105 protein-coding genes (2 of these 105 running past the window's edge) are annotated in these 110,436 nt (G+C 70.0%); 42 read left to right on the forward strand and 63 right to left on the reverse strand.

From position 1 onward, the window contains the following. From ptsP to AAFN86_RS04665, 7 genes are all read left to right on the forward strand, one after another. A protein-coding gene (ptsP, locus tag AAFN86_RS04635) for a phosphoenolpyruvate--protein phosphotransferase (RefSeq protein ID WP_347542049.1) crosses the window boundary here: on the forward strand, positions 1-791 show its final stretch. The gene continues 1,036 nt to the left of window position 1, outside the view; the window shows 791 of its 1,827 coding nt (coding positions 1,037-1,827); its start codon lies off the left edge, out of view; its stop codon occupies positions 789-791. 105 nt (positions 792-896) lie between these two features. Next, positions 897-1,115 carry a hypothetical protein gene (locus AAFN86_RS04640; protein WP_347542050.1) on the forward strand — a complete coding sequence of 73 codons (219 nt, stop codon included), beginning with the start codon at positions 897-899 and terminating at the stop codon, positions 1,113-1,115. A gap of 116 nt (positions 1,116-1,231) precedes the next feature. Beyond that, positions 1,232-2,635: an adenosylhomocysteinase gene (ahcY, locus tag AAFN86_RS04645; protein ID WP_347542051.1), complete on the forward strand. Its 1,404-nt coding sequence runs from the start codon at positions 1,232-1,234 to the stop codon at positions 2,633-2,635. A 230-nt stretch (positions 2,636-2,865) separates the two neighbouring features. Next, positions 2,866-3,885 (forward strand): alpha/beta fold hydrolase, encoded by a 1,020-nt coding sequence (locus tag AAFN86_RS04650; RefSeq protein ID WP_347542052.1) that lies wholly within the window; start codon positions 2,866-2,868, stop codon positions 3,883-3,885. Next, a complete protein-coding gene (locus tag AAFN86_RS04655; RefSeq protein WP_347542053.1) occupies positions 3,882-5,150 on the forward strand; it encodes an aconitase family protein in 1,269 nt (422 codons plus the stop codon). Before AAFN86_RS04650 ends, AAFN86_RS04655 begins: the two co-directional genes overlap by 4 nt. Then, positions 5,147-5,686 (forward strand): hypothetical protein, encoded by a 540-nt coding sequence (locus AAFN86_RS04660; RefSeq protein ID WP_347542054.1) that lies wholly within the window; start codon positions 5,147-5,149, stop codon positions 5,684-5,686. Before AAFN86_RS04655 ends, AAFN86_RS04660 begins: the two co-directional genes overlap by 4 nt. Continuing rightward, on the forward strand, positions 5,683-6,657 hold the full coding sequence (locus tag AAFN86_RS04665) for a tripartite tricarboxylate transporter substrate binding protein (protein ID WP_347542055.1): 975 nt from the start codon (positions 5,683-5,685) through the stop codon (positions 6,655-6,657). Before AAFN86_RS04660 ends, AAFN86_RS04665 begins: the two co-directional genes overlap by 4 nt. Here AAFN86_RS04665 and AAFN86_RS04670 read toward each other — a convergent pair whose 3' ends face one another. Together AAFN86_RS04670 and AAFN86_RS04675 are read right to left on the reverse strand one after the other, a co-directional pair. Next, positions 6,658-7,860 (reverse strand): acetyl-CoA C-acyltransferase, encoded by a 1,203-nt coding sequence (locus AAFN86_RS04670; RefSeq protein ID WP_347542056.1) that lies wholly within the window; start codon positions 7,858-7,860, stop codon positions 6,658-6,660. It lies immediately after the preceding gene. A 49-nt stretch (positions 7,861-7,909) separates the two neighbouring features. Continuing rightward, positions 7,910-8,347 (reverse strand): PaaI family thioesterase, encoded by a 438-nt coding sequence (locus AAFN86_RS04675; RefSeq protein WP_347542057.1) that lies wholly within the window; start codon positions 8,345-8,347, stop codon positions 7,910-7,912. Positions 8,348-8,405: 58 nt separating this feature from the next. On the opposite strand from AAFN86_RS04675, the gene AAFN86_RS04680 reads away from it, so the two are divergent. After that, positions 8,406-9,035: a glutathione S-transferase family protein gene (locus AAFN86_RS04680; protein WP_347542394.1), complete on the forward strand. Its 630-nt coding sequence runs from the start codon at positions 8,406-8,408 to the stop codon at positions 9,033-9,035. 149 nt (positions 9,036-9,184) lie between these two features. On the opposite strand, the gene AAFN86_RS04685 is transcribed toward AAFN86_RS04680, so the two are convergent. Beyond that, positions 9,185-10,165, reverse strand: a complete 981-nt coding sequence (locus AAFN86_RS04685) for a tripartite tricarboxylate transporter substrate binding protein (protein WP_347542058.1) — start codon at positions 10,163-10,165, stop codon at positions 9,185-9,187. Between the two features lie 243 nt (positions 10,166-10,408). Here AAFN86_RS04685 and AAFN86_RS04690 point away from each other — a divergent pair, with 243 nt between their 5' ends. After that, the gene (locus AAFN86_RS04690) at positions 10,409-11,761 is read left to right on the forward strand and encodes an FAD-binding oxidoreductase (protein WP_347542059.1); all 1,353 of its coding nucleotides are present in this window, start codon (positions 10,409-10,411) and stop codon (positions 11,759-11,761) included. Positions 11,762-11,838: 77 nt separating this feature from the next. Further along, positions 11,839-12,621, forward strand: coding sequence for an alpha/beta hydrolase (locus AAFN86_RS04695; protein WP_347542060.1), 783 nt, complete (start codon positions 11,839-11,841; stop codon positions 12,619-12,621). Positions 12,622-12,851: 230 nt separating this feature from the next. Here AAFN86_RS04695 and AAFN86_RS04700 read toward each other — a convergent pair whose 3' ends face one another. The 8 genes from AAFN86_RS04700 to AAFN86_RS04735 are packed head-to-tail and all read right to left on the reverse strand — an operon-like array spanning position 12,852 to position 19,892. Beyond that, complete coding sequence (locus AAFN86_RS04700; protein WP_347542061.1) at positions 12,852-13,610, reverse strand: GntR family transcriptional regulator; 759 nt, start codon at positions 13,608-13,610, stop codon at positions 12,852-12,854. Positions 13,611-13,619: 9 nt separating this feature from the next. Further along, on the reverse strand, positions 13,620-14,546 hold the full coding sequence (locus tag AAFN86_RS04705; RefSeq protein ID WP_347542062.1) for a 2-hydroxyacid dehydrogenase: 927 nt from the start codon (positions 14,544-14,546) through the stop codon (positions 13,620-13,622). Continuing rightward, a complete protein-coding gene (locus tag AAFN86_RS04710) occupies positions 14,543-15,511 on the reverse strand; it encodes a tripartite tricarboxylate transporter substrate binding protein (protein ID WP_347542063.1) in 969 nt (322 codons plus the stop codon). Before AAFN86_RS04710 ends, AAFN86_RS04705 begins: the two co-directional genes overlap by 4 nt. Then, a complete protein-coding gene (locus AAFN86_RS04715; RefSeq protein ID WP_347542064.1) occupies positions 15,508-16,470 on the reverse strand; it encodes a tripartite tricarboxylate transporter substrate binding protein in 963 nt (320 codons plus the stop codon). The genes AAFN86_RS04710 and AAFN86_RS04715 overlap by 4 nt, the downstream gene beginning before the upstream one ends. 5 nt (positions 16,471-16,475) lie before the next feature. Further along, entirely contained in the window at positions 16,476-17,444 is a 969-nt protein-coding gene (locus AAFN86_RS04720) for a tripartite tricarboxylate transporter substrate binding protein (RefSeq protein ID WP_347542065.1), read from the reverse strand. A gap of 33 nt (positions 17,445-17,477) precedes the next feature. Further along, on the reverse strand, positions 17,478-18,071 hold the full coding sequence (locus AAFN86_RS04725) for a carboxymuconolactone decarboxylase family protein (RefSeq protein WP_347542066.1): 594 nt from the start codon (positions 18,069-18,071) through the stop codon (positions 17,478-17,480). Position 18,072: 1 nt separating this feature from the next. Then, positions 18,073-19,278: a CaiB/BaiF CoA-transferase family protein gene (locus AAFN86_RS04730; RefSeq protein WP_347542067.1), complete on the reverse strand. Its 1,206-nt coding sequence runs from the start codon at positions 19,276-19,278 to the stop codon at positions 18,073-18,075. 2 nt (positions 19,279-19,280) lie between these two features. Next, positions 19,281-19,892, reverse strand: a complete 612-nt coding sequence (locus tag AAFN86_RS04735) for a glutathione S-transferase family protein (RefSeq protein WP_347542068.1) — start codon at positions 19,890-19,892, stop codon at positions 19,281-19,283. Between the two features lie 116 nt (positions 19,893-20,008). On the opposite strand from AAFN86_RS04735, the gene AAFN86_RS04740 reads away from it, so the two are divergent. Together AAFN86_RS04740 and AAFN86_RS04745 are read left to right on the forward strand one after the other, a co-directional pair. After that, on the forward strand, positions 20,009-20,878 hold the full coding sequence (locus tag AAFN86_RS04740; protein WP_347542069.1) for a fumarate hydratase: 870 nt from the start codon (positions 20,009-20,011) through the stop codon (positions 20,876-20,878). Further along, positions 20,875-21,504, forward strand: coding sequence for a fumarate hydratase C-terminal domain-containing protein (locus AAFN86_RS04745; protein ID WP_347542070.1), 630 nt, complete (start codon positions 20,875-20,877; stop codon positions 21,502-21,504). The genes AAFN86_RS04740 and AAFN86_RS04745 overlap by 4 nt, the downstream gene beginning before the upstream one ends. A gap of 72 nt (positions 21,505-21,576) precedes the next feature. On the opposite strand, the gene AAFN86_RS04750 is transcribed toward AAFN86_RS04745, so the two are convergent. Next, a complete protein-coding gene (locus tag AAFN86_RS04750; protein ID WP_347542071.1) occupies positions 21,577-21,939 on the reverse strand; it encodes a hypothetical protein in 363 nt (120 codons plus the stop codon). A gap of 65 nt (positions 21,940-22,004) precedes the next feature. Next, complete coding sequence (locus tag AAFN86_RS04755; protein WP_347542072.1) at positions 22,005-22,748, reverse strand: DUF2786 domain-containing protein; 744 nt, start codon at positions 22,746-22,748, stop codon at positions 22,005-22,007. Positions 22,749-23,025: 277 nt separating this feature from the next. Here AAFN86_RS04755 and AAFN86_RS04760 point away from each other — a divergent pair, with 277 nt between their 5' ends. Next, the gene (locus AAFN86_RS04760; protein WP_347542073.1) at positions 23,026-23,934 is read left to right on the forward strand and encodes an acetamidase/formamidase family protein; all 909 of its coding nucleotides are present in this window, start codon (positions 23,026-23,028) and stop codon (positions 23,932-23,934) included. A 215-nt stretch (positions 23,935-24,149) separates the two neighbouring features. On the opposite strand, the gene AAFN86_RS04765 is transcribed toward AAFN86_RS04760, so the two are convergent. The 4 genes from AAFN86_RS04765 to AAFN86_RS04780 form a co-directional block, all read right to left on the reverse strand. After that, positions 24,150-25,079: a DUF6282 family protein gene (locus tag AAFN86_RS04765; RefSeq protein WP_347542074.1), complete on the reverse strand. Its 930-nt coding sequence runs from the start codon at positions 25,077-25,079 to the stop codon at positions 24,150-24,152. A 37-nt stretch (positions 25,080-25,116) separates the two neighbouring features. Further along, positions 25,117-25,971 carry an amidohydrolase family protein gene (locus AAFN86_RS04770; RefSeq protein ID WP_347542075.1) on the reverse strand — a complete coding sequence of 285 codons (855 nt, stop codon included), beginning with the start codon at positions 25,969-25,971 and terminating at the stop codon, positions 25,117-25,119. 89 nt (positions 25,972-26,060) lie between these two features. Then, the gene (locus AAFN86_RS04775) at positions 26,061-26,861 is read right to left on the reverse strand and encodes a helix-turn-helix domain-containing protein (RefSeq protein WP_347542395.1); all 801 of its coding nucleotides are present in this window, start codon (positions 26,859-26,861) and stop codon (positions 26,061-26,063) included. Continuing rightward, positions 26,858-27,874, reverse strand: coding sequence for an NAD(P)H-quinone oxidoreductase (locus AAFN86_RS04780; RefSeq protein WP_347542076.1), 1,017 nt, complete (start codon positions 27,872-27,874; stop codon positions 26,858-26,860). The genes AAFN86_RS04775 and AAFN86_RS04780 overlap by 4 nt, the downstream gene beginning before the upstream one ends. Before the next feature lie 172 nt (positions 27,875-28,046). Here AAFN86_RS04780 and AAFN86_RS04785 point away from each other — a divergent pair, with 172 nt between their 5' ends. From AAFN86_RS04785 to AAFN86_RS04800, 4 genes are read left to right on the forward strand one after another with little or no spacing between them, the layout of a single operon-like run. After that, entirely contained in the window at positions 28,047-29,048 is a 1,002-nt protein-coding gene (locus AAFN86_RS04785; protein WP_347542077.1) for a tripartite tricarboxylate transporter substrate-binding protein, read from the forward strand. Further along, entirely contained in the window at positions 29,045-29,854 is an 810-nt protein-coding gene (locus AAFN86_RS04790) for an amidohydrolase family protein (protein ID WP_347542078.1), read from the forward strand. Before AAFN86_RS04785 ends, AAFN86_RS04790 begins: the two co-directional genes overlap by 4 nt. Before the next feature lie 29 nt (positions 29,855-29,883). Then, the gene (locus AAFN86_RS04795; protein ID WP_347542079.1) at positions 29,884-30,867 is read left to right on the forward strand and encodes a tripartite tricarboxylate transporter substrate-binding protein; all 984 of its coding nucleotides are present in this window, start codon (positions 29,884-29,886) and stop codon (positions 30,865-30,867) included. Between the two features lie 29 nt (positions 30,868-30,896). Continuing rightward, the gene (locus tag AAFN86_RS04800) at positions 30,897-31,334 is read left to right on the forward strand and encodes a nuclear transport factor 2 family protein (RefSeq protein ID WP_347542080.1); all 438 of its coding nucleotides are present in this window, start codon (positions 30,897-30,899) and stop codon (positions 31,332-31,334) included. A gap of 21 nt (positions 31,335-31,355) precedes the next feature. Here the strand turns inward: AAFN86_RS04800 and AAFN86_RS04805 are convergent, their stop codons facing one another. Further along, positions 31,356-32,129 carry an SDR family oxidoreductase gene (locus AAFN86_RS04805; RefSeq protein ID WP_347542081.1) on the reverse strand — a complete coding sequence of 258 codons (774 nt, stop codon included), beginning with the start codon at positions 32,127-32,129 and terminating at the stop codon, positions 31,356-31,358. Between the two features lie 299 nt (positions 32,130-32,428). Here AAFN86_RS04805 and AAFN86_RS04810 point away from each other — a divergent pair, with 299 nt between their 5' ends. Next, positions 32,429-33,412 carry a tripartite tricarboxylate transporter substrate-binding protein gene (locus tag AAFN86_RS04810; protein WP_347542082.1) on the forward strand — a complete coding sequence of 328 codons (984 nt, stop codon included), beginning with the start codon at positions 32,429-32,431 and terminating at the stop codon, positions 33,410-33,412. A 103-nt stretch (positions 33,413-33,515) separates the two neighbouring features. Here AAFN86_RS04810 and AAFN86_RS04815 read toward each other — a convergent pair whose 3' ends face one another. Next, the gene (locus AAFN86_RS04815) at positions 33,516-34,799 is read right to left on the reverse strand and encodes a glycosyltransferase (protein WP_347542083.1); all 1,284 of its coding nucleotides are present in this window, start codon (positions 34,797-34,799) and stop codon (positions 33,516-33,518) included. Then, entirely contained in the window at positions 34,792-35,406 is a 615-nt protein-coding gene (locus AAFN86_RS04820) for a TetR/AcrR family transcriptional regulator (protein WP_347542084.1), read from the reverse strand. The genes AAFN86_RS04815 and AAFN86_RS04820 overlap by 8 nt, the downstream gene beginning before the upstream one ends. Before the next feature lie 151 nt (positions 35,407-35,557). Here AAFN86_RS04820 and AAFN86_RS04825 point away from each other — a divergent pair, with 151 nt between their 5' ends. Then, a complete protein-coding gene (locus AAFN86_RS04825; protein WP_347542085.1) occupies positions 35,558-35,944 on the forward strand; it encodes a histidine triad nucleotide-binding protein in 387 nt (128 codons plus the stop codon). Between the two features lie 116 nt (positions 35,945-36,060). Here AAFN86_RS04825 and AAFN86_RS04830 read toward each other — a convergent pair whose 3' ends face one another. Next, complete coding sequence (locus AAFN86_RS04830) at positions 36,061-37,131, reverse strand: methyltransferase domain-containing protein (RefSeq protein ID WP_347542086.1); 1,071 nt, start codon at positions 37,129-37,131, stop codon at positions 36,061-36,063. 275 nt (positions 37,132-37,406) lie between these two features. Beyond that, the gene (gene rsmI / locus AAFN86_RS04835; protein WP_347542088.1) at positions 37,407-38,243 is read right to left on the reverse strand and encodes a 16S rRNA (cytidine(1402)-2'-O)-methyltransferase; all 837 of its coding nucleotides are present in this window, start codon (positions 38,241-38,243) and stop codon (positions 37,407-37,409) included. 44 nt (positions 38,244-38,287) lie between these two features. On the opposite strand from rsmI, the gene AAFN86_RS04840 reads away from it, so the two are divergent. Further along, positions 38,288-39,433 (forward strand): penicillin-binding protein activator, encoded by a 1,146-nt coding sequence (locus tag AAFN86_RS04840; RefSeq protein ID WP_347542089.1) that lies wholly within the window; start codon positions 38,288-38,290, stop codon positions 39,431-39,433. Positions 39,434-39,484: 51 nt separating this feature from the next. Continuing rightward, positions 39,485-40,873, forward strand: a complete 1,389-nt coding sequence (locus tag AAFN86_RS04845; RefSeq protein ID WP_347542091.1) for an ATP-binding protein — start codon at positions 39,485-39,487, stop codon at positions 40,871-40,873. Between the two features lie 53 nt (positions 40,874-40,926). Here the strand turns inward: AAFN86_RS04845 and AAFN86_RS04850 are convergent, their stop codons facing one another. Together AAFN86_RS04850 and AAFN86_RS04855 are read right to left on the reverse strand one after the other, a co-directional pair. Continuing rightward, positions 40,927-42,267 (reverse strand): LLM class flavin-dependent oxidoreductase, encoded by a 1,341-nt coding sequence (locus tag AAFN86_RS04850; protein ID WP_347542092.1) that lies wholly within the window; start codon positions 42,265-42,267, stop codon positions 40,927-40,929. Beyond that, positions 42,264-43,847: an ABC transporter substrate-binding protein gene (locus AAFN86_RS04855; protein ID WP_347542093.1), complete on the reverse strand. Its 1,584-nt coding sequence runs from the start codon at positions 43,845-43,847 to the stop codon at positions 42,264-42,266. Before AAFN86_RS04855 ends, AAFN86_RS04850 begins: the two co-directional genes overlap by 4 nt. Positions 43,848-43,993: 146 nt before the next feature. On the opposite strand from AAFN86_RS04855, the gene AAFN86_RS04860 reads away from it, so the two are divergent. Both AAFN86_RS04860 and AAFN86_RS04865 read left to right on the forward strand, forming a co-directional pair. Next, on the forward strand, positions 43,994-45,304 hold the full coding sequence (locus AAFN86_RS04860) for an LLM class flavin-dependent oxidoreductase (RefSeq protein ID WP_347542094.1): 1,311 nt from the start codon (positions 43,994-43,996) through the stop codon (positions 45,302-45,304). Positions 45,305-45,391: 87 nt separating this feature from the next. Beyond that, positions 45,392-46,624 (forward strand): DUF2254 domain-containing protein, encoded by a 1,233-nt coding sequence (locus tag AAFN86_RS04865; protein WP_347542095.1) that lies wholly within the window; start codon positions 45,392-45,394, stop codon positions 46,622-46,624. Between the two features lie 71 nt (positions 46,625-46,695). Here AAFN86_RS04865 and AAFN86_RS04870 read toward each other — a convergent pair whose 3' ends face one another. Together AAFN86_RS04870 and AAFN86_RS04875 are read right to left on the reverse strand one after the other, a co-directional pair. Then, a complete protein-coding gene (locus AAFN86_RS04870; protein WP_347542096.1) occupies positions 46,696-47,169 on the reverse strand; it encodes a VOC family protein in 474 nt (157 codons plus the stop codon). A 507-nt stretch (positions 47,170-47,676) separates the two neighbouring features. Next, positions 47,677-48,693 carry an NAD(P)/FAD-dependent oxidoreductase gene (locus AAFN86_RS04875; RefSeq protein ID WP_347542097.1) on the reverse strand — a complete coding sequence of 339 codons (1,017 nt, stop codon included), beginning with the start codon at positions 48,691-48,693 and terminating at the stop codon, positions 47,677-47,679. Between the two features lie 81 nt (positions 48,694-48,774). On the opposite strand from AAFN86_RS04875, the gene tsaE reads away from it, so the two are divergent. The 4 genes from tsaE (at position 48,775) to addB (ending at position 54,293) form a co-directional block, all read left to right on the forward strand. Continuing rightward, positions 48,775-49,233 carry a tRNA (adenosine(37)-N6)-threonylcarbamoyltransferase complex ATPase subunit type 1 TsaE gene (tsaE, locus tag AAFN86_RS04880; protein WP_347542098.1) on the forward strand — a complete coding sequence of 153 codons (459 nt, stop codon included), beginning with the start codon at positions 48,775-48,777 and terminating at the stop codon, positions 49,231-49,233. Beyond that, positions 49,230-50,219: a phosphotransferase gene (locus AAFN86_RS04885; RefSeq protein WP_347542099.1), complete on the forward strand. Its 990-nt coding sequence runs from the start codon at positions 49,230-49,232 to the stop codon at positions 50,217-50,219. Before tsaE ends, AAFN86_RS04885 begins: the two co-directional genes overlap by 4 nt. Then, positions 50,216-50,944, forward strand: a complete 729-nt coding sequence (locus tag AAFN86_RS04890) for a nucleotidyltransferase family protein (RefSeq protein ID WP_347542100.1) — start codon at positions 50,216-50,218, stop codon at positions 50,942-50,944. Before AAFN86_RS04885 ends, AAFN86_RS04890 begins: the two co-directional genes overlap by 4 nt. Before the next feature lie 298 nt (positions 50,945-51,242). After that, the gene (addB, locus tag AAFN86_RS04895; RefSeq protein WP_347542101.1) at positions 51,243-54,293 is read left to right on the forward strand and encodes a double-strand break repair protein AddB; all 3,051 of its coding nucleotides are present in this window, start codon (positions 51,243-51,245) and stop codon (positions 54,291-54,293) included. Between the two features lie 251 nt (positions 54,294-54,544). Here the strand turns inward: addB and AAFN86_RS04900 are convergent, their stop codons facing one another. Continuing rightward, on the reverse strand, positions 54,545-55,123 hold the full coding sequence (locus AAFN86_RS04900) for a phosphoribosyl-ATP diphosphatase (protein WP_347542102.1): 579 nt from the start codon (positions 55,121-55,123) through the stop codon (positions 54,545-54,547). Then, positions 55,123-55,905: an imidazole glycerol phosphate synthase subunit HisF gene (gene hisF, locus AAFN86_RS04905; protein ID WP_347542103.1), complete on the reverse strand. Its 783-nt coding sequence runs from the start codon at positions 55,903-55,905 to the stop codon at positions 55,123-55,125. Before hisF ends, AAFN86_RS04900 begins: the two co-directional genes overlap by 1 nt. A 128-nt stretch (positions 55,906-56,033) precedes the next feature. Between hisF and AAFN86_RS04910 the strand changes: the two genes are divergently transcribed. Beyond that, a complete protein-coding gene (locus tag AAFN86_RS04910) occupies positions 56,034-56,438 on the forward strand; it encodes a hypothetical protein (protein ID WP_347542104.1) in 405 nt (134 codons plus the stop codon). Between the two features lie 13 nt (positions 56,439-56,451). On the opposite strand, the gene AAFN86_RS04915 is transcribed toward AAFN86_RS04910, so the two are convergent. From AAFN86_RS04915 to AAFN86_RS04935, 5 genes are all read right to left on the reverse strand, one after another. Next, positions 56,452-56,874 (reverse strand): DoxX family protein, encoded by a 423-nt coding sequence (locus AAFN86_RS04915; RefSeq protein ID WP_347542105.1) that lies wholly within the window; start codon positions 56,872-56,874, stop codon positions 56,452-56,454. A gap of 126 nt (positions 56,875-57,000) precedes the next feature. Beyond that, a complete protein-coding gene (gene hisA / locus AAFN86_RS04920) occupies positions 57,001-57,729 on the reverse strand; it encodes a 1-(5-phosphoribosyl)-5-[(5-phosphoribosylamino)methylideneamino]imidazole-4-carboxamide isomerase (protein ID WP_347542106.1) in 729 nt (242 codons plus the stop codon). Positions 57,730-57,776: 47 nt separating this feature from the next. Continuing rightward, positions 57,777-59,177: a nitronate monooxygenase gene (locus AAFN86_RS04925; RefSeq protein WP_347542107.1), complete on the reverse strand. Its 1,401-nt coding sequence runs from the start codon at positions 59,175-59,177 to the stop codon at positions 57,777-57,779. 93 nt (positions 59,178-59,270) lie between these two features. Further along, entirely contained in the window at positions 59,271-61,493 is a 2,223-nt protein-coding gene (gene pnp, locus AAFN86_RS04930; protein WP_347542108.1) for a polyribonucleotide nucleotidyltransferase, read from the reverse strand. Positions 61,494-62,038: 545 nt separating this feature from the next. Then, positions 62,039-62,518 carry a hypothetical protein gene (locus AAFN86_RS04935; RefSeq protein ID WP_347542109.1) on the reverse strand — a complete coding sequence of 160 codons (480 nt, stop codon included), beginning with the start codon at positions 62,516-62,518 and terminating at the stop codon, positions 62,039-62,041. 241 nt (positions 62,519-62,759) lie between these two features. On the opposite strand from AAFN86_RS04935, the gene AAFN86_RS04940 reads away from it, so the two are divergent. Then, positions 62,760-64,862, forward strand: a complete 2,103-nt coding sequence (locus AAFN86_RS04940; protein ID WP_347542110.1) for an alpha/beta hydrolase domain-containing protein — start codon at positions 62,760-62,762, stop codon at positions 64,860-64,862. A gap of 169 nt (positions 64,863-65,031) precedes the next feature. Here the strand turns inward: AAFN86_RS04940 and AAFN86_RS04945 are convergent, their stop codons facing one another. After that, complete coding sequence (locus AAFN86_RS04945) at positions 65,032-65,934, reverse strand: LysR substrate-binding domain-containing protein (protein WP_347542111.1); 903 nt, start codon at positions 65,932-65,934, stop codon at positions 65,032-65,034. 389 nt (positions 65,935-66,323) lie between these two features. On the opposite strand from AAFN86_RS04945, the gene katG reads away from it, so the two are divergent. From katG to AAFN86_RS04970, 5 genes are all read left to right on the forward strand, one after another. Next, the gene (gene katG / locus AAFN86_RS04950; RefSeq protein WP_347542112.1) at positions 66,324-68,522 is read left to right on the forward strand and encodes a catalase/peroxidase HPI; all 2,199 of its coding nucleotides are present in this window, start codon (positions 66,324-66,326) and stop codon (positions 68,520-68,522) included. 250 nt (positions 68,523-68,772) lie between these two features. Next, positions 68,773-69,255: a hypothetical protein gene (locus tag AAFN86_RS04955; protein ID WP_347542113.1), complete on the forward strand. Its 483-nt coding sequence runs from the start codon at positions 68,773-68,775 to the stop codon at positions 69,253-69,255. A gap of 86 nt (positions 69,256-69,341) precedes the next feature. Beyond that, entirely contained in the window at positions 69,342-70,265 is a 924-nt protein-coding gene (gene accD / locus AAFN86_RS04960; protein WP_347542114.1) for an acetyl-CoA carboxylase, carboxyltransferase subunit beta, read from the forward strand. Between the two features lie 4 nt (positions 70,266-70,269). Next, a complete protein-coding gene (locus AAFN86_RS04965) occupies positions 70,270-71,571 on the forward strand; it encodes a folylpolyglutamate synthase/dihydrofolate synthase family protein (RefSeq protein WP_347542115.1) in 1,302 nt (433 codons plus the stop codon). Positions 71,572-71,623: 52 nt separating this feature from the next. Next, complete coding sequence (locus tag AAFN86_RS04970; RefSeq protein ID WP_347542116.1) at positions 71,624-72,673, forward strand: nucleotidyltransferase domain-containing protein; 1,050 nt, start codon at positions 71,624-71,626, stop codon at positions 72,671-72,673. 157 nt (positions 72,674-72,830) lie between these two features. On the opposite strand, the gene AAFN86_RS04975 is transcribed toward AAFN86_RS04970, so the two are convergent. The 4 genes from AAFN86_RS04975 to AAFN86_RS04990 are packed head-to-tail and all read right to left on the reverse strand — an operon-like array spanning position 72,831 to position 76,137. Continuing rightward, positions 72,831-73,292, reverse strand: a complete 462-nt coding sequence (locus AAFN86_RS04975; RefSeq protein WP_347542117.1) for an OmpA family protein — start codon at positions 73,290-73,292, stop codon at positions 72,831-72,833. A gap of 13 nt (positions 73,293-73,305) precedes the next feature. After that, a complete protein-coding gene (locus AAFN86_RS04980) occupies positions 73,306-74,193 on the reverse strand; it encodes a prephenate/arogenate dehydrogenase family protein (RefSeq protein WP_347542118.1) in 888 nt (295 codons plus the stop codon). Next, entirely contained in the window at positions 74,186-75,298 is a 1,113-nt protein-coding gene (gene hisC / locus AAFN86_RS04985; protein WP_347542119.1) for a histidinol-phosphate transaminase, read from the reverse strand. The genes AAFN86_RS04980 and hisC overlap by 8 nt, the downstream gene beginning before the upstream one ends. Then, on the reverse strand, positions 75,295-76,137 hold the full coding sequence (locus AAFN86_RS04990) for a chorismate mutase (RefSeq protein ID WP_347542120.1): 843 nt from the start codon (positions 76,135-76,137) through the stop codon (positions 75,295-75,297). Before AAFN86_RS04990 ends, hisC begins: the two co-directional genes overlap by 4 nt. 238 nt (positions 76,138-76,375) lie before the next feature. Between AAFN86_RS04990 and AAFN86_RS04995 the strand changes: the two genes are divergently transcribed. Beyond that, positions 76,376-77,530 carry a homoserine O-acetyltransferase gene (locus AAFN86_RS04995; RefSeq protein WP_347542121.1) on the forward strand — a complete coding sequence of 385 codons (1,155 nt, stop codon included), beginning with the start codon at positions 76,376-76,378 and terminating at the stop codon, positions 77,528-77,530. A gap of 9 nt (positions 77,531-77,539) precedes the next feature. Here AAFN86_RS04995 and AAFN86_RS05000 read toward each other — a convergent pair whose 3' ends face one another. Then, on the reverse strand, positions 77,540-78,247 hold the full coding sequence (locus AAFN86_RS05000; protein WP_347542123.1) for a hypothetical protein: 708 nt from the start codon (positions 78,245-78,247) through the stop codon (positions 77,540-77,542). A 159-nt stretch (positions 78,248-78,406) separates the two neighbouring features. On the opposite strand from AAFN86_RS05000, the gene metW reads away from it, so the two are divergent. After that, the gene (gene metW, locus AAFN86_RS05005) at positions 78,407-79,009 is read left to right on the forward strand and encodes a methionine biosynthesis protein MetW (protein WP_347542396.1); all 603 of its coding nucleotides are present in this window, start codon (positions 78,407-78,409) and stop codon (positions 79,007-79,009) included. Between the two features lie 31 nt (positions 79,010-79,040). Here metW and AAFN86_RS05010 read toward each other — a convergent pair whose 3' ends face one another. Together AAFN86_RS05010 and AAFN86_RS05015 are read right to left on the reverse strand one after the other, a co-directional pair. Further along, positions 79,041-79,265 (reverse strand): hypothetical protein, encoded by a 225-nt coding sequence (locus AAFN86_RS05010; protein WP_347542124.1) that lies wholly within the window; start codon positions 79,263-79,265, stop codon positions 79,041-79,043. Between the two features lie 241 nt (positions 79,266-79,506). After that, complete coding sequence (locus AAFN86_RS05015; protein WP_347542125.1) at positions 79,507-80,598, reverse strand: DUF2125 domain-containing protein; 1,092 nt, start codon at positions 80,596-80,598, stop codon at positions 79,507-79,509. A 37-nt stretch (positions 80,599-80,635) separates the two neighbouring features. On the opposite strand from AAFN86_RS05015, the gene AAFN86_RS05020 reads away from it, so the two are divergent. Beyond that, complete coding sequence (locus AAFN86_RS05020) at positions 80,636-81,253, forward strand: gamma-glutamylcyclotransferase (RefSeq protein ID WP_347542127.1); 618 nt, start codon at positions 80,636-80,638, stop codon at positions 81,251-81,253. Between the two features lie 290 nt (positions 81,254-81,543). Here the strand turns inward: AAFN86_RS05020 and AAFN86_RS05025 are convergent, their stop codons facing one another. From AAFN86_RS05025 to AAFN86_RS05040, 4 genes are read right to left on the reverse strand one after another with little or no spacing between them, the layout of a single operon-like run. Next, on the reverse strand, positions 81,544-82,266 hold the full coding sequence (locus AAFN86_RS05025; protein WP_347542128.1) for a lysophospholipid acyltransferase family protein: 723 nt from the start codon (positions 82,264-82,266) through the stop codon (positions 81,544-81,546). Then, positions 82,263-82,901 carry a YdcF family protein gene (locus AAFN86_RS05030; RefSeq protein ID WP_347542129.1) on the reverse strand — a complete coding sequence of 213 codons (639 nt, stop codon included), beginning with the start codon at positions 82,899-82,901 and terminating at the stop codon, positions 82,263-82,265. The genes AAFN86_RS05025 and AAFN86_RS05030 overlap by 4 nt, the downstream gene beginning before the upstream one ends. A gap of 16 nt (positions 82,902-82,917) precedes the next feature. Beyond that, the gene (locus AAFN86_RS05035) at positions 82,918-83,775 is read right to left on the reverse strand and encodes an FtsX-like permease family protein (RefSeq protein WP_347542130.1); all 858 of its coding nucleotides are present in this window, start codon (positions 83,773-83,775) and stop codon (positions 82,918-82,920) included. Then, complete coding sequence (locus tag AAFN86_RS05040) at positions 83,768-84,442, reverse strand: ATP-binding cassette domain-containing protein (RefSeq protein WP_347542131.1); 675 nt, start codon at positions 84,440-84,442, stop codon at positions 83,768-83,770. The genes AAFN86_RS05035 and AAFN86_RS05040 overlap by 8 nt, the downstream gene beginning before the upstream one ends. Positions 84,443-84,577: 135 nt before the next feature. Between AAFN86_RS05040 and AAFN86_RS05045 the strand changes: the two genes are divergently transcribed. Next, positions 84,578-85,009 carry a zinc-ribbon domain-containing protein gene (locus AAFN86_RS05045; protein ID WP_347542132.1) on the forward strand — a complete coding sequence of 144 codons (432 nt, stop codon included), beginning with the start codon at positions 84,578-84,580 and terminating at the stop codon, positions 85,007-85,009. 109 nt (positions 85,010-85,118) lie between these two features. Here the strand turns inward: AAFN86_RS05045 and AAFN86_RS05050 are convergent, their stop codons facing one another. From AAFN86_RS05050 to AAFN86_RS05065, 4 genes are all read right to left on the reverse strand, one after another. Next, a complete protein-coding gene (locus tag AAFN86_RS05050) occupies positions 85,119-85,553 on the reverse strand; it encodes a hypothetical protein (protein WP_347542133.1) in 435 nt (144 codons plus the stop codon). 71 nt (positions 85,554-85,624) lie between these two features. Next, the gene (locus AAFN86_RS05055; protein ID WP_347542134.1) at positions 85,625-86,407 is read right to left on the reverse strand and encodes an ABC transporter permease; all 783 of its coding nucleotides are present in this window, start codon (positions 86,405-86,407) and stop codon (positions 85,625-85,627) included. Beyond that, a complete protein-coding gene (locus AAFN86_RS05060; protein ID WP_347542135.1) occupies positions 86,407-87,591 on the reverse strand; it encodes an ABC transporter permease in 1,185 nt (394 codons plus the stop codon). Before AAFN86_RS05060 ends, AAFN86_RS05055 begins: the two co-directional genes overlap by 1 nt. A 336-nt stretch (positions 87,592-87,927) precedes the next feature. Further along, positions 87,928-88,971 carry an ABC transporter substrate-binding protein gene (locus AAFN86_RS05065; RefSeq protein ID WP_347542136.1) on the reverse strand — a complete coding sequence of 348 codons (1,044 nt, stop codon included), beginning with the start codon at positions 88,969-88,971 and terminating at the stop codon, positions 87,928-87,930. A gap of 336 nt (positions 88,972-89,307) precedes the next feature. On the opposite strand from AAFN86_RS05065, the gene AAFN86_RS05070 reads away from it, so the two are divergent. Next, positions 89,308-89,838: a dihydrofolate reductase family protein gene (locus tag AAFN86_RS05070; RefSeq protein WP_347542137.1), complete on the forward strand. Its 531-nt coding sequence runs from the start codon at positions 89,308-89,310 to the stop codon at positions 89,836-89,838. A gap of 222 nt (positions 89,839-90,060) precedes the next feature. Here the strand turns inward: AAFN86_RS05070 and AAFN86_RS05075 are convergent, their stop codons facing one another. Then, positions 90,061-91,155 (reverse strand): ABC transporter ATP-binding protein, encoded by a 1,095-nt coding sequence (locus AAFN86_RS05075; protein ID WP_347542138.1) that lies wholly within the window; start codon positions 91,153-91,155, stop codon positions 90,061-90,063. Between the two features lie 85 nt (positions 91,156-91,240). Here AAFN86_RS05075 and AAFN86_RS05080 point away from each other — a divergent pair, with 85 nt between their 5' ends. Further along, the gene (locus AAFN86_RS05080; protein ID WP_347542139.1) at positions 91,241-92,260 is read left to right on the forward strand and encodes an enoyl-CoA hydratase/isomerase family protein; all 1,020 of its coding nucleotides are present in this window, start codon (positions 91,241-91,243) and stop codon (positions 92,258-92,260) included. 298 nt (positions 92,261-92,558) lie between these two features. Here AAFN86_RS05080 and AAFN86_RS05085 read toward each other — a convergent pair whose 3' ends face one another. The 12 genes from AAFN86_RS05085 to AAFN86_RS05140 form a co-directional block, all read right to left on the reverse strand. Continuing rightward, the gene (locus tag AAFN86_RS05085; protein WP_347542140.1) at positions 92,559-94,136 is read right to left on the reverse strand and encodes an ABC transporter substrate-binding protein; all 1,578 of its coding nucleotides are present in this window, start codon (positions 94,134-94,136) and stop codon (positions 92,559-92,561) included. A gap of 403 nt (positions 94,137-94,539) precedes the next feature. After that, complete coding sequence (gene trpA, locus AAFN86_RS05090) at positions 94,540-95,370, reverse strand: tryptophan synthase subunit alpha (RefSeq protein ID WP_347542141.1); 831 nt, start codon at positions 95,368-95,370, stop codon at positions 94,540-94,542. Continuing rightward, positions 95,367-96,605 carry a tryptophan synthase subunit beta gene (gene trpB / locus AAFN86_RS05095; protein ID WP_347542397.1) on the reverse strand — a complete coding sequence of 413 codons (1,239 nt, stop codon included), beginning with the start codon at positions 96,603-96,605 and terminating at the stop codon, positions 95,367-95,369. Before trpB ends, trpA begins: the two co-directional genes overlap by 4 nt. Positions 96,606-97,111: 506 nt before the next feature. Then, positions 97,112-98,083: a dienelactone hydrolase family protein gene (locus tag AAFN86_RS05100; protein ID WP_347542142.1), complete on the reverse strand. Its 972-nt coding sequence runs from the start codon at positions 98,081-98,083 to the stop codon at positions 97,112-97,114. Between the two features lie 65 nt (positions 98,084-98,148). After that, positions 98,149-98,793 carry a phosphoribosylanthranilate isomerase gene (locus AAFN86_RS05105; RefSeq protein WP_347542143.1) on the reverse strand — a complete coding sequence of 215 codons (645 nt, stop codon included), beginning with the start codon at positions 98,791-98,793 and terminating at the stop codon, positions 98,149-98,151. Between the two features lie 4 nt (positions 98,794-98,797). Continuing rightward, positions 98,798-99,511: an orotidine-5'-phosphate decarboxylase gene (gene pyrF / locus AAFN86_RS05110; protein WP_347542144.1), complete on the reverse strand. Its 714-nt coding sequence runs from the start codon at positions 99,509-99,511 to the stop codon at positions 98,798-98,800. Beyond that, positions 99,508-99,822: a lipopolysaccharide assembly protein LapA domain-containing protein gene (locus tag AAFN86_RS05115; protein WP_347542145.1), complete on the reverse strand. Its 315-nt coding sequence runs from the start codon at positions 99,820-99,822 to the stop codon at positions 99,508-99,510. Before AAFN86_RS05115 ends, pyrF begins: the two co-directional genes overlap by 4 nt. A 189-nt stretch (positions 99,823-100,011) precedes the next feature. Then, a complete protein-coding gene (gene ihfB, locus AAFN86_RS05120) occupies positions 100,012-100,332 on the reverse strand; it encodes an integration host factor subunit beta (protein ID WP_347542146.1) in 321 nt (106 codons plus the stop codon). 46 nt (positions 100,333-100,378) lie between these two features. Beyond that, positions 100,379-101,293: a signal peptide peptidase SppA gene (gene sppA / locus AAFN86_RS05125; RefSeq protein WP_347542147.1), complete on the reverse strand. Its 915-nt coding sequence runs from the start codon at positions 101,291-101,293 to the stop codon at positions 100,379-100,381. A gap of 442 nt (positions 101,294-101,735) precedes the next feature. Continuing rightward, positions 101,736-103,448: a 30S ribosomal protein S1 gene (gene rpsA, locus AAFN86_RS05130; protein ID WP_347542148.1), complete on the reverse strand. Its 1,713-nt coding sequence runs from the start codon at positions 103,446-103,448 to the stop codon at positions 101,736-101,738. Positions 103,449-104,044: 596 nt separating this feature from the next. Beyond that, positions 104,045-105,640: a phosphoenolpyruvate carboxykinase gene (locus tag AAFN86_RS05135; protein ID WP_347542149.1), complete on the reverse strand. Its 1,596-nt coding sequence runs from the start codon at positions 105,638-105,640 to the stop codon at positions 104,045-104,047. 92 nt (positions 105,641-105,732) lie between these two features. Continuing rightward, positions 105,733-106,461, reverse strand: coding sequence for a DUF2470 domain-containing protein (locus AAFN86_RS05140; RefSeq protein ID WP_347542150.1), 729 nt, complete (start codon positions 106,459-106,461; stop codon positions 105,733-105,735). A gap of 103 nt (positions 106,462-106,564) precedes the next feature. Here AAFN86_RS05140 and AAFN86_RS05145 point away from each other — a divergent pair, with 103 nt between their 5' ends. Continuing rightward, positions 106,565-107,266 carry a response regulator transcription factor gene (locus AAFN86_RS05145; RefSeq protein WP_347542151.1) on the forward strand — a complete coding sequence of 234 codons (702 nt, stop codon included), beginning with the start codon at positions 106,565-106,567 and terminating at the stop codon, positions 107,264-107,266. A 60-nt stretch (positions 107,267-107,326) separates the two neighbouring features. Then, entirely contained in the window at positions 107,327-109,033 is a 1,707-nt protein-coding gene (locus tag AAFN86_RS05150) for a stimulus-sensing domain-containing protein (protein WP_347542152.1), read from the forward strand. Positions 109,034-109,519: 486 nt separating this feature from the next. On the opposite strand, the gene AAFN86_RS05155 is transcribed toward AAFN86_RS05150, so the two are convergent. Next, positions 109,520-110,436, reverse strand: partial view of an MFS transporter gene (locus tag AAFN86_RS05155; RefSeq protein WP_347542153.1) — the 3' portion only. The gene runs 277 nt beyond the window's last position; 917 of the gene's 1,194 nt are visible here — the last part of the coding sequence; its start codon lies off the right edge, out of view; it ends in the stop codon at positions 109,520-109,522.

The raw sequence follows: 110,436 nt of genomic DNA on the forward strand, positions 1-110,436 counted from the left end.
CGATGGAGGGCCAGCCGGTCACCATCCGCGTGCTGGACTGGGGCGGCGAGAAGGACATGGAGGCGCTGGCCGACGGCGTCGCGCCAGTCCATGCCGGCAGCAATCCGGCGTTGGGGCTGCGTGGGCTGCGCATGTTGCTCAAGCGGCCGGAATTGCTGGAGGTCCAGTTCGCCGCCGTGCTGCGTGTCGCCGCCGCCGGCGGGGATGGCCATGTGCGGCTGCTGCTGCCGATGGTCACGGTGCCCGAGGAAGTGCGCCAGGCGCGCGAGATCTATGAACGCGTGGCCCGCCGCCTGCGTCGGCGTGGCGAGAAGCTGCCCGAGAAACTGCCGCCGCTCGGCGTGATGATCGAGACGCCGGGAGCGGCGCTGGCCGCCGATGCCATTGCGCTGGAGGCGGATTTCTTCGCCATCGGGACCAATGACCTGGCGATGTACACCCTGGCGGTGGACCGGTCGGAAGTGGATGTGTCGCATCTGTATGACCCGCTGCACCCTGCCGTGCTGCGGCTGGTGCAGTTCGCCACCGAAGCCGCGCTGCGGCTGCGCATGCCGGTGTCGGTCTGCGGCGAGATGGCGGGCAATCCGCAGCTGACGCCGCTGTTGCTGGGGCTGGGGCTGCGCACCTTCTCGATGAATGCGTCGGCGCTGCCGCGCGTGAAGCAGGCGGTGCGTGCGCTGGACATCGGCGACTGCGCCCGCTTTGCCCGGCGCGTGATGGAACAGTCCGACCCCGCACGGATCCGTGAACTGGTGGCGGGCTTTGCCGAAGGGATCACGGAGCGGGCGTGAAAACCCCGCCCGACCTCACAGCCGGCAACAAGCGCGTAACGTAACGCCTTCATCCTGCCTTGGTTGCGCCCCCTCACCGCCCCTCGCGGCCCGGAGGCTGACGTCATGGAACGAAGGACGTCTGACGCCATGCGCCACATCCGCCGCGCCGCCGTGACCGGTCTTTTCGCCATTTGGCTGGCGCCATTATCGGCGACGGCAGAAGCGCCGAACGGGCCATCCTATCGCGCCGATCGTCCGATGATGGCCGGGCAGAACGCTATCGAAAGCCGCCGCGAGCAGGACGATGACCGTCCGGAGGCCGATCTGCCGCCGGAGATGTGAGTAGGCCGCCGCTGCCGGCCACATAAAGATATCCTTATAAGTGATGATGCTCTCTGGCCTCGCCGGGCCGGGCGTGCTACCCGCCCGGCGATCCTTGGGTGAGAAAGAGAGAACGCATGTCCGCTGCCACCGATTTCGTCGTGAAGGACCTGTCCCTGGCCGCTTGGGGGCGGAAGGAAATCGCGATGGCCGAGGACGAGATGCCCGGCCTGATGGCGACCCGCGCCGAATACGGTGCGAAGCAGGTGCTCAAGGGCGCGCGCGTCGCCGGCTGCCTGCACATGACCATCCAGACCGCCGTGCTGATCGAGACGCTGAAGGCGCTCGGCGCCGATGTGCGCTGGTCGTCGTGCAACATCTTCTCCACGCAGGACCACGCCGCGGCCGCGATCGCCGCGACCGGCACGCCGGTGTTTGCCGTGAAGGGCGAGACGCTTCCGGAATACTGGCAGTATGTGAAGCGCACCCTGGAATGGGGCGATGGCGGTACGCCGAACGTGCTGCTGGACGATGGCGGCGACATGACGCTGCTGGTCCATTACGGCCTGCGCGCCGAGCAGGGCGACGTGGCCTTCCTGGAGAAGGCGACCAATGAGGAAGAGACCGTCTTCTTCGCGCTGATCAAGGAATGCCTGGCGACCAAGCCGGGCTGGTTCGCGCAGCTAGCGAAGTCGATCGTCGGTGTCTCCGAGGAGACGACGACGGGCGTGCACCGCCTCTACACCATGGCGAAGGAAGGCAAGCTGCTGTTCCCCGCCATCAACGTGAACGACAGCGTCACCAAGTCGAAGTTCGACAACCTGTATGGCTGCCGTGAATCGCTGGTGGATGCGATCCGCCGCGGCACCGACGTGATGATGGCCGGCAAGGTCGCGATGGTCTGCGGCTTCGGCGATGTGGGCAAGGGTTCCGCCGCGTCGCTGCGCAATGCCGGCTGCCGCGTCATGGTCAGCGAGGTCGATCCGATCTGCGCCCTGCAGGCCGCGATGGAAGGCTATGAGGTGGTGACGATGGAGCAGGCCGCCCCGCAGGCCGACATCTTCGTCACCGCCACCGGCAATGTCGATGTCATCACCGTGGACCACATGCGCGCGATGAAGCACCGCGCCATCGTTTGCAACATCGGCCACTTCGACAGCGAGATCCAGGTCGCTGGCCTACGCAACTTCAAGTGGGACAACATCAAGCCGCAGGTGGACGAGATCGAGTTCCCCGACGGCAAGCGCATGATCCTGCTGTCCGAAGGGCGCCTAGTGAATCTCGGCAACGCCACGGGGCACCCGTCCTTCGTGATGTCCGCGTCCTTCACCAACCAGACGCTGGCGCAGATCGAGCTGTGGACCAACCCGGGCAAGTACGAGAAGAAGGTCTACGTGCTGCCCAAGCACCTCGATGAGAAGGTGGCGTCGCTGCACCTGGCGAAGGTCGGCGCGACGCTGACCAAGATGTCGAAGCAGCAGGCGGACTACATCGGCGTGTCGGCGCAGGGGCCGTTCAAGGCGGAAGCCTACCGCTACTGAGGAAGAAAGGTCGGGGGAGAGAACTCCCCCGTCCCCCTCCCTTTTTTTGGCACTTGGCGCCGGCCCCGGCGGTCAGTCTCCAAAAGACAGAAAAAGGAGGGGGTTTGGGGGAGTTCATCTCCCCCAACCTTAATCCCGCCCCAAAAGGTCATAAGCCCGTATCAACGGGCCTTGCCAGCCGCCCGACCCGGTTGCACGCTTCCCCCAACGACGGACCTTCAGGGGGAAACATGTGGCATCGTGCATCGATGCTGGCGGTTGTGCTCGGCCTTCTGGCCGGCGCGGCGCAGGCGCAGCCTTTGGCCATCGAACGCTTCGGCTCCTTCCATGTCGGCGGCCGGCTGGTCGAGGTCACCGGCAAGCCGGTCATCGAATACACGCCCACCGTCGGCGGCGCGCCGCTGCGCATCGACCCCAACGGCACCTACATGGTCGGGCAGATGTATGCGCAGTTCATGGTGCCCGCACCGCTGCGCGGCACCGCGCCGCTGATGCTGTGGCACGGCGCCTACCTGACCGGCGTCACCTATGAAACCACGCCGGATGGCCGCGATGGCTGGCAGCATTTCTTCCTGCGCCGCGGCTGGGCGACCTATGTCACCGACGCGGTGGAACGCGGCCGCAGCGGCGCGGCCATGTCGCCCGAGATTTATGGCCGGTCGATCCACCTGCCCACCGTGAACCCGTGGGAACGCTTCCGCATCGGCGACGGTGCGGGGTCCTTCGCTCGTGGCACGGTGCTGCAGGGCAACCAGTTCCCCGCCGAGCGCGAGCAGTATTTGTCCTTCATGCGCCAGGTGGTGGCGCGCTACCTCGACACCGATGCGGATGTGATCGCGGCCTATGTCGCGCTGCTTGAACGCGTGGGGCCTTCGGTGGTGGTCGCGCATTCGCAGGGCGGCGCCTTCGCCTGGCAGGTGGCGCAGCGCCGGCCCGACCTGTTCCGCGCCCTGGTGCTGGTCGAACCCGCGGGCACAGGGGTCGCTGCGGATGCGGCGAAGCTGAAGGACGTGCCGACCATGCTGATGTATGGCGACTACGTCGATGCCGATCCGCGCTGGTCGGTGATCCGCCGCAATGCACGGACCTTCGCCGATGCCGTGCGCGCCGCCGGCGGCACGGTGGATGACGTGGACCTGCCGACCCAGGGCATCCGCGGCAACAGCCACATGATCATGATGGACCGCAATTCGGATGCGGTGGCCGAGGTGATTCAGGCCTGGCTCGCGGCGCGCGGGCTGTGGCGATGACGGCGCGGACCATCGCGCAGAAGATCATTGCCCGCGCGGCAGGCCGCGACGCCGTCGATGTCGGCGACTACGTCACCGTCACGCCGGATTACGTCGCCTGCCAGGAACTGTTCTGGCCCGGCCACAAGCGCAACCTGGAACGCATCGGCGTCGATCGAATCCCGCGTCCGGACAAGGCGGTGATGGTGGTCGACCATTCTACCTCCGCCGCCATGGGGTCGCACCATCATGAGACGCACCGCACGCTGCGCGATTGGTGCACACGACAGGGGATCGAGAACTTCTTCGGCCCCGGCAACGGGCTGCGCCACCTGGTGCTGACCGAGCACGGCTTCGCGCGACCGGGGACGCTGATCTTCTCGGACGAAGGCAATATCGCCAGCATCGGCGCGCTGGGCGCGCTGAACATCCCGATCTCGACCGAGGTCATCGTCGCGCTGATCCAGGATTCCAACTGGCTCGCCGTGCCGCCTTCGGCGCGCATCACGCTGACGGGGCGGCTGGGCTTCGGCGTCACGGCGCGGGACCTGATCCAGGCCATCCTGCGCGACGCGACGCCGGATGGTCGGTTGCTGCAATGCTGCGTGGAATTCGACGGCGATGGCGTCTCGTCACTGTCGCTGGATGACCGGCAGACGATCCTCGCCTCCCTGTTCCACAGCGGTGCCTATACCGGGATCATGGAACCGGATGCGGCGGCACTCGACTACGTCCGCGCGCGTGCGGGCGACCGGCCCTGGCAGATGGTGCGTGCCGACCCGGGCGCCGACTACATGGCGCGCATGACCTATGACCTCGGCGCCATTGCGCCGATGGTGACGGTGCCGCCCGACGCGCATGGTGCCGTGCCGGTCGCCGAAGCCGCGGGACAGCATATCGACCAGGCCTCGATCGGGTCCTGCGCCGGCAACCGCATCGAGGACATGCGCGACGCCGCACGCATCCTGCGAGGGCGTCAGGTCGCGCCGCATGTCACGCTGTACATCACGCCCGGCAGCCGGGAGGTCTACGCGACGGCCGCGCGCGAGGGTCTGCTGGAAGTTTTCGCGGAATCGGGCGCGGCGGTGCTCGCGCCGGGCTGCACCACCTGCTGGGGCTACCAGGGCGTTCTGAACGACAACGAGGTCTCGATCTCCACCCAGCAATTCAACTACCAGGGCCGTAACGGCGCGCGCACCTCGCGCGTGTTCCTCGCAGGGCCGCTGACGGTCGCGGCATCGGCGATCGCGGGCCGCATCACCGACCCGCGGGAGATGCTGCCATGACCGCGCGTGGCCGCGTCTGGAAGTTCGGCGACGACATCTCCGGTGACGATGGCATCATCGAATTCGCGATCATTCGCGACAGCTTCGGCAAGGAATTCGACGAGGAAGCCTTGCGGGCGATGTGCTTCCGTCGCCTGCGCCCGGAATTCCCGGCGCAGGTGAAGCCGGGCGATATCGTCGTCGGCGGGCGCAACTTCGCGCATCACAATCATGTCGAGGTGTCGGTCTCCATCCGTGCCTCGGGCGTGTCGGTCGTCGTGGTCGAATCCTGCGATTCCGGTTTCATGCGCCGGGCCCTGAACAACGGCCTGGCCGTCATGGCATGCCCGGGCATCGCGGTGGCGGTCGAGGATGGCGAGGTCATCAGCGCCGACCCCGCGACGGGAGAGGTCACGCTGCCCTCGGGCCGCGTGCTGCGCGCCAAGCCGTTCTCGGAACGCATGGTGCAGATCTGGCGGGCGGGCGGAACCATCCCGCTGCTCGCCGCCGAATTCGCCGCGCGACGCGCCGCGGCGGGACAGGGAGAGACCGCATGATGCCGACCCGCCGCAGTATCCTTGCCGCCACCCTTGCGGCCCCGGCCGCGGCGCAGGCGCAAGGTTTCCCGGACCGCCCGGTGCGCGTGATGGTGCCCTTCCCGCCCGGCGGCAACGTGGATTTCACGGCGCGACTGCTCGCGCCCGCGCTGCAGGCCGCGCTGGGCCAGCCCGTGATCGTGGAGAATCGCGGCGGCGCAGGCGGCATTGTCGGCACGGAAGCGGTGGCCCGGTCGCGCCCTGACGGCACGATGGTTCTGCTTGGTTCCACCGGGCCAATCTCGCTGTTCCCGGTGGCGATGCAGACCCTGCCCTACGATACGCTGCGTGACTTCGCGCCGATCGGCATCGCGTATCGCGTGCCGATCGTGCTGATGGTTGGCCGCCAGGTGCCGGCGCGCACGCTGGCGGACTTCGTCGCGCTGGCGAAGGCAACGACGGGTGGGCTGTCCGCAGGCACGGCCGGGATCGGTTCCGGCGCGCATCTGGCGCTGGAGATGTTCAATGCCGGCACCGGCGCGGGCATCGTGCATGTGCCCTATCGCGGCACCGGCCCGGCGCTGAGCGACCTGATCGCCGGCACCATCCCGATCGTGTTCGACCAGTTGTCCAGCGCATTGCCGCTGCAGGCCGATGGCCGTGCGCGCATCCTCGGCATCGCATCCGCCGCGCGGTCGCCGCTGCTGCCGGATGTGCCGACGCTGCGCGAAGCCGGGCTGGTGGAACCGGAACTGTCCACCACGCTCGGCCTGCTCGCGCCGGCCAATACGCCGGATGTCATCATCGGCACATGGCGCGACGCGCTGGCTGCCGCCATGGCCGACCCCGCGGTGCGCGACCGGCTGGTCAGCCTCGGCGCCGAGATCCCGTCCGCCGCCGAGATCACCCCGGCGCGCTATGCCGCGGTGATCCGGGAGGAGATGGAGACGAACCGCCGCGCCGTGCAGTTCGGCAACATCCGTCTGGAATAATCAGGCGACTTCGAACAACCCGGCGGCGCCCTGGCCGCCGCCGACGCACATCGTCACCACGACGAATTTCGCGCCGCGCTTCTTGCCCTCGATCAGCGCGTGCCCGGCCATACGAGCGCCCGACATGCCATAGGGATGGCCGACCGAGATCGCCCCGCCATCGACATTCAACCGGTCATCGGGAATGCCGAGCCGGTCGCGGCAATAGATCACCTGGCAGGCGAAGGCCTCGTTCAGCTCCCACAACCCGATGTCGTCGATGGACAGCCCATGCTGCTTCAGCAGCTTCGGCACCGCGAAAACGGGCCCGATGCCCATCTCCCCCGGATCGCAGCCCGCCACCGCCATGCCGCGATAGATGCCGAGAGGATGCAGGCCGCGGCGGGACGCTTCCGCTTCCTCCATCACCACGGCCGCCGAGGCGCCGTCCGAGAGCTGGCTCGCATTGCCGGCGGTGATGAAGCGGCCTTCCTTGACCGCCATCCCATCCTTGAACACCGGCTTCAGCGACTTCAGGCCTTCCAGCGTGGTGTCGGCGCGGTTGCCCTCGTCGCGGGCCAGCGTGGTGGGCACGTCGCGGATTTCGCCGGTGGCCTTGTCGGCAACCTTCATGATCGTTGCCAGCGGCACGATCTCATCGTCGAAGGCGCCACGCTGCTGCGCGGCCGCCGTGCGCTGCTGGCTGCGCAGTGCGTAGTCATCCTGCGCGTCGCGCGGGATGCCGTAGCGATCGGCGACGATCTCCGCAGTCTCCAGCATCGACATGTAGAGCGCGGGGATGCGTTCCATCAGCGCCGGATCGGCGCGGCGGAACCAGTTCGCCTTGTCGTTCTGCACCAGCGAGATGGATTCCAGCCCGCCGCCGACCGCGACCTGCATGCCATCATGCAGTACCTGCTTCGCGGCGGTCGCGATCGCCATCAGCCCCGAGGAGCATTGCCGGTCGAGCGACATCCCCGGCACCGTATCCGGGAGCCCGGCGGCCAGGGCCACCTGCCGCCCGACATTCGACCCCTGGCAGCCCTGTTGCAGGGCGGCGCCCATGATCACGTCCTCGACCTGCGCGGGGTCGAGGCCCGCGCGCGCCACCGCCGCGCGCACCGCGTGCCCGCCCAGCGTCTGCGCATTGGTGTCGTTGAAGGCCCCGCGATAGGCACGCCCGATCGGCGTGCGGGCGGTCGAGACGATGACGGCGCTGCGCATTGGCGTTTCCTTCCCTGACGGCTGGTTGCCGCGACGGTAGCCGAAACGGTCAGCGCGCGCCCAGCCGCTTCCACACCCCATCGGCGGTGGCGACGATACGGTCGCCCACGGTGATCTGCCCGCGCACGAAGACGATGGATTTGGTTGCCCGCACGGCCTCGCCCCGCGCTTCCATGAACTCCCCGGCCTTGGCGGCAGAGACGAAATGGGTGTTGAGCTGGATCGTCACCACCGGGTCGCGCTTCGCTGCCTCCCAGCAGGTGGCACCCAGGATCTGGTCGAGGAAGGTGACCAGCATCCCGCCATGGACGATGCCATGGGCGTTGCCGTGCTTATCCTCGGCGAGCAGGCCATAGGCCCAGCCATCGCCTTCCCTCTTCGACCAGAAGGGGCCGACCAGGGTGGGGAAGCCGTCTTCGTGCCAGCGGAACTGATTCCATCCGGCGGCGGCGGGGTCGAACAGGGCGGGGGTGGGCGCGTTGGTCATGCATTCCGCTTGGCGCGATGGGCTGGCGCCGTCAACGGGGGGTGTTAGCGTGACGTCCATGCGCCTGTTCCATGCCCCCGGCTCGCCCTATGCCCGCATCGCCCGCATGGCGGTGATCGAACTCGGTCTTGAGGACCGCGTGGCGGTCACGGAGGCAACGCTGCGCGACCCGGCTTCCATCCTGTTGCCGTTCAATCCGGTGGGGCGCGTGCCGGCGCTGGTGCTCGACGACGGGACCGCCATCACCGAGACCACGCCGGTCCTGATGATGCTGGACAGCCTGGTGGAACCGGCGCGCCACCTGCTTCCGGGGCCGAAGACGCCGCACGCGCTGGCGGCCTATGGACGTGTGCTCGGCATGCTGGATGGTATCGCGGTCTGGAACCGCGAATTGCGGAGACCGGAGCATGAGCGTTCCCCCGGCGTCATCGCGCTGGAGGCGCGGCGCGCCATCCGCGTCGCCGATGAGCTGGAACGCGCCGTTGCCGCCGGTGGCTTCGCCCCGCGGGATGCGGGGTTCCTCGCGCTGGTATCGGTATTCGGATATTGCGAACGGCGCCACACCACCTTCGACTGGCGCCAGGACCGCCCGGCGCTGGCCGCGTTGTTCGATGCGGCGCAGTCGCGCCCCAGCGTGGCGCGAACCGTCCCGCCCGCCGGCATGGGCAGCACCGCACCCGCCGCTTGAGGGATCAACAGATCGGTTCGATGCCCGGCATCGAACCGCGAGGGCACGGCGCGACCGCGCCCGGACCATCAGTCATCCCCTACGCGCCAGTGCAGGGCGCGAAGGCAAGGGCCGCGGATGCGGCCCGCCCGCCGTCTGAGGGAAAATAGTTAACCCGGCATGCGGATGTTGCGGGTGCGGATGAGGTTGCCCCACTTCTCGCTCTCCCGCACGGCGTAGGTCGCGAATTCCGCCGGCGTGCCGCCGACCGGGTCCGCACCTTGGGCGATGATCTGCTGGCGGAAGGCGGGGTCGTTCACCGCGGCGTGGACCGCTTCGGCCAGCCGCGCGACGATGGGCGCCGGCAGGTTGGCCGGCGCCATCAGCGCCATGTCGGTCGAGGATTCGAAACCGGCCACCCCGGCTTCCTGCAACGTCGGCACGTCCTGCGCGAGCGGCGTGCGCGCCGCCGTACTAACCGCGAGCATCTTCAGTGTGCCCGCCTGGCGATGCGGCAGGGCGGTGATGGCATCGATGAAGGACATCTTCGTCTCGCCCGCCAGCACTGCCTGCGCGGACGGCGCGCCGCCGCGATAGGGCACATGCACCATGTCCAGGCCCGCCGCCGCCATCAGCAGCTCGGTTGCCAGGTGGCTGGTCGCGCCGATGCCGGCGGAGGAGAAGTTGATCTCGCCAGGCCGCGCGCGGATATAGGCGAGGAACTCCTGGATGGTCGTCACCGGCACCGAGGGATGCACGCAGACCGCCTGCGCGGTGCGCGCCATCAGGCTGATGCCGGTGAAGGCGGTGCGGTTGTCATAGGGCAGCGGCGAGATCAGGTGCGGCGCGATGGCATAGGTGCTGTTGGTCGCGGACAGCAGCACATAGCCATCCGGGCGCTGTTGCGCGACGTAGCTGTGCCCGATCGTGCCCGATGCGCCGGCACGGTTCTCGACCACGAAATTCTGCCCGAAGGCCTGGGTGAAGCGCTGCGCGAACAGCCGCGTCATGGTGTCGGAGGACCCGCCGGCCGGCCAGGGATTGACCAGCGTCACCGGGCGCGACGGCCAGGTCGCCTGGGCCAGCGCAGGGCGCAGCGCGGGCATCGCGAGGGTCGCGGCGAGCAGCGCGCGTCGATGCAGGGTGGTCATGTCACGGGCCTCCAGGGCTTTCGGAATGGTGCGGGCGCGTCGCGGCCGGTCGGCGCGCCGGGTGGCGCATCGACCGCTCGGTCTTCAATCCGGCGAGGCTCGGTCGATGCACGTTGCGTGCCGCATGGCTGCTGCGATCCGACATGCCCGCATGCTTCCCCCGGCGGCGGATCGGCGCAACCCACCAATTCGGGCCCACGCCGGGTCTGGACAGCGTCGGCAGGCGCGGCGAAGACAGTGTGCATGACCGACCGGACCTTGGCCGCGACGCGGCTGCTCGACAGCGTGGATGGCGATGCGGCGCTGCCGGCGGCCGCGGACATCGTGGTGATCGGCGCCGGCATCGTCGGTGTCGCCGCGGCCTACGCATTGGCCAAGGCCGGGCATTCCGTCGCGCTGGTGGAAAAAGGCGTCGTCGCCGGCGAGCAGTCGAGCCGCAACTGGGGTTGGTGCCGCCTGCTCAATCGCGACGAGCGCGAAATCCCGCTCATGCAGCACAGTCACGAATTGTGGGACCGCCTGCCGGGCGAGATCGGCGCCGATCTGGGCTTCCGGCGCAATGGCCTTGTCTATGTCACCAAGGACCCGCAGCAACTGGCGTCGTGGCAAGGCTGGGCCGACATGGCGCGGGCCTATCAGGTGCCGTTGCGCATGATCGATGGCGCCGAGGCGAAGCGCCTGACGCCCGGCAACGAACAGGATTGGATCGGCGGCGTCGTCTCCCCGCGCGACGGCCGTGCCGAACCGGCCATGGCCGCGCCGGCGCTGGCCAAGGCGGCCCGCGCGCAGGGTGCGACGCTGCATCAGAACTGCGCGGTGCGCGGTCTGGATATCACCGGTGGGCGCCTGTCCGGCGTCTTCACCGAGAAGGGGCTGATCCGCTGCAACGCGGCGATCCTCGCCGGCGGTGCCTGGGCGTCGATGTTCCTGCGCCGGCACGGTGCGGACATGCCGCAATCCTCGGTGCATTCGACCGTCTTCGCGACCACTCCGGCGAAGCAGGTTTCGCCGGGCGGATTGTTCACGCCCGACTTCATCCTCACGCCGCGGCTGGATGGTGGCTACATCGTCGCCGCCCGGGCGCGCGGCAGGCTGGAACTGACGCCGGCGGGCATCCGCTATGCCCGCCAGTTCCTGCCCAGCCTGCGCAAGAACTGGAAGATGGTGGAACTGCGCCTCGGCCGGTCCTTCTTCGAAGGTCCCGATGCCTGGCACGGCGCCTGGTCCTTCGATCGCCCCACGGTCTTCGAACGCATCCGCGTGCTGGACCCCAAGCCGAAGACAAGCATCGTCGAGCCCGCGCTGCGCGAGATCGTCGCCACCTATCCTGAGCTCGCCGGCATCCGCGCCGCGCGGATCTGGGCCGGATGGATCGATTCGACGCCCGATGCGGTGCCGGTGATCTCCCCGGTCGAGGCCGTGCCGGGCCTGGTCGTCGCCGCGGGGTTCAGCGGGCATGGCTTCGGCATCGGCCTGGGCGCCGGGCGGCTGGCGGCGGACCTTGCCACCGGCGCGCCGCCGGTCGTGGATGCCGCGCCCTTCGCGCTGAAGCGCTTTTTCGACGGCAGCCCGATCCGCTCGCCGAGCGGAATCTGAAGCGCGGCCGCTGGCGCCTTCCGCGCCCGCCGTGTTGACTACGTGCAAGTTGACTGCGTGCAAATGGAGGACCGCCGATGACAACACGCCTGCTCGACCTGCCCGCGGGACCGCTTGAGGTCTTCGTCGAAGGCGTGGGGCATCCGGTCGTGCTGTTGCCATCCCTTGGCCGCGGGCAGGAGGATTTCGACGGCATCGCACCGGCGCTGATCGCCGCCGGACTGCGGCTGATCCGGCCCGAACCGCGCGGCATCGGCCGTTCGGCGCCGTTGCGTGAGGGTGCCACCTTGTTCGACATGGCACGCGACGTGATCGCGGCGATGGAAGATGACGGCGTGCAGACCGCGCTGGTCGCTGGCCATGCCGCCGGCAATTGGGTGGCCCGCATCACGGCGCATCTGCACCCGGGCCTGGTGCAGGGCGTGGCGATGCTCGCCGCCGTGACCGGCACGACGGTCGTTCCGGAGATCAGCGCGGCCATCGCCGGCAGTTTCGACACCTCGTTGCCCGACGATGTGCGCCTGGCGCACCTACAACGCGGCTACTTCGCGCCGGGCAATGATGCGAGCGTCTGGCTGCCTGGTTGGCACACCGAGGTCGCCCGCGCCCAGCGCCGCGCGCGGGAGGCAACCACGGACACGTCCTGGCTGCGCGTCGCCGACCATAAGCCGCTGCTGTACCTGGCGGCGGCGGAGGATGCGATCGCGGCGCCGCCGAGCGAGGTGGAACTGAAGGCCGCGCTGGGGCCGATGGCGCAGCGGGTGGTGGTGGAACGCGCCGGGCATGCGCTGTTGCCGGAACAGCCGGACGCGGTGGCGAAGGCGTTGATCGCGTATGCGCGGGGGCTTTGGGCGGCGTAGAACTCGGAAAGGTTGGAGGGGCGCTGCCCCTCCAAGCCACCCCGCCAGGGGCCAGCGGGCCCCTGGACCGCGGGAACTTGGCGCCATGCACTGCGGTTCGGCCGGCGTGCACCGGCATGAGGCGCATCCGATGCACCCGACACCAGGTCGAGGTTACCAGGGGCCTTAAGCCTTTGATGAGGCTTGGCGGCACGGCCGCCAAGGCGATGAAAGGGGCAAAGCGCCTTTCGTCACCGCAGCTTGATATCGATCCGCACCACGTCGCCGCGATAGATCCCGTCCGCCACCAACAGCAGCACGCCACGCGGATCCACCGCGGCGCGCCGCACCAGCGCGACCGGCGCGTTCAGCGGCAGGTGCAGCGCCGCGGCCGCCTCTACATCCGCACTGCCGATCGTCAGCGTCTGCCGTGCATCGGCGATGCGCACGCCGGGGATGCCGGCGACCAGCTTCAGCGCCGTGCGGCTGCGCAGCGCTTCGTCGGTCACCTTGGGCGACAGGCGTTCGTTCAGATAGACATCGGCAAGCAGGAAGGGCTGGCCATCGCGCCAGTGGCGTCGACGAATGTGGCGATAGAGCGCCGCCGGGCGGCCGATCTCGACCGGCGGCAGGGCGGCGGCGGGCTGGCCGGGCCGGTCGCTGAGGATCTCGATCTCCGCACCCTCGCGCGACCGCAGCAGGCCGGACCAGTCGGTCTCGACATCGCACCAGAGGCGATTGGCGCTCGGCGCGCCGCGCACGAAAGTCCCCTTGGCGCGGAAGCGTTCGATCAGCCCATCCTGCTCCAGCAGATCGAGCGCCTGGCGGATCGTCGCCCGCGCCACGCCGCATTCGGCGGCGAGTTCATCGACCGTCGGGATGCGCTGATCCAGCCGCCAGGCGCCCTGTTCGATCCTGCGACGGAACAGCGTCGCCAATTGGATGTAGCGCGCGACGGCGCTGCGATTCAGGTCGATGGCCGTGCGTGGCGCCGGGGCGACAGGGGGCATGGGCGGTCGCTACACGGCGCCAGCCGCCGCGTCCAGGAATGGCCGGCCGTCGCGGAACGCCTCGATGTCCGACAGGATGCGCGCGATCAGCGCGGCGCGCGTCTCGACGGTGAGCGACGCCGAATGCGGCGCGAGTACCACGTTGTCGAGCCCGAGGAAGCGAGGATCGAGCCCCGGCTCCTTCGCAAAGACGTCGAGCCCGGCACCGGCGATGCCGCCGGCCTGCAACGCGGCGATCAGCGCTTCCTCATCCACCACCGACCCGCGCGCGATGTTCACCAGCACGCCGCGCGGACCGAGCGCCGCCAGCACCGCGGCATCTACGAGACGATCGGTGTCCGCCCCGCCCGGCGTGGCGAGGATCAGCACGTCCGACCGTTCCGCCAGCGCGCGGATGTCGGGGATGAACGGCCAGGGCTGGTCCGGCTTCGGCCGCGGCCCGGTCCAGGCGACATCCATGCCGAGACCCGCGCAGCGCCGGGCGATGGCCTGGCCGATCTTGCCCAGCCCGACGATGCCGGCGGCCTTGCGATGCAGGCTGAGGCCAAGGCCCATGCGTTCCTTCGCCCAGCGGCCGGCGCGGACGAAGCGGTCGGCCTCGGCGACACGGCGCGCGGCGGCATACATCAGGCCGATGGCGGCATCGGCCACGTCCTCGGTCATCACGTCGGGGGTGTAGGCGACGGCGATGCCGCGCCTTGCCGCCGCGGGCAGGTCCACACGTTCGAGCCCAGTGCCTTGGCTGACCACCAGGCGCAGGTCGGGCAGGCGCGCGAATTGCGCGTCGTTCGCGCCATGGATCGCCATGGTGACGGCGATGCGCGGGCCCGGGCGAGGGGCTTCCCCGGGCTTGTCCTCGACCAGGGTGAAGCGCTGCGTCAGCGCGGCGCGCAGATCGGCCGGGATGGGGGAGAGCAGCAGGATGGATTCGGTCATTCGGCGCGGATCCCGGCGGCTTCGATCACCTGCTTCCAACGCGCGGATTCGGCGGCGATGGTGGCGGCGAGTTCTTCGGGTGTGGAGGGTGTCGCTTCTTCCCCCAGCGCTTCCATGCGCGCGCGATAGGCGGGGTCGCTGAGGATGGCGACGATCACGCCGTTCAGCCGCGCGATCACCGGCGCGGGCGTACCGGCGGGTGCCGAGATGTAGTTGAACGGCGCGGCATCGAAGCCGGGCAGCTTCTCGGCCAGTGCCGGCAGGTCGGGCGCCAGCGGCGAACGCTGCGGCGTGGTGACGGCCAGCGCGCGGAGGTTCCCGGCCCGTGCCGGCGGCAGCAGGATGGACAGCGTGTCGAGCGCCATGCTGACGGTGCCGGCGATCAGGTCCGTCGTCGCGGGCCCCGTGCCGCGATACGGCACATGGGTGATGTCGATCTGCGCCATGAACTTCAGCATCTCTCCCGCGAGGTGCGAGGAGGAACCGATGCCCGACGATGCAAAAGTCAGCCGCCCCGGCTGGGCCTTGGCCAGTGCGATCAGCCCGGCGACGTCCTGTGCCGGCAGCGCGGCATTCACCGCGAGCAGGTTCGGCGCGCGCTTGTAGCCCGATACCGGCGCGAAATCGCGCACCGGATCATAGGGTAGGGAGCGCATCAGATGCGGATTGATGATCTGCGGTCCCGGCGTGCCATACAGCAGCGTGTGCCCATCCGCCGGGGATCGCGCGACGACGAGCGCGCCAACCGTGGCACCACCGCCGGGTCGGTTCTCGATGATCACGGGCTGGCCGAGCGCGGCGCCGAGCGGGTCGCCCAGCATGCGCGCGCTGGCATCGGCGGAACCGCCCGCCGCGAAGGGGACCACCAGGCGGATCGGCCGGCTCGGGAAGGATTGCGCCAGCGCCAGCGCCGGCGCTGCGAGTGCGGCCGGTGATGCAAGCAGGGCGCGACGGGACAGTCTCATTCGATGGTGATCCTCTGCGCGGTGATGACGGCGCGCCAGCGCGCGATCTCCTCCTGCACCATGGTGGCAAGCTGTTCGGGCGATCCGCCGATCGGCTCGGCGCCCAACGCCTCGAAGCGCTCGCGCGTGGTGGGGCTGGCGAGAACCTCGTTGATCGCGCCGTTGATGGCGCTGATCGCTTCCGGCGGCGTGCGCGCGGCGGCGATCAGGTAGTTGAAGGACGCGTCGTTGAAGCCGGGCAAGGTCGCCGCGATGGTCGGCAGGTCCGGTGCGCCGCGCGCGGGTTCGGCCGTGCTGACGGCGAGCGCGCGCAGCCGGCCTTCGCGTACCAGCGGCAGCAGCGCCGCCGCGGTGTCGAGGATCATGTCCACCCGCCCGCCCATCAGGTCCTGCACGCCGGGCGCAGTGCCGCGATAGGGCACGTGCAGCATCTCGATTCCCGCCAGCTGCGCGAACAGCGCGCCGGCGAGATGCGCGGACGAACCGATACCCGCGCTGGCATAGGAGATCCCGCCGGGGCGGGACTTCGCCAGCGCGATCAGTTCCTCGACGCTGCGGGCCGGGAAGTCCGGCCGCACCACCAGGATCTTCGGCGCGCGCATCAGCGCGATGACGGGCGTGAAATCCGCCGCCGCATCGTAGGGGATGTTGCGCATCATCAGCGGATTGAGGATCTGGATCGACGGCGAGCAATACAGCAGCGAAAGCCCGTCGGCCGGCCCGCGCGCCACGCCGATCGCGGCGATCGACCCATTACCACCGGGGCGGTTCTCGATCAGCATGGGCTGGCCGAGGATCGCCGCCGTCGGATCGGCGATGATGCGCGCGATGGTGTCGGCGGTGCCGCCGGGTGCCAGGGGCACCACGATGCGCATCGGCCGCGGCGGCCGCCAGGCCTGTGCCGCCGCCGGACCCGCCGCGAGGATGCCCGCGGCGGCAAGGAGGGTTCTTCGGTCCATCAGCCCTATTCCAGACGCATGCCGGTGGCGCGCACGACCTCGCCCCAGGAGGTGTAGGCGGAGCGGATGAAACTCGCGAATTCATCCGGGTTGCTGGCGACGATGCGGCCACCCTGGTCGAGCAGCACGCGGCGTGTCTCGGGGTCCTGCAAAGCGGCCTGCAACGCCGCGGACAGGATGGCGACGCGGTCCGCCGGCAGGTGCGCCGGGCCGAGCACGCCGTACCAGGTCTCGCTGACCAGGCCGGGCACGCCGGCTTCCTCGGCGGTCGGCAGGTCGGGCAGGATGGCGAGGCGCTGCGGCGACGTGATGGCGAGCGCCGGCAACTGCCCGCCGCGCACCTGGCCGATCAGCGCAGGAACGTCGGCCAGGACGATCTGGATGCGTCCGGCGAGCAGTTCCGTCACCGCCGGCGCCGCGCCGCGGAACGGGATATGCGTGATGTCGATGCCGGCGCGCAGCTTGAACAGCTCACCCGCCAGGTGCAGCGAGGATCCGATGCCCGCCGATCCGTAGGCCAGCTCCCCGGGGCGGGCCTTCGCCATCGCCACCAGCTCGGCAAGGTTGCGGGGGCCGAGACCCGGCGCGATGGAGATGATCTGCGGCACCGCCAGCACCTGCGTGATCGGCGAAAGGTCGGTGCGCGGATCGTAGGGCATGTTGGGCTGTAGGTGCGGCAGGATGACCATGCCACCGCTGCTCGCCAGCACCAGCGTGTGGCCATCGGGCCGCGCCTTGGCGACGTAGTCGACGCCGATCAGTCCGCCGGCGCCGGCGCGCGCCTCGATGATGACGGGCTTGCCGAGCCGTTCGCCCATGACGCGCCCGATGGTGCGCGCGATCAGGTCGGCCGGACCTCCAGCGGCGAAGGGCACGATCAACCGCACGGGCTGGTCGGGGAACGCCTGGGCCTGTGCGCGCCCGATGAGCGCGGGCAGCGCCAGGGCTGACAATGCGGTCCTTCTGCGGATCATGGTGGTTTCCTCCCGTTCTTGTTGGTAGTGCCGCTAGGTCGGTGGCGGCTGTTCGAACAATCCCCGCGGCGGCGCAGCAAGCGGCGGGGTGGCGCCATCCGGCAGCGGGACCTCATGGGCGTTCAGCGTCATCGCGACCATCGAGTAGTAGCCGACCAGGGCGGTGAGTTCGACGACACCCTTGACGCCGAAGCGCGCCGTCACGCGCGCATGCAGGTCGGCAGGGACATTGCCGTCGCGCAGCAGCAATCGGGCGTAGTCGTAGACCAGCGCATCGTCCGGCTGGGTGAAGCGTGGCGGCTGGCCATCGCGGATCGCCGTGATGGTTTCGGCTTCGAGGCCGGCATCGGCCGCCGCCTGGGCGTGGACGAACCATTCGACCTGGGCCGACCAGCGTCGCCCCGTGACGATGATGGCGAGTTCCGACAGCCGCTTGCCGAGCGAGGTGCCGAAGCGCAGTGCCTCCCCCAGGGATGACCATGCGCCGGCGAGCACCGGCGCGTGGATCGCAGCCCGCAGCGGGCCGATGACGCGCCCGCGCGGGCCGGAGACGACACTGTCCCAGACCGCACGCTGGGCGTCGTCCACCAGGTCCTCGCGCATCGCGGGCAGGGGGATGCGGGACATGTCAGATGACTCCTTCAGCGGCCAGGGCCGCGCGTTCCGCCGCGCCGATGCCGATCGAATCCAGCACGGAGTCCGTATCCTGGCCGAGCAGCGGCGGCACGCCATCGCTGCGGGTGCCGGCCTCGGCCATGCGGATCGGGTTCGCGACCATCGGCACCTCGCCGGCCGGATGCCGCCGACGGCTGAGTATGCCGCGATGGATCACCTGCGGATCGGCGAAGACATCGGGCACGGTGTTTATGGGGCCGCAGGGCACGCCGGCGGCATCGAGCCGGGCCGTCAGCTCCGCCCGGGTGAAGTCGAGGAAACGGGTGGCGAGCAGCGGCGTGAGATCACCGTTGTGGCGCACGCGGTCGGCATTGCGCATGAACCGCGCGTCCTTCGCCCAGTCCGGCCGGTCGATTGCTTCGCACAATTTGGCGAACTGCCCGTCATTGCCGACGGCGAGGACGATCTGCCCATCCTTCGCCGGGAAGACATCCTGCGGCTGGATGTTCGGGTGGCGGTTGCCGGCGCGATGCGGCACGCGTCCACCGACCAGGTAGTTCATCGCCTGATTCGCCAGGATGCCGGTGCCGACATCGAGCATGGCAAGGTCGATCGTCTCGCCCTCCCCGGTCTCGGCCCGCCGCGCCACGGCGGCAAGCACGGCGACCGCGGCATACATCCCTGTCATCAGGTCGACGATCGGCACGCCGACCTTCTGCGGGGCGCCTTCCGCTTCCCCGGTCAGGCTCATCAGCCCGCACATGGCCTGGATCATGAAGTCGTAGGCGGCCTGCTCGGCCCGCGGCCCGTCCTGCCCGAAACCGGTGACGGAGCAATAGATCAGCGACGGCTTGATGGCGCGCATCGACGCGGCATCGAGGCCATAGCGCTTCAGTGCGCCGACCTTGAAGTTCTCGATGACGATGTCGCAATCCTGCGCGAGGCGCTTCGCGATCGCCTGTCCCGCGGGCTTGGTGATGTCGAGCGTGACCGACCGCTTGCCCCGGTTCACCGAGAGAAAATAGCCGGCATCCTTCGTCGGGTTGCCGTCGCGATCCTTCAGGAAGGGCGGGCCCCAGCCGCGCGTGTCGTCGCCGGCGCCGGGGCGTTCGATCTTGATCACCTCGGCGCCGAGATCGGCGAGGATCTGCGTCGCCCAGGGAGCCGCCATGATGCGGCCGAGGTCGAGCACACGCAGATGCGACAGGGGGCCGGCCATGGTCAGCCTTCGACCACGGGTGTCGCGAGCATGGACGGCCGCTCGCGGAATGCCGCCTGCCATGCGGAGAAACGTGGCGCGCGGTCGCGCCAGCCGAGGTCGGGGAAGCGGAAATCCATGTAGTCGCCGGCGACGGCAAGGGTGATCTGGGCGATGCCAACGGGCGTCTGCGCGATGGCGTCGATCTCGGCTTCGAGCGCCGGCAGGATGGCATCGAGCTTCGTCTGGTAGGTGTGCAGCATCGACGGCAGCGGCACCTCGCGGGCGCGTTCCGTGCGCCAATAGATCAGCACGTCGAGGAAGCCGTTCGCCAGCGCATGGCGCCGCAGCTCGATGAAGCGCGCAGGGCCGGAAGCGGGGATCAGCTTCCCGCCACCGACCAGACTGTCGAAATACTCCATGATGACGACGCTGTCGTAGAGGATCGTGCCATCCTCGGTGACCAGCGTCGGGATCTTGCTGAGCGGATTCTCGATCATCAGCTCGGGTACCGGCTTGTCCATCGCGACGACGGTGCGCACCGTCTGGAGGCGGTCGGCGAGGCCGAGTTCATGCGCGGCGATCATCACCTTGCGCACATAGGGGGAGCGCGGGGACCAATGCAGCTTCATCATCGACAATGCGGGCTTGGCGCCCCTCCCTCTTGTGTCGTTAGGTCAGTTGTATGATCTTTGCGGAAGCGCCGGGCGGCGGCAAGCCCCCGCGCGAAGGGACAAGGAACGGCCAGGGCATGCCCATCACCTATGACGCGGTGAAGGCGCTATCCGCAAATCTGTACGATTGGTCGCTGCGGGCGGTGCCGGCGGACACCAAGGACGGTCTGCGTCGCGCGCTCGAGACCGAAAGCCAGGACGGCGCGCGCAAGGTGCTGCGCATGATGCTCGGCAGCGCACAGAAGGCGGAGGAGGAGGATCGCTTCGTCTGCTCCGATGCCGGCGTGCCGGTCTATCATGTGACCATCGGCAGCGCTGCGCGGCTGGACGGCGACATCAAGGCGGCGATCTCCGACGGCTTCGACGATCTGGTGGGGCGCATCAGCCCCCCGCTGCTCAAGCATGTGACCAATCCGCTGACCAATGAACGTGGCTACAAGGGGCGCGACATGCCCCTGGTGACCTGGGATGTCGCCGGCGGCGCGGATTGGGTGGAAATCCTGTGCCAGCCCAAGGCGCTGGGGTCGGGGCGCTGGGCGGCGCTCGAGACATTCTCCTTTCCTACGCTGGCGGAAATCGAAGCCTATGTGATGAAGGTGGTGATGCAGGCGGGGTCGCAGCACTGCCCGCCGGTCATCATCGGCGTGGGCATCGGCGGGTCCTTCGACGTCGCGGCGCGCATCGCCAGCAAGGCGACGATGCGCCGCGTCGGCAGCGTGAACGACGAGCCGGTGCTGGCCGCGATGGAGGAACGCCTGCTGCGCGCGGTGAATGCGACCGGCTTCGGGCCGATGGGAACAGGGGGCGACACCACCGCGCTGGCGGTGCATGTCGATTACGCCTCCGGCCACGGCTACACGCCGGTCGCGGTCTGCTTCAACTGCTGGATCAACCGCCGGACGCGCGCGCGCCTGCACGCCGATGGAAGCGTGGAGCGGTTCGAATGAGCGAGTTCCGCACCATCCGCATGCCGATGTCGCGCGAGGATGCGCGGTCCTTGCGCGCCGGCGACATGATCCTGGTCGATGGCGAGATCGTCATCACCGCCGGCCTGCCGACCGTGCAGCGCCTCGTGGCCTGCGCCGAGGAAGGCCGCGATCCGCCATTTCCGCTGGATGGCGGGTCCCTGCTGCATCTTGGATCCTACAGCCAGGATACCGCCGATGGCGGGCTCGAGATCCTGTACATGAACCCCACCACAAGCACGCGCTTCAATCGGCTGATGCCGGGGCTGATCCGCCATTTCGGGTTGACCGCGGTGGGCGGGAAGGGCGGGCTGGATGCCGGCTGCGTCGCAGCGATGAAGGAGGTGGGCTGCGTCTACCTCTCCTTCCTCGGCGGCGGCGCCCCGCTGCATTCCGCGGCGATCGAGGCTGTGCGCGACGTCGCCTACAGCGACCTGGTCGCGCATTACCGCCTGGTGCGGCTGGCGGTGCGGGGGCTGGGGCCGCTCACGGTCGGCATCGACGCGCATGGCAACAGCCTGTTCGAAACGCTGCAGGACCAGGCGCAGGACCGCATGCCGGCGATCCTCGCGCAGCTTGCGAAGGACCGTGCGGCGGCGGGGGGCTGAACCCTTGCCGACGGCCTGGCTCCGCGTGCCGCGGGTGCCGCGCCGAACGGCCAACCGGGAGCCTGCGCGCCGTCACCGCGCGTCAAGGAAGGCGGGCGTGGCCTCCGGATTCCAGGTGATCCCGTCATTCGCGAGCGTTTCGGCCAGCATGGCCTGATCCAGGCGGCAATGCCGCACCAGAAGCTGGACGTAGATGCCGACGAAGTCGGGACCGTGGCCTGCGCCCCGACCATCGGCCGTGCTGGTCATCGCATGCGCGATCTCGTGCAGCAGGATCCAGCTTGGCAGGGTCGATGGCGCCTCGATCGTCAAACGGCTGCCGGTTGCGAGCGTCACCCTGGTCGCCTTGCGCGCGCGCACGCGCGGTGGCCACCGAAGGCCCTCGGTCGCCCAGACGTGGTCCACGATTCCCTGCATTCGCTCGAACGTCACCACCGAACGGTCGAGCGGCGCGACGACGCGATTCTCCCATGCGTAGAGCCGTTCGTCCCGCGCACTGGTCATCGCGGGCGGCCAGGGAGCGAATGCGCGCCGGCGGCCGCGCCAACCGGCCGATCGAGGCTGACGCGCCCGCCGGCTTCCATCCCCTTCCGGTAGGCCTCCCCGTCCCGCACGGTTCGCGTGGTGTAGCTCGTCCGCAGGCGAATCCCGAGTTCACCGAAGCCCTCGGCAATGATCTGCTGCTTCACCAGGACAAGGGCGGTGCCGGCGGATGTCGGCATCCTGGCGGCCTCCTCGGTGGCGCGCCGATGCGCCGCGAGTTCCCCGATGCGCTTGGATACACGCTCGGCAAAGCCATAGCGGAAGCTGCGCAAGCGGTTCTGCGGGGCTGCGCGGCTGTGCCGATAGGCGGCGCTGGCGCGATAGGCGCCCTCCTCGTGGTCGACCGCACTCGCGATCAGGTGCAGCAGGTATTCCGCCATCAGCACATCGGGTTCGAGGCCGTAGAAGACGAAGGTGGTGCGCCCGACCATCCAGCCCTTCGCTTCGGTCAGCTCGATCACCGACAGGAAGATCGCGGCGATCGCCTGGAGGCGCGGGCCGGTGAACACGACCTGGCGCTGGACGCAGCGCTCCTGCCGCAGTTCCACCTCGGACATGGTGAGGCCGTAGACCTCGAGCAATTCGCCGACCTTCTGCGCCGCGGCGAGCGCTTCGGCCTCCGAGCAGCCGCGATCCACGGTACGCGCGGCCAGGGCGCGAATGCGGGTCTTGACCTTGTCCAGTTCCGTCTGTTGGCTCACGGCGTCATTGGCCCCGCTATCCTGGTGTGAAGGTCGGTCCCGCAGGACTGCCGGTGATCTTGGTGAGGCCCGATCCATGCGCAAGCACCGGGTCGCATGCTGATGTCCGGCTATCCGCCCGCGTCGGGTGAAGCAGCCATCCGGGTTGGATGACGCTCGACTTCAGACCGCGCCGGCAGCATCGTCCAGCCGGGTGATGCCACCCCTTTGTGATCTGCTCTGGCCTGCGCGCACGGCGCGGCATCAGATGCGGCGGAGCGACTTCCCAGGGAACCCGATGACCAAGCACCATTTTCATCCGACGCGATACTTCAACGCCATCGGCACCGCCGAGCCTTGCCTTCGCATCGCCGATGGCGACACGGTGGTGACCGATACGATCGACGCCTCCGGCCTTGATGCGCGGGAGGTTGCCGTCGCCAGCCGTCCGAATCCCATGACCGGTCCATTCTTCATCGAGGGGGCGGAACCCGGCGACACGCTGGCCGTCCGCATCGATCGGCTGACGCCGAGCCGGGCGACGGGATGGACCTACTCGCCCCTTGCCCTCACCGTGCTCGACCCGGCCGCGATTGCCGATCGGCCACCGCAACAGCGCGCAGTCTGGACCATCGACACCAACGCCGGGACAGTCCGGCTGCGGGAACCGGAGAAGGGCCTTGAGGATTTCGCCCCGCCGATCCAGCCGATGATCGGCTGCTTCGGGGTCGCGCCGGCCGGCGGGCAGGCCTTTTCCACGGCGACCAGCGCGCAGAACGGCGGCAATATGGACTATCGCCTGTTCGCGCCGGGGACGACGGCCTGGTTCCCGGTCTCCGTGCCCGGCGCGGTGTTCTATCTGGGCGACGGCCATGCGTGCCAGGGTGATGGCGAGATCACCGGCACCGGCATCGAGACCTCCTTCGAGATGGAGGTGACCTTCCATGTCCTGAAGCGGACCATCACCTGGCCACGGGGCGAGACGGCCGAGGACATCTTCACCATCGGCAATGCCAGGCCGCTCGACCAGGCGCTGCAGCACGCCACCAGCGAGATGTCGCGCTGGCTGGGCGAGGATTACGGCCTGGACGCGCGCGCCGCGAGCCATCTGATGGGCCAGGTCGTTCGCTATGACGTGGGCAACGTCTTCAATCCCGCTTTCACGGTGGTCTGCCGGATCGCCAAGCGCTGGCTGGTGAAGCGGTAGGCGCGCGACCTGGAGCCGCTGCCGTTCGCCGCCGCTCAAGGCAGCGGCTCCGGCCCTTGCTTTTTCGAGTATCGTCACCCAGTCAGGTGATTCCACCTGACCGGGATCTTCCCCAGAGCAGATCGCGTTCAGATGGAATCATCTGGACGCGTGAAGATGCTCTCAAAACAATAGGCTGGAGCATGTGGCGTGAGCGGATGCTAACGCAGCATGCTCTAGGCGGCCCTCGCGTCCTCCAGCCCGAGCAGCTGCGCGGCATTGGTGCTGACCAGCCGGCGGATATCCGCCTTCGGCACCTGCTGATCCAGCAACAGGCGCACCACCTGCCGGAAGCCTTCCACCGGCCTTGGCGAGCCCATCAAGCCGAGGTCGGAGGACAGGATCGTGCGGTCCACACCGGCCACCTCGATCAGGTGCACCAGCTCCTCCGGCGTGAACTTCTTCGACTTGCCTTCGACCCACATGCAGATCGAATGTTCGATATGCGCGCCGATCGCCACCAGGGCGCGGATATCGTCGTCGGTACAGCCGATCAGGTAGGTCGGATGATTGACGAGCATGCGCTTCACGCCGCGCCGCTTCGCCTCCTCGAAGACCTTGATCATCTCGGCGGCGTCCAGGTGTCCGCCGGCCAGGATCACATCCGCTTCCGCGATCAGGTCCAGCACCTGCTTCGTCGCGTCGCTCACCGCGCCAGTGGCGTCGGTGGCGCGCAGCGGGATGGGGTCGAGCATCTTCTGCGCCGTCTTCGGGAAACTCTTGCCCTGCCCCGTCGCCTGCTCGATGTGGTTGGCGGCGGACAGCGTCGGCATCCAGACGATCCTGGCGCCGATCTTCAGCGCGTGGTCGACCGCATGCGGGTTGATGCCACCCGAGGCGTTGTTCAGCGCGATGCCCGAGAACAGCCTGACGCCGAGTTCGGGGAACAACTTCTCGAGCATGACGGCGTGCGCGACGCCGAGATAGAAATGGTCCTTGTAGAGCAACCCCCGGAACCGCGCCGCCGCGCAGTCGAGCAACGCCTCATGGTGGTCCAGCGTTCGCGGCATGGCGGCGGGGCCGCTGTGGCAATGCAGGTCCACGGCGCCGACCAGCAGGTCTGCGACCTCGGCATCCCGGGCCGTATTCGGGGTGGCTGTGCTCATCTCGTCCTCCTTGGCTGCGATGGTGAAGCCGATCGCCTCAAAAGCCGTAGAGTGCGGCCGGATTGTCGACCAGCAGACGCTGCCGGTCGACGCGCTCGGGAGCGAAATCGGGGATCAGGTTCAGCAACTCCATCTCGTCCACCGGCGTGGCGAGGTTGGGATGCGGATAGTCGGTGCCCCAAAGGGCGCGACCGGGCGCCACCCGCATCAGAGCCCGCGCGAAGGGCAGGGCCTCGGTGAAGGGGGTGCGCGTCATGCGTTCCACGCCACTGAGCTTCACCCAGATTCGGTCGTCGCGCAGCAGGTCCAACAGCGTGGCGAAGGCCGCGCCCGCGACGCCCTGCGCGGGATCGACGCGACCCATATGGTCGATCACGACAGGCATGTTGAGCCCGCGGATCGCGCCTTCCATGTCCCTGACGCCGTCGCCCTGGACATGCAGGACCATGTGCCAGCCCAGCGGCCGCACACGATCGGCTGCACGGTGGACCGTGGACATGTCCGGCCCGCCGCCCAGCGCCTTGATGAAATTGAACCGGATGCCGCGAACGCCCGCGTCATGCATCTCCCGCAACGCGGCATCCGGGGTCGCGTCATCGATCATCGCGACACCGCGGTATCGTTCAGGGTTCGACCGCAGGGCATCGACCATGGCGCGATTGTCGGTGCCGTGGCAACTCGCCTGCACGATCACCGCACGGCCGAGGCCGAGGCGCCGGTGCAGCGCCGCCAGCATCTCCTTCGGTCGATCCTCGGGCGTGTAGGTGCGGTTGGCGGCATAGGGAAACCGGCTGGCCGGGCCGAAGACGTGGCAATGCGCGTCGCAGGCCAGTGGCGGCAGCGCGAAGCGCGCCGCGCGCGGCGTGGCTTCCGGGCTGTCGGACGGCGGCATGGCGTTTCCCTGCGTGTTGCGGGAAGGCTAGGACCCCGGCAGGCGCCGGCTGAAGGACGAAATATGGCCTTTCCGCATCGCGGAATGCATCACGGCGCCTCGGATGCCGCCGGCTTGCTGCGCAGCAGCCGCTTCATGGATGTGGTGATCTCCAGGCTCGCCTGCTTCAGCGCCGGCACAAGCTCCTCGACCAGGGCGCGCTGGCTGACCGCGGAGCGGAAGAAGCTGAAGCCGATCGTGCCTGCCACCCCGGCACCCTGCATGATCGGCACGGCGACGGTGTTGGACGATCGCGGTTCCACCTTCGGGTCACGCAGCGCGTAGCCCTGGCGCTGGGCGGTCGCGATCATCATGCGCACGACGCGCTCCAGATTCGGCGGATTGTCCTCGGGGTCCGGGGAGGCGCCGAGCATGCGCAGCAGGATGCGCAATTCCTCCTCGGGGCACCAGGCGAGGTAGGCGCGTCCGAGGGCGCGCGTGACCAGGCTGTGCCGCACGCCGATGGTCGCATGGAAGGGCGACACCGTGCTGCTCGCCGCCGTGCTGACGCTGATGGCGATCCGCGCGCCGTCGAGCACGGCGATCGCCACCGGCCAGCGCAGCCGGCGGGTGAGGTCGGTTGCCCAAGGACGGCCCGCCTGCGCCACCAGCGGCCCGCCATGAAAGCCCGCGCTCAAGGCCTGCACATCCGACGTCACGCGATAGCCGAGGCCACGTTCGCCCTTCGCCACCAACCCCGCCGCCGCCAGTGTGCCGAGCAGGCGCATGATGGTCGGCTTGGGCAGCAGCGTGACGCGATGGAGCTGGTCCACCGTGGTGTGCTGCTGCCGGTTCAGCTCCCGCAGGATCGACAGGGCGCGCAGGACGGATTGGACTGGCGGTTCGCTCAGCGTGGTCGCTCCGGCACGGTCGCCGCCAGGTCGGAGACCGTGAGCACCAGCTTGCCGATCTGCGCATTCGCGTCCAGCACGGCCTGCGCCGCCGCGGCATGCTCCAGCCGGTGGGTGCCGCAGATATGGGTGCGGATGCGGCCATCCTCGAGCAGCGGCCAGACCTGGTCCACCAGTTCGCGCGCGATGCGGCCCTTATAGGCCGGCGGGCGGGAGCGCAGCGTGGAACCGGTCAGCGTCAGCCGGCGGATATAGACGTCGCGCGTGCTGATCTCGGCCTTCGGCGCGCGGTGACTGGCGATCAGGACAAGCCGGCCATCCATGGCCAGCAGCCCCATCTCCAGCGGCGTGTAGTCGCCGCCCTGCCCATCGAGGATCACATCGACGCCGCGGCCGCCGGTCAGCGCGCGCACCTGGTCGGGCCAGTCGGCATCGCGGTAGTCCACCGTATGCTGTGCGCCGTATTCCATGCAGACGGCGCGCTTTTCGGCGGCGCTGCTGGTGGCGATGACCGTGGCGTCGCGCAGCGTCCGCGCCATCTGCATCGCCGCCATGCCGACGCCGCTGGTGCCGCCCTGGACCAACAGCGTCTCGCCTTCCGCGATCCGCCCCAGCCAGAATACGTTGTTCCAGGCGGTGAAGAAAACCTCGGGCAGGGTCGCTGCCTGGGCAAAGCTGAAGCCGCGCGGGATGGGCATGCATTGCTGCGCGGGCACCGCGCAAAATTCGGCGTAGCCACCGCCCGAGACCAGGGCGCAGACCGCATCGCCCGGTCGCGGCCAGGTCACGTCCGCGGCCGTTGCCTGCACCACGCCCGCGATGTCGAGGCCGGGAATGTCGGTGACGCCGGGGGGTGGCGGGTACAGCCCCTTGCGCTGCTGCACATCGGGCCGGTTCACGCCGGCCGCCGCGACCCGCACGAGGACCTCGCCGGCGCCGCAAACGGGCACCGGCCGCTCCACCAGCGCAAGGACATCGGGGCCGCCCTTGCCCCGGATCTCAACTGCCCGCATCGGCCCCATTCCCCTTGTTGGACGCCACCTAGCACGATGGCGCGGCGATCGTCGGCGGCGCCGGCGCCCATTCCGGCAGACGGAATGGATCGACGGCAGCGTGGAACCCGTCCCGCCGGCCTGCATAGGCTGCTTCCCCAACGGCGCCGGCACATGCGCCGCGGAGGAAACCATGTCGCTCGGCCGCGCCCCGGCTGCCCGTCGCCCTGCCGTCCTGCGCCGTCGCGGGCTGCTTCTGGCAGCGGGTCTGGCGGTGCCGACCTCGCGCCTGGCCGCGCAGGATGCCTGGCCGAGCCGCCCCGCACGCATCATCGTCCCCTTCGCACCGGGCGGCACGACCGACATTCCGGCCCGAATCATCGCCGAACACCTGGCGCGGCGGCTTGGCAAGCCCTTCGTGGTGGAGAACCGGTCGGGGGCCGGCGGCGCGCTGGGCGTGCGCGCGGTGGCGCAGGCGACGGATGGCCATACGCTGCTGCACACCACCTCCTCGGTGGCGGTGCTGCCGGCGCTGCAGCGCGACCCGGGCTTCGATCCGCTGACCGACCTCGTGCCCGTCAGCATGACCGCGTCCTCGCCGATCCTGCTGGTCACGCGCGGGGATTCCCCGTTGCGTGACTTCGACGGCTTCCTCTCCCGGGCGCGCGCGGAACCCGGCACGGTGAGCTTCAGCACGTCGGGCATCGGCACCACCGTGCACCTGGCGGGCGAGATGCTGCGCGCGCGGGCCCGCATCGACCTGCTGCACGTTCCCTATCGCGGCTCGGCACCCTCGGCGACCGCGGTGCTGGCCGGGGAGGTCGATGCCGGCTTCCTCAGCCCCATCGAGGTGCTGCCCCATATCCGCGCCGGGCGGATGCGCGCCCTGGCGAATTGCGCGCGCACGCGCTCGCTACTGCCCGATGTGCCGGCCATCGCCGAGATCATCCCGGATTACGACGGCGTGGAATTGTGGTTCGCGCTGTTCGGCCCGCGCGACATGCCGCCGGGGGTCGTGGCGCTACTGATGCGTGAACTCGCACCGCTCCGCGGCGCCTCGGTGCTGACCGACCGCATGGCCGATGTCGGTGCGCAGACCCTCCTCGACGGTCCGGACCCTCTCGCCGCGCGCATGCGGGCCGAGGTGCCGCTCTGGACCTCCATCGCCGAAGCCGCAGGAATCCCACGCGAATGACCGTGACCGACGCGCCGCTCGTGGATACGCATTTCCATCTCTACACGACGGACATGCCGATAACGCCGTGGGCGTGGCATCACCCGCCGGAGGACGCCACCGCCGAGCAGTTCATCGACATCATGGACCGCCACGGCATCGGCTTCGGCGTCGTCGCGGCGGCGAGCCTGTACGGCCAGTACAATGACTACGTCATCCGCTCGATGCGCCGGCATCCGCGGCTGCGCGGCACCGCCTTCGTGCGGCCCGAGACGGACATGTACACGCTGGAACGGATGAAGGCGGATGGCATCGTCGGCATCCGCCTGTTCTTCCGCCGCGTGCCCGATCCGCCGGATCTCGCCTCGCCCGAATACCGCCTGCTGCTGCGGCGCGTGCGGGACCTGGACTGGCACGTCCACACGCTGGTCAGCGGCGATGCGCTGCCGGCGGTGATCGATGCGGTCGAAGGCGCCGGCGTGAAGCTGGTGATCGACCATTTCGGCAAGCCTGACGAGGCGCTTGGCGTCAACTGCCCAGGCTTCAAGGCGCTGCTCGCGGCCGTCGAGCGCGGTCGCACCTGGGTGAAGATGTCCGCCGGCTTCCGCATGCCCTCGCGGGATGCCGCGCGCGGCTACGCCCAGGCGCTGCTGCGGGTGTCCGGCGGCGAGCGCCTGATGTGGGGCAGCGACTGGCCCTTCGCCGCCTTCGAGGACAAGACGACCTACGCCCAGGCGGTCGCCAACCTGCGGGACTGGGTGCCCGATGCGGCGACGCGCCGGCTGATCGGCGCCGAGACTCCGATGCGCCTGTATTTCGGCGCCTGAGCGAAGCGGCAAACCGGGGAGGAACAACAATGCCCGACATCACACGGCGCCACATGGGCGCGCTTGCGCTTGGCGCAGGCGCCACGGTGGCCATGCGTCCGGCCGCTGCGCAGGCCTGGCCGTCGCGGCCGGTCACCGTCGTCGTCCCCTGGCCGGCGGGTGGGTCCACCGACGTGCTGGCGCGCTCGGTCTGCCAGAATTTCTCGACCCGCTTCGGCCAATCCTTCGTTGTGGACAACCGGTCCGGCGCCAACGGCAATATCGGTGCGGCGGCGGTCGCGCGCGCGACGCCCGACGGGCATACGCTGATGGTCACGACCAATGGCCCGATCACCAACAACACGCTGCTGTATCGGTCGATGCCGTTCAACCCGTCGACCGACCTCACGCCGGTCGCGCTGCTGGCGGAACTGCCGATTGTGCTCGCCGCGCGCAGCCAGGCGCCCTACGGCAACGTGCAGGAACTGGTCGCCTATGCGAAGGCCAATCCGGACAAGGTGAATTGCGGCACGCCGCCGCGCGGGTCTGCCGCGCACCTTGCGGTGGAACTGCTGATGTTCCGCACCGGCATCCGTTTGAACCTGGTGCCGTATCGCGGCTCCGCGCCGCTGACCAACGACCTGCTGGCGGGCGCGGTGGACATGGGCATCGACCTCGTCACCACCTACCTGCCGCATATCCAGGCCGGCACGCTGAAGGCGCTGGGCGTGACCGCCACCGCGCCGATCCCGCAATTGCCGCAGACCTTGCCGGTGCAGTCGCAGGGCGTGCCCGACTATCAGGCGACGGGGTGGATTTCGCTGCTCGGCCCGGCGCATCTGCCGGAAGACATGGTCGGCACGCTCAATGCCGCGAGCAACGCCTATCTCGCACTGCCGGAGACGCGCGCCATGCTGCCGCCGCTCGGCCTCACGCCGCTCGGTGGCACGCCCACCGACCTGACGCGCCGCATGGCGGCGGAAGTGGCGCAATGGCGGCCGGTCATCCAGGCCGCGCAGATCTCGATCGACTGACCCTGCCCGCAAGACGAGGACACCGCATCATGGCCATCGACGAACTGCGCATCCGGCAGGAGCTGGAGATGCTCAACATCGCCTTCTGGCGCGATGTCGATTCCAACTGGGGCCGCAGCGCCCATGAGTACTTCACCGAGGACGGCGTCTACACCACCAGCCACAAGGCGCGTACCGGCCATGAGGCGATCCGGGAATTCTACAGCGGCCGCCAGGCGAAAGGCGACCGCGTCGCCCGCCATCTGATCCACAATTTCCACGTCATCGTGCAGGACGAGAACCATGCGACGGCGGAGTGGACCATGTGCCTGTATGCCGAGGACGGCGTGCCGCCGCTGTTGTCGGAACCGCCGATCCTGATCGGCGCCGTGACCGATGAATGCGTGCGCGGCGCGGATGGGCGGTGGCGCTATGCATCGCGCACCACCAGGCCGCTGTTCAAGGGCAGCCGGCCGACCTCGGGCTGAAGGGATCCGGCGCGACCGGCATCACAGATGCGCCCCCCCGTCCACCAGCAGCGTGGTGCCCGTCACCAGGCGCAGATGCGTGACGGCCGCGACCACGGCCATCGCCACGTCATCCGGCTGGCAGACGGTCTTCAGCGGGGATTGCGCGACGTGCCGCAGGAAGCCCTCTCGCGACCGTCCAGGGACGAAGTCCGTGTCCACCCCGGCGGGGGAGATGTTGATGATGCGGATCTCCGGCGCCAGCACGCGCGCCAGGGAAACGGCCATGGTGTCGAGCCCCGCCTTGGACGCGCAATAGGCGACGCTGCTGCCGTTGCCGCGCACTGCAGCCAAGGAGGAGATGTTCACCACAACGGCATCCCCCCCGCGGCGCAGCAGCGGCGCGAAGGCGCGGATCACCGCGAAGGGGCCGCGGACATTGGTGACCAGGATCCGATCGAAGGTTTCATCGTCCATCGCGTCCAGATCGCCATGCGGCACGGCGCGGGTGGTGCCGGCGGAATTCACCAGCACATCGGCGCGACCGCAGCGCGATTCCACCTCGGCGGCCGCGGCGCGGATCGCCGCGCTGTCGGTCACCGGCAGGTGCAGCGATACGTGGCCGCTGCCTGGCAACCGTGCGGCCAGCGCCTCGGCACGGTCGCGCCCGGTGTTGTAGCCGATGACGATGCGCGCTCCGAGTTCCGCGAGGCGCTGCGCCGAGGCTGCGCCGATGCCACTGCTGCCGCCGGTGATCACCGCGACGCGGTCCTTCAGGCTGTAGGGTCCAAGGTTGCCGCTCCTCAGGTCACTCATGCCGCTTCACTCCCTGTCCCGCCTGTTGAGGTCGCATGGATGGCTTCGGTTGCGGATCGCCGAAGCCCGGTCGCGCTCTGTCACGCCTGCTGGAGGTTCCCATGACGCACGACCAGGCCGGAAGCCGTCGCTTCGATGGAGACCCAAGCCTCCAGCCGCGCCCACGCCCGAACGGGCGAGGCCGCGGGAAGCCGCTCGGCGCCGGACCCATCCTGGGCCGGATCGGAGCTGCCACGCGACCGTCGCAAGCCGCCGTTCCGGAATGCGGAACCGACGCGGCTTCACCGAGCGCCGGCGCGATGCTCGCCGATCCCCGGAACGCATCGACGCGTCGCAGCCTGTTGTTCGGCGCAGCCGCCGCCACGCTGCCCGTCGTCGCGCATGCGCAGGGCTATCCCTCCGGGCCGGTGCGCATCATCGTCGGCTTCGGTGCCGGCGGCCTGGCCGACCTCACGGTGCGTCTGGTCGGTGAGCAGCTGTCGCGGCGGCTCGGCCAGCAGGTGGTCATCGACAATCGGCCCGGCGCAGGCGGCTCCGTCGCAGCGCGCGTCGCCGCGTCGGCCGACCCGGACGGCCAGACGCTGATGGTGCTGAGCACCGGCAATGCCATCAATCGCTCGTTGTTCCGCAGCCTGCCATATGATCCGGTGGCCGATTTCGCGCCGATCTCGGCGATGGTCTCCTTCGATCTCGTGCTGCTCACCGCGGCCGGCTCCAGCATTCTGACCGTCGGCGACGTGCTCGCGGCAGGGCGCGGCGGCCGGCGGCTGGTGATGGCGACGATCAGCCCGGGAAGCACGCAGAACCTGGCGGCGGAATGGCTGCGCGTCGCGGCGGGGCTCGAGGCGACGGTGGTGCCGTATCGCACGACGCCCGAGGTGCTGACCGCGGCGCAGCGCGGCGATGCGGCGATCGCCTTCGAATCCTTCGCCGCCGCGCGTGGGGCCCTGGATGGCGGACAATTGCGCGCCGTTGCCAGCACCGGGGAACGCCGTTCGGCGCTGCTGCCCGACGCGCCGACCGTGCGGGAAGGCGGCCTCGCCGACTACGCCGTGACCGGCTGGAATGCGCTGTTCGCGCCGGCCCGCACGCCGTCCCCGGTGATCACGCTGGTGAATCGCCACGTCACCGAGATCCTGGCCCAGCCCGAGATCCGCGCGCGGCTGCTTGGCCTGGGCGTGGAGCCCCTGGCGAACACGCCCGAGGCGATGGGGGCGCTGCTGCGCGACGATATCGCGCTATGGGCGCGCATCATCGAGCGCGCGGGGATCGAGAAGCAGTAGCAACGTCGCAGCGGCGGCGCCTGCGCATCGTCGTCCGGCCGCCGTGCATCGGAAGCGCGGGACGGCGGCATGCAGGCGCCCTTCATGCCGCCGGCATGCAGCGTCACGCGGCGTCGCGACACCGCGCGCAATCGGTCAGCTCCTCGAGCGCATCGACCAGCGCGTCCGGTGTTGCGGCATAGGCGATGGCGCGGCCGAGCGCAGCCGCGGCCTCGGCGTAGGATGGTTCGGCCAGCAGCGTGGTGATCACCTCGCGCAAAGCGGACGTCTCGGCATCGGGGGCAAGGCGGATGCCGGCCCCGCGGGCCACGACGCGCGCCGCATTGTCGTTCTGGTCGCGACCCATCGGCAGGCACAGCATCGGACGATGATGCGCCAGTGCCCGCATCACCGTGCCATGACCACAATGCGTGACGATCAGCGCGGCCTCCCGCATCACCGCGTCGTGTGAAGCGTGGTCGAGCACGGCGGCATTTGTCGGCACGCGCAGCACGGCGCCGGCGAGCGCCGGGCCCAGCGTGACGACCACCCGCAGCGGCAGCGACGCGGTGGCATCGAGCAGCCGCTGGATCGTCCCCGCCTGGTCCTGGAAGGTGCTGCTGAGCGCGACCAGCACCAGCGGCCGCGCGTCATCCGCCGCCCAGGGCGAGTCCCACCCCGCCGCCCAGTCCGGCGGGTCGAGCAACGGCCCGACATAGCGCAGGTCGGGCGGCAGGGCGGTGGCGGGGAAATCGAAGGCCGGGCTGGTGGCCAGGAGGGTCATGCGCGCGCGGCGCGGCTGTTCCATCGCCGTGGCGAGCGGTGGGAGGCCATAGGTGGCGCGTGCCGCGTTCAGCAGCGGCAGCCGTTCGTTCATCATCGCCTGGAACCAGGCCGCGACGCCCTCGGCCATGGCGTGGTCCTCCGCCGTCGTCGGTGGCATCAGCCCCGGGCCGAGCGGGGGAATGCCCTCGATCGGCAGAATGCTGACATTGGTGCCGAACATGACGAAGGGCACGCCTGCCGCCTCGGCGCCGATGGTGGGGCCGAACATGACGTCGCAGCACAGCAGGGCGTCGGCCGGCGCGCGGGTCAACTCGGCGAAGGTGTCGGCGGCGTATTCGGCGGCCGGGCCGATGGTCAGGTGATCGAGCAGCCGGATCAGGCCGCCACCGGGCTCGGTCGCGGCCCAGTCCCGCATCGTGTCGCTCTCCGGCCGGCGGTCGGCGCGGCTGGGCGCAGTGGACCAGGGGCGGAAGGCCGCGCCCGCAGCCTCCATCTCCGCGCGCAGCACCGCGTCACCCAGGACGCGGACGCGATGGCCACGCGCCAGCAGGCGGCGAATCATGCCCACGCAGGGGGCGATGTTGCCGCCGCCCTCGAAGGTGGCGATCAGGAACTCAGACATGCTGGCTGCTCCCTTCCGCGGTCAGCGCCGCGATCATGGCGGCGATCGCCGCCTCGGCCTCGGTCCTGCTGCGCCCGGCATCCCGTCGCAGCAGCTTCCACGCATAGACATCGGTGACGATGACGAACTGGTCGATCAGGAGCCGCCGGGCCATCGCCGGGCGGGCGGCGAGGAAGGCCGTGAAGACCTGTTCGACCCAGGCGCGATGGCCCGACCGGCCGCGGGCGAGGAACCGGCCAAGCGCCGGATGGCGGCCTTCCTGTGCGAGCATCCGCAGCACCGTGTCGCCGGTCGCTTCGTAATCCTCGACCAGGGCATGGGCGATGGCCTCCGGTGCGGCATCGGGCGGGACCGCGCGGCGCAGCTCGACTTCCTCGGCGATGCGCTGGGCCACGGCGTCGAGCAGCCCATCCTTGCCGCCGAACAGACGGATCACCGTCTGCCGCGTCGTGCCGGCGGCGGCGGCGATCTCATCGAGGGTGATCTCGTCGAGCCAGCACTGCTCGATCGCCGCGGCGAAGGCGGCGACGATGCGGCGGCGCGTATCCTCGGTCGCGGCGGCGCGGGCGACCTGGCGATAGGGGCGGGACAGGGTTTCGGCTGACATTCGAGATACCGTGAGTTATTCGAATAACGCCGAGTTAAATGAAAAAACGGTCCGCCGCAACCATCATTTTCAAAACTGGCCCGCGGCGCGCAGACGTCTTGCACGACGGCCGCGCCCGGTGAGGATGCGGGCCTCACCGAAGGAGATCGCCATGTCCGCCACCGGCCTGCCGCCCTATGACGACGCCAACATCTTCGCCCGCATCCTGCGCGGGGAGATTCCGTGCAAACGCGTTCATGACGACGCGCACGCGCTCGCATTCCACGACATCAATCCGCAGGCGCCGGTGCATGTGCTGGTGATCCCGAAGGGGCGCTACGTCTCGGTGGCGGATTTCGGAGCCCATGCCACCGAGGCCGAGGTCACCGGCTTCTGGCGCGCGGTGGCGAAGGTGGCAAAGGATCTCGGGCTCGAGGCCGGCGGGTATCGCGTGCTGACCAACATGGGCGTGGATGGCGGGCAGGAAGTGCCGCATTTCCACGTCCACATCTTCGGCGGGCGGCGGATCGGGCGGATGGTGCCGCGGGCGGACGGGTAGCCATTGCCGACGCCGTGCCGACGCCGGCGGGCTCCCATCGGCTGCATCGCAGCCTCACGCGGGACCGTGGCCCTGCAAGGGCCCGGAGAGGGACGCCGCCGCTCTCCGCGCGCCCCTCACGGCCGTGCTTCGAGCACCAGGTTGAACGGCGTCTCCGCAGCCACCCGAACGGTGCGGAATCCGCCCTCACGGAGTATGTTCGACAGCCGCCCGGGCCCCGCCTGCGCGCCGAGCCCCGCCCGGCCCGGCTGGTTCAGGGACGCCGGCGTGCAGATCATGGCCGACGCCGCGTAGAACACCCGCCTGACCGGGTTCATGTTGTCCTCCAGCCGGTCGCGCGCCATCGGCTCCACCACCATCAGCGTGCCGTCCGGCTTGAGCGCGCCGTGCAGGCTGGCCGCGGCGCCTTTCGGGTCGCCCATGTCGTGCAGGCAGTCGAAGCAGCAGGCCGGGTCGAAGCCCTGCGCTGGCACCTGCTGTGCCGCCCCCACCTCGAAGTTGACGCGGTCCGACAGTCCTTCCCGCGCAGCCTGTTCGCGCGCCGTGGCCACCGAGGCGGGGTGATAGTCGAAGCCGGTGAAGCGCGACTTCGGGTAGGCCCGCGCCATGATCAGCGTCGAGGCGCCATGCCCGCAGCCGATATCGGCGACGCTGGCCCCGGCCTCGAGCCTTGCCGCAACGCCGTCCAGGGCCGGCAGCCAGGACTGCACCAGGTTGTGCCGGTAGGACGGGCGGAAGAACCGCTCCGTGCCGCAGAACAGGCATGGGTCCCGTTCATGCCAGCCAAGGCCCCGCCCCGAACGATACCCCTCGGCGATTCGTGGTTCGTCGAGCCAGGCGCTGGCGATGACGCCATATCCGCCCGCCATGAAGACCGGGCTGTCCTCATCGGCGAAGACCATCGCCTGTTCGGGCGACAGCGAGAACAGCCCGCTGGCCGGGTCGAACTGCACATAGCCGCTGGTCGCCTGGGCGGCGAGCCATTCGGCGACCAGCCGCTCCGTGGTGCCGGTCAGCCGCGCGAGGCCTGCGGCATCGACCGGGCCGGCCTTGTCCATAGCGCGATACAGGCCGAGCCGATCGCCCATAATCACCGTGGCGCCCGCCATCGCCGCGCCCACATCGGCCAGCATCTTGCCCATGAACAGGTCGAGGGCGGTGGGCTCCGCCATTGCGGCGGCACTCATGACGGGGTGCTCCCGGGCAGGATCGGCACGACGCGGTCGCCGCGCAGCCTTGGGGCACGGTCTGACATGATCCCTTTGTTCCCTGTCCTGTCGCCTTGGAACGCGCGACGGTCGCAGGAGCGGGAGCATCGGGGTCGGCCGGACGACTTGTCCGAGCTCGGGCGACTGCCGTCGCGCACCCTCAATCTACCGCATCTCCAGGCCAGGAAGCGGTTGAATCACGCCCATGCGATCGTTGCACGCACGGTTGCGGCAATCTGGTCCGGCGCCGGCACTCAGCTCTGATCACCAAGCTCCAGCGCCCGCCGATATACATCCCGCCGCTTCAGCCCTGTCGCCTCGGCCACGCTCGCCGCGGCGTCGCGCAGGGTCATGCCGCCGGCCATGGCGGCGCGCAGCCGGGCGTCGACCTCATCCGCCCCGGCCGCCGCCTCCTCAGGCGCGGGACCGACGACGATGCAGATCTCTCCACGCGCCTCCACCGTGGCGTAATGCGCCGCAAGGCTGCCCAGGCTGCCGCGGCGGACCTCCTCGAAGCGCTTCGTCAGTTCCCGCGCGACGGCCGCTGGGCGATCCGGGCCCAGGCCCTCGGCCATGGCGGCCAGCGCCTCCGCCAGCCGATGCGGTGCCTCATAGAAGACCAGGGTGGCCGACAGGCCGGCATGTTCGATCCCCCGCAGGCGCTTCAGCTCGGCCGTGCGGGGGCCACCGCGCGCCGGCAGGAAGCCCAGGAACAGGAAGGGGTGCGGCGGCAATCCCGACAGCGACAGCGCCATCACCGCCGCATTCGGCCCCGGCACGGCCGAAATCGTGACCCCCGCATCGATCGCCGCCCGCACCAGGCGATAGCCCGGATCGCTCACCAGCGGCGTCCCGGCATCCGAAACCAGCACGAAACGCTCCCCCGCCTTCATGCGTTCGACGAGCCGGGGGGCTTGCGCCGCCTCATTGTGATCGTGCAAGGGGATCATGGTCGCCGCGATGCTCTGCCGCGCGAGCAGGCCGCCGGTCACGCGGCTGTCCTCGCACAGCACGACATCGGCGTCCCTGATCGCCGCCAGGGCCCGTGGCGACAGGTCGCCGAGATTGCCGATCGGCGTCGCGACTAGCACAAGGCCCGGTCGGCCAGCCGGATCAGCGGGAGGATCCTCGTATCGTGTCCCTACTGTCTCGTCCTCGCCTCCCACGCCGCACCTCCGTCATTCTGACTGCCCTTGTGGGCCTGGCGGGCTGCGGGCAGCAAGCCTCGCCGATCGCCTCCGGCCAGCCGCTGCAGGAACCACCGCGGTCGCGCATCGCGCTGCTGCTGCCGCTGTCGGGGCCGCAGGCGCCGCTCGGCACCGCCATGGAACAGGCCGCCGAGCTGGCCCTGTTCGAACGCGGCAACCGCAATGTCGATTTCCTGCCGATGGACACCGGCGGCACCACCTCCGGCGCGGCCGAGGCGGCCCGCCGGGCGGCCTCCGCCGGGGCGCGCGTGATCGTCGGGCCGCTGACCGCCGCCGAGACCTCCGCCGCCTCCTCGCCAGCCCGCGCGGCGCGCATCCCCATCATCGCCTTCACCAATGATTCGGCGCAGGCAGGCCCCGGCGTCTGGACGCTGGGCGTCACGCCGGCGCAACAGGTCCGCCGCGTGATGGGCGCGGCGCAGTCGGGCGGGGCGCGGCGCTTCGGCCTGGTGGCGCCGGACGACGCCTTTGGCCGCGCGCTTGCCGCGGCGATGCGGACCGAGGCCTCGACCTGGAGCCTGACCGACCCGGTGATCGTGCTGCACGCCGCCCGCGCCAGTGCGGGTTCGGTCGCCCAGGACCTTGCCTCCCGGTCGCAGGGCGGCCTGGACGCGGTGATGATCGGCAGCTCCGGCGCTGCCGCGCGGGCGATCGCCGCGGCACTCGGGCCGGCCGGCCTTACCGAACCGGCGCCGCGCATCCTCGGCCATGCGCTGTGGGCGCAGGATTCGGGCATGGGCCAGGAGGTGGCGCTGCAGGGCGCCCTGTTCGCCGCCCCCGACCCGCGCAGCCGCGCCCGCTTCGATGCGCGCTACGAAGGAGCCTTCGGCGAACGGCCGCCGCGGCTTGCCGGCGTCGCCTATGACGCAGCGGGCGTGGCCGCGCGCGTGGTGCTGACCCCGCGCGGCCAGACCGGGCCCAGCACCGGGGAAGTCTTCGACGGCGTCGACGGCCCCATCCGCCTGCAGCCCGACGGGGTGGTGCAGCGTGGCCTCGCGCTGTTCGCGGTGGAAGCGATGGGCGAGCCGCGCATGATGGAACCCGCACCGCAACCCGGTGGCGCCGGATCCTGAGGACCGGCATGCGCCTGCCGGATCGATGGTTGCAGCCGTGCCCGCCGCGCCATGCCCGGTGACCAGCCGCGCCTGGGCGCCTGGGTGCGAGCGAGCGTCGTCATCGCATCGGTCCCGGCCACCGCGCTGCTGGTGATGCTGGGCATGGGCGCCGTGCCGCCCGTGCCCGGCCTGCTCGCGCTGGTCGCGACCGTCGCTTCCGCTGCCCTCGTAGCGCGGGTCTGGCTCGGCAACCTGGCGCGCCTGGCCGCGCGCATCCAGGCCGCGGCCGTCGGCGGCGACGTGCCGAACCTGCCGGTCTCGCCGTTGCTGCCCTCGGTGCAGGATGTCGCCGATGGCGTCACCCGCCTCGCGCGCAGCCTGGCCGAGCGCGGCGCCCTGGTCGAACGCCTGCGCCGCGCCGACGCCGCCATCATCGAGGCCCTGCCCGACCCGCTACTGGTGCTGTCGGCCGAGCGCGTCCCGCTGCGCGCCAACCGCGCGGCGCGGCAGGCCCTCGGCGCGCCCCAGGGTGCCAGCACCGCGCCGGCCGATGTCGCGGCGCTGCTGCGCCACCCCGACCTGGCCGAGGCGCTCGACCGCGCGCTGGCCAGCGGCAGCCCCGCCATCGCCGACCTGGCGCTGCCGGTGCCGATGCCGCGCGACCTGGTGGCGCAGGTGATCCCGCTCGATCCGCCGCTGGCCGATGGCGGGCGCATCCTGGTGCTGCTGTCGGACCGAACGCGTGAACGCGCGGTCGAACGGACCCGCGCCGACTTCGTCGCCAATGCCAGTCATGAACTGCGCACGCCGCTCGCCAGCCTGATCGGCTTCATCGAGACGCTGCGCGGCCCCGCCGCCGACGATCCCGCCGCGCAGCAGCGCTTCCTACAGATCATGGCCGAGCAGGCCGACCGCATGCGGCGACTGATCGACGACCTGTTGGGACTATCGCGGATCGAGGTGTCGGAGCACCAGGCGCCGGCGGGGCGCGCCGATGTCGGCGGCGTCGCAAAGTCCGAAGCCGAGGCGCTGGCGCCGATCCTCGCCGCGCGCAAGGCTCATCTGGTGGTCGACCTGCCGCCGGACCAGGCCATCGCCGAACCGGCCGATGCCGACCAGATCGGGCAGGTCATTCGCAACCTGCTCGACAATGCCATCCGCCACGGGCGGCAGGGGGGCGAGGTGCGACTTTCGGTCAGCCACGCCGCGGGCCGCGATGGGCGGCATGGCATCACCATTGCCGTCGCCGATGACGGCCCCGGTGTCCCGCGCGAACACATCCCGCGGCTGACGGAACGATTCTACCGTGTCGACAAGGGCCGCTCACGCAACGCCGGCGGGACCGGGCTGGGGCTCGCCATCGTCAAGCATATCGTGAGCCGGCATCGCGGGACGCTGGCGATCGAGAGCGAAGAAGGCGTGGGAACGACGTTCCGCATCTGGCTGCCGGGGGGATAGGCGGCGGCCGGCCCACCACCGGGGGCGTGCGTGCCCCCCGGATCCGCGGCGGGTCAGCCTGTCGCGAAGCGGTTCGCCGGCGCCGGAATGCCCAGGCTGTCGCGCAGTGTCGTGCCTGGATACGCCGTGCGGAACAGGCCGCGGCGCTGCAGTTCCGGCACCACCAGCCGGACGAAATCCTCCAGCGGCCTAGTGTAGAACGGGAACAGCAGTGTGAAGCCGTCGCAGGCCCCGGCCTCGAACCATTCCTGCATGGTGTCGGCCACCTGCATCGGCGTGCCGATCACCAATTGGTGGCCGAGCGACGTGCCGAGATAGCGTGCCACCTGGCGGATGGTGAGGTTCTCGGCGCGCGCCTTCGCCATCAGGTGTTCCTGCCGCGCCCGCGCGGCGTTGGACGGGGGCAGGTCCGGCAGTGGCCCGTCGATCGGGTAGGCGTGGATGTCGAGGTCGCCGCATAGCCGCGCCAGCAGGCGCATGGCGTTGGTCTCATCCATCATGGCGCCGAGTTCACCGGCGATCTGCTCGGCCTCGTCCTTCGTCTCGCCGAGGATGGTCATGAAACCCGGCATGATCTTCACATGGTCCGGGTCGCGGCCATGCGCGGCGGCGCGCGACTTCAGGTCGTCGTGGAAGGCCTTGCCCTCGGACGGCACGGATTGCGCGGTGAAGATCATGTCGGCAACGCGCGACGCCAGCTTGCGTCCGTCATCCGACGAGCCCGCCTGCGCTATCACCGGCCGCCCCTGCGGCGTGCGCGGCAAGTTGAGCGGTCCACGCACGCGGAAGAACTCGCCCTGGTGGTTCAGGATGTGGCCCTTGGACGGGTCCAGGTAGCGGCCCGAGGCCTTGTCGCGAATGAACGCGCCATCCTCGAAGGAATCCCAGAGCCCGGCGCAGACGTCGAAGAATTCCTCGGCGCGTTCATACCGGTTCGCGTGGTCAGGGTGGCGGTCGAAGCCGAAATTGCCGGCCTCGTCCTCGATCTGCGAGGTCACCAGGTTCCATCCGGCGCGACCGCCGCTGATGTGGTCTACCGACCCGAAGCGCCGCGCGATGGTGTAGGGGTCGTTGTAGGTGGTGGTCGCCGTCGCCACCAACCCGATATGCTTCGTCACCGGGGCCAGGGACGCGATCAGCGTCGCCGGCTCCGGAAACACCTGGCGCCCCATGCCGGGCCGCCACGGGTTCGCACCATCGAGCCCCGCGCTGCCGTTCACGGCCGCGGTGTCCTGGAAGAACACGCAATCGAGGCAACCGGCCTCGGCCACCTGCGCCATGTGGACGTAGTGCGCGAAGGACATGTCGGAATCCGCCACCGCCAGCGGGTGGCGCCAGCCGGCCGAATGGCTGCCGGGGGTGAAGAAGAAGGCGCCGAGATGCAGTTGCTTCATGGGGCGGGACGCACCTCCGTCGCCATCGTGTACTGGTCGGCGCGCGGCGTCATCGCCAGGCCGCGCTTCATTCCCCACGACGCGCCGATATGGAAGATCGGCGCCATGGGGACGGTGTCGGCGACCCAGCGGATCGCTTCCTGCGTCAGGGCTTCGCGCGTTGCCGGGTCGAACTCGCTGTCCACCCGGTCGAGCATGGCGTCGAATTCGGCATTGGAAAAGCGCGTGCGGTTCCAGCCGCCATGCGCGCGCCCGGCGTTGGGCGTGCGCAGCAGCGCCGTCAGCGCTTCCGACGCGATGCCCGAGGAGGAGCCGAACATCGCCAGATGCGCCGAAAGCTCCGGCGCGCCGCCCGCGGTCAGCGTTGCGCTGCGGCGCAGATAGATCGGCATCGGCAGGGCCTCGACATTGGTGCGGATGCCGACGGCGGTCAGCATCTGGCCGATCGCCTGGCAGCTGCGCGCATCGCCGGCGAAGCGGTCCTGCGTACAGTGGATGGTCATTGTGAAGCCCTGCGGATACCCGGCCTCGGCCAGTAGCGCGCGGGCGCGCGGCGGGTCATAGGCGGGCACCGGCAGGTTCGGCACATGGCCGATCAGGCCAGGCGGGGCGATCTGCCCGGTGGCGGTGGCGCCGCCTTCCATCACGCGGCCGGCGAGCGCCTCGCGGTTGATGGCGTGGGAGATGGCGCGCCGGACGCGCACATCCAGCAGCGGATTGTTCGGCAGCGGCTGGCCATCGGCACCGGTGATGTTGGGCGCCTGGGCGCTCATGGCATCGAGGTAGAAGTAGTAGGTGAACACCGAATTGCCGTTGACCAGCTGGGTGTTCGCATTCTCCCGGATGCGCTGGTGCAGGCCGGTCGGCACGGTGTCGATCACGTCCACATCGCCGGCGAGCAGCGCGGCGACGCGCGCGCTGTCGTTCGGCACGAAGCGGATCTGCACTCGTGCCCAGGGTTCGGGCGCACCGCGCCAGTTGGGGCTGCGTTCGAAGGTCACGTCCTGCGACGGGGTCCAGCGACCCCAGCGATACGGGCCGGTGCCGATCGCGGCGCGACCGCCGTTGAAATCGGCATCCACCGCACCTTCTGCCGCGCGCGCGCTCACCATCGCGATCGCCACCAGGAAGTCGGGCTGCAGCGGCGTCGGCACGCTGGTGCGCACGATCAGGGTGTAGGCGTCCGGTGTCTCGACGCCCGCGACATTGCGCACCGCGGCGGCATAGGTGCGCGGGCCGGTCGCCGCGCGTGCGCGCAGGATCGAGAAGGCGGCATCGGCCGATGTGAAGGGCGTGCCGTCATGGAACACCGCGTCGCGGCGTAGCATGAATTCCCAGGTCAGCGGGTCGATCGCGCGCCAGGAGGTGGCCAGCAGCGGCTGCGGCCGCAGCGTCGCGTCCTGGGTCAGCAGCGTCTCCCACACATGCAGCTGCGCATTGCGGTTGGGCGTGAAGGTCTGGTGCGGATCGGTGCCGTCCATCGACGCCTTGAAGGCGATGCGCAACGTCTGCGCGGTGGCAGGCAGCGATGCGCCGGCGAGCAGCAGCGCAGCGGCGAGGGCAGGGCGGAGCATGGACATGGCGGTCATTCCGGGAGGGCGCGCGGCCCCGGCGGCAGCGTGCACGGGGCGACGGGATTTGCAAGGCACATGCCAGGCGCGACGCGGATCTTGCGGACCTGCCGGGCTGCGCCCACCCTGCGCCGGGCGCAGCACAAGGGGACATCATGGCGCGGCGGCAGATGCATCTGGGGGTCTTCGTCCTGGGCACCGGCAACCACATTGCGGGCTGGCGCATGCCGGACGCCTACGATTCCTTCCAGTCGCTGCCGGTCATCCAGCACATCGCGCGCATCGCCGAACGTGGCTGCTTCGACCTGTTCTTCCTTGGCGACGGCCTGCAGGCGGGGCCGAACGACCATCCGTCCTTCACCGCACGGTTCGAACCGATCACGATGCTCGCCGCGCTGGCGGCGACGACGACGCATCTGGGCCTGGGCGCGACCATGTCCACCTCCTATGCCGAGCCGTTCAACGTGGCGCGCTTCTATGCTTCGCTCGATCACCTGAGCGGCGGGCGCGCGGCGTGGAACGCGGTGACCTCGTCTAACCCGCGCTCGGCGCCAAATTTCGGACGACAGCACCCGCCCCACGACGCGCGGTATCGCGTGGCGGAGGAATTCGTCGATGTGGTGATGGGGCTCTGGGACTGCTGGGACGACGGCGCCATCGTCGCCGAGCGCGATACCGGCCGCTACATCGATGCGTCGAAGATGCGCGCGCTCGACCATGTCGGCGAATTCTTCAACGTGAAGGGACCACTGAACATCGGGCGTTGCCCGCAGGGTCGGCCGATTATCCTGCAGGCGGGATCGTCCGAGCCCGGGCTCGAGCTCGCCGCGCGCACCGCCGATGTGGTGTTTTCCGTTGTGCAGGACATCGAGGAAGCGCGCATCGCCTATGACGCGCTGAAATCCCGCATGCCACGCTTCGGCCGCCGGCCGGAGGAGATCGCGGTGCTGCCGGGGGTCATGCCGATCCTCGGCCGCACGCGGCAGGAAGCGCGAGACGTGCTCGACCAGCTGCAATCCTTCGTCAATTCGACCAACGCGGCGTCGCTGCTGTCCTCGCGGCTTGGGGTCGATGTCTCGGGTTTCGCGCTGGATGACCTGGTGCCGGACCTGCCGCTGCCCGACACCTCCCATGGATTCGCCCGAGCCATGCTGTCCAAGGCGCGCCGGGAAGCGATGACCTGGCGCGACATGCACAACCTGACGGGCGCGGCGCGCGGCCATTGGGTGATCGCCGGCACCGTCGCCGACATTGCCGACACCCTGCAGGACTGGTTCGAGACCGGCGCGGCGGATGGCTTCAACATCTTGCCCGCCTGGTTCCCCGGCGCCTTCGATGGCTTCGTGGACGAGGTGGTGCCCGAATTGCAGCGCCGCGGATTGTTCCGCCGCGCCTATACGGCGACGACGCTGCGCGGGCATCTGGGGTTGGACATGCCGCAGAACCGCTTCTTTCCGAAGGGCTGACGGCGTCCCCGCCCATCCGTTGCTTCCCTTTCGCCCGATGCCCGGCGCAGTCTTGTCGCCGACTTCTTCTTCGGTGGATGGCGTCGCATGCCGGTCTGGACGATCCCCCTGGCCTATACAGTCACCAGCATGGCCATGGCCCAGATCGTGCCGCGGCTCGAACGCGCCTTCCTGTGGGACCTGCAGACCGGCCTGGCGCTGGATTCGGCGCTGACGGCGCTTGCGGCCGTGGCTTCCGGCATGATGGCGCTGACCGGCATCGTGTTCTCGATCGCCTTCGTGATGGTGCAGTTCAGCGCCATCTCCTACTCGCCGCGGCTGGCGACGCGCTTTGCCCGCGATCCCCTGCTGTACCACGCGCTCGGCATCTTCTTCGCGACCTTCACCTATTCGCTGGCTGCCATCGTGTGGTCCGGCCGCGACGGGACAGGCCATGTGCCGGTGCTCTCGGTGGCCATCGCCGGCGCGCTGCTCGCCGCCAGCATGTGCGTCGTCGCCCTGCTGGTGCAGCGCCTGCGCGACCTGCAGATCGGCCAGACGTTGCGCTTCGTGGGAAACAACGGGCGCGCGGTGATCGCGCAGACCTTCGCCGCGCGCCCGGAACACACCCGCGGCGTGCTGCCGGCCGGGCCACCGGAGCCGGAGAAGCAGCTGCTCCGCTTCGCCGGCGCACCGATCTACGTCATGCACTTCGATACCGCCGCGCTGGTGGCGCTGGCGCGCCGCGCGCGTGCGACGATCATCGCGGATTGCGCGGTGGGCGACATGCTGATGGACGGAACGGTGATGCTGCGCGTCCATGGCGGCGCCGAGATCCCGGAAGCCGAGCTGCGCCGCGCCATCCATCTCGGTCCGGAGCGCACCTTCCTGCAGGATCCGAAATTCCCGATCCGCCTTCTGGTGGACATTGCCATCAAGGCGCTGTCGCCGGCCATCAACGACCCGACCACGGCGGTACAGGCGCTCGACGAGATCGAGGATCTGCTGCGGCGGCTCGCGGTGCAGGATCTGGATATCGGGCGCATCACGGATGGCGACGGCGCGCTGCGCCTGGTGCTGCCCACGCCTGGCTGGCAGGACTACCTGTCGCTGGCCTTCGATGAGATCCGCATGTTCGGCATGACCTCGATCCAGGTGATGCGGCGGCTGCGCGTGGCGCTGCTGCGCCTGGCGGAATTGCTGGAGGGGCAGGACAGGGCGGCGGAAGTGCTTCGCTACCTCCAGCACATCGATGCGGCGATCGAACGCTCCGCGCTGGACGAGCATGACCGCGCCTCGGCCAGGCAGGAGGACCCGCAGGGCCTCGGGCTCGCGCGGTAGCGCGACGCCCGCCCGCGGTCAGCCGGCCGCAGATGCGGGCCCGGCGCCGCGGGCCGCCAGGTGCGGGGAGGTCAGCCGCGGCGTGCCGCGACGATCGCGGCGACGTCGATCTTCGTCATCGTCATCATGGCTTCGAAGGCGCGCCTTGCTTCCTCCCCGCCGGCCGCCATGGCGTCCATCAGGACCCGCGGCGTGATCTGCCAGGAAATTCCCCACCGATCCCTGCACCAGCCGCACGCGTGTTCCTCGCCGCCATGGCCGATGATGGCATTCCAGTAGCGGTCGGTCTCCGCCTGGTCGTCCGTCGCGATCTGGAAGGAGAAGGCCTCGTTGTGCCGGATGGCGGGACCGCCGTTCAGGCCAAGGCACGGCAGTCCCGCAACCGTGAACTCGACCATCAACACGTCGCCCTTCTTGCCGGACGGGTAGTCACTGGGGGCATGATGAACGGCATGGACCGCACTGTCGGGGAAGACCCCGGCGTAGAAGCGGGCGGCCGCCTCGGCTTCCTTGTCGTACCAAAGACAAATCGTATTCTTGGCCATGGCACCTGCATTTCGTTTCGGGGTGATTCCTGGTCTTGTCGGACCGTCCGGCATCCCGCGACTTGGGGTGTCATAGCAACGGCACGAGTCATTGACACGTGCCGAGGCCGCGAAGGCGGCCCGCCGGTAGTCCGGCGAAAGCCAAGCAAACGGGAGGTTTGCGCCCGGCGTCTGAGGGCACGCCGAAGCCGATGCCAACGGTCGAAGAATTCGGCCGTTGGTATCAGCCGCGATTTTTCATCGGGCAGGCCGCGGCCCCGCCCGGGTCATGGCGAAGACCGGTCATGCTGGATGCCGCTACCCATGGCTGATGCCCGCCCGCAGCCGGGCGAAGCCAAGCAGCCCGATGCCGGCGCCCGGCATCGGGACTGCCGCGCCACGCCGCGGCGGCGCTGGGCAGCGTCACGAGAGCAGGATCCATTCGCTCTGGCTCGCGCCTCCTGCTCCATGCCTGTGCTTGGTCGTGTGACTCACGCCTCCGGTGAGACCACCTGCGGCGATCACGCTTCAGGTTCCCGGTACGCCCTTCGATGTCGAATACTCGAAATGCAGAGCCTCTCCGGGGAAAACCCGCGGATGGATCGCATGCGCGGCCATCGCCGCCTCGCTGAACCCCTGCAGGATCAGCTTCAGCTTGCCTGGATAGGTGGCGATGTCGCCGATGGCGAATACCCCGTCCACGTTCGTCGCGCAGGTCGCCGGTTCCACAGCGATATGGTTGCGGTCCAGCCCCAGCCCCCATTCCGCGATCGGGCCGAGTTCCATCGACAACCCGAAGAAGGCCAACAGGTGGTCGGCCGGGATGTCGCGTTCCTCGCCCTTCAGCGTCGCGATGGTCACCGCCTCCAGCCGTGTCCCGTCCCCCTTCAGCCCATGCAGCTGGTAGGGGATGGCCATCTCCACCTCTCCCTTCGCCGCCGCCGCGTCCAACTGCGCCGCGGTCTCGGGGGCGGCGCGGAATTTCGGCCGGCGATGCACCACCGTCACCTTGGCCGCCACATCTTTCAGCGACAGCGCCCAGTCCACCGCGGAGTCGCCGCCGCCGGCGATCACCACGCGCTTGCCGCGCATCTCCTCCCGCCGGGAGACCATGTAGCGAACGCCGCCCGACGCCTCATACCCCGGCAGCCCGTCCAGCGGCGGCCGGTTCGGCCCGAAGGCGCCGGCCCCGGCGGCGATGATCACCGCCTTGCAGCGCACCGCATCGCCCGCCGAGGTGCCGAGGATGATCGTCTCCCCCTCCCGCACCAGCGTCTCGACCCGGCGCCCGAGCAGGAACACCGGCGCGAAGGGCCCGATCTGCGTCTCCAGGTGCCCGATCAGATCCGCGGCGGCGATCGCCGGATGCGCCGGGATGTCGTAGATCGGCTTTTCCGGATACAACGCAGTGCACTGCCCGCCCACCGCTTCCAGCGCGTCGATCACGACGCTTTTCATGCGCAGCATGCCGCATTCGAACACCGCGAACAGCCCGACAGGCCCCGCGCCGATGATCGCGACATCCGTATCGATGACGGCCGTCATGGCCACTCCCCCGAAACCCGGCCCGCGTGATAGACGGGCTGGGCCGATCATCATAGTCGCGCCGTCGCCGGCGCCCCCCGCATGCCCCGGACCGTGACGCTGGACCTCAAGGACCTCTCCGCCACCCACGCCCTTGCCGTGCGCCTCGCCGGGCTGCTGCGGGCCGGCGATGCCGTGCTGCTGGACGGTCCGCTTGGGGCGGGGAAGTCCGAATTCGCCCGCGCCGTGCTGCGGGCGGCCGCCGGGGACCCGGGGCTGGAAGTGCCGAGCCCGACCTTCACCCTGGTGCAGTCCTACGACCTGCCGGCCGGCATCGCGCATCACTACGATCTCTATCGGCTGGACGGGCCGGCGGGGCTCGACGAACTCGGCTGGGACGAAGCGTTGGAAGGGATCGTGCTGGTGGAATGGCCGGATCGGCTGGGCGCGCTGGCACCCGCCGGCGCCCTGCGCATCTCGTTGGAACCGGGCCAGGCGGAAGACGCCCGCATCGCCCGCCTGGCAGGCTGGGACGACCGGCTGAAGGCGCTGGCGGCATGAGGGACGCGGCCGCCTTCCTGCGCCAGGCCGGCTTCGCCGGGGCGGCACGGGAGCCGCTGCCGGCGGATGCTTCACTGCGGACCTACACAAGGCTGCGTGGCGGCCCGCGCCCCGCCCTGCTGATGGACGCGCCGCCGCCCGAGGATGTCCGACCTTTCCTGGCCGTCGCCCGCCACATCGCCGGGCTGGGCCTGTCGGCGCCGGACATCGTCGCGGCCGATGAAGACCAGGGCTTCCTCGTCATCGAGGATTTCGGCGAAGCCACGCATGCCGCGCTGCTCGATGCCGGGGCGGACCCGCTGCCGCTCTACCTCGAAGCCGCCGAGGCGCTGGCCGCGCTGCACGCCGCCCCGCCGCCCGCCACCCTGCCGGCCTGGGACCCGGCGACCATGGCGCGCGCCACCGCGGCGACCTTCATGGACTGGTGGTGGCCGGCGGCGATGGGCGCGGCGCCCGATGCCGCGACGCGCGCCGCCTGCGACGCCGCGATCCGCGCGATGCTCGCCCCCTTCGGCGCGGCGGGCGGCTTCGTGCATCGCGACTTCTTCCCGGCGAACCTGATGCGCCTGGATGGCCGCACCGGTCCGCGACGCACCGGATTGCTGGATTTCCAGGACGCCGCCATCGGGCATCCGGCCTATGACCTGGTCTCGCTGGTCGAGGATGCGCGGCGCGACGTGGCGCCGGACGTGAAGCGGGCGGCAATCGCGCGCTATCTCGAAGCGCGCGGCGCCATCGACCGCGACGCCTTCGCCGCCGCCATGGCGGCCTGCGCGGCGCAGCGGCATCTGCGCGTCGCGGCGCTGTGGGTGCGGCTGGACCGGCGCGACGGCAAGCCGCATTACCTGGCCCATGGTCCGCGCTGCTGGCGGCTGCTGGACCAGGCACTGGCCCACCCCGCGACGCGCCCGCTGCGCGACTTCCTCGATGCGCGCGTGCCGCCGGCACTGCGCCGCAACCCCATGACCGTGACGGAGCCCGCATGATCGCCCTGACCCACGCCATGGTGCTAGCCGCCGGATTGGGCACGCGCATGCGCCCGCTGACCGACGATCGGCCGAAACCGCTGCTGGAACTGGATGGGCGCTCGCTGCTCGACCACGCGCTGGACCGGTTGCAGGCGGAAGGCGTCGGCCAGGCGGTGGTCAACGCCCATTGGTTCGGCGATCAGATCGAGGCCGCCATGGCGCGCCGCGCCGATCCGCGCATCATCCTGCAGAAGGAGGACGCGCTGCTGGAGACCGGCGGCGGCGTGACGATGGCATTGCCGAACCTCGGCGACGCGCCCTTCGCCGTGGTCAATGGCGACGCCTTCTGGCTGGATGGCCCGACGCCCGCCCTGAAGCGCCTGGCCGCCGCCTTCGACCCGGCTGAGATGGACGCGCTGCTGCTGATGGTGCGCACCACCCAGGTGGAAGGCGTGGTGGGCAAGGGCGATTTCCTGATCGACCCGATCGGGCGGATGCGCCGGCCGAAGGAACGGGAGATCGCGCCGTATCTCTATGCGGGGGTGCAGATCCTGTCCCCGGCGCTGTTTGCCGGGGCGCCGGACGGCGCCTTCAGCCTGAACCGGCTGTATGACCGCGCCATCGAGACTGGCCGGCTCTACGGGCTGGTGCACGACGGGGTGTGGTTCCACCTCTCGACGCCCGAGGATCTGCATCAGGCGGAGGAAACGCTGCGCGCGGGGCTGGCGCGCGCGCTGTTCTGATGGGCGGCGGCGGGCGCGCATCAGGGAGGGCGCTGCCCTCCCCGAACCCCACCCGCCAAAGGCTTAAGGCCTTTGGGAACCTTCACTTGGTGCCGGGCATGATGGACAGCACCAGCGCCCTGGCCCGTTCCCGTGCCCGGCATGACGTTGTCCGATCATCCCTTCCCTGCCGGCCCGACGCCGAGTTGAGGTTTCCAAAGGCCTTAAGCCTTTGGTGGGGGAGGTCCGGAGGGGGCAAAGCCCCCTCCGCCCTCCTGCGCCCCGCCACACCATCATCCTGCGCCCCGGGCGCCGCCCCATGAACCTCTACGCCATCCCTCCCTCGGCGCCTTTCCTCGAAACCCTCGCCGCCGGCCTGCTCGCCCGCCTGCCCTCCGACGAGCCCGAGGCCCTGGCCCGCGCCACCCTGCTGCTGCCCACCCGCCGCGCCGCGCGCGGCCTGCGGGAAGCCTTCCTGCGTGCTGCCGGGGGCCGCGCCCTGCTGCTGCCGCGCATGCGCGCCCTGGCTGGCCTGTCCACCGAGGAAGCGGACGAACTCGCCCTGCCCGACCTGCTCGACCTGCCGCCGGCGGTCGCGCCGCTGACGCGACAGGCGGTGCTGGCGGCCATGGCGCAGCGCATCCCGCGCCGGCATGGCGGGCCGGCGACGCCTGAGCAGGCCTGGCTGCTGGCCGGCGAACTGGCGCGGCTGTTCGACGAGATCGCGCTCGAGGAACGCGACCTCGACATGCTGGAACATGCCGCGGCCGAGGATTTCGCCGAGGCCTGGCTGGCGCGGCTCGAAGGGTTGGTGCCGGACCGGCACGCCGCGCATTGGCAGATCACCACCACGGTGCTGCGCGCAGCCGCGATCGACTGGAACCGCTGGCTGACCGAACGCGGCCTGCTGGATATCGGCGCGCGGCGGGTAAAGGCGCTGGCGGCGCAGGCGGCGGCCTGGCGCGACGCACCGCCGGAACACCCGACCGTCGCGGCGGGCATCGGCGCCGGCGGCACCATCCCGGCGGCGGCGGAATTGCTGCGCGTGCTCGCTGCTGCGCCGCACGGCGCGGTGGTGCTGCAAGGGCTGCCCGAACCGATGGCTGCCACGCTGTGGGAGGCGGTGCGCCAGGCGCCGACCCACCCCTTGGCCGGCCAGGCGCGCCTGCTGGCCGCCATGGGGGCGGTGCCGGCGGATCTGCGCCCATGGCACGACCCGGCGCCGGTGGGTGCCGCGCCGGATCGCACCGTGCTGCTGGGCCGGGCGCTGACCCCGGCCGAGGGCTTGCCGGCCTGGACCGAGCGCGATCCGTCGCGCTGGTCGGCGGCGCTGACCGGCCTGTCGCGGCTGGTCGCCGCCGACGCCCAGCAGGAAGCCGCCGCCATCGCGCTGCTGCTGCGCGAGAGCATCGAGACGCCCGGCCACCGCGCCGCGCTCATCACCCCCGACCGCGACCTGGCGCGGCGCGTCTCGGCGGAATTGTCACGCCACGGCATCACCGCCGATGATTCGGCCGGCGAGCCGCTGGCCGAAACCCCAGCGGCGGCCTTCCTGCGGCTGGTCGGGCGGATGGTGGCGGAAGGCTTTGCGCCGGTACCGCTGCTGGCGGTGCTGAAGCACCCGCTATGCGCCGGCGGGATGGACCGCACCGCCTGGGTGGTGGCGGCGCGGCGGATGGAACGCGCCGCGCTGCGCGGGCCCCGCCCGGCGCCAGGGCTGGCGGGGCTGCGTGCCTCGGTGGCGGCATCGAAGGCGGGCGCGCTGGATGAGGTGGCGCGGCTGCTCGATGCGCTGGACGGCGCGTTGGGCGGCTTCACGACCTTGCCGGATGCGTCCGCCCTGCCAGCGGCCGACCTGCTGCGCGCGCATCTGGCCGCCGCCGAGGCGCTGGCCGCCACGCCGGACCTGCCGGGCGGGCTGCGGCTGTATGCCGGGGAGGAAGGCGAGCCCCTCGCCCGACACCTGCATGACCTGACCGAGGCGCTGCCAAGCCTGCCGCCCATCGCGCCCGCCGACTGGCCGGATCTGTTCGAGGCGGCGCTGGCCGGCCCGGTCGCCCCTTCCCTGCGTGCGACGCGCGGGCGCGGCGATGCGGCGCATCCACGCATCGCCATCCTCGGCCTGCTGGAAGCGCGGCTGCAATCCTTCGACCGGGTGGTGCTCGGCGCGCTGGAGGAGACTGCCTGGCCCCAGGCAACCGACCCGGGCCCCTGGATGTCCCGCCCGATGCGCGCCGCCTTCGGCCTGCCGGAACCCGAGGCACGGATTGGCCGGGTCGCCGCGGATTTCCTGTTCGCGGCCGCCACGGCACCGCAGGCCATTCTGTCATCGGCGGCACGGCGCGGCGGGTCACCCACCGTGCCGGCGCGCTGGCTGGTGCGGCTGGATATTTTTCTGGCGGGGCAGGATGGGCTGGTGCTGCCAGCCTCGCCCGCCGCCGCCTGGGCTGCCGCCCTGGACGCGCCGGACGCCCCCATGCCCATCCCGCGGCCCGCCCCCGCACCCCCGCCGGCTTTGCGGCCGCGCCGGCTGACCGTGTCAGACGCCGCGCTGCTGATCGCTGATCCCTACGCTTTCTATGCCAAGCGCGTGCTGCGCCTGAACCCGCTCAAGGATCTCGAGGAGGAGGTCGGCGCCATCGACTACGGCATGTTGGTGCATGCAGCGATGGCCGGCTTCCTGCGCGGCATCGGCACCGGCTGGCCAGGCCAGCCCGCCGCCGAGGCTGCCTGGGCGCGCGCCAGCGCGGCCGCCCTCGACGCCTATCGCGACCGGCCCGGCATCCTCGCCTTCTGGATGCCGCGGCTGGCGAATATCGGCGGCTTCGTGCTGGAGGAGGAAGCGCGGCTGCGAGCGCCCGGCCCGCTCCAGGCTTGCCTGGTGGAGGTTGCCGGCACCGCACAGCTTCGGCTGCCCGGCGGGGACATCGAGATCGAGGCCCGCGCCGACCGGCTGGACCAGTTGCCTGACGGCGGCTGGCGCGTCGTGGACTACAAGACCGGCTCGGTGCCGAGGATGAAGGACCTCGCCGCCGGCGGTGCGCCGCAATTGCCGATCGAGGCCTGGCTGCTGGAACAGGGCGCCTTCGCCGGCAGCGAGGGCGGGGTTGTCACCGACCTGCTCTACTGGCGGCTGACCGGCGGCGAACAGGCGGGGGAGGTGAAGGGGCTGGGCGCGGCCGCCGAGGACGGCACGCCCTTCGCCGCCCTGGCCCGCGACAGGCTGGTGGATCTGGCGGAGAAATGGCTGCTGGGTGCCGCACCCTTCGCATCGCGCCCGCATCCGGCGCGCAGCGCGGCGGGTGGAGACTATGACCACCTGGCGCGGATCGAGGAATGGTCGGCGGGAACGCCGGAAGGCAACGGTTGACCGGCGCCGGACGGATGGGCGGGACGCTGTTCCACCGGAGCGACGGAGCACCCGCGCGCCGCCACGCCCGCCAAGGCCGTGGCGCGCTGTCGCGACGCGATTGGACTGCCTGTCGCGATACAGGCCCGTCAGGCGGTGGCCCAGCCGCCTAGAGCATGCTGCGTTCGCATGCGCTCACGCCACATGCTCCAGCCCATTGTTTTGAGGGCATCTTCACGCGTCCAGATGATTCCATCCGAACGCGATCTGCTCTATGGCAACTTGCTGGTGCCCGCGGCGCGCAGGATGCCCTGTGGCCTTGCGGCCTTCTCGGCAATGCCCGAGATACCCTGGCGGCGTGCCAGCTCGCCCCAGACTTCCTGCGGGCGGATCCCGGCGTCCACCCAGACGACCATCAGGTGATACAGCAGGTCGGCACTTTCCAGCACGGTCGCGTCACGGTTGCCGGTGGCCGCTTCGATGACGCACTCCACCGCCTCCTCGCCCAGCTTCTGGGCGACCTTGGCGGTGCCGCGGGCGAGCAGCCGGGCAGAATGGGAGATCATGGCGTCGCCCGACTGCCGGCGGTCTTCCACCACCTGCCACAGGCGGTCGAGGATGGCGGCTTCCGCGCCCTCGATGGCCGGGGCAAGCGGGGCCAGAAGGCGCCTTTCCGCCTTGCGCAGCACCTTCGGCAACTTGGCCTTGGTGGCGGCGCGCGTCTTCTTCGGCACGGCCGCCGGCAAGGGCAGCTTGGACTTCTTGGCCGCCGGGGCCTTGGCGGGCGTTTTCCTGGCCGAGACCTTCTTGGTCGTCGGCTTCTTCTTGGTCGCCTTGGCGGCCTTGGCCATCAGCCGGCCCTCCTGCTGGATGGGGCGTGGCGCACCGGCAGGCCGGCCGCGGCAAGTGCCGCCTTGGCATCGGCGATGCTAAAGGCCCCGTAGTGAAAGACGGACGCCGCCAGCAGGCCGGTGGCCCCGGCCTTCGCACCATCCACGAAATGCTCCGGCGCCCCGACGCCACCCGAGGCGACGATAGGCAGGCGGATGGCGGCGCGCACCGCGCGCGTCAGCGGCAGGTCGAACCCCTGCTTGGTGCCGTCGCGATCCATCGAGGTCAGCAGGATCTCCCCCGCGCCGAGGGATTCCACGCGCTGCGCCCAGGCCACGGCGTCGATGCCGATGCTGCGGCGGCCGCCATGGGTGAAGACTTCCCAGCCCTCGCCGGTTTCACGCTTGCGTGCGTCGATGGCGACAACGATCGCCTGGCTGCCGAAGGCCTCGGCGCAGCGGCGCACCACGTCGGGGTCGGCGATGGCTGCCGAATTGATCGAGACCTTGTCGGCGCCGGCCAGCAGCAGGCGGCGGGCATCGTCCACGCTGCGCACGCCGCCGCCGACGGTCAGCGGGATGAAGACCTCGGCGGCGGTGCGGGAGACGACGTCGAGGATGGTGTCGCGGTTCTCGTGGCTGGCGGTGATGTCGAGGAAGGTGACCTCGTCCGCGCCCTCCGCGTCATAGGCGCGGGCCTGCTCCACCGGGTCCCCGGCGTCGCGCAATTCGACGAAGTTCACGCCCTTCACGACGCGACCGTCCTTCACATCGAGGCAGGGGATGACGCGCAGCGCAAGCACAGTGGCGGATGACCTTTCGATTTGTCGGTAAATCGGCGCCTGTGACAGGCGACACTTCCAACGGAAGCGAGTGCGGCGGAATGATGGGTCAGGTCAAGTGATGCGATGCGGGCGGAAGGACAAGGCTGATGCGCGGGATCGGCGTGCTGGAGGATGGCTTCGTCTTCACCGAGGAGGAATTGGAGCGCGGGACGCACCGCTTCTGGTGGGGGCTGCGCAAACGGGCGGCGTATGATCGGGCGCTGGCGCGGCGCGGGATGTCGCGGCGCGAGCGGGATGATGACGACGAAGGGTCGTCCTCATCAGGCAGTGACGACCGGGACCGCGGATCGTCGGGCAGCGTGGCGGCCGCGGCGGTGCTGCTCTCGGAAGCGAACGAGAAGAAGACCGAGGGCGGCTCCTCCTGGTCGTCATGGTTCAGCGGCGGGTCGGACGGCGGAGGCGGGTCGTCCGACGGCGGCAGCGGCGGCGGTTCCTCGGACAGCGGGAGCAGTTCCTCCGACAGCGGCGGCAGCAGCAGCAGCTCGGAGTAGGTCGTCCCGCGCGTCAGTTCTTGGCCGCGTCCGGCTTCTCGAGCCCAAGGATGCGGTCGAGGCTGAGCGGCCCGGCGCCGGCTGTCATCAGGTAGAGGAAGCAGAAGCAGAACAGCACCGCGAGGTTGCCACCGTTGCGGGCCGGCAGGATATCGCGCGGGACATGGATCCAGAACACCGCGACGGCCATGTAGCCGGCGAGGATGAAGGCCGCCGGCCGGGTGAACAGGCCGAGGACGAGCAGCACGCCGCCCGCGGTTTCCATGATGCCGGAGAACAGGATCTGGCCGGGGAAGACGGCGCCGGCCGGGGCCGCCATGGGGAAGCCGGTCAGCTTGCTGAGGCCGAATTGCAGGAAGACCAGCCCGACCATGATGCGGAGCAGGCTGAGCATGACGGGCTGGAAGAAGCCGAAGAGGCTTGCGAGGCGGGACATGGGCGCTCCTTGCTGGACGCAGGCGCCTCCTCGGGGCTGGGCGCCCGAAGCCTGTCCGACCGCCCGTGAACCCCGGCACGCGCCGCGGGAATCAAACCATGCGGTGAATTGTTCCGCCAGTGGGTCTCAGCCAGCCGCGGAGAGCGCCGCCCCAGGGTCGATCCGGCCGTCATAGAGGGCGCGGCCGATGATCGCGCCCTCTATCCCCGCCTGGGCGTCGCGCAGGGCGACGAGGTCCTCGACACCGGCGACGCCGCCGGAGGCGATGACCGGCAGCGACACCGCCCGCGCCAGCGCCGCCGTCGCTTCCACATTCACCCCGCCCAGCATCCCATCCCGCGCGATGTCGGTGTAGATCACCGCCGCCGCGCCGGCGCCTTCGAAGCGCCGGGCCAGGTCGGTCGCGGAGACATCGGAGGTCTCCGCCCAGCCTTCCGTCGCCACCATCCCGTCCCGCGCATCGATGCCGAGTGCGACACGCCCCGGGTACGCACGGCATGCCGCGCGCGCGAAATCCGGGTCCTTCACCGCCGCGCTGCCCAGGATGATCCGCGTCACGCCCGCCGCCAGCCAGGCTTCCGCCACCGCCATGGTGCGGATGCCGCCGCCAAGCTGCACACGCGCGCCCGGCACGGCGGCCAGGATGCCGCGCACTGCCTCGGCATTCGCGGGCTTGCCCGCGAAGGCGCCGTCCAGGTCCACCACATGCACCCAAGTGAAGCCGGCCGCGATGAAGGATGCCGCCTGCGCACCGGGGTCGTCGGCATAGACCGTCGCCTGGTCCATTTCCCCGCGCTTGAGGCGGACCACCTGCCCGCCCTTCAGGTCGATGGCGGGATACAGCGTCAATGTCATGGTCGAAGCACCCTGGGATCGGGGGAGGCGACCCTCCCCCGCCGCTGTCACCGGCCGGTCGCGATCCGTTCGACCAGCTGCTTCACGCTGGGGACGAAGCCGTTCGAATAGAACGGGTCCTGCCCGAAGCGATAGGCATTGTGCCCGGCGAACATCAGGTTGTGGTCCATCGCGCCGTCATGCGCGACGTCCTGCAGCGTCTTCTGGATGCAGAAGCTGCGCGGGTCGGCCTTCTTGCCGTTGGAATACTCGGGCTCATGCTGCGACCAGTTGCTGAACCGGCACTGGGACAGGCAGCCCATGCAATCCACCTGGTCCTTCACGATCTCCCGTGCCTTGTCGGGCGTCACGAAGATCAGCGAATTGTCAGGGGTGCGCATCGCCTCGACGAAGCCCTCGGCTTCCCAATGGTTGATGCGCGCGAGGTCATGCGGCGTGACATAGACGATGCGCTTGCGCGGCCCGACGCCGTATTCGGCCAAGTGATCGCCGATCGGTTCGCCGGTGAAGGCCACCTGCCGCTCGTTGCGGTCCTCAAGCTCCTGGAGGAATTCGTTGCGCACGGCCGAGCTGTAGAAGCCGGTCGGGCTGAAGGGTTGCAGCAGCACGTCGCCGGGCTTCAGCGTCAGCAGCTTCTGCTTCCAGGCGTCCGAGATCGGGCTTTCCTGTGTCAGCAGCGGGCGCGTGCCGAATTGGAAGGCGATCGGACCGAGCTCCGGATTGTCGATCCAGTGCTCCCATTCCTCCAGCCACCAGACGCCGCCGGCCATGATGATGGGGGTGTCGTCCAGGCCGAATTCGCGCATCTGCTGGCGCAGCTTCAGCACGCGGCCATAGGGGTCCTCGGGGACCTTCGGGTTCTCGGAATTCGACAGGCCATTGTGGCCGCCGGCCAGCCAGGGGTCTTCATAGACCACGCCGCCCAGCCACTCGCGGGTCTTGTGGTAGGCGCGCTTCCACAGCGCCGAGAAAGCGCGGCCGGAGGACACGATGGGGTAGTAGTGCACACCATAGTCGCGTGCGATGTCGGCGAGGCGATAAGGCATGCCCGCACCGCAGGTGATGCCGTGGATCAGGCCCTTGGCGCCTTCCAGCATCCCGCGCGCGACGCGTTCCGCCCCACCCATCTCCCACAGGACGTTGGCATGGATGCGGCCCTTGCCGCCGGCCATGTCCCAGGCGCGCTTGGCCTGGGTGATGGCGCCGTCGATGGCGTAGCGGACGAGTTCCTCATGCCGGTCGCGGCGCGTCTTGCCGTGATAGATCTGCGGGATGGTCCGCCCGTCGGCATCGTAGGAATCGGCATTCACCGCCGAGAAGGTCCCGACGCCGCCCGAAGCCGCCCAGGCACCGCAGGTCGAACCGTTCGATACCGCGACACCCTTGCCGCCTTCGACCAGCGGCAGAACGTCCACGCCGCCCATGCGGATCGCGTTGATGGCCTTCAAGTGCGGGGCGCTCCCGGGAACGTCATGACGATGACGGGAATATGGCATTGGCCGGCGCCCTGCATAGGGCCCCGGCCATGCCGTTACAGGATGTCAGTCAGCCGCTTCGCCACCGCGGTCGCGGCGCGGGCCGCGATCACCACGGTCACGGCGCTCACCGCCGCGCTCGGGGCGGTCGCCATCCTCGCGCGGGCGGCGGGCGCCGACCTGCTCGGTGATGTCCGCACCCGTCGCCTGGTCGACCACGCGCATCGACAGCTTCACCTTGCCGCGATCGTCGAAGCCCAGGACCTTCACCTTCACCTGGTCGCCTTCCTTGACGATGTCGGTGGTCTTGTTCACGCGCTCCTGCGACAGCTCGGAGATATGGACCAGGCCGTCCTTGGCGCCGAGGAAGTTCACGAAGGCGCCGAATTCGGCGGTCTTCACGACCTTGCCGTTGTAGATCACGCCCACTTCCGGCTCGGCCACGATGCCGCGGATCCAGTCGATGGCGCGCTGCGCGGCCTCGACCGAGGTCGCCGCCACCTTGATGGTGCCGTCATCCTCGATGTCCACCTTGGTGCCGGTCTGCTCGGTGATTTCGCGGATCACCTTGCCGCCGGACCCGATCACGTCGCGGATCTTGTCCTTCGGCACGTTGATCACGGTGATGCGCGGCGCGGTGGCGGCGACGTCGGAGCGGTTGCCCGACAGGCCCTTCGCCATCTCGCCCAGGATGTGCAGGCGGCCGTCACGGGCCTGCTCCAGAGCGATCTTCATGATCTCGAAGGTGATGGACGTGATCTTGATGTCCATCTGGAGCGAGGTGATGCCCAGCTCCGTCCCGGCCACCTTGAAGTCCATGTCGCCGAGGTGATCCTCGTCGCCCAGGATGTCGGACAGCACGGCGAAGCCGCGGTCTTCCTTGATCAGGCCCATGGCGATGCCGGCGCAGGGGCGCTTCAGCGGCACGCCCGCATCCATCATCGACAGCGAGGTGCCGCAGACGGTGGCCATCGAGGAGGAGCCGTTGGATTCCGTGATCTCGGACACCACGCGGATGGTGTAGGGGAACTTCTCCTTCTCCGGCAGCAGCGGGTGGATGGCGCGCCACGCCAGCTTGCCATGGCCCACTTCACGCCGGCCCGGGGAGCCCATGCGGCCCGTCTCGTTCACCGAATACGGAGGGAAGTTGTAGTGCAGCATGAAGTCCTCGCGGTACTCGCCCGCGAGGGCATCGATGATCTGCTCATCCTGGCCGGTGCCCAGCGTCGCGACGCAGAGCGACTGCGTCTCGCCACGGGTGAACAGCGCCGAACCATGGGCGCGCGGCAACACGCCGACTTCCGCCATGATCGGGCGAACGGTCTTGGTGTCGCGGCCGTCGATGCGCAGGCCGGTGTCGAGGATGTTGTTGCGGACCACATCCGCCTCCAGCTCCTTCATCAGCCCCTTGGCGGAGGCGACGTCGGCACCTTCGGCTTCCAGCGCGGCCACGACCGCCTTCTTCACCGCGCCCACCTTGTTCTGGCGGACCAGCTTCTGCGTCTCGGTGTAGGCCACGGCCATGTCGGCGCGGCCGAGTTCCGAAATGCGCGCCTTCAGCGCCTTGGTCGCGTCGGATTCCTCGGGGACCGCCCAGGGCTCCTTCGCCGCGACCTCGGCCAGTTCGATGATCGCCTGGAGCACCGGGGCGAACGACTTGTGGCCGAATTCCACCGCGCCGAGCATCACGTCCTCGGTCAGCTCGGAGGCTTCGGATTCCACCATCAGCACGCCCTCGGCGGTGCCGGCGAGCACCAGGTCGAGCTTGCTTTCCTTGCGCTGGTCGGCGGTCGGGTTCAGCACGTATTGGCCGCCGATGTAGCCGACGCGCGCGCCGGCGATCGGGCCGAAGAAGGGAATGCCCGACAGCGTCAGCGCGGCGGAGCAGCCGACCATCGCGACGACATCGGCTTCGTTCTCAAGGTCGTGCGACAGCACGGTGGCGACGACCTGGACCTCGTTGCGGAACCCATCGGGGAACAGCGGGCGGATCGGCCGGTCGATCAGGCGCGAGGTCAGCGTCTCGAATTCGGACGGCCGGCCTTCGCGCTTGAAGAAGCCACCCGGGATCTTGCCGGCGGCATAGGTCTTTTCCTGGTAGTTCACAGTCAGCGGGAAGAAGTCCTGGCCCGGCTTCACCGAACGGGCGCCGACCGCCGTGCAGAGCACGATGGTGTCGCCAAGGCGCGCCACCACGGCGCCATCGGCCTGGCGGGCCATCTTACCGGTTTCCAGCACCAGGGTCTTGCCGCCCCAGTTGATTTCCTTGCGGAAGTAGTTCTCGAACATCGGTCGTCCTCTCGGGTGCGGCGCCGTCCTGCGCCGCACGACCCATGCCCGCCCGACCTTCGCGGGCGGCAGCATGGCTGATGGGGCCCACGGGACCCCGGAATGCGACACGGAGGGCGAGACAGATACGGTCCAAAGGCCCCGGACGTCCGGCTTGCTCGGCGTCTCGGGCGGCATGGGGTGGGCCCATCGCGGGTCACGCGACGGGAAGGCCGCCCATGTGGCCGGAAACGCCGCGCCGGTCCGATCGAAGGGTCCCGCGACTTTCTCTGTCGGCCCGCCGCAGTCGCGGCGGTTGGCGCGCCGGCGTCAGGCCGGACGTCACCGGGCGCCCATATGGCGCGGATCGGGGCAAAACGCCATCGCTATCTGCAAACAGCGAAAGGGCGGCGGGGCACCACCCCGCCGGGCCATCCCCGCCAAGGGCCCGGGCCTTTGGAATCCAACGGCCTGGCCGGACGGGACACGAGCCCCTGCCGGGTCCATCCCCCGGCCGGTGCCGCACGACGGCGAGGGCGGGCCGCGGCCGCCCCCGCCCGCCGGGCTCACATATGGGGGTCTTCCATCATTTCCGGCGGCACGACGTCCGAGGAGGTCAGCACCACCGGCACCGTGCCGACATTGCGCCACCAATGCGCGTGCCCCTCCCCGAATTCGGGGGTCCACTCGCCGGCGCGGTGCAGGATCGGGACAGCGCAAAGCCGGCTGTTCTCCTCGATCTCGCCGCTGACGATGTAGACGATCGAGGGTCGGTCGTCGTGCTCGTGATAGGGAACGATGCCGCCCACCGCCACCGTCAGGCGGCGCGTGCGCAGGAACAGGTCGCCGACCCCGCGCCAGCCCTTGAGCTGGACCATGGACAGGATCTCGCGCTCGACGCCGACATCGGGCGCCTGCTCGATCTGCCTCGGCGTGGTGAGAACGTGTTCCGCCGGGCACGAACCGGCCCGGGCGGCAGGTGCGGCAAACAGGCCGCCGAGTGTGAAGGCGACCGCGACGGCCGCAAGCGGAGCTGCGATTTTCATGATGTCCATCTCCTCGTGCAACCACGATCATCGTGGCGTCGCCCAGGCTGGCCATTCGGAGCCGCGGCGTGAAATGCCGCCTGGTTCGCGTCCTGATGCCGCAAGGGCATCGCTTCGCGGCGTATCGCGGCGATGTCCTGCTGCGCACCACCCGGCGCTACACGACCCCTGGTTGCATCAGGCGAGGATCGCCAGTCATTCTTCCGGCGAACGGGCCAATCAGGTCCGACCGGAGGACCACATGGCCAAGCCGCATCGCGCCCTTGCCGCGCTTTCCCTCGCCTGTGCCGCGATCGCTGCGGCGCCGGAGGCCAAGGCCCGGATCACCCGGGTCGAGATCACCGAAACCACGGCCGCCTTCGACGGCCAATCCTTCGGCAGCGGCGGCCGCTACGAACGCCTGCGTGGCCGTGCCTTCGGCGAGGTCGACCCGGCCCATCCCGGCAATGCCATCATCCAGGACATCGCGCTCGCACCCCGCAATGCCCGCGGCATGGTCGAATACGAGACGGAAATCGACATCCTCCGCCCCGTCGAGGCCACGCGCGGCAACGGCGTCCTGCTGTTCGACATCGTCAATCGCGGCAACCGTCGGCTGCTGTCGCTCTACAATGGTGCGACGCGGGTGGACAACACGGACCCCGGCGACGGCATGCTGATGCGGCGCGGCTACACGCTGGTCTTCTTCGGCTGGCAGCCGGACCTGACGGCGGGCGACAACCGCGTGACGATGCGCGTGCCGGTCGCACGCAACGCCGATGGCAGCCCGATCACCGGCGTCGTGCGCAGCGAGATCGTGGTGCAGGCCGCGGCACCGGCGGTGAACCTGTCCTCCGGCAATTTCACGCAGCTGTTCCACACCAGCTACCCCACCGCCTCGCGCGACAACCGCACGGCCGGCCCCGACGGCTTCCTGCCGCGCCTGACCGTGCGCACGCGGGAAGCCGATGCACGGCAGGAAATCCCGAACGACCGCTGGTCCTTCGCCGATTGCCGGCCCGGCCAGGCGCCGCAGCCCTCCGATACGCAGATCTGCCTCGATGGAGGCTTCCAGCCGGGCCGGCTCTATGAACTGGTCTATCGCGGCAAGGACCCGCTGGTGCTCGGCCTCGGCTATGCCGCCATGCGCGACCTGCCGGCCTTCATGCGCCACGCCCGCACCGACGATGCCGGCCAGGCCAATCCGATCTACCGCGACGGCACCGTCACGCTGGTCCATGGGACCAGCCAGTCCGGGCGGAACATGCGACTGTTCCTGCATCTCGGCTTCAACCGGGACGAGGCCGGGCGCCGCGCTTATGACGGCATGCTGCCGCATGTCGGGGGCGGTCTCGCCGCGATGAACATCCGCTTCGCCCATCCCGGCCGCGCCTGGGGCGAACAGATCGACCACCTCTACCCCGCCTATGACTTCCCCTTCGCCTATGCCCGCGTGACCGACCCGATCACCGGGCGCACCGCCTCGGTGCTGGACCGCTGCGAAGCCACCAACACCTGCCCCCGCATCATCCATGCCGCGACGGCGCTGGAAGTGTGGGAAGGGCGGCAGAGCCTCGGCCTCACCGACCCGCTTGGCGAGCGCGACCTGCCAGACCTGCCCAATGTCCGCACCTTCATCATGGGCAGCACCCAGCACAGCACCGGGTCGGACCTGCATCCGACGCGTTTGGCGCGGCCGACGCTGTGCGAGTATCCGTCCAATCCCAACACCCACCTGCAGACGATGCGGGCCTTGCTGGTGGCGCTGACCGACTGGGTGCAGCGGGACGTGCCGCCGCCGGCCTCGGTGCATCCGCGCATCGCCGACGGCACGCTGGTGCGGCCCGACCAGGTCCGTTTCCCGGCTGTGCCGGGCGTTGCCTTCCGCCGCACCACCAACCCGCTGCGCGTCATGGAATTCGGCCCCGGCTACAACCCGGCCGACCTGACCGGAATCATCAGCACCGAGCCGCCGGCGGAAGGGACGCGCGAATACACCCTGCTGGTCCCGCAGGTGGATGCCGATGGCAATGACCTTGGCGGCGTGCGCTCGCTTGGCGTGCAGGTGCCGCGCGCCACGCTGACCGGCTGGAACTATTTCCGCGAGGATCGCTTCGGCGGCGGCGGCTTCTGCAACCTGCAGGGCAGCGCCTTCCCCTTCGCCGCGACGCGCGCCGAGCGCGTGGCAGCGAACGATCCGCGGCCGTCCCTGGAGGAACGCTATCCGACGCGGGAGGCCTATGTGGCGGCGCTACGCCAGGCGGCGAGCCGGCTCATCGCGCAGCGCCTGCTGCTGGAGGAGGATGCGGCGACGGCGATCGCGGCGGCGGAGCGGGACGGACCCGTGGCATTGCGGGTGCCGTGATGCTTGCGGCCGGGGGGGCTTTGCCCCATTGGCGCGAGGTTGAGGCGGAAGATTGAAGGGGCGTTGCCCCTCCAAACCACCCCACCAAAGGCCAGTGGGCCTTTGGAAACCTCGATTTCGGGGCTGGCCTCCGTAGGTTGAACGCGTACCAACGATGCCCCCCGAGCCCTCAGGCCGCCGTCTCCGCCGCGCTGGAGAACGTCTTCAGCCGTTCCGCGATCACCCGCGCGACCGCATCCACTGCGGCGCGGCGCGGGAAGGCGGCGCGCCGGGCGATGCGCACCGTGCGCGACACTCCGCGGCGCAGTGGCACCAGGGTGATGCCGGCATCCTGCGCCGCCCCGGCCGCGAGGCCCGGGATCAGCGTCGTGCCGTACCCCGCCGCGACCATGTTGATCAGCGTCGCCAGCGACGACGCCCGCAGCGACCCCCCACGCGGCCCGGCCAGGCCGCAGGCGGCCAGCGCCTGGTCGCGCAGGCAGTGCCCGTCCGCGAGCACCAGCACGTCGGGGGCGAGCTCCTCCTCGCTGATGCGCGCGCGGCCGCACAGCGCGTGGTCGGGTGGCAGGGCGGCGATGAAGGGTTCGGTGAACAGCGGCGCGGTGACGATGTCGGCCCCGTCCGGCTCGGTCGCCAGGATGGCGGCGTCCAGTTCATGCGCACGCAACCGGTCGACCAGGGCGGCCGTCACATCCTCCCAGGGCTCGATCTCGAGGTCGGGCAGCGATTCCCGCAGCGGGCCGAAGACCAGGGGCAGCAGATAGGGGCCGAGGGTGGGTATGATGCCGATGCGCATGCTGCCGCGCAGCGGGTCCATCGCGGCGCGGGCAACGGCGGCCATGGCATCGGTCTCGGCCACCGCGACGCGGGCATGGGCCAGCAGCAGCTCGCAGACCGGCGTCGGCACCACCTGCTTGCTGCTGCGTTCGAACAGCACCGTGCCGAGTTCCTCCTCCAACTTGCGCAGCTGGACCGACAGGGTCGGCTGGCTGACGCGGCAGGCCTCGGCAGCACGGCCGAAATGGCGGTGTTCGGCCACTGCCAGCATGTAGCGCAGGTCACGCAGGTTCATCGCAAGGGGTCCGCCCGGCATGGTGCGCCGCAACACGAACCTGTTCCACGACAAGCGGCGGCGACGGTGCCCAGCGTCTAGCATGACGATTGGATTTGCCTATCGGTCCGTTTGGAAGAAGTGATTTCCGCTATCGGTCCGCGGGCGCCTAGCCTCCCTCCAGGTCATGAACCCAGAGGGAGGGAGAAGCACGGCCGGGCGCCAGTGATCGGCGCCGGCCAGCAACCCGGGACAACCAGGACAGCCGGCGGGCCCGCCCGCCGTGGCAAGCGCGATGCCGGACCGGCCAGCATGCCTGCTGGCGGTTGGGCACTGGTTTGCCTTCCGCAATCATATGGTCCCCACTGACGGACCAGCGCCATCAACGAAGCTGAGGATTGGAGAGAAACATGGACGGACATGGACAGGGCGCCGGCAAGTGCCCGGTGATGCACGGCAAGCCGACGGCCGCACGGTTCACGACCCGCTCGAACCGCGACTGGTGGCCGAACCAGCTGAACCTGCGCGTGCTCAGCCAGCAATCGGCCAAGTCCGATCCGATGGGTGCCGGGTTCGACTACGCCGCGGCCTTCAAGACGCTCGACCTCGACGCGCTGAAGAAGGACGTCATAGCGCTGATGACCGTATCCCAGCCCTGGTGGCCGGCGGATTACGGGCATTACGGCCCGCTGTTCATCCGCATGGCCTGGCACGCGGCCGGCACCTATCGCACGGCTGACGGGCGCGGCGGCGCGTCCAACGGCGCGCACCGCTTCGCGCCGGAAAATTCCTGGCCCGACAACGCCAACCTCGACAAGGCGCGGCGGCTGCTGTGGCCGATCAAGCAGAAGTACGGCAACAAGCTGTCCTGGGCTGACCTGTTCGTCTTCACCGGCAATTGCGCGATCGAATCCATGGGGCTGAAGCCCTTCGGCTTCGGCGGCGGCCGCGTGGACATCTGGGAACCCGAGGAAGACGTCTACTGGGGCGCCGAGGACACCTGGCTGGGCGACAAGCGCTACACCGGTGACCGCCAGCTGGAGAACCCGCTCGCCGCGGTGCAGATGGGCCTCATCTACGTCAATCCGGAAGGGCCGAACGGCACGCCGGATCCGGTCGCCTCGGGCCGCGACATCCGCGAGACCTTCGCGCGCATGGCGATGAACGACGAGGAGACGGTGGCGCTGACCGCAGGCGGCCATACCTTCGGCAAGTGCCATGGCGCGGGCGATGCCTCGCTGGTCGGGCGCGAGCCCGAAGCCGGCGCGATGGAGCAGATGGGCCTCGGCTGGCTCAGCAGCTTCGGATCCGGCAAGGGCGTGGATGCCATCACCAGCGGCATCGAAGGCGCGTGGACGCCGACGCCGACCAAGTGGGACAACAGCTACTTCGACATGCTGCTGGGCTATGACTGGGAACTGACGAAGTCCCCGGCCGGCGCGCATCAGTGGAAGCCGACCGACCCGGCCGCGCAGACGCTGGTGCCCGACGCGCATGATCCTTCGAAGCGCCACCCGCCGATGATGACGACGGCCGACATGGCGATGAAGATGGATCCGGAATACCGGAAGGTCTCCGAGCGCTTCCACAAGAACCCGGACCAGTTCGCCGACGCTTTCGCCCGCGCCTGGTTCAAGCTGACCCATCGCGACATGGGGCCGAAGGTGCGTTACCTCGGCTCGATGGTTCCGAAGGAGGACCTGATCTGGCAGGACCCAGTCCCGCCGGTGACGCACAAGCTGGTCGACGCGGCCGATATCGCGGCGCTGAAGGCGCAGATCCTCGCCTCCGGCCTGTCGGTGTCGCAGCTGGTGTCCACCGCCTGGGCCTCGGCCTCGACCTACCGTGGGTCGGATCGTCGCGGCGGGGCGAATGGGGCGCGCATCCGTCTGGCGCCGCAGAAGGATTGGGAGGCGAACGAGCCTGCCAAGCTCGCCGAGGTGCTGGGCAAGCTCGAAGCCGTGCAGAAGGCGTTCAACGCAGGCGGCAAGCAGGTTTCGCTGGCCGACCTGATCGTGCTGGGCGGTGGTGCCGCGATCGAACTGGCGGCCAAGGCGGCCGGCCATGAGGTGACGGTGCCCTTCGCACCGGGCCGGACGGATGCGTCGCAGGACCAGACCGATGCGCATTCCTTCGAGCCGCTGGAGCCTGAGGCCGATGGTTTCCGCAACTACCGCAAGGCTCGCTACACGGTCTCGGCCGAGGAGCAACTGGTCGACAAGGCGCAGCTGCTGACGCTGACGGCGCCCGAGATGACGGTGTTGGTCGGCGGGCTGCGCGTGCTCGGCGCCAACCATGGCGGGTCGCCGCATGGTGTCCTCACGAGCCGTCCGGGCACGTTGACGAACGACTTCTTCGTCAACCTGCTCGACATGGGCACCGCCTGGACACCGACGGACGAGACGGCGGAAGCCTTCGAGGGCCGTGACCGTGCGAGCGGTGCGGTGAAGTGGACGGGGACGCGGGTGGACCTGGTGTTTGGGTCGAACTCGCAGCTCCGCGCGCTGTCGGAGGTCTATGCGCAGGCCGACAATAGCGGGAAGTTCGTGAAGGACTTCGTCGCGGCCTGGGCGAAGGTGATGAACGCGGATCGGTTCGACCTGGGCTGAGAGTGGGTGCCGGAGGGGCGCCGCCCCTCCGGACCTCCCCGCCAGGGGCCAGCGGGCCCCTGGACCGCGGGTTTTTTGGCACCCAACGCCATTGGGTGCCCTTCGCCAAGTATCGGTTTCCAAAGGCCCACTGGCCTTTGGTGGGGTGGCTTGGAGGGGCAACGCCCCTCCATTGTGAGCGCGACCGGGGCGAGACGCCCTCCGCGTGACGACGACGAAGGGGCGCCAGACCCCACAGGGAGGACCGGGCATGGCCAGCACCGCGGACGACGCGACACGGGAAGACGTGCGCCGCGCCGGCTTGGCCGCTGAGGGCCCGTTGCCCCGTCTGCTCAGCCTGCTGCGCGCGGCCGACGACACCCATATCGACGCCACCGAGGCGCAGCGCCTGTCCGCCGAAGGCGGTATAGCCATCGGGCGCGCGAAGCTGGCGGATATGCTCGACACGCTGGTGGCGCATGGCCTGCTGGGGCGGGTGCCGACCACCGCCGGCGCGCCGATCTACGACACCGTCAATCGCCCGCATTCGCACATGCTGGACGAGGCGACGGCGACGATGGTGGACCTCGATGTCTCGCCCGAGACGCTGTCGGCCATCATCCGTCAGGCGATCGCGGACCAGCCGGGGCGGGTGGAGGTGTTGTTGCGCATCCGGGCGCCCCAGCCGGGTGCGGCAGCGGTGCCACGACCGGTGCGCGGGCCCGGCCGCCCCCGATCAGGACCGGCGCGGTAGCCCTGACGCCCGGCACCCCATATAAGGCGGCGCGAAGCGGGCGCGCCGGGGTCACGGCTGCCGGCGCCTGAAGGCGAAGACGAACCATGAACTGGATTTCAGACTGGGCCCTACCGAAGATCTCGGGCCTGTTCAAGCGGGATGTGCCGGAGAACCTCTGGCACAAATGCCCCGCCTGCGAGCAGATGATCTTCCGTCGCGACCTCGACGCCGCGCTGAATGTCTGCCCGCATTGTGGCCACCACATGCGGATTTCCGGCGTGCGGCGGCTGGAATGCACGCTCGATGCCGGCTTTTCCCGCATCGAACTGCCCAAGGCCCCGGCCGACCCGCTGCGCTTCCGCGACCAGCGGCGGTATTCCGACCGGCTGAAGGAAGCGCAGGTGAAATCCGCGATGGATGACGCCGTCGCCGTCGCGCATGGCGCCATCGAGGGTCATCGCGCCGTCGTCGCCGCCTTCGAATTCGCCTTCATGGGCGGGTCTATGGGTGCGGGTGTGGGTGAAGCCATCGTCACCGCCGCGAAGCTCGCCGTGCTGCAGGACAGCCCGCTGATCGTCTTCACCGCATCGGGCGGGGCGCGCATGCAGGAAGGTGCTGTGTCCCTGATGCAGATGCCGCGCACGGTCATCGCGACAAGACTGGTGAAGGAAGCCGGCCTGCCCTTCATCGTGGTGATGTGCGACCCGACCACCGGCGGCGTGACCGCGTCCTTCGCCATGCTGGGCGATATCCATATCGCCGAGCCCGGCGCCATGATCGGCTTTGCCGGCGCGCGGGTGATCGAGCAGACGGTGCGCGAGAAGCTGCCCGAAGGCTTCCAGCGCGCGGAATACCTGCTGGAGCACGGCATCCTCGACCTGGTGGTCAAGCGCGGGGAGATGCGCGCGACGCTGGCGCGCGTCATCGGCCTGCTGCGCGTGCCGCTGGTCGAGACCGCGGCGACGGAAGCGGTGGAACTCCCCGCCCTGCCGGCGCCCGAGGAGCCCGCCACCCCCGCCCAGGCCTGACGCCATGTCCCGTGCCGAGGCGATCGTCGAGCGCCTGCACGCGCTGCATCCGAAGCTGATCGATCTCAGCCTGGATCGGCTGGAACGCGCGCTGGCGGCGCTGGGCCATCCGGAACGCGCGCTGCCGCCGGTGGTGCATGTCGCGGGCACCAACGGCAAGGGATCGACCTGCGCATTCCTGCGCGCCATCGCCGAGGCGGCGGGGCAACGGGTGCATGTCTATACCTCCCCGCATCTGGTGCATTTCCATGAACGGGTGCGCCTGGCCGGCACGCTGGTGACCGATGAGGTGCTGAGCGCGGCGCTGGAGGAGGTGGAGGCGGCCAATGCGGGCCTGCCCATCACCGTCTTCGAGATCACCACCGCCGCCGCCCTGCTGCTGTTCAGCCGCGTGCCGGCCGATGTGCTGGTGCTCGAAGTCGGCCTCGGCGGGCTGTACGACGCGACGAATGTGGTGGCGAAGCCTGCGGCGACGGCGATCGCCAGCGTGTCGATGGACCACATGGATTTCCTGGGCGACACGCTGGCGGGCATCGCCACCGAGAAGGCCGGGATCATCAAGCCGGGCGTGCCCTGCGCGACCGGCATCCAGGATCCGGAAGCGCGCGACGTGATCCGACGCATCGCGGCGGAACGCGGCGCGCCGCTGCTGGAACGCGGGCGGGACTGGCGCTGCGATCCGGTGCGGGGCGGGTTGCTCTACGCCGATGCGCGCGGCGAGATCGCCTTGCCGCCGGCCGCTCTGCCGGGGCCACATCAGGCCGAGAATGCCGGCATCGCCATCACCGCGCTGCGCGCCTGGAACCCGGATTGGCTGACCGATGCGGTGACCGCGCGGGGCGTCGCGTCCGCCGAATGGCCGGCGCGGCTGCAGCGGTTGCGCGGCGCGCTGGCGCAGACCCTGCCGCCGGGGTTCGAGTTGTGGCTGGATGGCGGGCACAATGCCGGCGCGGGCGTCGCACTGGCCGCGCACATGCCGTCCTGGTCCGACAGGCCGCTGCACATCGTCGTCGGCATGAAGAAGGGCAAGGCGAGCGGGGACTTTCTGCGGCCGTTGATCCCCTTCGCGACGACGCTGACGGCAGTGGCGGAACCGGGACAGCATCTGGCGATGAGCGTCGAGGAGATCGTCGCCGCCAGCGGCGGCGTGGCGCGGCCGGGGCCGACGGTGGCGGAGGCGCTGGCGCGGATCGCGCAGGAGGAGAAGCCCGGGCGGGTGCTGGTGTGCGGGAGCCTGTACCTGGCCGGCGAAGTGTTGAAGGCGGAGGCGGCCGGCGCGACGTGTAAGGCAGAGATTTCGGTCTAATGACCAGAAATACTTGAATTTATCCATCGAACGATGCCATCAGGGACATCGCATGGATAAAGACCCTGAATTCAACCCTCTAGATGCAGAACAGGCGCGGCAGGCGGTCGATTGCCGGCAAGTCTTCGACGCCATGCGCATGGCGGAAGCCGACCTCTCGCGTCGCTTCGCCGGCAGCATGGCGTGGAAGACCGTCAGCGGCCAGGACTACCTCTATCGTCGCCGCGGCAAGGTCGAGAAAAGCCTCGGGCCGCGCTCGCTGGAAACGGAGGCCATGGAAGCGGCCTTCCGCGCCGGCAAGACGCGCGCCGAGGACATGGCGCAGGGGCTGCGGGCGCGGCTGGAACGCATGGCGCCGGTAAACGTCGCGCTGCGGCTGGGCCGCGTGCCGAATGTGGTGGCGCGGGTGCTGCGCCGGCTGGACGAGCGGGGGTTGCTTGGCCCGCGCATCGCGGTGGTCGGGACGAACGCGCTGTTCGCCTATGAGGCGGCGGCGGGCGTGCAGTTCAAGTCCGGGCTGTTGGCGACGGTGGATGTGGATTTGGCACTGGATGCCCGGCGGTCCCTGACGCTGGCGACCGAGATGCAGCCGGAAGGGTTGCTCGGCCTGCTGCGCGAGATCGACCGAAGCTTCGCCATTCGCCGCGACGGCGATTTCCGCGCGGTCAACCGCGACGGCTTCATGGTGGACCTGATCACCGCGGCCGGCCGCGACCTGCGGCGGCGCAGCCCGCGCGCGCGTCTGAGCCGTGACGTCGAGGATCTAGAAGCGGCCGAGATCGGCAAGCTGCAATGGCTGGTGGAGGCGCCGCGCTTCACCGCTGTCGCCATTGCCGAGAACGGGCTGCCGGTGCGGATGGTGGCCGCCGATCCTCGCTTCTTCGCCGCGCACAAGCTTTGGCTGGCGGAGCAGGAGGATCGAGAGCCGGAGAAGCGCGGGCGGGATCGGTTGCAGGGGGAAGCGGTGGCGGGGTTGCTCGCGGGGGCGCTGTCGAGCCTGCCGTTGGATGATGCGAGCCTCAGCCAGTTGCCGGCGGCCCTGGCGGTGGCGCTGCGAGAGGCTGTCGACCGTGGATCGGGGACCGTGCCGCCGGAGTGGTGAGGCCGTCCGCGCGCGATGCTGCGCGCAGCAGCACCGTGCTGCGCCAGGGACGTCCTGCCATGATCTCGCGATCCATCAAGGTGCCCTTGGCCGCACACATCCAGGCAGCCCGCACAAAGCACGTACCCATTGAGTCCGGTGCGGCGCACCGTGCAGCCTATCGTGAAATGACGTCGACCCGCCTGTTCAGTGGTTCCGCTTCATGCGGTTGTGTCGGGACGATCAGCTGGCGGGCGCCGTATCCGGTGACGATCACGTACTCCCGCGGAATACCTGCCGCGATCAGCCACTCTGCGACGGCGCGCGCCCGACGCTCGCTCACGACTGCAAGACCTCGCGATACCTCCGCGCCGTCCGCATGGCCTCCGACTTCGATGCGCGTGATGGAGTAGGCCGGCGCGAAGCCGGGCCCAGGCCATGCGCGCAAGCGGCCGTCGCGCAACTGGGTCCAGAATTCGACGTACCCCGAGAGGACGCGCTCACAGCGCGCGTCGATCGCGTCGCTGCCGGGATCGAACGTGCACACGAAGCTTCGGGAAAGGGCAAAGGCCGGGGCCGCCGGCGCCGAGAGCGCACCGACGATCAGGGCGAGTCGCAGGCCTCCTCCAAACGCGGTCACGTCCGCACATCCCTCACGCCTGCTTCCGCTCAATCAGCTCCCTGCGGATCTTCCGCCCGCGTCTGATCCGGTCCTCGATGAACTCCGCCTGCCCGTACCGCACCGCGCGGCCCAGCGCGTGCGCGTCCTCGCTGAACCGCGCCAGCATCTCCAGCAGCGCCTCGCGGTTGTTCAGGAAGATGTCGCGCCACATGTCCACGTCCGACCCCGCGATGCGCGTGAAGTCGCGGAAGCCGGAGGCCGCGAATTTCAGCACCGCTTCCTTCGTCTCATCCGCCAGGTCGTCGGCCGTGCCGCAGATGGTGAAGGCGATCAGGTGCGGCAGGTGCGACACCATCGCCACCACCTTGTCATGCGTGACCGGGTCCAGCGTCTCGATCATCGACCCGCAGCGGCGCCACAACTCCCGCACCTTCTCCACCGCCACCGGGTCGGCGCCGGGCAGCGGCGTGACGATGGCGTAGCGGCCCTCGAACAACTCCGGAAACCCGGCATCGGGGCCGGAATGCTCGGTTCCCGCCATTGGGTGTGCGGGGATCAGATGCACGCCGTCCGGCAGCAGCGGCGACAGGTCGCGCACCACGCTGCCCTTGGTGGAGCCCACATCCGTCAGGATGCAACCCTTCGCGAGATGCGGCGCGATCTGCTTCATCACGGATGCATAGACACCGACCGGCACGCACAGGATCACGCCGTCGCAGCCCTCGACCGCGCGGCCGAGGTCATCCTCCACCACATCGACGATGCCGAGTTCCCGTACCCGCGCCAGCGTCTCCGGCCGCCGCGCCGTGGCGACGACGGTGCGCGCGATATCGCCACGCTTGCGCGCGACGCGGGCGATGGAAGACCCGATCAGCCCGATTCCGACCAGGCACAGGCGTTCGAAAACCGGTTCAGCCATGCTGCATGAAGGCGGTCAGCGCCTCGACCACCATGGTGCATTCCTCGGCGGTGCCGATGGTGATGCGCAGGCAGGATGGCAGGCCGTAGCCGCCCATGGCGCGCACGATCAGCCCGCGCTGCTTCATCGCGTCATCCGCCGCCTTGGCCTTCGCCGCCACGCCGAAATCCACCAGCAGGAAATTGCCTTCGCTCGGCCAGACCTTGATGCCGGCGGCGGTCAGCGCGGACGCGACCTTGCCGCGCCACTCGGTGTTGTGCGCGATCGACTTCTCGATCCAGCCCGGCTCGCGCAGCGCGGCCACGCCGGCGGCCATGGCCGCCGCATTCACGTTGAACGGCCCGCGCACGCGCCCGAGCACGTCGATCACCGACGCCGGCGCATAGCACCAGCCCAGCCGCATCCCGCCCATGCCGAAAATCTTGGAAAAGGTGCGCGTCATGACCGTCGTGCCGAGGACGCGCCCGTCAACGATCGTGCCCGACGCATCCACCAGCTTCGCGCCCGCGTCGTAGTCGGGTTTGGTGACGTATTCGGCATAGGCGCTGTCGAGCACCAGCAGCACGTCATCCCGCAGCCCGGCGCGCAGGCGGTTCACCTCCGATTGCGGCAGGATGGACCCGGTCGGATTGTTCGGGTTCGCCAGGAACAGCAGCCGCGTGCGCGGCCCGACCGCGGCCAGCAGCCCGTCCACATCGGCCGTCAAATTCTTCTCCGGCACCTTGATGATGCGGCAGCCGGCCCAGCGGCCGGTGATGTCGTACATCATGAAGCCGTGCGCGCTCATCACCAGCTCGGTGCCTTCCCCGCCATAGGCGAGGATCAGCAGCGCCAGCAATTCATCCGAGCCATTGCCGACCACGATGCGCGCCGGGTCCAGCCCGAAGCGTGCGCCGATCGCCTCGCGCAGCGCGGTGCCGTTGCCGTCGGGATACCGATGCGCCTCGGCCGCCATGGCGCGGATCGCCTCGATCGCGCCGGGCGGCGGGCCGAAGGCGCCTTCGTTGGACGACAGTTTCACGATCCGGTTGACGCCCGGGATCTTGGATTCACCGCCGACATAGGGTTCGACCGACAGGATCGAGGGGCGAGGCATCACGGTCATGCTGCGTCTCCGGCAACCGGCGCGGCATAGGCGCCAAGAATGGTGCGCCGCGCCCAGGGCAGCGCCGCCAGGCGCGCATCCTCGGCCGACAGGAAACCCTCGATTTCGGCCAGGGCGAGCGTCGATTCCCCCGCCCGCGCCAGCAGCAGGGACGGCACGACCAGCCCGGCCTCGGCGAGCGTCTGCGAAACGCCGGCGCGGGAGGCGCGGGTCTCGGCCTCGAACAACACCAGCGTGCGGTCGTCGCCCGAGGCATCTGGCGGCACCGGGGCGACGACCAGCGCGCCTTCGCCATCGTCGGCGGACAGGAAGGGCAGCCGGGCCACCACCTGCAGCCGCGGCGTATCCAGCCGCGCCCACCAGGCCTGTTCCGCCGCCTCGCCTTCCGCCGGTACCGGCAGCACGGCAACCGAGGCTTCCCCCTCGCTCACCGCCGCCAGCGCGCGGGCCGCGGTCGGGTGGACGCGCATCGGGGTGATCGGGCCGAAATGCTCGCGCGCCAGGCTGGCTTCCTCCGATTGGCCGGAGGGCGCGAAGGCGGCGACCGTGAAGCCACCCTGGATGGCCGTGCTCGCCATGAAGATCTCGCGCCAGATGCGGACGATGCGTTCGCGCGCCAGTGGCCCGCCATGTCGCGCGAGCAACCGGCGCAGCACGGCGGCCTCACGCCCCGGGCGCAGCGGGGACCCGCTGCCTTTCGCGCGGCTGCCGGCCAGCCGCGCGACCACCGCGGAACGCCGCATCAGCAGGTCATGCATGGCGTCGTCGAGGGCATCGATCTCGGCACGGAGGGCGGCGATCTCGGCGGCGGCCGGAGGCGTCTGGGGGCTGTCTGGCATGGGCAGGGTTCAATAGACGGCGCGGGTCGGCGCGCCAAGCGGGGTCACCCCCAACGCATCCTCCGGTGGCCTTGCCGTGGGACGCGACCGGGTTCCCTGTCCGTCGGAAGCCGACCCTTGGCTCGGGCGGGGCTGGCGCGCCGGGTCGCCATGGTCGCGGCAGGGCGATCGCGTGGGTGGCACGACCGTCCAACGCCCGTTGCGGCAACGGCGCACCCAGCCTAATGCTGCCGGCCCCATGTCCCAGGCGATCGCCCCGTTCCCCGAGGTGGACCACCAGCACGCCGTCTTCGCCGACGGCCTGCCGCTGGATTGCGGGGCCGTGCTGGTGCCGCTGACCGTGGCTTACCGCACCTACGGTACGCTGAACGCTGCGAAGACGAACGCCGTGCTGGTCTGCCATGCGCTGACCGGGGACCAGTACCTGGCGGAACCGAGCCCGGTGACGGGCAAGCCCGGCTGGTGGGACAGCATCGTCGGGCCGGGTAAGCCGCTGGATACCGATCGGTACTTCCTGGTCTGCGTGAATGTCCTCGGCGGCTGCATGGGCACGACCGGCCCGCGGTCCGAGATGACGGATGCCGAAGGGCGCGGGCTGGGCCGGCCCTGGGGCACCGATTTCCCGCAGGTGACGATCCGCGACATGGTGCGCGCGCAGAAGCGGCTGATGGACCATATGGGCATCGGGCGCTGGCTGGCGGTGATCGGCGGGTCGATGGGCGGGATGCAGGTGCTGGAATGGGCGGCGACCTATCCGCAGCATGTGCTGGCGGCCGCACCCATCGCCTGCGCGGCGCATCATTCGGCGCAGAACATCGCCTTCCATGAAGTCGGCCGCCAGGCGATCCATGGCGACCCCGACTGGGCCGGCGGGCGGTATTGGGAGGATGGACGCATCCCCGCGCGCGGGTTGGCGGTGGCGCGGATGGTCGCGCACATCACCTATCTGTCGGAACAGGCGCTGACGCGGAAATTCGGGCGTCGGCTGCGCGGGGCGAATGCGCTGACCTTCCTGGAGGACGTGTTCGAGGTGGAGTCGTACCTGCGCTACCAGGGTTCGACCTTCGTGCAGCGTTTCGACGCGAATTCCTATCTGACCATCACGCGAGCGATGGATTTCTTTGACCTCGCCTCGGAGCATGACGGCGACCTGTCGGCGGCGTTCAAGGGCACGGCGACGCGGTTCTTCCTGGCGTCATTCAGCAGCGACTGGCTGTTCCCGACCAGCGAGAGCCGGGCGACGGTGCGCGCGCTGAACGCGGCAGGGGCCAGCGTGAGCTTCGTCGAGATCGCCTCGGACAAGGGGCATGACGCCTTCCTGCTGGAGGAACCGGAGTTCCATGCGGCGCTGGGTGGGTTCCTGAAGGGCGCGGCGGAGAAGGCCGGCGTCTGACGATCGGCGTCACGCCCGTGCAAGCGCGGCCAGTGCAGCCACGCCGAGCCCCGCCAGCAGAAGCGCAACCCGCCCCCACGGCGCCGCCGCCCTCTGCTCCGCCGACAACAATTGCCAGCACCAGACGGCATGGAAGCACCACCCGCCAGCCAGGATGGCGAGCGGCACGACGAATTGCGCCGCCCTGCCCGGTGCACCGCCGGGCGACAGGGTCATGGCATAGAACGTCGCCATGGCCAGCGAATACGGCCCCAGCGCGAGCAGGCAGCCCTGCACATGCGCGCTGCGCCATTCGCTCTCCAGCCCTGGCGGCACGTCCTCCTGCAACGCGGCCATCGCCAGGCCGAACACCATCGCCACCGGCACGCTGCCCATGATCACCAGCGGCCCCAGCGCGAACAGCGCCAGCCCCGCCACCGGCACGATCACCCCGGTCAGCACGGCAAGCACCGCCAGCGCGAGGAAGGCCCGGCGCGGGTGCCGGCTGAACAGGACGAACCACGCGAAGGCATAGGGCAGCGGCGCCAGCCAGAGCCACGTCACGGTCCAGCGCAGCGGTCCGAGATAATCCTGCGGCCCGTGCGAGGCCGGCGGCGCGCCTATCAGCTCGGCCACCGCGATCCAGGCGAACACGCAGGCGCCACCGAGGCCTGCGGCATAGGCCACTGGTGCCAGCGGCAGCGTCGGGCTGGCAACGCCTGGTACAGCATCCGCCATCAGCACATCATCGTCCTGCCGGCGCGAAACTGCCACTATTCTCCGCGCATGCGAGGCTTGCCGCGGGCAAACCGGCGGCCTATGCCCCGCAGAACCGCTCGAAGCGCGTCCAGGACCATGCCCGAAGCCCCCTCCGACATCCGCTACGTCGCCAAGAACATGCGCCTCGACCTCCGTCTGATCGCGGAGATGATCCCCCATGGCGCGAAGGTACTGGACATCGGCTGCGGCGACGGCGCGCTGATCGAACACCTCACCCGCGAAAAGCAGGCGGACGCGCGCGGCATCGAGATCGACATGGCCGAGGTGACGAAGGCCGTCTCGTCAGGCCTCGCGGTCATCCATGGCGATGCCGACAACGACCTCGCCTTCTACCCCGATGGCGGTTTCGATTTCGTCGTGCTGTCGCGCACGCTGCAGGCGGTGGAAAAGCCGCGCGAGGTGCTGCGCCAGATGCTGCGCATCGGCCGTCACGCGGTCGTCTCATTCCCGAATTTCGGTCATTGGCAGCTGCGCTGGCGGCTGCTGACGCGCGGGCGCATGCCCGACACCAACACCTGGAACCGGCCCTGGTTCGAAACGCCCAACATCCACCCCTGCACCATCCTGGACTTCATGGCGCTGTGCGAGATGGATGGCTATCGGGTGGAAAAATGGCTCGCGGTGGATGAGCGCGGGCTGAAGGCGCCGTGGCGGCGCTCGGTTCGCATGGCGAACCTGTTCGGCGAGCAGGCGCTGTTCCAGCTCAGCCGCGCGGGCTGACGCCCCACGGCCGGCGGATCGCGCCGCGCCTTCAGTGCAGCGGCGCCAGCGGCAGCGCCATCGGAGCCGTCTTGCGCCGCGGCGCGGGCCCAAGGCCCGAAGGCGACAGGATCGTCGCCGCCTGCGCCGCATGCTGCGCAGCCTCCGTCACGCCAAGCCTGCGACACTCGGCCTCGACATAGGCCAGCATCATCAGGATGGCGCTCTTGTCGGTGTGCTGCTCGTCATGCTCGGAAACGGGAATCACCACATCCATGACCATCTCTCGACGCCCCGCCCACTGGGCACCATCGCGATTGTGAGGTGGGCGCAAGGAACCTTTAACGCTGCAATGGCGGTAGCCGACAGGGTCCTAACGCTGGGAACACCGCCATTGACGCCGTTTTCACGGGGCTCTCGCGCTGCGGCCCAAAAGCGGAGCGCAGCGCTTGCCGTCCGTGAATATGGATGGCCGTCCATTGCGCGGATCACGCGAAATCGCTGCGCGTCCCACACGCTTATCGCAGGTTCACGACAGTTTCGGGCCAGACGATGGGCCGCAGCCGCAGCAGCGGAATTCGCGCCACCGTGATGGCGCCGGAATCGATTCCGACCGGCACTTCCACCCGCGGCGCGCCACCGCCCTCGGGCACGCGCGTCATCATCCCCAGCACCGCCTGCGCCGTCGCCGCCGTGCGCGGCCCGATCATGCCGGCGCCGGCCAATGAGCCCACCGCCTCGGCCGGCCGTTCCAGCCTGAGCGTGCCGTCGCCGACCGGCTGCAATGCCGCGTCCAGGCGCAGTGCCATGGTGAGTGCGCCGGCCAGCGGCCCCCAGCGCAGCGCCACTTCCCGCAGGTCCAGCGTGGCGCTGGCGGCGTGCCAGGCCTCCGCCCTTTCGCGCGGCGTCATCGGCAGGGGCGGCGGCGGCGGGCCGGTCAGCACCGCGTCCAGCGATGCACGTTCGACATCACGCCCGAAGGCGCTGAGGTCGGGCATCGGCGGCAGGGTCACCTGGCGCGCATCGACACGGAGGGCAAGGCCGGGCTCGCCTTCGGCCATGCCAGGCATGGCGCTGGCCTCGACCCGCGCGGCGGTGAGCGGCCCGGCCGGCGTCTCCGCGCGCAGCCCGTGCAGCGTCAGTTCGGCCATCCGCGCCGGCGGCCCGCGGTCGATCGGCACCGCGACCCGCAACAAGGCGGCGGCATAGGGAATGGTCAGCGCGCCGACGCGGATGCGCTGTTCGCCTTCCGCGGTGATCACCAGGCGGTCGATGCGCGGGGGCGCGATCGCGAGGTTGAGCCGCCGGGCCTCCCACACGAAGCCTTGCGGCAGGGCGGGCGACCAGCCGGCGATGCGGATTTCGGGCACCGTCAGGCGCGCGGCGAAAGGCCAGCCGTCGCGTGCCGGCGTCGCGTGTTCGACCTCCCAGCCATTGGCACGCTGCTGGGCCACCCAGTCCGAAAAGGCCACTGTCATGGCGCCGGTCAGCCATTGCCACGCCAACGCATGCCCCGCGCCGCCCAGCAGCAGGATGCCAAGCAACGTCAGCCCCGCGCCGCGCAGGGCTCGGCGGCGACCAGGCCGTCCCGGCGTCTTGGCGCGTGTCATCCCCGGCGGTATAGCGCCGCCTCCGCGATGACGCGACATGCGCCACAGGCGCGGTGGCGCCGCCTGGCGCGGCGCGGATGGGCACGACATGCACGATGACGCGATGCGGGACAGTCTCGATGCCGATGGGCATCTGTATGTCTTCGCTTATGGGTCGCTGATCTGGCGGCCGGGATTCATCCATGCGGCGGCTCATCCGGCATTGCTGCGCGGGTTTCATCGACGGTTCTGCCTGTGGTCCCACCGGTATCGTGGCACTCCGGAACAGCCCGGTCTGGTGCTGGGCCTCGATCGCGGCGGGGCGTGCCGCGGCCTTGCCTATGGTGTCGCCGCGCGGGATGCGGCGGCGGTGCTTGCCTATCTCGATGACCGCGAACTGCCCGATGGGGCGGAGCAGGTCTATCATCGCCGCATGCTGCCGTTGCGGCTGCTGGATTCGGGGCGGCTGGTACGGGCGGTGGCCTATGTGGCGAACCGGGATTGCCGGTTGTATTGCGGCCGGCTTCCGCCGGAACGGGCGGCGGCGGCCATTGCCGCCGGCCATGGCCAGATGGGTGCGAACCGCGACTACCTGATGAACACGCTGGCGCATCTGCGGCAGATGGGCGTTCGCGATGCCGGGCTGGACCGGATCGCTGGGCTCCTGCCCGGATAGGCTCCGCGCCGGCCGTGGGCTTTGGCCGTCTCTGAAGGTGGACCGGGCTGCAACACCCCCGCTTGTTCCCCATCGCGAAGCGAAGCGTCGCCGCGCCATGCGCGCCAGCACCGGGCCGCGCATGCCGAGTGGCGAGACACCACATCGTCTTCACGACAAAGGCTTCCCCGATCACCCGGCGCCGTTCATCCACAGCAGCGGGAAGCGCAAAAAATAGTATTATTTTACAGTGGATTGACCCAGTATCCTGACCCCTCGAATGAAGTTATCCCCGACGTCTCTCCCCAGACTTATCCACAACGCCCCGGCAGGCTGAACAACCGGCTGGTCTCGGTCTCCACCATCTCCTCCAGCATGCTCATCAGCGCTGCGCGCGGCAGGCGGGGCGGCAGTGGCGGCAGGATCGAGATGTGGATGACGCCGGGCGTCTTGCGGAAGGCGCGCCGGCCCCACACGCGGCCGCTGTCGGTCGCCACGGGCACCACCGGGGCGCCGCTCGCCGCGGCCAGGGCGGCGACGCCCGGCTGATAGGTGACGCGTTCGCCCGGCGCGGTGCGCGTGCCTTCGGGAAAGATCACCACCGGGCGTCCGCCCGCCAGGGTCGCCTTGGCTTCCCGCACCATGGTGCGCAGCGCCGCGGCCCCGGCCGTGCGGTCCACCGAAAGCTGCCCGCAATGCCGCGCCAGCCAGCCCCACCCCGGGATCTCCAGCAGTTCCTTTTTGGCGACATAGACGCTGTTCGGCACCAGCATGAGCCAGACCATGGTGTCGAAGGCCGATTGATGCTTCGCGGCGATGATCGACCCGCCCGGTGGCAGGTTCTTCATCCCCGTCACCTCCAGCCGGACGCCGCAGATCACCCGCAGCCCGCCGAGCATGGCGGTGGCCCAGAACACGATGAAGCGCGTCAGCAGCGGCGGCGGGAAGGCCAGCATCGGTATGCCGACGATGATGGTCAGCGCCGTGCCGCCGATGAAGTAGATGTTGAACAGCAGGGAACGCAGTGTGGTCATGGGTCACGCCTCGGGCTGGCCAGCGCCGAAAGCCCGGCGCGCGCCAGCAGGTAGCGCCCGTACTCACCCAGCAACAGTCCCCAGACCGCAGGTCGCCGCAGGGCGCCCGATGCCCGCAATGTGACCGGTACGACGGCATGCGGCACCAGTTCGACCCCCGGCAGCGCGCGGCGCAGTTCCAGCAGGGCACGCGGCATGTGGTAGCTCGCGGTGACCACGCGCAGCGACCGCGCCGCATCGGTGTGCACCCAGGCGGCGATCTCGACGGCGTTGCCGCGCGTCGTCGCCGCCGCGCGGCCGATCGCGACGCGCCCCGCGACCGCGGTGGCGTCCTGCCCGGCGGCGGCGGCGATGTCGGCGAGCCCCGCCTCGGGATGCGCGCCCGAGATCAGCAGCCGCGGCGCCAACCCTTCGGCCAGCAGGCGCAGGCCCGTCGCCACGCGTTCGCTGCCCCCGGTCAGCACCACGATGCCGTCGGTTTCGCGCATCGCCGGTTCAGCCGGATCCAGCGCGCGCGCCACGAACACTGCGAAACCCACCACGAGCACGACAGGCAGCAGCAGGGCCAACCATGGCAGCACCGATCGACGCCGCGACTGGCGTGACGGCGGCGCGGTGGCCTCGGTCTCGCTCATCGCGGTCGCCCCGCCATCACGGCAGGCGCCGCAGCCACCGGCGGACCGTCGCCTGCGTCGCCACCCAGGCCAGCAATGCTGCCATGGCGGGCAGCAGCGCGAGGTCGACCCAGGGCAGGTTGTGCAGCGTCGCGTCGCCGGCCAACGGCCCGGCCAGCGCCGCAAGGCCGGCCAGCGCCGGCAGCGCCAGCGCCGTGCCGCCGGCCGCGCCAATGCCGGCCAGCCGCGCCGCGCGTCGGGCGAAGCGCCCGGCCACATCGGCATCCGTGGCACCCAGCCCGTGCAGCACCAGCACCGCGTCGCGCCGCGCAGAAAGCCCCGCGCGAACCGCCACGCCCACCACCGCCGCCGCCACGCCGGCGACCAGCGCCAGGATCGCCAACGCCAGCCCCTGCACCGCGCGCGCCAGCGCCGCGAGATGCGCGACCCAGACGCCATGCGCCTCGGTCACCGCGCCGGGCACCTCGGCCGCCACCCGGTCGCCGATCAGCGTCGCGTCGGCCGACAGGTTCGCGAGGCGCAGTTCGATCACGCCGGGCAGCGGCAGGCCCTCCGCCCCGCCCAGCCAGGGGCGCAGCAATTCGGCCATGCGGGCGGGGTCCACCGCCTCGGCGGCGGCGACCTCGGGCAGGGCCCGCAGCGCGGCGATGGCGCGGTCCATCCGGTCCGGCGTGGGCTGCGGCACCTGCACCGTGACGGCGGCCTGGGCGCCGTCCCGCCAGCGTTGCGCCAGCCGATCCGCACCCGACCGCCCCGCCAAGGCCAGCGCGGCGAGCAGCGCCATCGCCGCCACCAGCCCGATCAGCAGCCGGTCGGCCATGGCCCGGCGCAGGCCGAGCGGGTCGCGCGCCAGGCGGCGCTTCGGTTCAGCCATCGGCCACCAGCCGCCCACCCTCGAGCGTCAGCATCCGTGCCGGATGGCGTCCCGGCAGGTCCTCCGAATGGGTCGCCACCACCACGGTCGTGCCCTGGCGGTTCATCTCCGCGAGCAGAGCCAGGGTACGGCGCGCCTGCCGGGCATCCAGCTCCGATGTCGGCTCATCGGCGACCAGCAGGTCGGGGCGGGTGACGACGGCACGGGCGATCACCAGGCGCTGCTGCTCCCCGCCGGACAGTTCCTCGGGCCGGCGTTCCTCCTTGCCGGTCAGGCCGATCCAGTCGAGCAGGTCGGTCAGATCCGCGCGGATGGTCGATTCCGCCACGCCCGCCAGGCGCAGCGGCAGCGCGACGTTGTCCCAGGCCGACAGATGCGTCAGCAGGCGGAATTCCTGGTGCACGGTGCCGATGCGCCGGCGCAGCGGCGGCAGGTCGCGCCGCCTGGCGCGCGATAGCGGGACGCCGAGCAGTTCGACCTCCCCCTGGGTTGGGCGCAGCGCCGCCTGCATCAGCCGCAGCACAGAGGTCTTGCCGGCCCCCGACGCGCCGAGGATCCAGGTGAAGGAGCCGTCGCCGAGCGTGAAGGACAGGTCGCGCAGCACCTCGGGACCAGGGCGTCCGCGCGGGTCGGGGTAGGCGAGGGCCACACGGCTGAATCGCACCATGGGCATGTTGTGCCCGTGCGCGGCGCGCACCTCAACTGCGACTACGCGCGGCGCGCACCTCAACGGTGACCGTACGGGGCGCTTGCCTAACGGCTGCTTGCGGCGCGCCGCCTGCCAGCCGAGACTGTAACGGAGATGCGTATCGCCTGCCCCGCCTGCGCGGCCGCCTATGAGGTGCCGGACCGGTTGCTCACCGGACCGGCGCGGACGCTGCGCTGTTCGCGCTGCGGCGCGGATTTCGCACTGCCGCAGGTCGAGGCGGTGGCGGAGCCCGTGATCGCGGAACCGGAACCATCGCCGCCCGTTGTTGCCGCCCCGCGGGAGCCGCTGGCCGTCGCGGCCACGGCACCGACCCGGCCGCCACCGCCGGTCATGCGTCCCGAATCCCTGCCGCCAACGCCGCCCCCCGAGGTGCCAGACGCGCCGCCGGCAGGGCTGGTCCGCGCCTGGGTGGCCTCGATCGTGGTGGTGCTGGCGGCGGTGCTGTCCTTGCTGGTGTTCCACGCCAAGGTGATGGAGGTCTGGCCGGCCAGCACGCGGCTGTTCGCGGCGCTGGGGCTGGCGTAAGGCTGGAGTGGCGGCGCCCCTCCGGGCCACCCCACAGGGGGCCAGGCCCTCTGGACCGCGGGATCCTGGTGACGGTGATTGCTGGCGGTGCGGGATTGCGCTGGCGCGTTCAGTCCCGGCGATGCGTGACAACGGATGGCGCGGCCGGTTTGGGAGCCAGCAATCCAGGCGCTGACGCCGACCCGATTCGAGCCCCGCGCGCCCCGAGCCAGATGGCGGCCGCATACATGAGCAGGACCAGGCCCGTCCCGACCGGCGAAGCGCTGGCCATGACACGATCGAAGGACGTCGCAAGGTACATCGCGAGCGGCACAAGGAACTGCACGTCGGTCATGGGCTCGCGCCATGCCACCCGGCGCAAGCCGCGTCCGATGGCGAACAGCGCCGCGCAGCAGACCAGGATAAGAACGATGCCATCCGCGGCACCGAGCAGGGGCCCGGATCGCGCCACCCATTCCTGATAGGTCCCGACCACCAGCAGTGGAAGGACAAGGAGAGGCAGGAGCAGAGCCAAGCCCGGCCATAATCTGAGCTGCGGCATCATGAAGCAATCTCCCGGCGGCAGTGTTTCATTGCTGCCACCGTCCCCCCCCCCCCGGGAGACACGTCAACCCGTCAGGCCCGATCCTGCTTCCCCCGTCCCTGCAACCACGCCACCACCAGCAGCAACACCACTGACAGTCCCACCAGCACAGCCGCCGCAGCCGTCGTCGTTAGGCTGATCGAATCGTTCAGCCCGGCGAACATCTGTCGCGGCAGCGTCCGTTGCGCCGGCCCGGCGATGAACAGCGCGATCACCACCTCATCCAGCGAGGTCGCGAAGGCGAACACCGCCCCCGCCGCCACGCCGGGCGCGATCTGCGGCAGGCACACCCGGAAGAACGCCCGCAGCGGCCCCGCCCCGCAGGCCGAGGCGGCGCGCAGTTGCACGGGGTCGAACCCCTCCAGCGCCGCCAACACCGTCACCACCACGAAAGGCACGCCGAGCGCGGCATGCGCGATCACCAGCCCGGTATAGGTCGCGACCAGCCCGATCGGCCCGAAGGCCAGCAACAGCGCCACCGCGACGACGATCACCGGCACCACCATCGGCGCCAGCACCACGCCCATCGCCACCGCGCGGGCCGCGCCCGTCATCCGCCAAAGCCCGAACGCTGCCGGCGTGCCGAGCGCCGTCGCCAACCCTGCCGCCGCGGTGCCGATCATCAGCGAGTTCCACAGCGCCGGCAGCCAGAAATCGGATCCGAAGAAATCCTGGTACCAACGCAGCGACAGCCCCGGCAGCGGGTAGAACAGGAAGGACCCGGCCGAGACGGACAGCGGCAGGATGGCGATGATGGGCGCGAGCAGGAACAGCGCCACCAGCACGCTCGCCACCCATAACAGGGCGCGCGCCATCACGCCGCCCCCGGCCGGCGGAACCCCGCCAGCCTGCCGTACAGCGCGACACACAGCCCGACCGCCGCCAGCAGCATCACCGACAGCGCGGCCGCCAGCCCCCAGTTCACGCTGCGCGTCGCATAGAAGCCGACGAACCAGGCCAGCATCTGGTCGTTCGGCCCGCCCAGCAGCGCCGGCGTGACGTAGAAGCCGAGCGCCTGGATGAACACCAGGATGCACCCTGCCCCGATCCCCGGCAGGCACAGCGGCAGCGTCACCCGCAGGAACACCCGCCACGGCGCCGCCCCCAACGACGCCGCCGCGCGCGGCAGCCGCGGGTCCAGCCCCCGGAACGCCGCGACCAGCGGCAGCACCATGAAGGGCAGCAGGATGTGCACCATCGCCAGCACCACGGCGAAGCGGTTCATCATCAGCGGCAACGGCGCGCCGGGGACCCCCATCGCGCCCAATGCGGCATTCACCACGCCTTCGCGCTGCAAAAGCACCATCCAGGCCGCCGTGCGCACGATCAGCGAGATCCAGAAGGGCAGCATCACCGCCGCCAGCAGCAGCGTCGCGGGCAGGCCCTTCGTCGTCGCGATCAACCAGGCGATCGGCCAGCCCAGCAGCAGGCAGACGGCCGTCACCATCAGGCTGATCCACAGGCTGCGCAGCAGCACCGCGCGGAACACCGCCTGGTCATCAGGCACCGCGCCGATGCTTCCGGCAGCGTCCTGCCGCAGGTCGAGCGCGGTCAGCAGGTGGAAGGACGAGAGCGGCCCGCCGGCGCGGCGGATCGCGCCCCAGCTTTCGGGGTCACGCCATTCCTCGCTGATGGCCAGCACGGCATCACGCGCACTGCCCTCGAAGGGTACCTCGACGCGGCGCGCGGTCATGGGCAGCAGGCCCCGGAAGCCCGGCTTGTCGGCGTTCAGCCGCGCGGCCGCACGCGGGATGGAACCCACGCCGGTGTCGCGGTCGCGCGCCCGGGCCTCGCGCAGGTCGGCGACCAGGGCGGCGAAGGCGGGCTCATCGGGCGCTGCCTCACCGGTCCAGGACGCCAGCGCGACGACGGTGCGCGGCAGGACAGGGGCGACCTCGGAATCCGTGACACCGCGCCACAGGAACGCGCCGATCGGGGCGACGAAGGTGACGAGGAGGAACAGCAGGAGCGGGGCTGTCAGCAGGGCGGGGCGGTTCATGGGAGGGCGCGTGGCTTGGAACGCTCGCACAGGCCTGTGCTGGAGGACGGTTGGAGGGGCTTTGCCCCTCCAAGCCACCCCACCAAAGGCTTAAGGCCTTTGGAAACCCCGACCTGGCGCCGGGGGGCAGGGATTTCGTCGCCTGGCGTGCCGGGCCATGTCGGCATCTGTTCTGGCCTGGGCACCACGCGACACATGCCGGCCCCACCCTGGCGCAGGTCGGCCGTCGCCCTGAAGCAGGACGCCCCGGCCGCCCGGCACCAAAAGGGGGTTCCCAAAGGCCTTAAGCCTTTGGCGGGGAGGTCCGGAGGGGCAGCGCCCCTCCGGCCTTCACCGTCACCGCGACACCCACGTATTGAACCGCTGCGTCAGCCGGTCGAGGTTATCCAGCCAGAAGCGGTCGCTCAGTTGCAGCGCGGACGCGATGTTCTGCGGCGCCGTCGGCAGGTTCGCGAGCAACTCGGCCGGCAGGCGCTCATTCACCCCCTTTGCCGTGACGCCGTAGGGGATCTTCGGCGGCAGCGTGGCCTGGATTTCCGGCTGGCCGACGAACTTCAGGAATTCCAGCGCGCGCGCCTTGTTCGGGCTGCCCTTCATGATCACCCAGGAATCCAGGGTGAAGATGTTGTTGGTCCAGACGATCGCGAAGTTGCGCCCATCCGTCGCATTCGCCGCCGAGATGCGGCCGTTGTAGGCGACGGTCAGCGCCACCTCCCCGGCGGCGAGCCATTGCGGCGGCTGCGACCCGCGCTCGAACCAGGCGATGTCGGCCTTCATGCCATCCAGCTTGCGGAAGGCGCGATCCACCCCCGCCGGCGTGCCGAGCAGTTGGTAGACCTGGGCCGGCGGCACGCCATCGGCCATCAGCGCCATCTCCAGCGTCGTCTTCGGCCCCTTGCGCATGCCGCGCTTGCCGGGGAAGCGCGCGGTGTCGAAGAAATCCGCCCAGTTCGTCGGCCCCGTCGCCATGCGGGCGCGGTCATAGGCGATGATGAAGGAATACAGGATCGCGCCGACGCCGTGGTCGTTCACCGCCTCGGGGATATAGGCGTCGCGGCCGCCGATCGCGGCCCAGTCCATCGGTTCGAACAGGCCCTCATCGGCGCCGATCAGCAACTCCTCGGATTCGACCTGCACCACGTCCCAGGTGTTCGCACCCGAGGCAATGCGCGACCGCAGCACGCCGATGCCGCCATCCCAGGTTTCCTCGAGCAGGCGCGTGCGCGTGGCCTGCTGGAAGGGGCGGAAATAGACCTCCCGCTGGGCGTCCTGATAGGCGCCACCCCAGGAGACGACGGTCAGGTCACGGCCCTGGGCGCGGACAACAGACGGCAGGGCGCTGGCGGCCAGCGCCCCCTTGAGGACGGTACGGCGATGCATGGCGGTCGTCTCCTTCTCCCGGGCAGGAATGAACCCTAAAGCCTGATCGGCCGAGGCGGAATCGGCGAAAGCCGAAAATCGATGCCGGCCACGCCGGCCCGACCAAATTATCGCCATCGTCAAACCTGGACCCCAGACGCCAGCTTCATCGGCGAGCGACATCAATCATGCGCCGGGTACCCGCGTGGGAACCACCATCACTGACAGGAGATCGCCAGGAGGCGGACCTCCGATTGTCGGTCGCACCATGAAGTGACGCGCGGATTGTTCCGACCTTGCTTCCATGCGCCGCCGGCTCGCCCTATCCTCAAAGGCTCGGGGCGAAGGAATTGCATCATGGCGAAGCTTGTCTTTGGCATGAACCAATCCTTGGACGGCTACGTCGACCATATGGCGTTTGCGCCAGGCCCAGCGCTTTTCCGTCACTTCATCGAGCAGGCGCGCGACCAGGTGGGCAGCATGTACGGCCGACGGCTGTACGAGATCATGCGCTATTGGGACGAGGATCATCCCGAGTGGGACGCGGCGCGGCGTGACTTCGCGGCCGCGTGGCGGCGCCAGCCGAAATGGGTCGTATCGCGGTCCTTGAGGTCAGTGGGCCCCAACGCCACCCTTGTCGATGATGACATCGGGGCGGCGATACGCAGGCTCAAGACTGAGCGCACCGGGGAGATTCAGGTCGGCGGCCCAGTTCTGGCACGAAGCCTGACCGACCTTGGCCTGATCGATGAGTATCGCCTCTACCTCCATCCGGTCGTGCTCGGTCGCGGCACGCCGTTCTTCGCCGGCCCCCGGCCACGGCTGCGCCTTGTGGCCAGCGATGCCATGGGTGAGGACGTGATCAGGTTGACCTACGTACCTGCCTGATGGCGTGACGGACCGTGCCCGTGCGTGATGGCAACGGCAGGAGGTTTGACCCGCGCCGTTGCCATGACGGAGTTCCACCAGCGTTGTGCAGCAAAGCGCAGGGGGTCGGCATGGGGCCCGCCGTCGCGCTGGCGGGTGGCCCGGGCGCTGTCGCGCCTCCGCGCTTCCGGTTCGTGGCGCGGCCGCGATCCCAATGGGCAGATATCACGCCGCCCCGGCCGTTCACGCTCCGTCGCGGAAGGCGAAGGCGGCACCCTCCGGCCAGGCGATCGCCGCTGGCCCGCCCGGCTCGGGCAGGGACCCGATGCCGGCGGGGCGCTTGGCCAGGATCTCCCCGCCATCGCCCACGCTCAGCCGCAGCCGCACATGGTCGCCGAGGAAGATCGCCTCCTGCAGGATGGCCGGCAGCGCGCCTTCCCCAAGGTCCGACGCCGTGACACCCGCCACGGCGATGCGTTCCGGCCGGATCGCGACCAGGCAGGCTTCCCCCTCCCCGCCGCAATCCGCCGCCTGGGCCGCGACCAACGGGCCGCAGCGCAGGCGCACCGTGACCTCGTCGCCGTCGCGCCTTTCGACACGGCCGGGCAGCAGGTTGTTCTCGCCGACGAAGCCGGCGACGAAGGCATCCGCCGGGCGGTCGTACAGCCGCTTCGGATCCGCGCATTGGCGGATGCGCCCGCCCTGGAACACCGCGATGCGGTCGGACAGGGTCAGCGCCTCGGCCTGGTCATGGGTGACGTACATCATCGTCACGCCCAGGCGCTGGTGGATGTGGCGGATCTCGAGCTGCATCTCCTCCCGAAGCGCCTTGTCCAGCGCGCCGAGCGGTTCATCCAGCAGCACGATCGGCGGTTCGAAGACCAACGCGCGGGCAAGCGCGACGCGCTGCTGCTGCCCGCCCGAAAGCTGCACCGGGCGACGGTCGGCGTAGCCCTCGAGCCGCACCATCGCCAGCGCCTTCAGCACGCGCGCATCCCGCTCCGCCCGGCCGATGCCCCGCACCGACAGCGGGAAGGCGACATTCTCGGCGACGGACATATGCGGGAACAGCGCATAGGACTGGAACACCACCCCGATGCCGCGCTTGTGCGGCGCCGTATGCGCGATATCGCGGCCTTCGAGCAGGATGCGCCCCGCGCTCGGCATCTCGAAGCCGGCGAGCATCATCAGCGTGGTGGTCTTGCCCGATCCGGACGGGCCGAGCAGCGTCAGCAGCTCGCCGCGCGCGATATCGAGGTCGAGCCCCACCACGGCGGCAGGCCCGCCCGCGCCATAGGTCTTCCGCACGCCCTCGAAGCGCACCAGCGTATCGGTCATGGCATTGCATCCGGCGCCGGGCCCGGCTTGTCAACGCCCGGCTGCCCCGGTAACGCCGGGACCTGTCCCGAGGGAGCCGACGACCATGAGCGAGACCGCCGAACCCACCCTGATCGCGGCGCGCGAAGGCATCGCCGGCACCCTGCTGATGAATCGCCCCAAGGCGCTCAACGCCCTGACGCTGCCCATGATCCGCGCCTTCGCCGACGCCATCGCGGCGTGGAAGGACGACGCCTCGGTGCGGCTGGTCGTGCTGGAAGGGGCGGGCGGACGCGCCTTCTGCGCCGGCGGCGACGTCCGCGCGGTGCGCGAGGCATCGGTCGCCGGCGACCGCGCCGCAGTCGAGGCCTTCTTCTCCGAGGAATACGCCGTCAACACCGGCATCGCCACCTTCCCCAAGCCCTGGGTCAGCCTGATCAACGGCGTCTGCATGGGCGGCGGCATCGGCGTGGCTGTCCACAACGGCCCGGTCATCGTCACCGAACACGCGCTGGTGGCGATGCCGGAGACCGCGATCGCGCTGTTCCCCGATGTCGGCACGTCCTATGTCCTGCCGCGGCTGCCGGGCGCGGTGGGCACCTGGCTTGCGCTGACCGGCGCGCGGCTGAACGGCGCTGACTCGGTGCATGCCGGGTTGGCGACGCATTTCGTCCCGCGCGAATCCCTGGCCGCGCTGCGCGCCGCGTTGGTGAGCGAAGGCGCCGATGCGGTCACCCGCTTCGCCGCCACGCCGCCGGAAGCATCCTTCGCGGCGCATCGTGAGGCGATCGACCGCTGCTTCGGCAAGGACAGCATCGCCGGCATGCTGGCCGCGCTGGATGCGGAAGGCACCGAGTGGGCGGCGGCGCAGGCAAAGATCCTGCGGCGCATGTCGCCGACTTCGCTGTGCGTGTCGCTGGAATTGCTGCGGCGCGGCGCGCAGCAGGACCTGGCCGCCTGCCTGGCGACGGAACTGGCGCTGACGCGGGTGGTGGTGAACGTGCATCCCGACTTCGTCGAGGGCGTGCGGTCGGTTCTGGTGGACAAGGACGGGGCGCCGAAATGGCAGCCGGCGCGGGTCGAGGATGTGGATCCGGCTGCGATCTCGGCGATGTTCAGCGCGTGAATTGGAGGGGCGCCGCCCCTCCAAAGCTCCCCGCCAGGGGCCTGCGGGCCCCTGGACCGCGGGGACCTGGTGTCAGGATCAGGGCGCGCCGGGGTGAAGCCTGCCGCAGGCGCGGCGCCCTGACATGAATCCGGGGCGTCGGGCGTGGTGCCGCCTGCGTATTTGTGGCGTGCCTGCCGCGCCCTCCACGCCGTGAGGGTTTCCAAAGCCCCGTTGGCATTTGGCGGGGGGAGGTCAGGAGAGCGGCGACGGCTTTCTTCGGATCGTCATCGGCGCGTGGTCCGTCCCATCGGCACCCTCACCCTCGCCGGATATTCCACGGATAGGTGCTGTTCCCCGCCACGAAGCCGCTCAGCCCCGACCGATACGCCGAGGCGATGAAGAACTGCCCCAGCGGCAGCACCGGCACCTGTTCGAAGGATTCCCGCCCGATCACATCGGCCAGGCGCTTCTGCTCCGCCTCGGTGTCGGCCACCAGCCAGGCGGCGGCGGCTTCCTCGACACGGGGATTGTCGTACCAGCCGAACCAGCCGCGCTGCCCCTGGCCGCGCAGCGTCGCCGCCACCGCCGGGTTGATGACGGACACCGACGGCCACCAGGTGTGAAAAATCGACCAGCCTCCGCGCTCGGGCGGTTCCTTGCTCGCCCGGCGCTGCACCACGGAGCCCCAGTCGGTCTCGACCAGGTCCACGTTCATGCCGACGCGGCGCAGAAGGTCGGCCGTCACCTGGCCGAAGGGGCCGATGGTTGGGAAGTCGGTCGGGTTGATGATGACGACCTTCTCGCCATTGTAGCCGGCGGCGCGGATCTCGGCCCGTGCACGGTCGAAGTCGCGCGGTCCGCGCAGCAGGTCGTTGCCGGTGGTGCTCTCATAGGTCGTGCCACAGGGCCACATCGAATGGCAGGTGCGGAAGGATGAAGGGTCGTTGCCCGTGACCCCGCGCAGATAGTCTTCCTGGTTGATCACGCGCAGCAGGGCGCGGCGGATCTCCGGCTTGTCGAAGGGCGGGTGCAGCATGTTGAAGCGCGCCACGCCGATATAGCCCAGCGTGTTCAGCACCTTTACCTCGACGCCCCGCGCGCGGCGCAACAGTGGCGCGAGGTCGGCGTTGATCTGTTCCCACCAGTCGATCTCACCAACCTGCAGCGCCGCGGCGGCGGTCGCGCTGTCGGGCATGATGGTCCATTCGACGCGTTCCATATGCGCGATCTTGCCGCCGGCGGTGCGTGACGGCGGTTCCTGCCGCGGCACATAGCCATCGAACTTCGCGTAGGCGACGCGGCTGCCGGAGACGTATTCATCCTTCAGGAAGCGATAGGGGCCGGAGCCGATCACCTCGGTTATCTGCTGGAACGGGTCGGTGCGCGCAAGGCGTTCCGGCATCATGAAGGGCACCACCGCGGCGGGCTTGGCCAGCGCTTCCAGCAGCAGCGGGAACTTGGTCTTCAGCCGGATGCGGATGGTGCGGTCGTCGGCAGCCTCCCAGGCTTCCACCACCGCGCCCAATGACTGGCCGAAGGTGTCGCGCTTGCTCCAGCGATTGAGGCTGGCGGCGCAGTCGCGCGCCGTCACCTTCTCCCCGTCATGCCAGGTCAGGCCGTCGCGCAGGCGCACCTGCCAGGTCAGGCTGTCATCGGAGACGCTGTGGCTCTCGGCCATCTGCGGCGCGACCTTGAGGTCGTCGGTCATGCCGTACAGCGTGTCGAACACGGTCCAGCCATGATTCTCGGTGACTGCCGCGGTCGTCCAGATCGGATCGAGCGAGGTGAGGTTCGCCTGCGGCACGAAGCGCAGCGTGCGCGCGCGTGCCGATTGCCCAAGCGCTGGTGCCGCGAGAGTCGCGAAGCCGGCGGCAAGCAGATCCCTGCGATGCATGGTCGTGAGCCCCATTTTCTGTCCCTGTCGGGTGGAGCATGACACCGGCGCGGCGCGCGGGACAACTGCGTGGGGGTGACTGGAGAGAGGCCTTACCTCATGCGCGTGGATCGTGGTGAGCGGCGCCTCGGAAAGGGGCTTTGCCCCTCTCCGAACCTCTCCCCACCAAAGGCCAGTGGGCCTTTGGAAACCGTCACTGGGCGTTGGGCAGGATGGGCGCGCCGGCGTTGCAAGGGATCTTGCCTGCGCGACGCCTGAAATGCTCCAGGGCGTGCGCGCCTCGATCCTGTTCGGCAATCCGGTGCGACCCTTCGCCCGCCGGCGGCATAAGCCAAAAGACCGTGGTCCAGGAGCCCGCTGGCTCCTGGCGGAGTGGCTTGGAGGGGCAGCGCCCCTCCAACCTTCAGGCAGCCTTCCGCGCCGCCCGCACCGCTTCCGACAGCGCGCGCACCTGGTCCAGCACCTTGCGCACCGCGTCCGGCTTCGCGCGTCCCTGCTCATCCAGGTTCGCCGCCAGCGTGTCGATCAGCGCCGAGGCCACCACCGCGCCATCGGCGATGCGCGCTGCCTCCGCCGCCTGCTCGGGCGAGCGCACGCCGAAGCCGATCGCAATCGGCAGGTCGGTGTGCTTGCGCAGGCGCGGGATGGCGGCGGCAAGGTCCGCCCCGGTCGCGCTGCGCGTGCCGGTGATGCCGGTGATCGCGACGTAGTAGATGAAGCCCGATGTCGCGGCGAGAACGCGCGGCAACCGCACCTCATCCGTCGTCGGCGCGATCAGGCGGATTAGGTCGAGGCCGTTCGCCTTGGTCGAGGGCTCGATCTCGTCGGCCTCCTCGGGCGGCACGTCCACGACGATCAGGCCATCGACGCCGGATGCGACGGCGTCGGTGCAGAAGCGTTCCACACCGTAGGACAGGATCGGGTTGTAGTAGCCCATCAGGATGACGGGCGTGGCGTCGTCCTCGCGCCGGAAGTCGCGCACCATGGCGAGCGTGCCGGCGAGTGTCGCACCCGCCTTCAACCCGCGCTGCCCGGCCTTCTGGACGGTCGGGCCATCGGCCATCGGGTCGGTGAAGGGCATGCCGATCTCGATGAGGTCCGCCCCCGCGCCGGGGAAGCCGCGCAGGATTGCCATGGAGGTGGCGGGGTCGGGATCGTAGGCTTCGAGGAAGGGCATGAGCGCGCCGCGCCCTTCCTTCTTCAGCGCGGCGAAGCGCGTCGCGATGCGGCTCACAGCTTCACCCCCAGATGCGCGGCGACGGTGAAGATGTCCTTGTCGCCCCGGCCGCACATGTTCATCACGATGATCTTGTCCGCCGCCAGGCGCGGCGCGAGGTGCGTGACATAGGCCACCGCATGCGCCGGTTCGAGCGCGGGGATGATGCCCTCGAGCTTCGAGCAGAGCTGGAAGGCATCCAGCGCCTCCTGGTCGGTCGCATGGACATAGTTCACGCGGCCGAGTTCATGCAGCCAGGAATGCTCCGGCCCGATGCCGGGATAATCGAGGCCGGCGCTGACCGAATGCGCCTCGATGATCTGGCCGAATTCGTCCTGCAGCAGATAGGTGCGGTTGCCATGCAGCACGCCGGGGCGGCCCTTGGTCAGTGATGCCGCGTGCTGGTCGGTATCGACGCCGTGGCCCGCGGCCTCGACCCCATACATCGACACGGATTCATCGTCGAGGAAGGGGAAGAACAGACCCATCGCATTCGACCCGCCGCCGATCGCGGCGACCAGTGCATCCGGCAGGCGGCCCTCGGCGGCCATCACCTGGCTGCGCGTCTCCTCACCGATCACCGACTGGAAATCGCGCACCATCGTCGGATAAGGGTGCGGCCCGGCAACGGTGCCGATGCAGTAATAGGTATCGTGGACGTTCGCGACCCAATACCGCAGCGCCTCGTTCATCGCGTCCTTCAGCGTGGAGGCGCCGGAGGTCACGGGGATCACCTCCGCCCCCAGCAGCTTCATGCGGAAGACATTGGGCTGCTGGCGCTCGACATCGGTCGCGCCCATGAAGACGGTGCAGGGCAGGTCGAACAGCGCGCAGGCGGTCGCGGTGGCGACGCCGTGCTGGCCGGCGCCGGTCTCGGCGATGATGCGCGTCTTGCCCATCCGCTTCGCCAATAGGATCTGGCCAAGCACCGCATTGATCTTGTGCGCGCCGGTGTGGTTCAGCTCGTCGCGCTTGAAATACACCTTGGCGCCGTGGCCCGGCGCGGCCTTGGTGCGCAGATGCGTCGTCAGGCGCTCGGCGTACCACAACGGGGACGGCCGGCCGACATAGTCCTTCAGCAGCCGGCGCCATTCGGCATCGAAGGTCGGGTCCTTCTTCGCGGCCTCATAGGCCTGCTCAACCTCGAGGATCAGCGGCATCAGCGTCTCGGCGACGAAGCGCCCGCCGAACTGGCCGAAACGGCCGCGGGCGTCAGGGCCCTGACGGAAGGAATTGGGCAGAGGCTTGTTCAAGACGGTCACTCGGCGTTCCCAGGAGACGGTGGGTTTAGCGGAACAACTGGCGGCGGGCCATAGAGACCGGGGGCGCGAGGAGCCGTGGTTCGGTCCAATCCGTCATGCTGGATCGGCGATGGTGATCAGAGCAGGATCCGTTCGCTATCGCTCACGCCTCCGGTGATTCCACCTGCGGCGATCATGCTCTTGAGAGGGCCGCCGCCCCATGGGCGCAAAGATTGGAGGGGCTCTGCCCCTCCAAGCCACCCCACCAGGGACCAGCGGGTCCCTGGACCGCGGGATTTTTTGGCGCCCTGTGGGCGCGACGGCGCTTGGACCAATTGGTTCCAGGTATGGCCATGATCCTGGCACCGACAAGCGCCGTTCCACACCAAAACGGAGGTTTCCAAAGGCCCTGGGGCCTTTGCTGGGGTGAGGTCCGGGGAGGGGCAAAGCCCCTCTCAGCATCCGTCATTCCCCCATGGTCGCGCCGGCGGGGTTAAGCCTCTCCGCTCACCAGCCCTTCACCTGGGCCGCACGCTGATCACGTGCTGCTGCATGAAGCCTGCCGTCTCGCCCACCGCCCGCGTCCGCAGCGCGGCATCGCCCTGGGTCTCGGTCCCGGCCGTCCGGCAGCCATCCCAGCTGCGCTGATACGCCGCCAGCGTCTGCTCATTCGCGCCGATGCGGAACAGCGAGGCGCCCGACACGCCCGATGTCCGTTCCCGCCACAGCCCGTCCGGCCCCTGCTGCCAGACGCAGCGGGTGATGTTGTCGCCCTGGGGGTTCGCCACCACGGCCCCCGGCGCGTCGCTGAACCCATGGCGGGCGTTCTGGTAGGTGCTGACCGTCACATCCCCGCCCGCGGCGCGCAGGAAGGAACCGAGATCCTCGCAGGCCGGCTTGCCGGTGACGTTGTCGCGGTCGCCGACGATGATGCGGATCGGCCGCCGCCCGGTGTCGCGGTTGGCGACGCGAAACGAACATTCCGGCTGCACCGCCGCCGCCGCCAGGAAGCGCGCGCCGGTCGGCGGGCGCGTCTGCAGCAGCCATTGGTGCATCGCCAGCAGCGACCCGCCGCCGCCGCCCGCCCCGATGCCGACCAGCCCGGCGCGGCGGACGTCGATGCGCGGGTTCTCGGCGGCCTTGTCCAGCGCCCCGAAGGCATCCAGCGCGAAGTCCAGCGGGGTGAACCAGGCGCGCTGCGACGGCGGCTGCGATGGGTCGATGCTGCGCGGCCCGTAGTGGTCCAGCACGATCACCGCCGCCCCCGCGCCCTTCAGCGCGTCGACATAGGCCTGCAGGACCGCGTCACTCTTGCCGCGATTGTCATGCGACAGGATCACGACCGGCACGCGCTCGGTGCCCGGCGGCATGTGCAGGTCGGCGATCATCGGCTGGCCGCCGGCGCCGGTGAAGGTGAAGGGGTCGGGCCGGGGCCCGCCGCCGCCGCAGGCCGCAAGCAGCAGGGCGAGGAACAGAGGCAGCGCGCGCATCGGACGTTTCTCCTTCAGGCGCCGCCACGCTGGGGCGAGCGCCCCCGCCGCGTCAACGCCCCGCGTCACGCCCCCCCTTTGGCGGCGGCGATGAATGCGCGGATCAGCCCGGGGTCCTTGACGCCGCGCGACCGTTCGACGCCCGAGGAGACATCGACCGCTGGCGCGCCCGCGATGCGGATTGCCTCGGCGACATTGGCCGGCGTCAGGCCGCCCGCCAGCTGCCAGGGCTTCGGGATGGCGCGCCCGGCCAGCAGCCGCCATTCGAAGGGCTGGGCATTGCCGCCGGGCAGCGGCGCGCCCGGCGGCGCTTTGGCGTCGAACTGGAAGCGGTCCACCACCGGGGCGAAGGCCTCCACCGCCGCGAGATCATCCTCCGTGCCGATGCCCAGCGCCTTCATCACCGGCACGCCGAAACGCGCGCGAATGGCTGCGGCGCGGTCGGGCGTCTCCTCGCCTTGCAGCTGGATCATGCCGAGCGGCACGGCGGCCAGGATGGTGGCGAGGTCGTCATCGGTCGGATCAACGACCAGGCCGACCCGCACCGGCCCGCCAGCATGGCGCGCCGACAGCGCCCCGGCCTGCGCCGGCGTGACCGCGCGCGGGGAGGGCGGGAAGAAGACGAAGCCGACGTAATCCGCACCGGCCTCGACGACGGCGTCCAGCGCCTCGGCATCGCGGATGCCACAGATCTTCACTTCGACAGGCATGGCGTCAGCCGGGCAGGGATGCGGCGATGGCGGCGGCGGCGGCGGCCGGGTCGGGCGCGCCGGTGATGGGCCGCCCCACCACGATCCAGTCGGCGCCGGCGGCGACCGCCTCGGCCGGGGTGGCGGTGCGCGCCTGGTCCCCGGCATCGCTGCCGGGCGGGCGTACGCCGGGCACCACCAGCACGGGGCCGGGGCCGAGATCGGCGCGCAGCATCGCCGCCTCATGGGGGCTGCACACCAGGCCATCGGCGCCGGCGGCGATGGCCATGCGGGCCAGGCGCAGCACCTGGTCGGCCGGGCTGTCGGCCACGCCGGTCGCGGCGAGCGCCGCCGCGTCCATGCTGGTCAGCACGGTGACAGCCAGCAGGATGGGTCGGTCGGCGCCGGCCTTCTCCGCCGCCGCCCGCGCGGCGGCGATCATCGCCGGGCCGCCTCCGGCATGCAGCGTCACCATGGCCGGCTTCAGCGGCAGCAGCGACCGCAGCGCACCGGCCACCGTGTTCGGGATGTCGTGCAGCTTCACATCCAGGAAGACCGGGCGGTGACGCGCCGTCGCGGTCACCGCCGGTCCGCCGGCGGCGCAGAACAGCTCCAGCCCTACCTTCAGCAGCCCACAATGCGGCGCGAGCGACGCCGCCAGTGCCCCGGCCCGTGCCAAGTCACCCGTATCCAGCGCCGGGATGATCCGCGCCGCGCCGCCCGTCGGCCGCGCGATCATGCGGTTGGCCCCGCCAGCCGGTCGGCGGCGGCAGCGCGTTCGCGTGCGCGGGCCGTGTCCACTTCCCGCTGCAGCCCCTCCGCACGGCGGATGGACGCACGCGCCCGGCTGCGCTGCGGCATGCCCGACACCCAGACGATGCCCGCCCCGATCAGGAACGCCACCGCCGCGGCCGCGAGCACCGCGACCGATAGCGGCGCCTGCCAGACCAGGTCGAAGGGCCACAGCCGCAGGTCCACCGGCTGCCGGTTGGACAGCGCGAACAACACCACGACCGCGGCGAAGGGGATGAAGATGATCCAGCGCATCATGGCGCCTTCTTACCGCGTGGTCCGGTCCATGGCCACGCCGCGTTGCCGCGCCATGCCGGCGCCCCGGCCACCGTTGCGGCCGGCCGGCGGTCCGGCATCACGCTGCGGGACTCAACACGGCGGGTACGCGCGGCGCCCGTGCTCGCGGACCGTCCAGCCTCGAGGGTATGTGAAAAGCGAGACCCGGGGTCAGGCCGCCGAGCTGGCCCGCGCGGGCGCGCGCGGCGCCGCCGGCTTGTTGATCCGTTCCCGCAATTCCTTGCCGGGCTTGAAATACGGCACGGATTTCGCGGTGACGGCCACCGATTCCCCGGTGCGCGGGTTGCGTCCGGTGCGCGGGTCCCGCGTCTTGGTGGAAAAGGCGCCGAAGCCGCGCAGTTCGACCCGGTCCCCGCGCGACAGCGCTGCGGTGATCTCGGTGAAGATGGTGGCGACGATCAGTTCGACATCCGGCAGCCGCAGATGCGGGTTGGCGCCGGAGAGATGCGCAATCAGCTCGGATTTCGTCATCCCTGGCCTTCCCATTGCGCGCCGAGTCCGTGGCGCCCCCGTCGGTTCAGCGCGAAGGCTGCCAAAGGGCGCGGGGTGCGTCAACGCCAAGCCATTCCGAAAAAAGGCTTTTCATCATCGATTCGGTCACCGAGGACAGCAGCCGCTCGGCCCGGCCGCGTGTCTCGATGTCGCGCAGCGGCAGCGCCTCCGGCACTTGCCGCTCGGCGGCGAGCCAGGCGCGCGCCTCACGCTCCCCGCCGATCGCATCCACCAGCCCGGCTGCGAGCGCCTGGCGGCCGGTGAAGACACGCCCGTCGGCGAGCGGACGCACCTGGTCGGGCGGCATGTGCCGCCCGGCCGCGACCATCGCGACGAATTGCGCATAGAGGTCGCCGATCACGCGGTCGAGCGCGGCACGGCCTTCTTCGGTCAGGGGGCGAAACAGGCTCGGCTGGTCCTTGAGCGGGCCCGAGGCGATGACCTGCGGGCTGACGCCCAGCCGTTCCATCAGCCCGGACACTTCGAAACTCTGCAACAGCACGCCGATCGACCCGGTGACGGTCGAATCGCGGGCGAAGATGCGCTGCGCCGGCAAGGCCACCATGTAGCCGGCCGAGGCCGCAGTGGCGCCCATCACGGCGACGACCGGCTTGCGCTCGGCGATGCGTGCCAGCGCGGCATGCAGGGATTCCCCGCCGGCCATGGTGCCGCCGGGGCTGTCGATGGCGACGATGACGGCCCGCACGCCGTCATCTGTCGCGGCGCGATCCAGCGCCTGCAGGATGCGGCGGTCCTCGGTGATCATGCCGGACACGGGCAGCCGCAGCACATGCGCCGCGCCCGGCAGGCCATCCTGCCCGCGTGAGGCGGCAACGAAGGCGATGGCGCCGAACACCGCCAGCAAGGCCAGGCCCCGCCACATGGTCAGTCGGCGGCGCAGGCGGCGACGATCGGCGAGGAGGTCGGGTTCGAGGGACATGAGACCCTCAATGGCGATGCGGCGAAGCGCGGACAAGGGCCAGGCCGGAGGGGCGCTGCCCCTCCAGACCTCCCCGCCAGGAGGCAACGGCCTCCTGGACCGCGATCCTTTGGCGCCGGGTCGGGGGCGTGGCGGCTTTCGAAGGTCTCCGGCTCCCGGGCAGCGCCTGGGAATGCGGGATGGGGAGGGCGGGAATCGCGCGGGGACGAAGGATGAGCCGTAGCCGAGGCGCGCCCCATCGCATCGGCTTGGCCGGCACCAGGTTCCGGCGGCGGGGGGTACCGCCATCCCGGCGGGGTGAGGCCTGGAGAGCCCTTCACCCATCAACCGCGCCACACCTGCGCACCGATGGGACATCACGCCAGTCAGCGGACAACGAAAAACCCCCGAGGCCTTCCAGCCCCGGGGGTTCCCGAACCTACCCGCAGGTGCGGGGCTGGTCTTACTCCTCGCCGGCCATCTCGCGGCGGCGACGGATCGCCGCACCCAGGATGTCGCCGAGGGAGGCACCGCTGTCGGCGGAACCGTATTCCTTCATCGCCTCGCGCTCCTCCTCGATCTCCTTGCCCTTGATGGTCAGGGCCAGGCGACGGGCGGCACGGTCGACGGCAGTCACGCGCGCATCGACCTTCTCGCCGATGGCGAACTTCTCCGGCTTCTGGTCACCGCGGTCGCGGGCGAGTTCGGCGCGCCGGATGAAGCCGGTCAGCACGTCCTCGACCTTCACCTCGATGCCGTTCGCCTCGACCTTCGTCACCACGCAGGTGACGATGTCGCCCTTGCGGACGCGATCGAGCACCTCGGCGGCCGGGTCGGCCTCAAGCTGCTTGATGCCGAGGGAGATGCGTTCCTTCTCCACATCGACGTCGAGCACCTTCGCCTTGATGACCGTGCCCTTGGTGTAGGCCTGCATCGCGGCTTCGCCGGCTTCTTCCCAGGACAGGTCGGACATGTGGACCATGCCGTCCACGTCCGGGCCGACGCCGATGAACAGGCCGAACTCGGTGATGTTGCGGATCTCGCCCTCGATGATCGAGCCCGGCGGATGGGCTTCGAGGAACAGCTCCCAGGGGTTGCCCTGGGCCTGCTTCAGGCCGAGCGAGATGCGGCGCTTCGGCTCGTCCACATCGAGGATCATGACGTCCACCTGCTCGGAGGTCGCGACGATCTTGCCGGGATGGACGTTCTTCTTCGTCCAGGACATCTCGCTCACATGGACGAGGCCCTCGACGCCCGGCTCCAGCTCCACGAAGGCGCCGTAGTCGGTGATGTTGGTGACGCGGCCGGCGAACTTCGCGTTGACCGGGTACTTCAGCGCCACGCCGTCCCACGGGTCGGACATCAGCTGCTTCATGCCGAGGCTGATGCGCTGCGTCTCGGAGTTGAAGCGGATGACCTGCACCTTCACCGGCTGGCCGATGGTCAGGGCCTCGGAGGGGTGGTTGATGCGGCGCCAGGCGATGTCGGTGACGTGCAGCAGGCCGTCCACGCCGCCCAGGTCCACGAAGGCGCCGTAATCGGTGATGTTCTTCACCACGCCGTCCAGGATCATGCCTTCCTTGAGGCCCTGGATCAGCTCGCTGCGCTGCTCCGCACGGGTTTCCTCCAGCACCGCGCGACGCGACACCACGATGTTGCCGCGGGCGCGGTCCATCTTGAGGATCTGGAAGGGCTGGGGCGAACCCATCAGCGGGCCGACATCGCGCACCGGGCGGATATCGACCTGCGAGCCGGGGAGGAAGGCCACCGCACCGCCGAGATCGACGGTGAAGCCGCCCTTCACGCGGCCGAAGATCACGCCGTTCACGCGCTGGTTGGCGGTGAAGGACTTCTCCAGGTTGGTCCAGGCCTCCTCGCGGCGGGCCTTTTCACGGGACAGGACGATGGTGCCGTCCCGGTCCTCGTAGCGCTCGACGAACAGCTCGATCAGGTCGCCGGGCTTCACCTCGGGCTTCATGCCCGGGGCAGCGAATTCCTTGAGGGGCACGCGCCCCTCGCTCTTCAGGCCGACATCGACGACCGCGACATCGTCATCCACGCGGATGACCTTGCCGGTGACAACGGAGCCGGCGAAGCCGGTGTCGGCACCAAGGGTCTCGTCGAGAAGGGCGGCGAAATCCTCGCTACCCACGCGGTCGGCGGTAATGGTGGCCATGCAGATGTTTGCTTTCCGGTATCGGCCCACCGCCTTGCGGTGGGGAGATGCGGCCTGCGCGCCCGCCAGAAGCGGGAACGACGTGACCCGGCGCGCCTGATGCGGCTGCGAACACGGATCCGATGGATGGGCGCGTAACGGTCCGCCCGGGTTCCGGCCCCGCAAGCGAGGCAATATCTTCCGAAACGTGAAAGACAGGGGCGCTTAATCTCGGGCAGGAAAAGAGTCAAGAAGAAGCCGGTGCAGGCCGGGCCATTGGACAGGTTCTGCCCCTCCGAACCTCACACCGCCAAAGGCCCGGGGCCTCCGGACACCGTCACCTGGCCGTGCGGGGCAGTCAGGCTTTTCGGGGAATGCACCGCGGGGCACGACCAGCGGAACATTCCAGGTTGACGTGCACCCGCATCCGTCGCGATGCCCTGCCTGGGCGATGCTGTTTCCGGGCGCCCCCGCGCACCCAGTCGCGCCTCGGCGCCCATGTCGGCAGCCGGGCGCGGTGCCGATGGCCGGGCTTCCAAAGGCCCACTGGCCTTTGGTGGGGCGGCTTGGAGGGGCACAAGGTTCCTCCGATCGTCACGCAGGCCCGTTGCGACGCGTCAGGCCGCCGCGCGGATCGCCGCCGCCTTCACGTCGTCGCCGACCGCGCCGGCGAAGGTCGTGAAGTTCTTCTCGAACAGCCCGACCAGGTTCGCCGCGGTGCGGTCGTATGCCGCCTTGTCGGCCCAGGCCTCGCGTGGGTTCAGCACCTCGGACGGGATGCCCGGCACGGCCTTGGGCATCATCAACCCGAAGAACGGGTCGCGGACGAATTCGACCTTGGCGAGCGAGCCATCGAGTGCGGCGCGCAGCAACGCGCGCGTCACCTTGATCGACATGCGCGACCCGGTGCCGTAGGCGCCGCCCGACCAGCCGGTGTTGACCAGCCAGCAATCCGCGCCGTGCTTCGCGATCAGGTCGGCCAGCATGCGGCCATAGACTTCCGGATGGCGGGGCAGGAAGGGCGCGCCGAAGCAGGTGGAGAAGGTCGCCTGCGGTTCCTTCCCCAGGCCTTTTTCCGTGCCCGCGACGCGCGCGGTGTAGCCGGACAGGAAGTGGTACATCGCCTGCGCGGCCGACAGCTTGGAGATCGGCGGCAGCACGCCGAAGGCATCCGCCGTCAGCATCACGACGTTCTTCGGCAGGCCGGCGGTGCCGCGTTCCACCGTGTTCGGGATGTAGTGGATCGGGTAGCAGGACCGGGTGTTCTCGGTCAGCGACCCGTCATCCAGGTCGACCACGCCATCGGCATCGGCGACGACGTTTTCCAGTACCGTGCCGAAGCGGTGGGTCGCGGCCCAGATCTGCGGCTCGGCGTCCTGCGACAGCTTTATGACCTTGGCGTAGCAGCCGCCTTCGAAGTTGAAGACGCCGGTATCCGACCAGCCGTGCTCGTCATCGCCGATCAGCGCGCGCTCGGGGTCCGACGACAGCGTGGTCTTGCCGGTGCCCGACAGGCCGAAGAACAGGGCGACGTCGCCATCGCGCCCGACATTGGCGCTGCAATGCATCGGCAGCACGTCGCGCGCCGGCAGCAGCCAGTTCATCACGGTGAAGATGCTTTTCTTCACCTCGCCGGCATAGGAGGTGCCGGCGATGAGGATGGTGCGCGTCGCCAGCGACAGGGCGATGACGGTGCCGGTGCGGCAGCCATCGGTGCCGGGATCGGCCTCGAATTCCGGGGCGTGCAGGATGGTCCAGTCGGGCGCGAACCCGTCCAGCGCATCCTTTTCCGGGCGGATGAACATGTTGCGCGCGAACAGCGCATGCCAGGCATTGGTGGTGACCAGCCGGACGCGGATCCGGTGCGCGGTGTCGGCGCCGGCGTGCAGGTCCTGGGTGAACAGCTCCGCCTTCTGGCCGAGATAGGCGCGCACCTTGGCGACCAGCCCGGCGAACTGATCGGCCGGCAGCTTCTGGTTGATCTTGCCCCACCAGACGGCGTCGCGCGTCTCGGGCTCATCGACCACGAACTTGTCCTGCACCGAACGGCCTGTGTGCTGCCCGGTCACGGCGATGAAGGCGCCATCGGCGGACAGCCGGCCCTCGCCCCGGCGTAGCGCCTGGGCCACCAGGGCCGGCGCGGTCAGGTTCGCATGGACCTCGCCGCTCGGGGAGACGCCGGTGCCGGCAACGGCGGGGTTCTTGGACAACATGCGGGGCCACTCTCCTGGGGTCACGTCGCGGTTGGTGACGGCGCCGTTTCATCGCCCCAAACGGCAGAATTACGGCGGAACACCGCCGAATCTCAGCCGTTCAGGCGCGCACGCCCCTCCCGCGCCGCGCGGATCAGCGCCGCGCGAACACCATCGGAATCGCTTAACCGCGCTAAGAACGCAAGACGAACCGTCTGGTTACCGTCGGATATGTCGCAGCCATCCACATCGACCGCGACCAGCCGCCAGGCGCCGGGTCCCGCGCCGAGCATCCCCTCCGCGATTGCCGCCACGGCATTGGCGTGGTCGGCGTTCACATGGGCGATGATCTCGGCCTCCGCGGCCAGGATGGCGGTGACGGCAACCGGGTCCGGGGCCAATTCGCCGGCCTTGATGCGTTCGGCGCGCGCGAAGCCGCCGACATGAAGCGCGCCGCCGATGCGCAGCCGCCACAGGCCGAAATCGGCGAAATCCGCGTAGAGCGCGGCATAGGGATGGCGCGCCAGCCAGCGTGCCTTGAGCGGCGCGACCTCGGCTTCCGGCACCGGTTCCGCCAGGCCTGTGACCGTCACCCGCGGTGCAGTCTGCGGGTTGGGGCTGTCCGTCGTGCCGGTGAACAGCAGCGCGCAGCGCGGTTCGGCGGCCAATTGCCTGGTATGGGCCGACAGGGTGGACAGCCACAGCAGGGGCGACAGATCAGGTGCCGGGGCCGGCGTGACCAGGCTGGCGAAGGGCTGGCCCTCGGCCGAGGAGGCGAGGGTCGCGGCATTCGCACCGCGGATCAGGCCGATGGCCTCGCGAATCCCGTCCTGCGATGCCATGTCTTCCTCCGGCCCGGCTCATGCCACAATCGGGCGCGAAACTGACGTGACAGCCGCCGCCGCGCAATCGCGGCGCAAGGTTGCCCGAGCACCGGAAAGAGATATGGCCCAGACCATCGCCCTCGTGGACGACGACCGCAACATCCTGACCAGCGTCCAGATGACGCTGGAGGCGGAGGGCTACACCGTCCGCACCTTCACCGATGGCGAAAGCGCGCTGCAGGGGCTGATGTCCAAGCCGGCCGACCTCGCCGTGCTCGACATCAAGATGCCGCGCATGGACGGCATGGAGCTGCTGCAGCGCCTGCGCCAGCGGTCCAACATGCCGGTGGTCTTCCTGACGTCGAAGGACGAGGAAGTCGATGAGCTCATGGGCCTGCGCCTGGGCGCCGACGACTACATCACCAAGCCCTTCAGCCAGCGCCTGCTGCTGGAACGCATCCGCGCCCTGTTGCGGCGGAACGAGGCTTCGCGCGCCGAAGGGTCGGGCGCGCCCCCGGGCGGCGTGATCGCCCGCGGCGACCTGGTGCTGGATGAGACGAAGCACACCTGCGTCTGGAAGGGAAAGCAGGTGCAGCTGACGGTCACGGAATTCCTGCTGGTCAAGGCGCTGGCCGTGCGCCCCGGTATGGTCAAGAACCGCGACCAGCTGATCGATGCCGCCTATGGCGAGAACATCTATGTCGATGACCGCACCATCGACAGCCATGTGAAGCGCATCCGCAAGAAGTTCCGCCAGACCGACAACGTCTTCGACCAGATCGAGACGCTGTACGGCATCGGGTATCGCTACAAGGAAGCCTGAGCGGCCGGTGCCGTCGTGAAAGGGTCGATGCAGCAGTGAGCGCGCAGCCGGGTCCGACCGATGCCTGATGGCGCCGCCGCGCGGCTACAGGGCAAGGGCGCCGCGACATCGGCGCCCGCCGCGCCGCGCGCGCCGCGGCGGCGCTTCTCTCCGCTGCTGCGCCGCATCCTGCTGGTCAATGCCGTGCCGCCGGCGCTGCTCGCAGCCTCACTGCTCTACCTCGACCAATACCAGAACGGGCTGCTGGCCGCCGAAGTGGAGGCGCTGCGCACACAGGCCCGCATCTATGCCGGCGCCATCGCCGAGGCCGCGGTACGCATCGATGGCGACCGCGCCATCCTGGTGCCCGAGGCCGCCCGCCCGCTGCTGCGCCGGCTGGTGGAACCATCCCCCAACACCCAGGCCCGGCTGTTCGACAATACCGGGCTGATGGTGGCCGACAGCCGCGTGCGCGAAGGCCCCGGCGGGGCGGTGGTCAGCGAGCCGCTGCCGCCGCCGGAACCGCGCGGCGCCCTGACCTCGACGGTGGCCGGGGTCTATGACCGGCTGGTGTCGGTGCTGCCGGGCACGCTGCGCGGCGGCACCGAGGCCGGTGGCGTCGCCGTCACCGTCGGGCCGGAGGCGCCGGATTTCGACTGGCAGCCTGACCTTGGCCCTGACCGGCGGGAGGAATTGCGCCTCGCCTTGGAAGGCGGCGTGCGGCCCTATATCCGCCGCACAGGCGATGGCCGCTTGCTGGTCTCGGTCGCCGAGCCTGCGCGCCGCGGCGGGCAACCCATCGGCATCGTGCTGCTGACGCGCGAGGCGCGGGAGGTGGATGAGCGGCTGTTCCAGATCCGCGCCTCGGTGCTGATGCTGTTTGGCACGGCGCTGGTGCTGACAGTGATGCTGTCCTTCTACCTGGCGCGCACCATCGCCACGCCGATGCTCGACCTGGCGCGCGCAACGCAGCGCATCCGCGAAGGCGAGGGGCGCGAGGAATCCGTCCCGGAACCGCTGCTGGCCCGCAATGACGAGATCGGCACCCTGGCGCGCGACCTGCAGAATTCCGCCCGGGCGCTGTGGGCGCGCATCGATGCCAATGAGCGCTTCGCCGCCGATGTGGCGCATGAGCTGCGCAACCCGCTGACCTCAGTGCGCAGCGCGCTGGAAACCCTGCGCCGGATCGAGAACCCGGAAAACCGCAACCGCCTGCTGGCGATCATCGCCGATGACGCGGTGCGGATGGACCGGCTGATTGCCGATATCAGCGATTCCTCCCGCGTCGATGCCGAGCTGTCGCGCACCATCTCCGCCCCGGTGGACATCGCGCCGATCCTGTCGGCCCTGTCCGAGTTGCATGAGGCGACGCGCAATGGGGAGGACGACCCCTCGGTCGCGCTGGAGGCCGAGCCGGGCCCGCTGGTGGTGCGCGGCGTCGAGGGCCGCATCGTGCAGGTGTTCCGCAACCTGCTGGGCAACGCCTTGTCCTTCAGCCCGCGCGGCGGCCGCGTGCTGGTCAAGGCGCGGCCGATCGGGGCCATGGTGGAAGTTGCCATCGAGGACCAGGGGCCTGGCATCCCGGAACAGAAGATCGAGAGCATCTTCGAGCGCTTCTATTCGGAACGCCCGCATGGCGAACGCTTCGGGCAGCATTCCGGGCTGGGCCTGTCCATCAGCAAGCAGATCGTCGAGGGGCTGCGCGGGCAGATCTCGGCGGAGAACATGCGCGATGCGGAGGGCAAGGTCCTGGGGGCGCGGTTCGTGGTGCGGCTGCCGGCGGCGTAGGGGGATCGGAAAGGGGCGCTGCCCCTCTCCGAACCTCTCCCCGCCAAAGGCCAGTGGGCCTTTGGAAACCGTCACCTGGCGCCGGGCACCACGGTCGGATGGGTGTGGGCTGGTCGCATCTTGCACTGAGGGAGGAAGTTCCCAGACGGCCGGGCCTATCGGGCGCGTCTCAGCACGGCGGGACCGCCGCGGCGGGCGCCTGGTGCCGGCGGTCCAGAGGTCCTGCGCCTTTGCCGGTGTGATGTTTGGAGAGGGGCGGAGCCTCTCTCCAAGTACCGCGCGACTCGGCGGCCCCTTGCGGACGGACCGCGAACGCCGTTGTGCCGAGTCAAGCCAACCACCCACAAGTGCTTGATTTCGGGCGGCTTTGCGACTCGGGGGGACTTTGTCAGCGATTCGTTCCTGCGACTCGGACCAAGCCTTTGATTCCGCATGCAGCACCCCGAGCGAATCGGCCGGGCTGAATCACCTTCTGTTCCAGGCCCGTCAGGCAGGCCGCCGCGCCAGCGACCAGGACAGCGCCGCCAGCAGCACCGCGGCGACACCAAGCGAGGCCCCGAGCCCGATTGTCGCCGCCCCCAACCCGAAGGCGATCGGTCCCAGCGACTGCCCGGTGAAGAAGGAAAAGGCGTGCAGCGACACCGCGCTGCCGCGGAATTGCTGGGACAACTCCGTCGCCCGCGTCTGGATCGCGTTGTGGATCATGTAGAACGCCGTGCCGAGCAGGAAGCCGGACAGCACCGCGACCCACAGCGCGGGGGCGATGGCGAGACCGACCAGCGCCAGGCAGCCAATGCCGCCCCCCAGCCGCACGACCCCGGCCTGGCCGAAACGCACCAGCAGCCATCGCGCGAGCGCGGCGTAGCCCAGCCCACCCAGCCCAAAGGCGCCAATGGTCAGGCCCGCTTCCGTGGTGCCGCCGATGCCGCGGCCGATCATCAGCGTCGCGATGAAGGGGAAGGACCCGAAGACCAGCCCGCCCTCGGCCGCCACGGTGGCATACAGCGGGATGGCCTGTGGATTGGACAGGATGGTGCGATACCGCCTGGCCGCGACGACGGGGTCGTAGCGGGTGATGGGTTCTTTCGCCGCGCCGCGCGATGCGGCGACCAGCGTGATCGCGCCGATCACAGCGGCGGCGGCGCAGAACACCAGCATGCCGCGCCAGCCGGCGAAGGCCGCGATCGGCCCGGCGATCGCCCCGCCGGCGATCTGGCCGGAAATGCCGAACACCAGCATGCGCGACAGCGCCACCTGCCGGTCCCGCAGCGGCACCGCATCGGCCATGATGGCCAGCGTCAGCGGCATCATCCCGCCCGCGGCTGCTCCCGACAGCGCCCGGAAGGTCATCAGCCAGCCGAGCGACGCCGCGACCGCCGACAGCAGCAGCATGACGACCAGCA

Origin of the sequence: Roseomonas sp. CAU 1739 (assembly GCF_039839775.1) — a bacterium.
In the GTDB taxonomy this organism is placed as follows: Bacteria; Pseudomonadota; Alphaproteobacteria; order Acetobacterales; family Acetobacteraceae; genus Neoroseomonas.

What these genes read in the sequence shown, in the direction of transcription:
- AAFN86_RS05030 (WP_347542129.1), bottom strand. Translation starts at nt 82,901, where the DNA reads ATGAGCGAGACCGAGGCCACCGCGCCGCCGTCACGCCAGTCGCGGCGT.
- AAFN86_RS04700 (WP_347542061.1), bottom strand. Translation starts at nt 13,610, where the DNA reads ATGCCCCCTGTCGCCCCGGCGCCACGCACGGCCATCGACCTGAATCGC.
- katG (WP_347542112.1), top strand. Translation starts at nt 66,324, where the DNA reads ATGGACGGACATGGACAGGGCGCCGGCAAGTGCCCGGTGATGCACGGC.
- AAFN86_RS04970 (WP_347542116.1), top strand. Translation starts at nt 71,624, where the DNA reads ATGGATAAAGACCCTGAATTCAACCCTCTAGATGCAGAACAGGCGCGG.
- AAFN86_RS05060 (WP_347542135.1), bottom strand. Translation starts at nt 87,591, where the DNA reads ATGAACCGCCCCGCCCTGCTGACAGCCCCGCTCCTGCTGTTCCTCCTC.
- AAFN86_RS04965 (WP_347542115.1), top strand. Translation starts at nt 70,270, where the DNA reads ATGTCCCGTGCCGAGGCGATCGTCGAGCGCCTGCACGCGCTGCATCCG.
- AAFN86_RS04685 (WP_347542058.1), bottom strand. Translation starts at nt 10,165, where the DNA reads ATGACCACCCTGCATCGACGCGCGCTGCTCGCCGCGACCCTCGCGATG.
- AAFN86_RS04740 (WP_347542069.1), top strand. Translation starts at nt 20,009, where the DNA reads ATGCCCATCACCTATGACGCGGTGAAGGCGCTATCCGCAAATCTGTAC.
- AAFN86_RS04655 (WP_347542053.1), top strand. Translation starts at nt 3,882, where the DNA reads ATGACGGCGCGGACCATCGCGCAGAAGATCATTGCCCGCGCGGCAGGC.
- AAFN86_RS05080 (WP_347542139.1), top strand. Translation starts at nt 91,241, where the DNA reads ATGAGCGAGACCGCCGAACCCACCCTGATCGCGGCGCGCGAAGGCATC.
- AAFN86_RS04990 (WP_347542120.1), bottom strand. Translation starts at nt 76,137, where the DNA reads ATGCCAGACAGCCCCCAGACGCCTCCGGCCGCCGCCGAGATCGCCGCC.
- AAFN86_RS04695 (WP_347542060.1), top strand. Translation starts at nt 11,839, where the DNA reads ATGACAACACGCCTGCTCGACCTGCCCGCGGGACCGCTTGAGGTCTTC.
- AAFN86_RS05025 (WP_347542128.1), bottom strand. Translation starts at nt 82,266, where the DNA reads ATGACCACACTGCGTTCCCTGCTGTTCAACATCTACTTCATCGGCGGC.
- AAFN86_RS05045 (WP_347542132.1), top strand. Translation starts at nt 84,578, where the DNA reads ATGCGTATCGCCTGCCCCGCCTGCGCGGCCGCCTATGAGGTGCCGGAC.
- AAFN86_RS04890 (WP_347542100.1), top strand. Translation starts at nt 50,216, where the DNA reads ATGATCGCCCTGACCCACGCCATGGTGCTAGCCGCCGGATTGGGCACG.
- ahcY (WP_347542051.1), top strand. Translation starts at nt 1,232, where the DNA reads ATGTCCGCTGCCACCGATTTCGTCGTGAAGGACCTGTCCCTGGCCGCT.
- AAFN86_RS05040 (WP_347542131.1), bottom strand. Translation starts at nt 84,442, where the DNA reads ATGGTGCGATTCAGCCGTGTGGCCCTCGCCTACCCCGACCCGCGCGGA.
- AAFN86_RS05135 (WP_347542149.1), bottom strand. Translation starts at nt 105,640, where the DNA reads ATGTTGTCCAAGAACCCCGCCGTTGCCGGCACCGGCGTCTCCCCGAGC.
- AAFN86_RS04800 (WP_347542080.1), top strand. Translation starts at nt 30,897, where the DNA reads ATGGCCATCGACGAACTGCGCATCCGGCAGGAGCTGGAGATGCTCAAC.
- AAFN86_RS04935 (WP_347542109.1), bottom strand. Translation starts at nt 62,518, where the DNA reads ATGAAAATCGCAGCTCCGCTTGCGGCCGTCGCGGTCGCCTTCACACTC.
- AAFN86_RS04690 (WP_347542059.1), top strand. Translation starts at nt 10,409, where the DNA reads ATGACCGACCGGACCTTGGCCGCGACGCGGCTGCTCGACAGCGTGGAT.
- AAFN86_RS04870 (WP_347542096.1), bottom strand. Translation starts at nt 47,169, where the DNA reads ATGGCCAAGAATACGATTTGTCTTTGGTACGACAAGGAAGCCGAGGCG.
- AAFN86_RS05085 (WP_347542140.1), bottom strand. Translation starts at nt 94,136, where the DNA reads ATGCATCGCAGGGATCTGCTTGCCGCCGGCTTCGCGACTCTCGCGGCA.
- AAFN86_RS05035 (WP_347542130.1), bottom strand. Translation starts at nt 83,775, where the DNA reads ATGGCTGAACCGAAGCGCCGCCTGGCGCGCGACCCGCTCGGCCTGCGC.
- AAFN86_RS05115 (WP_347542145.1), bottom strand. Translation starts at nt 99,822, where the DNA reads ATGATGCGCTGGATCATCTTCATCCCCTTCGCCGCGGTCGTGGTGTTG.
- metW (WP_347542396.1), top strand. Translation starts at nt 78,407, where the DNA reads ATGCGCCTCGACCTCCGTCTGATCGCGGAGATGATCCCCCATGGCGCG.
- AAFN86_RS05140 (WP_347542150.1), bottom strand. Translation starts at nt 106,461, where the DNA reads ATGGCATCGCAGGACGGGATTCGCGAGGCCATCGGCCTGATCCGCGGT.
- AAFN86_RS05070 (WP_347542137.1), top strand. Translation starts at nt 89,308, where the DNA reads ATGGCGAAGCTTGTCTTTGGCATGAACCAATCCTTGGACGGCTACGTC.
- AAFN86_RS04940 (WP_347542110.1), top strand. Translation starts at nt 62,760, where the DNA reads ATGGCCAAGCCGCATCGCGCCCTTGCCGCGCTTTCCCTCGCCTGTGCC.
- AAFN86_RS04640 (WP_347542050.1), top strand. Translation starts at nt 897, where the DNA reads ATGGAACGAAGGACGTCTGACGCCATGCGCCACATCCGCCGCGCCGCC.
- AAFN86_RS04720 (WP_347542065.1), bottom strand. Translation starts at nt 17,444, where the DNA reads ATGATCCGCAGAAGGACCGCATTGTCAGCCCTGGCGCTGCCCGCGCTC.
- AAFN86_RS04860 (WP_347542094.1), top strand. Translation starts at nt 43,994, where the DNA reads ATGGCGCGGCGGCAGATGCATCTGGGGGTCTTCGTCCTGGGCACCGGC.
- addB (WP_347542101.1), top strand. Translation starts at nt 51,243, where the DNA reads ATGAACCTCTACGCCATCCCTCCCTCGGCGCCTTTCCTCGAAACCCTC.
- rpsA (WP_347542148.1), bottom strand. Translation starts at nt 103,448, where the DNA reads ATGGCCACCATTACCGCCGACCGCGTGGGTAGCGAGGATTTCGCCGCC.
- AAFN86_RS04735 (WP_347542068.1), bottom strand. Translation starts at nt 19,892, where the DNA reads ATGATGAAGCTGCATTGGTCCCCGCGCTCCCCCTATGTGCGCAAGGTG.
- pyrF (WP_347542144.1), bottom strand. Translation starts at nt 99,511, where the DNA reads ATGATCGCGCGGCCGACGGGCGGCGCGGCGCGGATCATCCCGGCGCTG.
- AAFN86_RS04850 (WP_347542092.1), bottom strand. Translation starts at nt 42,267, where the DNA reads ATGAAGCAACTGCATCTCGGCGCCTTCTTCTTCACCCCCGGCAGCCAT.
- AAFN86_RS04790 (WP_347542078.1), top strand. Translation starts at nt 29,045, where the DNA reads ATGACCGTGACCGACGCGCCGCTCGTGGATACGCATTTCCATCTCTAC.
- AAFN86_RS05015 (WP_347542125.1), bottom strand. Translation starts at nt 80,598, where the DNA reads ATGACACGCGCCAAGACGCCGGGACGGCCTGGTCGCCGCCGAGCCCTG.
- AAFN86_RS04765 (WP_347542074.1), bottom strand. Translation starts at nt 25,079, where the DNA reads ATGAGCACAGCCACCCCGAATACGGCCCGGGATGCCGAGGTCGCAGAC.
- AAFN86_RS04915 (WP_347542105.1), bottom strand. Translation starts at nt 56,874, where the DNA reads ATGTCCCGCCTCGCAAGCCTCTTCGGCTTCTTCCAGCCCGTCATGCTC.
- AAFN86_RS05050 (WP_347542133.1), bottom strand. Translation starts at nt 85,553, where the DNA reads ATGATGCCGCAGCTCAGATTATGGCCGGGCTTGGCTCTGCTCCTGCCT.
- AAFN86_RS04980 (WP_347542118.1), bottom strand. Translation starts at nt 74,193, where the DNA reads ATGGCTGAACCGGTTTTCGAACGCCTGTGCCTGGTCGGAATCGGGCTG.
- AAFN86_RS04810 (WP_347542082.1), top strand. Translation starts at nt 32,429, where the DNA reads ATGCTCGCCGATCCCCGGAACGCATCGACGCGTCGCAGCCTGTTGTTC.
- AAFN86_RS04855 (WP_347542093.1), bottom strand. Translation starts at nt 43,847, where the DNA reads ATGTCCATGCTCCGCCCTGCCCTCGCCGCTGCGCTGCTGCTCGCCGGC.
- AAFN86_RS04710 (WP_347542063.1), bottom strand. Translation starts at nt 15,511, where the DNA reads ATGAGACTGTCCCGTCGCGCCCTGCTTGCATCACCGGCCGCACTCGCA.
- AAFN86_RS05150 (WP_347542152.1), top strand. Translation starts at nt 107,327, where the DNA reads ATGCCTGATGGCGCCGCCGCGCGGCTACAGGGCAAGGGCGCCGCGACA.
- AAFN86_RS04715 (WP_347542064.1), bottom strand. Translation starts at nt 16,470, where the DNA reads ATGGACCGAAGAACCCTCCTTGCCGCCGCGGGCATCCTCGCGGCGGGT.
- AAFN86_RS04825 (WP_347542085.1), top strand. Translation starts at nt 35,558, where the DNA reads ATGTCCGCCACCGGCCTGCCGCCCTATGACGACGCCAACATCTTCGCC.
- AAFN86_RS04745 (WP_347542070.1), top strand. Translation starts at nt 20,875, where the DNA reads ATGAGCGAGTTCCGCACCATCCGCATGCCGATGTCGCGCGAGGATGCG.
- AAFN86_RS04820 (WP_347542084.1), bottom strand. Translation starts at nt 35,406, where the DNA reads ATGTCAGCCGAAACCCTGTCCCGCCCCTATCGCCAGGTCGCCCGCGCC.
- tsaE (WP_347542098.1), top strand. Translation starts at nt 48,775, where the DNA reads ATGCCCCGGACCGTGACGCTGGACCTCAAGGACCTCTCCGCCACCCAC.
- hisC (WP_347542119.1), bottom strand. Translation starts at nt 75,298, where the DNA reads ATGACCGTGATGCCTCGCCCCTCGATCCTGTCGGTCGAACCCTATGTC.
- AAFN86_RS04900 (WP_347542102.1), bottom strand. Translation starts at nt 55,123, where the DNA reads ATGGCCAAGGCCGCCAAGGCGACCAAGAAGAAGCCGACGACCAAGAAG.
- AAFN86_RS04815 (WP_347542083.1), bottom strand. Translation starts at nt 34,799, where the DNA reads ATGTCTGAGTTCCTGATCGCCACCTTCGAGGGCGGCGGCAACATCGCC.
- pnp (WP_347542108.1), bottom strand. Translation starts at nt 61,493, where the DNA reads ATGTTCGAGAACTACTTCCGCAAGGAAATCAACTGGGGCGGCAAGACC.
- AAFN86_RS04725 (WP_347542066.1), bottom strand. Translation starts at nt 18,071, where the DNA reads ATGTCCCGCATCCCCCTGCCCGCGATGCGCGAGGACCTGGTGGACGAC.
- AAFN86_RS04770 (WP_347542075.1), bottom strand. Translation starts at nt 25,971, where the DNA reads ATGCCGCCGTCCGACAGCCCGGAAGCCACGCCGCGCGCGGCGCGCTTC.
- AAFN86_RS04910 (WP_347542104.1), top strand. Translation starts at nt 56,034, where the DNA reads ATGCGCGGGATCGGCGTGCTGGAGGATGGCTTCGTCTTCACCGAGGAG.
- AAFN86_RS05075 (WP_347542138.1), bottom strand. Translation starts at nt 91,155, where the DNA reads ATGACCGATACGCTGGTGCGCTTCGAGGGCGTGCGGAAGACCTATGGC.
- AAFN86_RS05145 (WP_347542151.1), top strand. Translation starts at nt 106,565, where the DNA reads ATGGCCCAGACCATCGCCCTCGTGGACGACGACCGCAACATCCTGACC.
- sppA (WP_347542147.1), bottom strand. Translation starts at nt 101,293, where the DNA reads ATGTCCCTCGAACCCGACCTCCTCGCCGATCGTCGCCGCCTGCGCCGC.
- AAFN86_RS04805 (WP_347542081.1), bottom strand. Translation starts at nt 32,129, where the DNA reads ATGAGTGACCTGAGGAGCGGCAACCTTGGACCCTACAGCCTGAAGGAC.
- AAFN86_RS04705 (WP_347542062.1), bottom strand. Translation starts at nt 14,546, where the DNA reads ATGACCGAATCCATCCTGCTGCTCTCCCCCATCCCGGCCGATCTGCGC.
- AAFN86_RS05065 (WP_347542136.1), bottom strand. Translation starts at nt 88,971, where the DNA reads ATGCATCGCCGTACCGTCCTCAAGGGGGCGCTGGCCGCCAGCGCCCTG.
- hisA (WP_347542106.1), bottom strand. Translation starts at nt 57,729, where the DNA reads ATGACATTGACGCTGTATCCCGCCATCGACCTGAAGGGCGGGCAGGTG.
- AAFN86_RS04730 (WP_347542067.1), bottom strand. Translation starts at nt 19,278, where the DNA reads ATGGCCGGCCCCCTGTCGCATCTGCGTGTGCTCGACCTCGGCCGCATC.
- AAFN86_RS05055 (WP_347542134.1), bottom strand. Translation starts at nt 86,407, where the DNA reads ATGGCGCGCGCCCTGTTATGGGTGGCGAGCGTGCTGGTGGCGCTGTTC.
- AAFN86_RS04945 (WP_347542111.1), bottom strand. Translation starts at nt 65,934, where the DNA reads ATGAACCTGCGTGACCTGCGCTACATGCTGGCAGTGGCCGAACACCGC.
- AAFN86_RS04795 (WP_347542079.1), top strand. Translation starts at nt 29,884, where the DNA reads ATGCCCGACATCACACGGCGCCACATGGGCGCGCTTGCGCTTGGCGCA.
- AAFN86_RS04670 (WP_347542056.1), bottom strand. Translation starts at nt 7,860, where the DNA reads ATGCGCAGCGCCGTCATCGTCTCGACCGCCCGCACGCCGATCGGGCGT.
- AAFN86_RS04875 (WP_347542097.1), bottom strand. Translation starts at nt 48,693, where the DNA reads ATGACGGCCGTCATCGATACGGATGTCGCGATCATCGGCGCGGGGCCT.
- AAFN86_RS04780 (WP_347542076.1), bottom strand. Translation starts at nt 27,874, where the DNA reads ATGCGGGCAGTTGAGATCCGGGGCAAGGGCGGCCCCGATGTCCTTGCG.
- AAFN86_RS05000 (WP_347542123.1), bottom strand. Translation starts at nt 78,247, where the DNA reads ATGGCGGATGCTGTACCAGGCGTTGCCAGCCCGACGCTGCCGCTGGCA.
- AAFN86_RS04665 (WP_347542055.1), top strand. Translation starts at nt 5,683, where the DNA reads ATGATGCCGACCCGCCGCAGTATCCTTGCCGCCACCCTTGCGGCCCCG.
- AAFN86_RS04760 (WP_347542073.1), top strand. Translation starts at nt 23,026, where the DNA reads ATGACCAAGCACCATTTTCATCCGACGCGATACTTCAACGCCATCGGC.
- AAFN86_RS04885 (WP_347542099.1), top strand. Translation starts at nt 49,230, where the DNA reads ATGAGGGACGCGGCCGCCTTCCTGCGCCAGGCCGGCTTCGCCGGGGCG.
- accD (WP_347542114.1), top strand. Translation starts at nt 69,342, where the DNA reads ATGAACTGGATTTCAGACTGGGCCCTACCGAAGATCTCGGGCCTGTTC.
- AAFN86_RS05020 (WP_347542127.1), top strand. Translation starts at nt 80,636, where the DNA reads ATGCGCCACAGGCGCGGTGGCGCCGCCTGGCGCGGCGCGGATGGGCAC.
- AAFN86_RS05105 (WP_347542143.1), bottom strand. Translation starts at nt 98,793, where the DNA reads ATGCCTGTCGAAGTGAAGATCTGTGGCATCCGCGATGCCGAGGCGCTG.
- AAFN86_RS04680 (WP_347542394.1), top strand. Translation starts at nt 8,406, where the DNA reads ATGCGCCTGTTCCATGCCCCCGGCTCGCCCTATGCCCGCATCGCCCGC.
- AAFN86_RS05010 (WP_347542124.1), bottom strand. Translation starts at nt 79,265, where the DNA reads ATGGATGTGGTGATTCCCGTTTCCGAGCATGACGAGCAGCACACCGAC.
- AAFN86_RS05100 (WP_347542142.1), bottom strand. Translation starts at nt 98,083, where the DNA reads ATGCGCGCGCTGCCTCTGTTCCTCGCCCTGCTGCTTGCGGCCTGCGGC.
- AAFN86_RS04845 (WP_347542091.1), top strand. Translation starts at nt 39,485, where the DNA reads ATGCCCGGTGACCAGCCGCGCCTGGGCGCCTGGGTGCGAGCGAGCGTC.
- AAFN86_RS04995 (WP_347542121.1), top strand. Translation starts at nt 76,376, where the DNA reads ATGTCCCAGGCGATCGCCCCGTTCCCCGAGGTGGACCACCAGCACGCC.
- AAFN86_RS04660 (WP_347542054.1), top strand. Translation starts at nt 5,147, where the DNA reads ATGACCGCGCGTGGCCGCGTCTGGAAGTTCGGCGACGACATCTCCGGT.
- ihfB (WP_347542146.1), bottom strand. Translation starts at nt 100,332, where the DNA reads ATGACGAAATCCGAGCTGATTGCGCATCTCTCCGGCGCCAACCCGCAT.
- AAFN86_RS04785 (WP_347542077.1), top strand. Translation starts at nt 28,047, where the DNA reads ATGTCGCTCGGCCGCGCCCCGGCTGCCCGTCGCCCTGCCGTCCTGCGC.
- AAFN86_RS04865 (WP_347542095.1), top strand. Translation starts at nt 45,392, where the DNA reads ATGCCGGTCTGGACGATCCCCCTGGCCTATACAGTCACCAGCATGGCC.
- AAFN86_RS04955 (WP_347542113.1), top strand. Translation starts at nt 68,773, where the DNA reads ATGGCCAGCACCGCGGACGACGCGACACGGGAAGACGTGCGCCGCGCC.
- AAFN86_RS04830 (WP_347542086.1), bottom strand. Translation starts at nt 37,131, where the DNA reads ATGAGTGCCGCCGCAATGGCGGAGCCCACCGCCCTCGACCTGTTCATG.
- AAFN86_RS04675 (WP_347542057.1), bottom strand. Translation starts at nt 8,347, where the DNA reads ATGACCAACGCGCCCACCCCCGCCCTGTTCGACCCCGCCGCCGCCGGA.
- AAFN86_RS04650 (WP_347542052.1), top strand. Translation starts at nt 2,866, where the DNA reads ATGTGGCATCGTGCATCGATGCTGGCGGTTGTGCTCGGCCTTCTGGCC.